Below are 113,977 nucleotides of genomic sequence, written 5' to 3' on the forward strand. Positions count from 1 at the left end.
GGCAAAACACCACCAGCGCGCTGATCACCATGCCGTTGATAAAGGCTTCTGGAAAGATGATCAGCCACAGGTAACCGACAAAATCCTCCAGCCATTCCGGCATTGCAAAACGCCCGTCGAACCACAACAACCCCAGCCCCACCAGCAGGCAGAGCAAGGCTGACAGCGCAGCGGCAAAAAAACCGGAACAGAAGATATACACGAAGGGATTGCGTGGCTGCGCTCGTTCCACCAGCAACGCGCAGGCTTCGGTGACCAGCACGGGCAGCACGACCAGCAGCAGGCCGTTGATGCCTACCGCCGCCAGGTCCTGGCGCCCCAACAGCATCAAGCCCAACTGGGCGGCAAACCCGCCGACAATTGCCAACGGCCAATCGAGCAACAGAGTAACGGCGGTCATGCCGATAAAGTGGTAGGAGACGCCGGTGTCGAAATCCCGCCGCACCAGCCATAACATGAACAGCGCGAACACCGTGCCAAACAGCAAATGCTGGCGCCGCCGATCGGCGAACAGCTCGACCCACGGCGAGCGCAGGATCGCCCATAGCAGCACAGGCGCATACAGCAACCAGCCAATGCCGAGGGTAGCCGGCGCCAGCACTGCCGCACTGATCACGGCTTGACCTGTTCCAGGGCTTGGCGCAGTTCCGCGGCCGAGCTGTACTCGTGTTGAGCAATCAACTTGCCGTTATCCAGTTGCAGCCAGAGCACTTTATCCGCGGGCGCGGGATAGCGCGGAGCAATACGGGCGTCCCGGTCGAGCATCACCCGATAGTTGTAGGCTTGCATCGCCGGCACTGCGAACAACTTGGCGACCAGCCGAGGCATGCGCTGGATGTCTGCGACAAACACCGCGTGGCGCGCCTCGAGATAACCTTTGGGCTGGCCTTGCAAAGCCGCGTCCACCTGCTTGGCGGCGTCCATGCTGCGGGCGACCAACAGGATCTGCGCCTGGTCATCCAGGGTGTAGGCCTGATCGAACTGATCCAACAGGGTCCAGGGCGCCACGCGCTCGCCCACCTCAACGGCCTGGGCCCAGACAGGCAACAGACTCAGCAACAGCACGGCAAAAAACTTCACTGCACACCTCATGCTAGGGAGAACGGACAAGTGGCCAGTCTACACCGAGCTTTTGCGGCGGGACTTCCTGCCGTCATCATTTGGACGCTAAGCTGCATGCATGGATGACTCAGATTATTTGCGCCTGCTCACCGTAGCGGCCGAACAAGCCAACGCGTTCCTGTCCAATGCCCGCAAATGGGAGCGTGAGCGTTGGGTCTGCCAACGCCTGCTGCAAGGCTTGAATGTGCCGTACCGCGCCGAAGAGTTTCACGCCGCCGGGCAGGAACCACCGGACGTACTGTTTCGCGACGCCAGTTTCGAGGTGTTCTTCGTACTGGATGAGGGGCGGCGCCTGAACGACGAATGGCGCGATGAACTGTTGCGTCGGCGCAGTGCGTTCTCCCTAAGCCAACTGGTTCGGCGCGAAGCCAAGCCGCGACGAATTCCGGCCCATGAGTTCCTGTTGCGCCTGGCGCCGACCCTGCGCAAAAAAGCGCACAACTACAAAGAGCGCGGGATGGACCTGGGCGAGTTGGATATCGTCGCGTTTGCCAGCCTCAAGCGCGAAGTCCTGGACCTCAACAGTCACTTCCCGCCGCCCACCGAGTACCTGCGCCAGGGCTGGCGCTCGCTGTCACTGGTGGGGCCGACGTTTGCACGGGTGCTGTTCGCCCACCCGGACGCGCCGGATTTCTTGCGCAACAACCTGGGCCGCAGCATAGTGTTCGACGTGGGCATCAGCCTGTGACACGGGCACAGGCTACGCTTATAGCGTTTGCGCCCACCCACCGACTGTAACGTGGCGCCCTTCTGCAACGTCTACCTGACGAGGCCTTTATGACCAGCCGCCTGAACCCCGATGACCAACAGCATGTCGAAGAGTACCTGCAACTCTCCCAGAACCAAGTCGAGCGCAAGCCTTTCCGGCCATGGCTGCTCCTTGTGGTGGTGCTGGTGGCGGTGATTGGGCTCGGCCTGCTGAGCCGCCTTTTGAGTTACCTGACGCTATGAGCTGCCTGGCGCTCGCGGGGGTAACTGCTCCGATTTCTTTTAGCCTTGCGAGATATCCCCATGACCCATCGTATTATTATCGTCGGCGGCGGCGCCGGCGGCCTGGAGTTGGCTACCCGCCTGGGTAAGACTCTGGGAAAACGCGGCACCGCCAGCATCACGCTGGTGGATACCAACCTGACCCATATCTGGAAGCCCTTGCTGCATGAAGTGGCCGCCGGCTCGCTGAACTCTTCGGAAGACGAACTCAACTACGTCGCCCAGGCCAAATGGAACCACTTCGAGTTCCAACTGGGGCGCATGAGCGGGCTCGACCGTGAACAGAAGAAAATCCAGCTGGCGGCGACCCTCGATGAAGAAGGCCGCGAACTGGTGCCTGCGCGCGTGCTGGGCTATGACAGCCTGGTGATCGCGGTCGGCAGCACCACGAATGACTTCGGCACCGAAGGCGCAGCGCAACACTGTCTGTTCCTCGACACGCGCAAACAGGCGGAACGCTTCCATCAGCAACTGCTCAACCACTACCTGCGCGCCCATGCCGGGCAAACCGACGTGGTGGAAAAGATCAGCGTCGCCATCGTCGGTGCGGGAGCAACCGGTGTCGAACTGGCGGCCGAACTGCATAACGCCGCCCACGAACTGGCGGCTTATGGCCTGGATCGCATCAAACCCGAAAACATGCATATCACCTTGATCGAAGCCGGCCCACGGGTGCTGCCCGCCCTGCCGGAGCGGATTGGCGGGCCGGTGCATAAGACCCTGGAGAAGCTTGGCGTGACGGTGCTGACCAACTCGGCGGTCAGCGAAGTGACGGCCGACGCGCTGATCACCAGCAGCGGCCAAGTGATTCCGGCCAGCCTGAAAGTGTGGGCCGCCGGCATCCGCGCGCCAGCCTTCCTCAAGGACATCGACGGCCTGGAAACCAACCGCATCAATCAACTGCAGGTACTGCCGACGCTGCAAACCACCCGCGATGAAAACATCTTCGCCTTCGGTGACTGCGCCGCCTGCCCGCAACCCGGCACCGACCGCAACGTGCCGCCACGCGCCCAGGCCGCGCACCAGCAGGCTTCATTGCTGGCCAAATCGTTGAAGCTGCGGATCGAAGGCAAGGACCTGCCATCGTACAAGTACACCGACTACGGCTCGTTGATCTCGCTGTCGCGCTTCTCGGCGGTGGGTAACCTGATGGGCAACCTGACAGGCAGCGTGATGCTCGAAGGCTGGCTGGCGCGGATGTTCTATGTGTCGCTGTACCGCATGCACCAGATGGCACTGTATGGCGTCTTCCGCACGGCGATGCTGATGCTGGGCAGCAGGATCGGGCGCGGGACCGAGCCGCGACTCAAGCTTCACTGACAACACGGTCCCTGATGGGGCTCGGCTAATGGGGGCGGGGGCTTGCGCCCGATGACGGTGAGTCGGCTGAGTAATGAGTGACTGACACACTGCTATCGGGAGCAAGCCCCCTCCCATATTCGCTTTGTGTTGGATTTGAGAAAATTCCAGGCAAAAAAAATCCCCGTATCTTTCGATACGAGGATTTTTAATATGGTCGGGGTAAGGGGATTCGAACTCCTGACATCCTGCTCCCAAAGCAGGCGCGCTACCGGACTGCGCTATACCCCGGTAAAAAAAGGCGACCTTTCAGTCGCCTTTCACGACCAGGGCTTTTGACCTCTGATCTTAAGATCTGATTCCAGCGTTAACTGGTCTCAAAAATGGTGGGTCGTGTGGGATTCGAACCTACGACCAATTGGTTAAAAGCCAACTGCTCTACCAACTGAGCTAACGACCCAAAAATGGTCGGGGTAAGGGGATTCGAACTCCTGACATCCTGCTCCCAAAGCAGGCGCGCTACCGGACTGCGCTATACCCCGGTTTTGAAATTGGCTCCGTGACCAGGACTCGAACCTGGGACCCAATGATTAACAGTCATTTGCTCTACCGACTGAGCTATCACGGAACTACACATTTCAAATTTACAACTTTTACTGCGATACAACCTTCTCTTCGATCCGTCCGTATCGCTACGTTCGTGTCTCTGAGGCGCGCTATTCTACAATCTTAAAAACCCCTGTCAACCCTTTAAATTGCTTTTAAGACAATGATTTGCGCTTCTTTCTGATTTCTCCTTGGGGAGAAGAAACCCGTGGGCTGACGTTGCTGCGGGGCGCACTTTACAAGCCTTTGCCTTACAGTTCAACGCCCTAACGAAAAAAAAGGCCCCGCAATGCGGGGCCTCCTCTTATCGCCATACAGGCAAGGCTCAGTGGAAGACGATTTCGTCGTTTTCCACGGTCGCCGTGACGCTGGTCCCTGGCATGAAGCTGCCCGACAGGATCAATTGCGCCAGTGGGTTCTCGATCCAGCGCTGGATCGCACGTTTCAATGGCCGTGCGCCATACACCGGGTCGTAACCGACCGCGATCAACTTGTCCAACGCCTCGCGGCTCAGCTCCAGCGACAACTCGCGCTCGGCCAGGCGGCTGCGCAGGCGCCCCAGCTGGATCTCGGTGATACCCGCAATCTGATCCCGCGCCAAAGGCTCGAAGATCACCACTTCGTCGACCCGGTTGATGAATTCCGGGCGGAAGTGCGAGGTCAAGGCATCCATCACCGCAGCGCGTTGGGCTTCGCGATCACCCACCAGTTCCTGGATCTGTACCGACCCCAGGTTGGAGGTCATCACGATCACCGTATTACGGAAATCCACGGTACGCCCGTGGCTGTCCGTCAGGCGGCCATCTTCCAACACTTGCAGCAGGATGTTGAACACATCCGGGTGGGCCTTCTCGACCTCATCCAGCAGGATCACCGAGTAAGGCTTGCGCCGCACTGCTTCGGTCAGGTAACCGCCCTCTTCGTAGCCTACATAGCCTGGTGGAGCCCCAATCAGGCGAGCCACGGAGTGTTTCTCCATGAACTCGGACATATCGATGCGCACCATGGCCTCTTCGGTATCGAAAAGGAACTCGGCCAGGGCTTTGCACAGCTCAGTCTTACCCACACCGGTCGGGCCGAGGAACATGAACGAGCCACTCGGACGGTTCGGGTCGGACAAGCCAGCCCGGGAACGTCGTACCGCGTTGGACACCGCCACCACCGCCTCTTCCTGACCGATGACGCGCTGGTGCAACAGGCTTTCCATCTTCATCAGCTTGTCGCGCTCGCCTTCGAGCATTTTCGACACAGGGATACCGGTCCACTTCGAGACGACTTCGGCAATTTCTTCCTCGGTCACCTTGCTGCGCAGCAACTGGTTTTCGCTCTTGCCGTGCTGGTCGACCATTTGCAGGCTGCGCTCCAGGTCGGGGATCACCCCGTACTGCAACTCCGCCATGCGGTTCAGGTCGCCCTTGCGGCGTGCCGCTTCCAGCTCCTGGCGCGACTGCTCGATTTTTTGCTGGATCTGCGCAGACCCCTGCACTTCGGCTTTTTCCGAGGTCCAGATTTCTTCGAGGTCCGAATACTCACGTTCCAGACGCTGGATTTCTTCTTGGAGTTTTTCCAGGCGTTTCTTCGCGGCCTCGTCTTCTTCCTTTTTCAGGGCCTGGGATTCGACCTTCAGTTGAATCAGGCGCCGATCCAGACGATCGAGTACTTCCGGCTTGGAGTCGATCTCCATGCGAATGCGGCTGGCCGCTTCGTCGATCAAGTCGATGGCTTTGTCCGGCAACTGACGGTCGGTGATATAGCGATGACTCAATTTGGCCGCCGCAATGATCGCGCCGTCGGTAATCGCTACCTTGTGGTGGACCTCATAGCGTTCTTTCAGGCCACGCAGGATCGCGATGGTGTCTTCTTCGCTCGGCTCTTCCACCAGCACTTTCTGGAAGCGACGCTCAAGGGCCGCATCTTTCTCAATGTACTGGCGATACTCGTTAAGCGTGGTCGCACCGACGCAATGCAGCTCACCCCGGGCCAACGCGGGCTTGAGCATATTGCCAGCGTCCATGGAGCCTTCGCCTTTACCGGCGCCGACCATGGTGTGCAACTCGTCGATGAACAGAATGATCTGCCCTTCCTGCTTCGACAGCTCGTTCAGCAGGGATTTGAGGCGCTCTTCGAACTCGCCACGGAACTTGGCACCGGCAATCAACGACCCCATGTCCAGGGACAGCAGGCGCTTGCCCTTCAGGCCGTCTGGCACTTCACCATTGATGATGCGCTGGGCCAGGCCTTCGGCAATCGCGGTCTTACCCACGCCAGGCTCACCGATCAGCACCGGGTTGTTCTTGGTGCGGCGCTGCAGAACCTGGATGGTGCGACGAATTTCGTCGTCACGGCCAATCACCGGATCCAGCTTGCCCTCTTCGGCACGCTTGGTCAGGTCGACGGTGTACTTGTCCAGTGCCTGGCGCGACTCCTCATGGTTGGGGTCGTTCACCGCGTCGCCACCGCGCAGGTTGTTGATGGCGTTTTCCAGGGCTTTCTTGCTCACGCCCTGGCCCAGCAACAACTTGCCGAGCTTGCTGTTCTCGTCCATCGCGGCGAGCAACACCAGCTCGCTGGAGATGAACTGGTCACCTTTCTGCTGCGCCAGGCGGTCAGCCTGGTTGAGCAGGCGTGCCAAGTCCTGCGACATATTCACGTCGCCGGTAGGATTTTGGATTTTCGGCAGTTGGTCGAGCTCTTTGCTCAACTCCTTGCGCAGGCTGTTGACGTCAAAGCCCACTTGCATCAGCAGCGGCTTGATAGAACCACCTTGCTGTTCCAGAAGCGCCTGCATCAAGTGCGCAGGCTCAATCGCCGGATGGTCGAGACCGACCGCCAAGGATTGGGAGTCCGATAAGGCCAACTGCAATTTGCTGGTTAAACGATCAATACGCATTAGTCACCTTCCTTTTGAGCAGGCCGGAGCTATGTATGAGCGAGCATGCTCGCGAGTAACACATCCTGAATGAAGAAACCTGCCAGATAGCCTTATAGATGTGGCCGATTCTGGGAGATTCAAGCTATGGCCAATTGACGCAGATCAGAAGAGTCTAGCGCTCCAGCCAAATAAGGGAGGCAAATCGACCGGTGCGCGGATTGCGCCGGTAGGAAAAGAAGCGGGGATCGGTCACGGTGCAGAAATCGCCACCGTAGATGGCAGTGACACCGCGTGCGGCAAGGCGCAAACGGGCCAATTGGTAGATATCGGCCATGAACTTGCCAGGGTTGCGGCTCGGCACAAATGCTTCGGCGGTACCCGGTAGCTGTTGCATGAAGGCTTCGCGCACTTCCGGGCCAACCTCAAAGGCTTGCGGGCCAATCGCGGGGCCCAGCCACACCAGGATATCGGCAGGCTCGGTTTCCAGGCTTTCGACAGCCGCCTCCAGGATGCCCGCCGCCAAGCCACGCCAGCCGGCATGGGCAGCGGCGACGCGGGTACCGGCACGGTTGCAGAACAGCGCGGGCAGACAATCGGCCGTCATGGACGTACAGGCGATACCCGGGGTACTGGTCCAACTGCCATCAGCTTCGGCAATACGGCTCGGGTCAGCCTCGACCACCACCACCCCGTGGACCTGACGCAGCCAGGCCGGCTGGATATGAAAGGCTTCAGTCAGGCGACGACGGTTTTCGAGCACCGCCTCAGGGCTGTCCTCGACATGATCGCCCAGGTTGAGGCTGTCGAACGGCGCCAGGCTGACGCCGCCCGCACGGGTGGTGACGCAGGCCTTGACCTGAGCCGGCGCGGGCCAGTCAGGAATCAGCCAGTCACTCATCCGATAAACGCCTCGCGATCCTGCTTGAGCAGCGACAACAGCCACACCAGATCGTCTGGAAGAGGCGATTCCCAGCTCATCCGCTTACCGCTCGTCGGATGATCCAGTTCCAGGAAGCGTGCATGCAGCGCCTGGCGCGGGAATGACTTGAGCGACTCAACCATGGTGGCACTGGCCGCTGGCGGAATGCGGAAGCGACCACCGTAGGCCGGATCGCCGACCAACGGGAAGTTGATGTGGGCCATGTGCACACGAATCTGGTGGGTACGGCCGGTTTCCAGCTTGACCCGCACATGGGTGTGGGAGCGGAAACGCTCCAGCACACGGTAGTGGCTCACGGCCTGCTTGCCACCCTCCATCACCGCCATGCGCTGGCGCTGCTGGCCGTGACGGCCAATGGGTGCGTTGATCTTGCCACCCGCCACCACGACGCCGATCACGATGCATTCGTAGATGCGGCTGACGCTGCGGCTCTGCAACTGTGTAACCAGTTGCGTTTGCGCCTGAATGGTCTTGGCCACTACCATCAAGCCGGTGGTGTCCTTGTCCAGGCGGTGCACGATGCCACAGCGCGGGACGTTGATGATGTCCGGCACGTGGTGCAACAGGGCATTGAGCAAGGTGCCATCAGCGTGCCCAGCCGCCGGGTGAACCACCAGGCCTGCGGGTTTGTTGATGACCAGGATGTCGTCGTCTTCATAGACGATGTCCAGCTCGATGTCCTGGGCGACCCATTCTCCCTGGGCTTCCTGCTCGGCAGTCAGCTCAAGAATCGCACCACCATGCACTATGTCTCGCGGGCGGATAACCGCTCCATCCACAGTCAGGCGGCCGTCTTTGATCCAGGCGGAAAGGCGCGAGCGCGAGTGCTCAGCGAATAATTGTGCGGCGACTTGATCGAGGCGTTGGCCGCCCAATTCGGACGGCACCTCTGCGCGAAGTTCAATTTTATCGGACATGCTCAGACTAGGCGTGGCACAGCCTTTGGTTTCGGCTGCGCGCTTGTGGTTAAATACGGCGTCTTTTGCCCCGAGGCTTTCAACGGGGCGCTCATCATAACAGGACGGCCCCGCCCAAGACAGCGGCCGTCATAGGGACGCAAGCCGCCATGCAAGTGAAACACCTGCTGCTGATCGCCATCCTCGCCATGACTGCTGCTTGCTCGTCAACAAAGGAAGTCGTCGACGAAAACCTGAGCGAAGTCGAGCTGTATCAATTAGCTCAAAAAGACTTGGACAATAATAGCTACACCAGCGCCACAGCGAAGCTGAAGGCCCTGGAGTCGCGCTATCCGTTCGGACGCTACGCCGACCAGGCCCAGCTCGAGCTGATCTACGCCAACTACAAGAACGCCGAGCCGGAAGCCGCCAAGTCCGCCGCCGAGCGTTTTATCCGCCTGCACCCCCAGCACCCGAACGTCGACTACGCCTACTACATGAAGGGCCTGACCTCGTTCGACCAGGACGTTGGCCTGCTGGCGCGCTTCCTGCCGCTGGACATGACCAAGCGTGACCCTGGCGCTGCCCGCGACTCCTACAACGAGTTCGCCCAGTTGACCAGCCGCTACCCTAACAGCCGCTACGCGCCGGACGCCAAGCAGCGCATGATCTACCTGCGCAACCTGCTGGCTTCCTACGAAATCCACGTTGCCCACTACTACCTGACCCGTCAGGCCTATGTTGCCGCCGCCAACCGTGGTCGCTATGTAGTGGAGAACTTCCAGGAAACCCCTTCGGTGGGTGATGGCCTGGCAGTGATGACCGAGGCTTACCAGCGCCTGCACCTGGACGCCCTGGCGGCCACCAGCCTGGAAACCCTGAAGCTCAACTACCCGGACCACCCAAGCCTGAAAGACGGCCAGTTCGTGCCTCAAGTGGCCGAAGCAGACAACCGTTCGTGGCTGAGCAAGTACACCTTGGGCCTGATCGAGTCCCGTCCACCGCTGCCGCCGGGCGAAACCCGCGCCAACCAGGACGTGATGAAGCAGTTCCAGGACGCCAAGGAAGCGATTCCTTCGGACCTCAAGCCGCATGACGAAAATGGTGATGTGATCGAAGAAGAAACGCCACAAGCCTTGGGCAACAACCAGGATCGTTCGTGGTTCAGCTACATGACCTTCGGCGTGTTCGACTGACCGTTCGACACGACGCAAAAAGGGAGCCCTTGGTGGCTCCCTTTTTTATGGGCGCGTATTTATTACGCTGTGCGCCCGCCACGTCCTTGGCTAAACTGCCACATTCCTTGTCGAGAAACTGCCCATCATGCTTCGTCTACTGTTCTGGATTGCCGTCATTGCTGCCGCGGTATGGTTCTGGCGCAAATTCAAAAGCCCCGCAGCCAGACAGCAACGGGCCGGCGAACCCGATGCAGCCTTGATGGTGCGTTGCGCTCACTGCGGCGTGCACTTGCCAAAGGATCGCGCGTTGAGCACCGGACAGATGTGGTACTGCACCCAGGCGCATCTGGAGCAAGGCCCCAAGTCTATCCAGCGTTGATCCGACCTGCTGGGGAGTAAGGCGCTGGGTCAATGATCGGCGTGCGCTTAAGCAGCAAGTCGGCAAACAACTGACAGGACGCCGGCGCCAACACCAGGCCATTGCGGTAATGCCCGCAATTGAGCCACAGCCCCTTGAAGCCTGGTACTTCGCCGATGTAGGGAATCCCTTCCGGCGAACCAGGCCGCAAACCCGCCCAATGGCCTACCACTTCAGCCTCCGCCAGGGCTGGAATCAGCTCTACGGCAGAGGCCTTCAGGCTTTCCAACGCCGACTCGGTTGGGGTTTTATCGAAACCTTCATGCTCCAGGGTGCTGCCTATCAGGATATGCCCGTCACGCCGAGGAATCGCATAACGCCCCTTGGCCAGCACCATGCGCGATAAAAAGTCAGGCGCGCACTTGTACAAAATCATCTGGCCCTTAACCGGCTCCACAGGCAGCGACAGGCCCAGCTTGCCGAGCAACTCCCCGCTCCAGGCGCCGGCCGCAAGCACGACCTGCTCACCGAAAATCGGCCCTGCGGCCGTGTTCACGCCCACTACATTGTCGCCTTCCAGCACAAACCCTTCGACTTCGCACTGCTCGTGTATCGTCACCCCAGGCAACGCCGACAATGCGGCCCTGAGCGATTTGATCAAGCGCGGGTTACGCACATTGGCCACGTTCGCCATGTAGATCGCCTGGGAGTAGCCGCCACCCAGCACCGGGACCGCATCATGGGCAGCCGACACATCCACCTTGCTCAATGGCCGCCCCTCACGCGCGGCCCAGGCCAAGGCTTCGGCTTCATCTTCCAAGTCCAACCAGTACAGCCCCGTGGTGTGAACCTGCGGGTCGACCCCGGTATCAGCAAACAAGCGCTCAGCCAGCTGTGGATAAAAATCCTGGGACCAATGGGCCAACGCCGTGACCGCCGGGCTGTAGCGCCACGGATACAACGGCGAAACAATACCGCCGCCCGCCCAGGAAGATTCATGCCCAAGCCCCGCTCGCTCCAACAGGACGACCGCCCGCCCCTGGGTGGCCAGGTTGAACGCCGTCAACAAGCCGATTACTCCACCACCGACAATCACCACTTGCTGCTTAGCCATCATTTGATCCAGCCGATAAAAAGGGAAAAGCGCGCCCGGCGCCCAATCGAACACTCTCATCATTGCCCCCAGCACGTCGTACGCGACATGTCAGGTGCTGCGCCCGGATTACTGCGCACGCCGGTACTGGTCAGGCTGAATTCGCCGCAACGATCACCCGCCATGACTGAGTCGACGACCGGCGTGGCTAGCAGGCTGAACGCCTGAGGGTTCAATGCCACGCTGATTCTATAGCGATCATTGCCGGCACTGATGCCGTTTGCGTCAATAAAAATGCCGTTCCTCGTGTAATAGCGTTCCAGATGCTGGGCCTGTTCAGTCAACAGCGCGACAATTTCCGCGCGATAAACCTTTTGGACATGGCCGGTATACCCGGGGTAGGCGATACCAGCCAGCAACGCGATGATCGCCACCGCGATCAACAACTCAATCAGGGTAAAACCTCGGCTATCCATGCCCATGACACCATTCCTCAGTAAAGTTGCCGCCACAACACTCGCTGAAACCGCGACCCATTGCCTTCGTCGACCCGCGCATACACCACCTCCAGCACAGTGCGTGATTGACCGCTGAGCCCTACGGCCGTGACCCGATACAGCATTGCCGGGGTTTCGGGCGGCAGATGAACCAGCCCCACAGCTGGGCCGAGGGATTGAATAGCGTAAAGGCCACCCGTCATGGCAACCCAGGTCACTGCGGACACGGGATGAAGCCCAGCACCAGTTACCGAAGACACCTCGCCTGGCGGTGCACAGGTCACGAGTGACGTGCATGTTGGCCACGCACCACCTGCCCGCCGCAGGGCTGTCTCCCCCAGCCGAAGGCCGCTTTCAGCACTTTGCAGCGACTGATTGCGATGCCAGAAGCTGCCGGCGATCTTCTGCTGGGACACGGCCCCCTGCATCGAAGACAAGCCGACCAGGGATAACAACAGCAGGAATACCAGGCTGATCAACAGCACCATGCCCGCCTGGCGAAGATCGACACGCTTATCAAGCCCCATGAGCGCCCTACCCCAACCGGTTACGCAGTGCGGCAACGACGCTCCAGGTTTGAGCCTTCACGCGCTCCGTCGGGTCGTGCAGCGTGAGGAGAATGCGGACACTGAGGATCAATGAAGCATCGAGCGGGCTGGACTCATACCGCACCACGCGTGTCGAACCCGGTCGGTCCGCCATGCCAAAACTGATATCGAACGCCTGCACGCCATCCACCAGCACCGCCTTGGCCGGGGATGCTGGCGTACTGACTTTCATCTGGCCCGACTCAAAGGTGTAGGTGACCTGGCGTATGCCAAACCGAATCTGCCCCGGTGCAGCGGGCGGTGGCGTGCCCGAATAGGCCTGGGCGGAACCGGAGCAGTCGGACAACACCGTCCAGTCCGGCTTCCCGCTGCCTTCACCAATATCCGCCGTAACCAGCGTCAGGGACCTTGAGCTGCCCGCCCCTGCCCAACTGATCGGCCGCTCAAAGGCCTGCGGCGCATTCTCGATAAAGCCCGCATCCAGGCAACCAAACATGCCCGCCAGGCGAATGTCCTGAATCAATTTGCCGAGCGCAAATCGCGCATCGTCTTGCATCAGCATGGCTGACTGCTGAGTGGCCTGGGTCGATCGAGCGCTGATTGCGACCTGGCTGACGCCAAGTACCAGCATCAACCCGACCGCCAATGCCAACAACAACTCCAGCAGGCTGAACCCACGTACCGCGCGGTTCATGGCCCCACCTGCGGCTCGCTGGCGATGCGACTGGTCAGGGTGAAGGTTTCCCTCGCGCCACCGCTGTTTGCGCCACGGCCATCGTCCCAACTGATGCTGACGATCACCTCATTGCCGCGCATGACCACCGAACCTTGGCCGCTCTCACCAGCAAAACCGACGATATTGGCTTCGAAGTCGTGCAAGTCCAAGTCACGCACACTCGCCCCGGCAGTGACGGAAGGGGCACGTTCGGCCAGCCCCCACGAATAGTCGGCGCCCGAGTTGGCGCGAAGACGGTCGAGCATGTCGTAGGCGATAAAGCTGGCCTGGCTGGTCATTCGCGCGCTGTCGGTGTACTTGAGCGCGTTGAGCTGGACCACCGCAGCGCCGAGCAGGCCAACGGCGAGTATCAACACCGCCACCAACACCTCGATCAGCGTCATGCCAGTTTGGTGCTCGGGTGCAGCAGGGGTTAGAAAAACGTCAGGGCAAGCAAGCATTACCGTCGTCATCCATGTCGAAGGCCGGGGAAAGCAGGAAAAACCTGCTGTGCGGCCAAAGACTAGCGGCGGTTTTTCGACCGTGCTGCTCCCGGAACATAGGGAAATACTTTGGACATAAAAGCCATCATTCAACGCCCCCTTCAGGGCGCTATACCTAAGCCTGCCATCTGATTATCTACCGCGTCCAAGGAGGGACGGCATATGACACAACGCGGCTTTACCCTGATCGAGCTGCTACTCGGGCTGATCATAAGTGGCGTCCTGGCTCACCTGGCCGTGCCAAGTTTCAAGGGGTTGCTTGAGTCACAGAAGCGGCACAGCGCAGCGCAATCCTTGGCCGGCGGCATGCGCTACGCCCGCACCGAAGCCATCGCACGCAACCGAGCGGTGATCATTCATGCGATGGACGACGACTGGAGTCGAGGGTGGCGGGTGATCGTGGACGTGAGCGGGCGCGGGCACCTGGACAACAAAAACCCCGTATTACTGGAGCGCCAGGACAGTGGACGCGTACCGATCGTGGGCAACGGGCCCGTCAAGCACCAAGTACGCTTCAGCGGGTTGGGCGAGCCTGTGTTTGCAGGCGGGGGATTCCGTGCCGGCACCGTCCATGTGTGTGCGACGGATCAGGCACAGAGCCTGTTCCAGGTGGTACTGGCGCCCAGCGGACGCATCAGCCTGCGCAGCGATAAAACCGAGCAGGCCTTGTGCCGGGGCTACGCCGCCACCCTGGGACTCAGAGCAGCGAGCGAACCCGCAGCTCCTTGGGCATGGAGAAAGTGATGTTCTCTTCACGTCCGGCCAGCTCATCGGCACCCGTGGCACCCCAGGCCTGCAACTGCTGGATCACACCACGCACCAGGACTTCCGGCGCCGAAGCCCCCGCCGTGATGCCGATCCGCTCGACACCGTCGAACCAACTGCGCTGCATGTCTTCGGCACCATCGATCAGGTACGCCGGGGTCGCCATCCGCTCGGCCAGCTCACGCAGCCGATTGGAGTTGGAGCTGTTGGGGCTGCCAACGACCAACACCACGTCGCACTCATCAGCCAATTGCTTGACCGCATCCTGGCGGTTTTGCGTGGCGTAGCAGATGTCATCCTTGCGTGGACCGCCAATCGCCGGGAAACGTGTGCGCAGGGCATCGATCACGCGACTGGTGTCGTCCATGGACAAGGTGGTCTGGGTCACGAAGGCCAAGCGTTCAGGGTTATGCACCTGCAAGCTGGCGACGTCCTTTTCGTCCTCCACCAGGTAGATCGCACCACCATTGCTGCCGTCGTATTGGCCCATGGTGCCTTCGACTTCCGGATGGCCAGCATGGCCGATCAGGATGCACTCACGGCCGTCGCGGCTGTAGCGCGCAACTTCGATGTGAACCTTGGTCACCAGCGGGCAGGTGGCATCGAAGACTTTCAGGCCACGCCCGGCAGCTTCAGTACGCACCGCCTGGGAGACCCCGTGGGCGCTGAAGATGACGATGACGTCGTCCGGCACCTGGTCCAGCTCTTCGACAAAGATCGCGCCGCGAGCGCGCAGGTCTTCGACCACGAATTTGTTGTGGACCACTTCATGGCGTACGTAAATCGGCGGTCCGAAGACTTCCAGGGCGCGATTGACGATTTCGATCGCCCGGTCCACGCCAGCGCAGAAGCCACGGGGGTTGGCGAGTTTGATTTGCATGCGGTGCCTCGTGTCTTGCGGCTATTTTGGGTCAGGCGTGACGCTGACCCAAACGACAATGAAGATCATAGGTGGGAGGGGGCTTGCCCCCGATGGCGGTGGGTCAGTAGACAAACCTTTGACTGAACCACCGCTATCGGGGGCAAGCCCCCCTCCCACACAAGCCCACTCCACACATGATTGTGTGTCGTTGATCAGATTGCTTTAACGTCGATGATTTCAACGTCGAACGTCAAGGTTTTACCGGCCAACGGGTGATTGAAGTCGATGGTTACCTGCGCATCATCGAAAGCCTTGACCACACCAGGCAACTCGGTGTTCGCCGCATCGTTGAAGATCACCAGCAGGCCTTCCGACAGCTCCATATCCTGGAACTGCGAACGCGGGATGATCTGCACGTTTTGCGGGTTTGGCTGGCCAAAGGCGTTTTCCGGCAGGATCTGCAGGTTGCGCTTGTCGCCGGCCTTGAAACCGAACAGGGCCGCTTCGAAACCCGGCAGCAGGTTGCCATCACCCACCTTGAAGGTCGCCGGGGCTTTGTCGAACGTGCTGTCGACCGTGTCGCCATTCTCCAGGCGCAGTGCGAAATGCAAAGTGACTTCCGTGTTCTGGCCGATACGTTGTTCAGCCAATACCTGATCAGTCATTGACGGTCTCTCCGGTTTTCTTACTCTTGAACATATCCAGCGCCAGCATGATTGCACCGACGGTGATGGCGCTGTCGGCAAAGTTGAACGCCGGGAAGTACCAGCGGTTCTGCCAGTGCACCAGAATGAAGTCGATCACATGGCCCAGGGCAATGCGGTCGTACAAGTTGCCCAGCGCGCCGCCCAGCACCAGGGCCAAGGCGATCGCCAGCCAGGTGTCATCGCGGCCCAGGCGCTTGAGCCAGACCACCAGCACCGCACTGACCACCACGGCAATCAGGGCGAACAGCCAGCGCTGCCAGCCACCGCTGTCAGCGAGGAAACTGAAGGCGGCGCCGGTGTTGTAGGCCAGGGTCCAGCTGAAGTAATCCGGAATTACCACGACCTGCTGGAACATCTCCAGGGAACCCTCGAAATGAGCCTTGCTGACCTGGTCGATGACCAGCACCAGCACGCTCAGTACGAGCCAGCCCAGGCGTCCGAAACGATCCGCTGCATCAGGCATAGTGGCGAACCTCGCCAGCACCGCTGATGTTGTCGACGCAACGACCGCAGATTTCCGGATGCTCGGGGTTTACGCCAACGTCTTCACGACAGTGCCAGCAACGGGCGCACTTAGGGAACGCCGACTTGACCACTTTGAGCTTGAGGCCCGGTACTTCGGTGGCCACGGCATCCGCTGGAGCCTGGGCAAAGGGTGCCAGGCTGGCAGTGGACGTGATCAACACGAAGCGCAGTTCGTTGCTCAGCTTGGCCAGGTCGGCGGTCAGGCTTTCCTCGGCAAACAGGGTGACTTCGGCCTGCAGGTTGCCACCGACGGCCTTGGCCGCACGCTGGACTTCCAGTTCCTTGTTCACCGCGACCTTCACGGCCATCACGCCTTCCCAGTACTCGCGACCCAGCTCGAAGTCGGCCGGCAGTTCGGTCAGGCCTTCATACCAGGTGTTGAGCATCACGGACTCGTTACGCTCGCCCGGCAGGTACTCCCACAGTTCGTCGGCGGTGAAGGCCAGGATCGGTGCGATCCAGCGCACCAGCGCTTCGCTGATGTGGTACAGCGCGGTCTGCGCCGAACGGCGCGCCTTGCTGTTGGCGCCGGTGGTGTACTGGCGGTCCTTGATGATATCGAGGTAGAAACCACCCAGTTCCTGCACGCAGAAATTGTGGATCTTCGAGTACACGTTCCAGAAGCGGTATTCGCCGTAGTGCTCCTGCAACTCTCGCTGCAGCAACAGTGTACGGTCCACGGCCCAACGGTCCAGGGCGAGCATGTCCTCGGCCGGCAGGATGTCGGTGGCCGGGTTGAAACCGGTCAGGTTCGACAGCATGAAGCGTGCGGTATTGCGGATACGACGGTAGGCATCGGCGCTGCGGGCCAGGATCTGGTCCGACACGGCGATCTCGCCCGAGTAATCGGTCGAGGCTACCCACAGACGCATGATGTCGGCACCCAAGGTGTCGTTGATCTTTTTCGGTTCGATCACGTTCTTCAGCGACTTGGACATCTTGCGGCCCGTCTCGTCGACGGTGAAACCGTGGGTCAGCAGTTCGCGGTACGGGGCGTGGTCGTCGATGGCGCAACCCGTCAGCAACGAGGAGTGGAACCAGCCACGGTGCTGGTCCGAGCCTTCCAGGTAGAGGTCCGCACGTGGGCCGTTCTCGTGGCCCATCGGGTGCGAGCCGCGCAATACGTGCCAGTGGGTAGTACCGGAGTCGAACCACACGTCGAGGGTGTCGCTGATCTTGTCGTACAGCGGCGCTTCGTCACCCAGCAGCTCGGCGGCATCCAGCTTGAACCAGGCTTCGATGCCTTCCTGTTCAACGCGTTGAGCCACGGTTTCCATCAGTTCGACAGTGCGAGGGTGCAGTTCGCCGCTTTCCTTGTTCAGGAAGAACGGGATCGGCACACCCCAGTTGCGCTGGCGGGAGATGCACCAGTCTGGACGATTGGCGATCATCGAGTGCAGGCGCGCCTGGCCCCAGGCCGGGACGAACTTGGTGTCTTCGATGGCTTTGAGCGAGCGCACACGCAGGGTGTCGCCGCTGGCGGGCTCTTTGTCCATGCCGATGAACCACTGCGCGGTGGCGCGGTAGATCAGCGGGGTCTTGTGGCGCCAGCAGTGCATATAGCTGTGTTGGATAGTCGCGGTTTGCATGAGTGCGCCGACTTCGCGCAGCTTGTCGATGATCGCCTGGTCGGCCTTGAAGATGAACTGGCCACCGAAGAACTCCAGCGAAGGCGCATATACGCCGTTGCTTTGCACCGGGTTGATGATGTCATCGTTCACCAGGCCGTACTTCTTGCAGATGACGAAGTCGTCCACGCCATAGGCAGGCGAGCAGTGAACCACGCCGGTACCGGAACCCAGCTCGACGTAGTCAGCCAGGTACACCGGCGACAGGCGGTCGTAGAACGGATGACGGAAGTTGATCAGTTCCAGCGCAGAGCCGGTCGTGGTAGCAATCACCGAGCCTTGCAGCTCGTAGCGGGCCAGGCAGGCCTCGACCATTTCTTCAGCCAGCACCAGCAGGCGATCACCAACGTCCACCAGGGCGTAGGTGAACTCCGGGTGCACGTTCAGCGCCTGGTTGGCCGGAATGGTCCACGGGGTGGTGGTCCAGATCACGATGGCGGCAGGCTTGGCCAGGCTCGACAGGCCGAAGGCCTCGGCGAGCTTGACGTCGTCGGCAACCGGGAAGGCCACGTCGATGGTCGAGGACTTCTTGTCTTCGTACTCGACTTCCGCTTCAGCCAGGGCCGAACCGCAGTCAAAGCACCAGTTCACGGGCTTGAGACCCTTGAACACGAAACCGCCCTTGACGATTTCGGCCAAGGCGCGGATTTCACCGGCCTCGTTCTTGAAGTTCATGGTCTTGTACGGGTTGTCCCAATCGCCCAGCACGCCCAGGCGGATGAATTCGGACTTCTGCCCTTCGATCTGCTCGGTGGCGTAGGCGCGGCACAGCTCGCGGGTCTTGTCGGCGCCCAGGTTCTTGCCGTAGGTCACTTCGACTTTGTGTTCGATCGGCAGGCCATGGCAGTCCCAACCCGGAACATAAGGCGCGTCGAAACCCGAAAGGGTTTTCGAACGGATGATCATGTCCTTGAGAATCTTGTTCAGCGCATGACCGATGTGAATCGTGCCGTTGGCGTAAGGAGGGCCGTCGTGCAGAACGAATTTCGGACGATCCTTGCCAATTTCGCGCAACTTTCCGTACAGGCCAATACTGTCCCAGCGCTGCAGGATCTGCGGTTCGCGCTGTGGCAGGCCGGCCTTCATTGGGAAGGCGGTGTCCGGAAGGTTTAGCGTGGCTTTATAGTCGGTCATTTAAGGCTCTTCGGTTAGCGATGGGCGCTAGGTGCGGCTAGTGCACGGGCGGCGGCGACATCCGCATTGATCGCCGTTTTCAACGCCTCCAGGGAGGCGAAACGCTGCTCTTCACGCAGCTTCTGGTGGAAAACCACCGTCAAACGCCGGTCATACAGATCACCGGCAAAATCCAAAAGGTGAACTTCCAGGTGGGCCTTGCCATCACCTGCAACCGTGGGCCTGACACCTATATTGGCGACTCCCGGCCACGATTGGCCGTCGATATCGACGCTCACCAGGTAAACCCCGGTCAGCGGCACACGACGGCGCTTGAGTTGCACGTTGGCAGTTGGCGTACCCAGTTGGCGCGCCAGCTTCTGGCCGTGCAATACCCGCCCGGCAATACGGAACGGGCGACCGAGCAGACGCTCGGCCAAGGCGAAGTCGGCAGCGGCCAGGGCATTACGCACCTGGGTGCTGCTCACGCGCAGGCCGTCCAGTTCGACGGTTTGCGCGGCTTCGACGGTAAACCCCTGGGTGACACCGGCGTGTTGCAGGAAATCGAAATCGCCGACCCGGTCACAACCGAAACGGAAGTCGTCGCCGACCTCCAAATGCTGTACGCCCAGGCCATCGACCAGGATACGGTCGACAAACTCAGCGGCGCTGAGGCTCTGCAAACGCTGGTTGAAGGCCAGGCAGAGGACGCGGTCCACACCTTCGTCGGCCAGCAGTTGCAGCTTGTCCCGAAGGCGGGCCAGACGGGCCGGTGCCGTTTCCGGGGTAAAGTATTCCCGCGGCTGCGGCTCAAAAATCACCACGCAGCTGGGCACGCCCAACTCGACTGCACGCTCGCGCAGCCTTGCCAGGATAGCCTGGTGGCCACGGTGAACACCGTCAAAGTTGCCAATAGTGGCGACGCAGCCCCGATGCTGGGGGCGCAGGTTGTGGAGACCTCGAACCAGCTGCATAACGCGCTTCTTGCTCATAAAGTGGTCGATTATAACCACACCCGGCCCCGGATCACAGGCAACAGCGCAGGCCAAATGGGTCGAATCGATAAAACAATCGTTTTATCACGGCAAAGTCTCTATCCCAGCGACTTGCGATTGAAATCCCGCAGGCGGAAGCCCTGCAGCAGCAACATCCCGAAGTACACCACCACACCGGCGACGACAAGTACGCCAAGGCGCATGAAGCGCTCCAACATATGGCCTTGATCCCAGGCGGGCATGATGTGCATCAGCCCGAGCAGCACGGCCGACATCATCGCCACCGCTACCAGCAACTTGAGCGCAAACATCCCCCAGCCCGGCTGCGGTTGGAACATCTGCTGCTTACGCAGTTGATAAAACAGCAGGCCCGCATTGATACAGGCACCGGCGCTGATCGCCAAGGCAAGACCGGCGTGGGCCAGCGGGCCGATGAATACCAGGTTGAGCAGTTGCGTGACGATCAGCGTGAAGATTGCAATCTTCACCGGCGTGCGGATGTTTTGCTGGGCGTAGAAACCCGGCGCCAGCACTTTGATCACGATAATGCCGAGCAGGCCGACGGAGTAGGCAATCAACGCATGCTGGGTCATCAGGGCGTCGTGTGCATCGAATTGCCCGTACTGGAACAGCGACACCGTCAGCGGCTCAGCCAGGATTCCCAGCGCCAGGGAGCACGGCAACACCAGGACGAAACACAGGCGCAGCCCCCAGTCGAGAATGCGCGAGTACTCCTGGCGATCCTTGCTGGCGTAGGTACGCGCCAGGGTCGGCAGCAAAATCGTGCCCAGGGCAACGCCAAGCACGCCGGACGGCAGTTCCATCAGACGATCGGCGTAGTACATCCACGACACCGAGCCGGAGACCAGCAGCGAGGCAAACGCGGTGTTGATGATCAGGGAAATCTGACTGACCGACACACCGAGGATCGCCGGCAACATGTTGCGCATTACGCGCCAGACGCCTGTGTCCTTGAGGTTCAGGCGCGGCAGGACGAGCATGCCGATCTTTTTCAGGTGCGGCAGTTGGTACAGCAATTGCGCCAGCCCGCCTGCCAGGACCGCCCAGCCCAGGGCCATGACCGGCGGATCGAAGTACGGCGTAAGGAACAGCGCGAAGATAATCATGCTGACGTTCAGCAGGGTCGGCACGAAGGCCGGCACCGAGAAACGATTCCAGGTATTGAGGATCGCCCCGGCCAGGGAGGATAGGGAGATCAGCAATATATAAGGAAAGGTCACGCGCAACAGATCAGTGGTCAGCGCGAATTTTTCTGGGGTGTTGGCAAAACCGGGCGCCGTCGCCCAGATCACCCAGGGGGCGGCGAGCATGCCGGCGATGGTCACCAGCATCAATACCAGGGTGAGCAGGCCCGAGACGTAGGCAATAAAGGTACGGGTCGCCTCTTCGCCCTGCTGGGTCTTGTATTCAGCCAGGATCGGCACGAACGCCTGGGAAAATGCGCCCTCGGCGAAGATTCGCCGCAGCAGGTTGGGCAGCTTAAACGCTATAAAGAAGGCATCCGTGGCCATGCTGGCGCCAAAAATGCGCGCCAGCAGGGTGTCACGCACAAACCCCAAAACCCGGGAGATCATCGTGATAGAGCTGACGGCGGCCAACGATTTGAGCAGATTCATTGAAAGAGTTTGCGCCTATAGATAAAGAGCAGGCGAACTAAGCGCCTACATATGCGATACTGCGCGCCTGCAACAGCACAGAGCCAAAGCTCGCGAGTTTACAGGTCAAGCGCCGGAAATAAATCACCCGCCTCTTCAGATCGACCACTCAGCAGTTCGCATCAGCCGCCCTTGACAACCCATCAAGTCATCGGCATGATTCGCGGCCTATTTTGTTTGCTATTTCCTAAAAAGTCTTTCGAGGAGCTCGACGGTGGCCAACACACCTTCCGCCAAAAAACGTGCAAAACAGGCTGAGAAGCGTCGCAGCCACAACGCCAGCCTGCGTTCCATGGTTCGTACCTACATCAAGAATGTAGTTAAAGCCATCGACACCAAAGACGCTGAAAAAGCCCAAGCTGCTTACGTTCTGGCAGTGCCGGTTATCGACCGTATGGCCGATAAAGGCATCATCCACAAGAACAAGGCCGCTCGTCATAAGAGCCGCCTGAATGGCCACATCAAGGCTCTGAGCGTTGCTGCAGCAGCCTAAGTGGTAAGAACTGCCACGTAACCCCGGTTGCGTAACAGTTAAGAAATGCCCCGTACCGAAAGGTCCGGGGCATTTTTGTTTGTGCCTGAAAAGTCCTGGCCGTGATCTGTGGCAAGCCCGCTAGCCAAAAAAACGGGGAATTCTGGGCAAAAAAACGCCCCGAACCAGTCGGGGCATTTTTGCTACCACCTGATCAGTGCATCAATCAGTGGTGGTGACCGCCTTCACCGTGGACGTGGCCGTGAGCCACTTCTTCCTGGGAAGCGTCGCGGATGGCGACGATCTTCACTTGGAAGTTCAGGCGCTGGCCTGCCAGGGGGTGGTTGCCGTCGACAGTCACATCGTCGCCGTCCAGATCACGGATGGTGACGATCTGCATTTGGCCGTCCGGCGCGGAAGCGTGGAACTGCATGCCCACTTCCAACTCGTCGACGCCTTCGAACATGCTGCGGCTCAGGGTGCTGACCAGTTCGGCGGAGTATTCGCCGTAGGCATCTTCAGGCTCTACGGCCACGGTCAGTTCATCACCAACCTGTTTGCCTTCCAGCGCCTTTTCCAGGCCCGGGATGATATTACCTGCGCCTTGCAGGTAGACCAGCGGCGCGCCGCCGGCTGAGCTGTCGATGACCTCACCAGCGTCGTTGGTCAGGGTATAGTCGATGGAGACAGCCTTGTTAGCGGCGATCGTCATGGGGCGAGACCTTTTGCATAAGAATGAAGAACGGACAAGTCTAAACAAGGATTTGCCCGAAAGCGAACAGAACCCGGACGGACGGGACCGATCAACGGCCTCGTTCATCACCGGATTCCACCAGGACGACGACCTGCACTGGGTTGCCGAGCTGTCCTGTGGACACACCCAGCACCTGCGCCACCAGCCGCCCTGGCAGTCTCGTGTCTGGGTGCTGGAGCCCACGCAACGCCTTGAAAAAATAGGCCAGCCCTTTGCCTGCGGCTGGTGTGCGCAGGAGCGCGAATAACGATAACCTTGGCGCCTGATTCCCGGTAGGCACTCAACCATAGAGCGCCACCGAAGCCATGCACCTCCAGAGAATTCGCATGCAGACTTTTTTTATCGCGCCCACCGATTTTGGTGTGGGTCTGACCTCCATCAGCCTCGGGCTGGTGCGTACCCTTGAGCGGGCCGGGCTGAAAGTCGGGTTCTTCAAGCCGATTGCCCAGCCGCACCCCGGCGATACCGGCCCCGAGCGTTCCACCGAACTGGTGGCCCGCACCCACGGCCTGAAACCGCCCCAACCTCTCGGCCTGGCCCACGTAGAGCGCATGCTCGGCGATGGCCAGCTCGACGAGTTGCTTGAAGAAATCATCACCCTTTACCAACAGGCTGCCGTGGGCAAGGACGTGCTGATCGTCGAAGGCATGGTGCCGACCCGCAGCGCCAGCTACGCGGCCCGGGTCAACCTGCACCTGGCCAAGAGCCTGGATGCGGAGGTGATCCTGGTTTCCGCTCCAGAAAATGAAGTACTCACCGAACTCTCCGGCCGCGTGGAATTGCAGGCCCAGTTGTTCGGTGGCCCGAAAGACCCGAAAGTCCTCGGCGTGATCCTGAATAAGGTGCGCACCGACGAAAGCATGGAGGCCTTCTCGGCCCGCCTGAAAGAACATTCGCCGTTATTGCGCAGCGGCGATTTCCGCCTGCTGGGCTGCATCCCCTACCAGCCGGAACTCAACGCGCCGCGCACCCGCGACGTGGCCGACCTGATGGGCGCGCAAATCCTCAATGCCGGCGACTACGAAACCCGGCGCATGACCAAGATCATCATCTGCGCGCGCACCATGCGTAACACCGTGGAGCTGCTCAAGCCCGGGGTACTGGTGGTAACCCCCGGCGACCGTGACGACATCATCCTCGCCGTCAGCCTGGCCGCGATCAACGGCGTGCCCCTGGCCGGCCTGCTGCTGACCAGCGATACCCTGCCCGACCCGCGCATCATGGATCTGTGCCGCGGCGCGTTCCAGGCTGGGCTGCCGGTTTTGTCGGTGAGTACCGGTTCCTACGAAACCGCCAACCTGCTCAACAACCTCAACAAGGAAATCCCCATCGATGACCGCGAGCGCGCGGAGATCATCACCGATTTCGTCGCCAGCCACCTCGATGCGCGCTGGCTGCACCAGCGTTGCGGCACGCCACGGGAGATGCGCCTGTCGCCGGCGGTGTTCCGCTACCAACTGATCCAACGCGCCCAGGCGGCCAACAAACGCATTGTGCTGCCCGAGGGCAGCGAGCCATTGACCGTCCAAGCCGCCGCCATCTGCCAGGCCCGGGGCATCGCCCGCTGTGTGCTGCTGGCCAAGCCGGCTGACGTGGAAGCGGTCGCCCGCGCCCAAGGCATTGAATTGCCCGAAGGCCTGGAGATTCTCGACCCGGACCTGATCCGCCAACGCTATGTCGAGCCGATGGTGGCGTTGCGCAAGAGCAAAAGCCTCAACGCACCGATGGCCGAGCAGCAACTGGAAGACACCGTGGTAATCGCCACCATGATGCTGGCCCTGGACGAAGTGGACGGCCTGGTTTCCGGGGTTATCCACTCCACCGCCAACACTATTCGCCCGGCCCTGCAACTGATCAAGACCGCGCCGGGCTGCACCTTGGTGTCGTCAGTGTTCTTCATGCTGTTCCCCGAACAAGTGCTGGTGTACGGCGACTGCGTGATGAACCCGCACCCAAGCGCTGCCGAGCTGGCGGAAATCGCCCTGCAAAGCGCTGAATCGGCGGCCGCGTTCGGTATCACCCCGCGGGTGGCGATGATCAGCTATTCCAGCGGTGACTCGGCCAGCGGCGAAGAAGTGGAAAAAGTCCGCGAAGCCACCCTGCTCGCCCACGAACAGCAAAGCTCGCTGCTGATCGACGGCCCGTTGCAATACGACGCCGCCGCCAACGAAAACGTCGCCCGGCAACTGGCGCCCGACAGCCTGGTAGCCGGCAAGGCCACCGTGTTCGTATTCCCCGACCTGAACACCGGCAACACCACCCACAAGGCGGTACAACGCAGCGCCGATTGCGTCAGCCTGGGGCCGATGCTCCAAGGCCTGCGCAAGCCGGTGAATGACCTGCCGCGCGGCGCCCAAGTGGATGACATCGTGTACACCATCGCCCTGACGGCGATTCAAGCCGCCAACCGACCTATGGATATCTAAATGCTGGATTTTCTACCTGCCGCCGCGCGCGGGGTGATCGCTTCGCTGTTGTTGGCGCTGAATACGATCCTGTTGTGTTCGTTCCTGTTTGTCGTCGCGCTGTTCAAGGCGCTGCCGTTCGCCAAGCGCTTCAGCGAGTGGCTGATGAACCACACCCATGAAGCCTGGGTCACCAACAACAAGGGTTGGATGAACCTGGTGCGCCGCACCCGTTGGCACCTTAAAGGCCTTGAAGGCCTGGACTACCAGCACTCGTACCTGGTGACCAGCAACCACCAGAGCTGGGTCGACATCATGGTGCTGCAATACGTGCTCAATCGACGGATTCGCCCGCTCAAGTTTTTCCTCAAGCAGGAGCTCATCTGGGTGCCGGTGATTGGCCTGGCATGGTGGGCGCTGGGTTTTCCTTTCATGAAGCGCTACACCAAGGCCTACCTGGAAAAACACCCGGAGAAGAAAGGCAAAGACCTGGAAACCACCCGCAAGACCTGCGCGAAGTTTCGTGACAACCCGGTAGGTATTTTCAACTTTGCCGAAGGCACGCGCTTTACGCCAGGCAAGCACGCGCAGCAGAACTCGCCGTTTCGCTACCTGCTCAAGCCAAAGGCTGGTGGTATCGCATTTGTCCTGGATGCCATGGGTGAACAGTTGAAGTCACTGGTCAACGTGACCATCCACTATCCCGCCGGACGCCCAGGATATTGGGACTTGCTGTGCGGGAATGTGCAGGACGTGGTGGTGCAGTTTGAAGAGGTGCCGATTCCGGCCGAGTTCATTGGCAAGAATTATGAGCAGGATGGGGAATACAGGACGGCGTTCCAGGGTTGGATCAACACGCTATGGGAAGACAAGGATGCGCTGCTGGACAGGCTCCACACCGAATACCCAGACAAACATTGATCAAAATGTGGGAGGGGGCTTGCCCCCGATGGCAGTGTGTCAGTCAGTACATGCTTTACTGACCCACCGCTATCGGGGGCAAGCCCCCTCTCACAGTTGACCGCGCTCGATCTTGAATTAGATCGCGCCGCGCTGACGCAACAGCTCCAGCACTTGCTTGACGCTGTCTTCCAGGGACAGTGCCTGGGTGTCGATCACCAGGTCGGCATTCAACGGCACGTCGTAAGGGAACGACTCGCCCGGGATATTATCCCCACCCGCCGCGTACAACCCTTGCGGATCACGCTCAGCGCACACCAGCGGCGATGCCTGCACGTAGACCGTCAGCAAGCGATCGGCACCGATCAGCGCCTTGGCCTGTTCACGCCCTTCGGCGTCCGGTGCAACGAACGCGGCCAGGGTCAGCAGGCCGGCTTCGTTGAACTGGCGCGCGACATGCGCCGCACGACGCCAGTTCTCGGTACGCCCGACACGGTCCTGCGGCAGGCCTTTGTTGAGGTCGTGACGCAGGTTCTGGCCATCCAGTACGAACACTGCACGGCCCATGTCGAACAGCCTGCGCTCAACCGCGTAGGCCAAGGTGCTTTTACCTGCGCCTGACAGGCCGCTGAACAACACGGTGGCAGGCTGCTGACCGAAACGCTGCGCGCGCTCTTCGGTGGACACGTGGGCCAACTTGCCATGCTGCGCCGCACTGCCGTGGGTCACGGGCGGTGCGATGATCATGCCTGCGGCCACGGTGCCGTTGGTCAAGCGGTCGATGACGATAAACGCGCCGGTGGTGCGGTTGCTCGCATAGCCGTCCAGCGCAATGGCGGCGTCAAGGCTGACCTTGACCCGGCCAATCTCGTTCAATTGCAGAGCACTTGCCGGGCCTTCGGCCAGGGTGTTCACGTCCACACGGTGCACGATGTTGGTGATAGAGCCCGGCACGTAGCTGGTGGCACGCTTGATGTCGTATTTCTTGCCCGGCAGCATCGGCTCTTCAGCCATCCACACCAGCATGGCGTCAAAAGCGTCGGTGACTTGCGGCACGTTATCGGCATGCACCAGCAAGTCGCCACGGGAGATGTCGATCTCGTCTTCCATGGTCAGGGTCACGGCCTGGCCGGGGCCTGCGTGTTCCAGTTCACCTTCGAAGGTGACGATGGATTTGACGCGGCTGCTCTTGCCCGACGGCAGCACCACGACTTCGTCGCCCTTGTGCACAATGCCGCTGGCCAGGGTGCCGGCAAACCCGCGGAAGTTCAGGTTCGGACGGTTGACGTACTGCACCGGGAAACGCAGGTCGGTGTAGTTGCGATCGTTGGCGATCTCGACAGTCTCGAGAATCTCCATCAGGGACTGGCCGGTGTACCAAGGCGAGCGCTCGCTCTTGTTCACCACGTTGTCGCCCTTGAGGGCCGACATCGGCACGAACGCCATGGTGCTCGGCTTGAAGGCGATGCCATCGGCGAACTTCAGGTAGTCGGCCTTGATCTGCTCGAACACGCGCTCGTCGAAGCCGTTGAGGTCCATCTTGTTGATGGCGATCACGATGTGCTTGATGCCCAGCAACGAGGCAATGAAGCTGTGGCGACGGGTCTGGGTCTGCACGCCGTAGCGCGCGTCCACCAGGATGATCGCCAGGTCACAGGTGGATGCACCGGTGGCCATGTTGCGGGTGTACTGCTCATGGCCGGGGGTGTCGGCGATGATGAATTTGCGCTTGGCGGTGGAGAAGTAGCGGTAGGCGACATCGATGGTGATGCCCTGCTCACGCTCGGCCTGCAGGCCATCGACCAGCAAGGCCAGGTCGATGTCGTCACCGGTGGTGCCGACCTTCTTCGAATCGCGGGTGATGGCTTCCAGGTGATCTTCGTAGATCATCTTGGAGTCGTGCAGCAGGCGCCCGATCAGGGTGCTCTTGCCGTCGTCGACGTTGCCGCAGGTCAGGAAGCGCAACATTTCCTTGCGCTCGTGCTGGCCCAGGTAAGCGAGGATGTCCTCGCTGATCAAATCAGATTGATGCGACATTGGTGACAACCCCTTAGAAATAACCCTGACGTTTCTTGTCTTCCATCGAGCCTGCGCCATCGTGGTCGATGACCCGGCCCTGGCGCTCGGAAGTTCGCGTCAGGAGCATTTCCTGAATGATGTCCGTCAGCGTCTCGGCTTCGGACTCCACCGCGCCCGTCAACGGGTAGCAGCCAAGGGTACGGAAACGTACTTTCTTTTTGACGATGCGGGCTTTGTCTTCGTCGGACAAGTGCTCAAGGATGCGGTCGTCGTCGATCATGATCAGCGTGCCGTTCTTCTCGATCACGTCGCGCTCGGCGGCGAAGTACAGCGGCACGATCGGGATACCTTCCAGGTAGATGTACTGCCAGATATCCAGCTCGGTCCAGTTGGACAGCGGGAACACACGGATCGACTCGCCCTTGTTGACGTTGCCGTTGTAGACGTTCCACAACTCCGGGCGCTGGTTCTTCGGGTCCCAGCGGTGCTTGCTGTCACGGAACGAGTACACGCGCTCTTTGGCACGGGATTTCTCTTCATCGCGACGGGCACCGCCAAAGGCTGCGTCGAAACCATATTTGTCCAGAGCCTGCTTGAGGCCCTCGGTCTTCATGATGTCGGTGTGCTTGGCACTGCCGTGGGTAAACGGGTTGATGCCCTGCGCCACGCCGTCCGGGTTGACATGGGTGATCAACTCCAGGCCCAGCTCTTCAACCATGCGGTCGCGGAACCGGTACATTTCCTGGAACTTCCACTGGGTGTCGACGTGCATCACCGGGAACGGCAGCTTGCCCGGGAAGAACGCCTTGCGTGCCAGGTGCAGCATCACGGCGGAGTCTTTACCGATCGAGTAGAGCATCACCGGGTTGTCGAACTCGGCGGCGACCTCGCGGATGATGTGGATGCTTTCCGCCTCCAGCTGTTTCAGATGCGTCAGTTTGTCGACCATGGCTACTCACGGAAAAACGATCTTATGGACGGCCTGCGGGCCGTGTTCGAGCGGGGCATGCTAGCACAGCACCTTCTTCTATTCAGGGAGCGATCTAGATCGAAACGGTATATGAATATACTCCCAGGTTTGACTCATCCGACTCATGAACATCGCCCTACCTCCCACCGGGTTGATGGGGGTTAGTCAGATCGGGTTGGGGCAATCGATGAACAGGTGCTCCAGGGCGAAACGCCGCGCCAGGTAATCGCCCAGCGCCTGCACACCATAGCGCTCGGTGGCGTGATGGCCGGCCGCGATAAAGCTGATGTCGTTTTCCCGCGCGCTGTGGAAGGTCTGCTCGGAGGCTTCGCCGCTCAGGAACAAGTCGACACCGGCGGCAATCGCCTGGTCGATATAGCCCTGGCCGCCGCCCGTGCACCAACCGACGCGGCGGATCATCTCGCTGCCTTCGATCAACAGGGGCTCACGGCCCATGACATCCTGCACGCGTCGGGCGAAATCGCGGGGCGACAGGGGTTCGGCCAGGGAACCGACCAGGCCGACGATCTTGAGGTTGTCGGGGTCCAGTGGGCCTTCGACGGTGATGTCCAGTTGACGCGCCAGTTGCACGTTATTGCCGACGTCTGCGTGCAGGTCCAGCGGCAGGTGATAGGCCAGCAGGCTGATGTCGTGCTTGAGCAGGGTTTTCAGGCGGCGTTGCTTCATGCCGGTGACGCAGGGGTTCTCGCCCTTCCAGAAATACCCGTGGTGCACCAGCACCAGGTCGGCCTGCGCCTCGACGGCAGCATCCAGCAATGCCTGGCTGGCGGTCACGCCGCTGACGATGCGCATCACTTGCGGACGCCCCTCTACCTGCAGGCCATTGGGGCAGTAATCGGCAATTCTTGCGCTGCCAAGGTAGCGGTCCGCTTCCTCGACGAGGGTGCTCAAAGCAACGGCCATAAAAGACTCCTAAATATCCCGTTCAGAGGCGCTCGCAGCCTCGTATAATGCGCGACATTATGGGCGCTCTCCCGCCCCCTGCAACCTGTCAGGACTTACTTGATGCTCAAGGCACTGCGTTTTTTCGGATGGCCATTACTGGCTGGCGTGCTGATCGCAATACTGATTATTCAGCGTTTCCCCGAATGGGTGGGCTTGCCCAGCCTTGATGTGAACCTGCAACAGGCCCCGCAAACCAGCGCGGTAGTACAAGGCCCGGTGACTTACGCGGACGCGGTGGTTATTGCTGCCCCCGCGGTGGTCAACCTGTACACCACCAAAGTCATCAACAAACCTGCGCATCCGTTATTTGAAGACCCGCAGTTTCGCCGCTATTTCGGCGACAACGGGCCCAAGCAACGGCGCATGGAGTCCAGCCTCGGCTCGGGCGTGATCATGAGCCCGGAAGGCTACATCCTCACCAACAACCACGTGACCACCGGCGCCGACCAGATTGTGGTGGCCCTGCGTGACGGGCGTGAAACCCTGGCCCGCGTGGTGGGCAGCGATCCGGAAACCGATCTGGCCGTCCTGAAGATCGACCTCAAGAACCTGCCGTCCATCACCCTGGGACGCTCCGACGGCCTGCGCGTGGGCGACGTGGCATTAGCCATCGGCAACCCGTTCGGCGTGGGCCAGACCGTCACCATGGGCATCATCAGCGCCACCGGGCGTAACCAGCTGGGCCTGAACAGCTACGAAGACTTTATCCAGACCGATGCGGCGATCAACCCGGGCAACTCCGGCGGCGCGCTGGTGGACGCCAACGGCAACCTGACCGGTATCAACACGGCGATTTTCTCCAAGTCGGGCGGCTCTCAGGGCATCGGTTTTGCGATACCGGTCAAGCTGGCGATGGAAGTGATGAAGTCGATCATCGAGCATGGCCAGGTGATTCGCGGCTGGCTGGGCATTGAAGTGCAACCGCTGACCAAGGAACTGGCTGAGTCGTTCGGCCTGACCGGGCGCCCAGGCATCGTGGTCGCCGGGATCTTCCGCGACGGCCCGGCGCAGAAAGCCGGCCTGCAATTGGGCGACGTGATCCTCAGTATCAATGGCGAACCGGCCGGTGATGGTCGCAAGTCGATGAACCAGGTGGCGCGGATCAAGCCGACCGACAAGGTGACGATCCAGGTGATGCGCAACGGTAAAGAGATCAAGCTGCTGGCGGAAATCGGCCTGCGCCCACCGCCTGCGCCGGTGAAAGAAGAGGAATAAACCACAGCGCCAGGTACCCGTGCGCGGGTACCTGTAAGCTCATATTTCAAAGCAAATTCATTCTCATTAGACATGTTATATTGTTTCAATATCGTTATTGGAACGCTCTATCATGCCGTCTCGAAAACTTGCCCCCTTGGCTGGCCTGGCCTTGGGTTTGCTGCTCGACCCCGCCGCCGCTGAAGAAAACACCGTTGAACTGGAGACCATCAGCGTCACTACCGACGCCTACGAATCCGCCACCGGCCCGGTCAAAGGCTACCGTGCCACCCGCTCTGCCAGCGCGACCAAAACCGACACCGCCCTTCGCGACATCCCACAGTCCATCAGCGTGATTCCCGCCTCGGTACTCACGGACCTGGGCAGCACCAACGTGGAACGCGCCCTGGAGTTTGCCGGCGGTGTGTCCAAGCAGAACAACTTTGGCGGCCTTACGCTCTACGAATACAGCGTGCGCGGCTTCACCACTTCGGAGTTCTACCAGGACGGCTTCAGCGCCAACCGGGGCTACCCAAGCACACCGGACGCGGCCAATATCGAACGTATCGAAGTGCTCAAAGGCCCGGCCGCCAGCCTGTATGGTCGCGGCGATCCCGGCGGCACTGTGAATATCGTCACCAAAAAGCCTCAGCCTGAAGCCTTCACCACCCTGCAAACCAGCGCCGGCAGTTGGGACCGTTATCGCACCGCTGTCGACGTCAATACGCCGCTGGACAGCGAGGGCAACCTGCTGTCGCGGATCAACCTGGCGGTGGAGGACAACCACAGCTTCCGCGATCACGTCCAGAGCAAGCGCGTATTTGTCGCGCCCTCATTCAGCTGGCAGCTTGACCCGGACACCCGCTTGCTGGTGGAAAGCGAATTCGTACGCCACAGTTCCACCTTCGACCGCGGCATCGTCGACGCCCCAGGCGTATCGCGCTCCACCTTCCTCGGCGAACCCAACGACGGCGATATTGATAACCACAACAACCGCATCCAGGCCACCCTTGAGCACCACCTCAACGATGCCTGGAAACTGCGCCTGGCCAGCCACTACAAACAAGGGAGCCTGTGGGGCGATGCATCGGAAAACCGTGCGCTGAATACCGACAGCCACACGGTTGATCGCCGCTACCGCGAACGCTCCATGGGCTGGCATGACAGCATTACCCAGCTTGAGCTCCGGGGATTGTTCGATATCGGCAGTTGGCAGCATGAATTGTTGATCGGTACCGAATACGAGGACTACCGCAAGAAGGAGCGCGTGACCGCAATTGCCGGCAGCCGCTACACCATCGACCTCTACAACCCGGTCTACGGTCAGCCCAAACCCAACGGCGCACGCTCCGGTACCGACTTCTTCGAACAGACCAAAAGCCAGGCGCTGAACCTGCAAGACCAGATCCTCTTCACCGACCGCCTGCGCGGCATGATCGGCGCACGCGTGGAGCATTTCGAACAAAGCACCGACGACTTCACCCGCAACCACACCAAGAGCCGACAGACCCACACTGCCCTTACCCAACGCGCCGGCCTGCTCTATCAGCTCACGCCTGAACTCGGCGTGTTCGCCAACGCCTCGACGTCGTTCAAGCCCAACAGCGGTCTGGATATCGACGGTAAATCCTTCAAGCCGGAGGAAGGTGTGGGGTATGAAGCGGGGATCAAGAGCGAGCTGTTCGACGAACGCCTCAGCGCCACCCTCGCCGCTTTTCACATCGAGAAGGAAAACGTGTTGGCCCTGGACCCGACCACCAACACCAACCGCGCCATGGGCAAGGCACGCAGCCAGGGCTTTGATCTGCAAGTGACCGGGCAGGTGACCGACGCGGTGCGCGTGATTGGCGCCCTCGCCTACATCGACGCCGAAGTGACCAAGGGTGACAAAACCATCCCGACTGGCAGCCGCATGCTCGGCGTAGCCAAGCGCAGCGGCAGTCTGTTGGGCGTGTATGAATTCCAGGATGGGGCATTGCGCGGTTCAGACCTGGGTGCGGCCCTCACCTACGTGGGTGATCGCTCGGGTGAAGCCGGTGGCCGCTTCGAGCTGCCCGCCTACCACACCGTCGACCTGCTCGCGCATTACAAGGCCACGGACAACGTCACCGTGGGGCTCAACCTGAACAACTTGTTTGATGAGAAATACTACGAGCGGTCCTACAGCAGCTATTGGGTCAATCCAGGTGAGCCGCGCAACTTCACCGTGAGCCTGACCCTCAACCTGTAACACGATCAAGCCTGTGGGAGGGAGCTTGTCCTAATGCCAGTCAGCTAAGAGATAGAACAAGCAAACAGCAACCTGTGGCGAGCGGGCTTGCCCCGCGTTGGGCTGCGCAGCAGCCCCAATCAATCGGAATGCGGAGTATCAGGCACTCCTCAGCGGCTGGTTCTGGGGCTGCTGCGCAGCCCAACGCGGGGCAAGCCCGCTCGCCACAGCAAAGCCCGCTAGCCACAGTTACAGCGTTCTTCCTTAACTAACTGGCATGAGGGTGTGCCCCCCTCCCACATTACAGTGCAACGGGCGCCCGCTCGCACAGGGTATTGAGCGCCACCGCCCACTGCTCGCTGTCATTCAGGCACGGCACCAGCACCAACTCCTCGCCCCCCGCTTCGCGGAACTGCTCGCTGCCGCGATCGCCGATTTCTTCCAGCGTCTCGATGCAATCGGCGACAAACGCCGGGCACATCACCAGCAACTTTTTCACCCCTTGCTGGGCCAACGCCTCAAGGCGTGCCTCGGTGTAGGGTTCGATCCACTTCGCACGGCCCAGGCGCGACTGGAAGGCCACCGACCACTTGCCATCCGGCAAGCCCAGGCGTTCGGCGAAATCCCGGGCAACGCTGAAGCACTGCGCGCGGTAGCAGGTGGCGAGCACCTCAGGCGAGGCGTTCTTGCAGCAATCGGCATCCTTGAAACAATGCGCGCCAGTGGGGTCGAGCTTTTTCAGATGACGCTCGGGCAGGCCGTGGAAACTCAGCAGCAAGTGATCGTAGTGCTCTTCTATATAAGGTCGAGCACTGGCCGCCAGCGCGTCGAGGTATTCCGCCTGATCGTAGAACGGTTGCAGGATCGAGAATTGCACGTTGAGCTTCTTATCGCGCACCACCCGCCGGGCCTCTTCGATCACCGTGGTCACGGTGCTGTCGGCAAACTGCGGGTACAACGGCGCCAGGGTGACGTTCTGAATACCCTGGGCGGCCAGGCGAGTCAGGGTGGTTTCCAGGGACGGCTCGCCATAGCGCATCGCCAGCTCCACCGGACCCTGGGTCCACTGCGCAGTCATCTGCTGTTGCAGGCGCCGGCTGAGCACCACCAGCGGCGAGCCCTCGTCCCACCAGATCGAGGCATAGGCATGGGCCGACTGCTCAGGACGCTTGATCAGGATCAGCGACACCAACAGGCGCCGCACCGGCCATGGCAGGTCGATCACATAAGGGTCCATCAAAAACTGATTGAGGTAGCTGCGCACATCGGCCACCGAAGTAGACGCCGGTGACCCCAGGTTGACCAGTAACAACGCGTGATCCGTCATGCAACATCCTATCTCTAGAGGCGGCTGGACAAGTCGTCCAAGGCCGCCTTCAACTCAGTGAACTGGAAAGTGAAACCGGCGGCCAACAGGCGCTCGGGTAAAGCTTTCTGGCCGCCCAGCAACAAACCGGACAACTCCCCCAACCCGACCTTCAATGCGAAGGCCGGCATGGGCATGAACGCCGGGCGGTGCAGTACCTGGCCCAACGTCTTGGCAAACTCGCGGTTACGCACCGGGTGCGGCGCGCAGGCATTATAAGGACCACTGGCGTCCCCCTGGTGCAGAAGAAAATCAATCAGGGCGATTTGATCCTTGATGTGCACCCATGGCATCCACTGCCGACCATTACCAATAGGCCCGCCCAGCGCCAGTTTGAACGGCAGCAACAACCGCGACAAAAAGCCGCCCTCAGCCGCCAGTACCAGCCCGGTACGCACCAGCACCACGCGAATGCCCAGCGCCTCGGCACGCTGGGCGGTTTCTTCCCAGGCGATGCACAGCTGGCTGGGGAAATCGTCCTGCACCGGGCCACTGGCCTCGGTCAATTCGCGCTCACCACCATCGCCGTACCAACCTACGGCCGAACCGGAAATCAACACCTGCGGCTTGTGCGCCAGGCCTTCCAGCCATGTCAGCAGGGTTTCGGTCAGGCTGATGCGGCTGCTCCACAACAATGCCTTGCGTTTGTGCGTCCAGGGACGATCGGCGATGGGCGCGCCGGCGAGATTAATGACCGCGTCCACCGGGCCGATAACCTCTTGCAAGCGGGCAACACCCCGCACGGCGTCGCCGCACACGTTGGCGACTTGTGCAGGTTGACGGCTCCACACCGTCAGGTGATGACCTTGCGCCAGCCAGTGTTGGCAGAGTTGACGGCCGATCAGGCCGGTACCGCCGGTCAGCAAAATATGCATGGGACGCTCCTCATGTAACGTTCGCCGCCGATCACTGGTCTATTTTATAAGCAGGGATCAATTTGTAATCGGGCGTGACATTGGTTTAAGCAGACGGGTTTAGCCTCAGTCTTAACCATAGGCCACGCCAAACGATCAGGTACGCCAAAACTTATACCAAAAAACAATATTGTACAGCTATTGGTGTCGGCGTAGTCTGTACCCAACGGTAAAACGAGGCCTCCCATGACTGTCCCCATCGCGATCATCGGTACCGGCATCGCCGGTCTCTCCGCCGCCCGAGCGTTACGAGACGCCGGGCACGTTGTACAACTCTTCGATAAAAGCCGCGGCAGTGGTGGCCGCATGTCCAGCCAGCGCAGCGATGCCGGCGCGTTGGATATGGGCGCACAGTATTTCACCGCCCGCGACCGACGCTTCGTCAACGAAGTGCAGCGCTGGCAAAGCAACGGCTGGGCCGAGCAGTGGACACCGCAGCTGTATAACTTCAAATCCGGCCAGCTCACGCCCTCCCCCGATGAACAGACCCGCTGGGTCGGCACACCGCGCATGAGCGCCATCACCCGCGCGCTGCTCGACGACCTGCCGGTGGAGTTCGGTTGCCGGATCACCGAGGTATTCCAAGGCAAGCACCACTGGAACCTGCTGGATGCCGACGGCGGCAATCATGGGCCGTTCAGCCACGTGATCATCGCCACGCCCGCCCCCCAAGCCACCGCCCTGCTGGCCGCCGCGCCCAAGCTGGCGGGTGTCGCTGCCAGCGTGAAAATGGACCCGACCTGGGCCATCGCCCTGGCCTTCGACAAACCCCTGGATACGCCGATGGAAGGCTGCTTCGTGCAGGACAGCCCGCTCGACTGGCTGGCACGCAACCGCAGCAAACCGGGGCGCGACGCCACCCTCGACACCTGGGTATTACACGCCACCAGCGCCTGGAGCAGGGCGCACCTGGACCTGTCCAAGGAAGCGGTGATCGAACACCTGCACGGCGCCTTCGCCGAACTGCTGCACAGCGCCATGCCCGCGCCTTCCTTCAGCCTGGCGCACCGTTGGCTCTACGCACGACCGTCCAGCGCCCATGAGTTCGGCGTACTGGCCGACGCCGACCTGGGCTTGTACGTGTGTGGTGACTGGTGCCTATCAGGCCGGGTGGAAGGTGCCTGGCTCAGCGGCCAGGAAGCCGCGCGACGCTTGATCGAGCACCTGCGATGAACCGCGTCAATCCTGCCAAATTGCTGCTGTCGAAATGGACAGCAGCAAGCCCGCGCAACAAGGAAAAGCACTTCCTCGTCACTGAACTGTTTCGCGACGACGAAGGCACCGTGCTGGACATCGAGTTGCAAGCCGTGATGACCCGGCGTACAGAGCGCCTCGCCTGGCAAACCCTGCAAAACGCCGAGAATTGGCACATCGGCTGGAAATAGCCTGCGCAAAAATACTTGTACAAATAATTTGACTTGTACAGCGCCAAACCTATGATGAGATTTAGTTGTACAGGTTCTACACCTTGTACAGGAATTTTGCAGAGGTTTGGCCATGCCCACTACCCCGTCCTTCAAGCCGAAAATTGGCATCAGTGCCTGCCTGCTGGGCGAGACCGTACGCTTCAATGGCGGCCACAAACAATCCCATCTGTGCAGCGAGGTGCTCGCCGAGTATTTCGACTTCGTGCCGCTGTGCCCGGAAGTGGCGATCGGCCTGGGCATTCCCCGTGAAACCATTCGCCTGGTGGGCGATGCCGAACAGCCACAGGCCGTTGGCACGGTGCACCGCGAACTGAACGTCACTGCGCCGCTTGACGCATACGGCCGGAAAATGGCCGCCGAACACACTGACCTGTGCGGCTACATCTTTATGCAGAAGTCGCCCTCGTGCGGCCTGGAGCGGGTCAAGGTGTACCGCGAGAACGGCGCACCGGTGGACGGCGGCGGTCGCGGCATCTACGCCCAGGCGTTTTGCGCTCGCCACCCGAACCTGCCCGTGGAAGAAGATGGCCGCCTGAATGACCCGGTCCTGCGGGAAAACTTCCTGGCGCGCGTCTTCGTCTACGCCAGCTGGCAACGACTGCTGGCCGAGGGCCTGACCCGCCACCGCTTGCTCGCCTTTCACTCGCGCTACAAGTATTTGCTGATGGCCCACAGCTTGATGCATTACAAAAGCCTGGGCCACCGGCTCGGCAGCATGTCCAAGGATGCCAACCTCGACGAATTGGCGGCCTGCTACTTCAGTGACCTGATGACCGGCCTGAAAAAGTGCGCCACCCGCGGCAGCCACACCAATGTGCTGCAACACATCAGCGGCTACCTCAAGCAGGTCATCAGTGCCGATGACAAACAGGAAATGCAGACCGTCATCGGCCAGTACCGCCAAGGCATCGTGCCACTGGTGGTGCCGTTGACGCTGCTCAAGCATCACTTTCGCCTCCATCCGGATCGCTACATCGCGCAGCAGGCCTACTTGCAGCCGCACCCGGAAAATCTCAGCCTGCGTAATGCGATCTAACCCATGAACAGTGTCATCAAAGCCGTCCTGCTCGACGAACCTGGCGAAGATATCGCCCAAGCCCTGGAGAACGGTTGGCTGCCGATCCGCGAAGTGGCGCGCCAGACCGGCGTCAACGCCGTCACCCTGCGCGCCTGGGAACGCCGTTACGGCCTGATCGTGCCGCAACGCACGCCCAAGGGGCACCGGTTGTTCAGCGCCGAGCATGTCCAACGCATCCACACGATCCTTACCTGGCTCAACCGTGGCGTGCCCGTCAGCCAGGTGAAAACCCTGATCGACTCAGCCCAGGTCAGCCCCGAGGCGGTCGAAAACGAATGGCATTCCCTGCGCCAGAACCTGGTGAAGGCCATCAGCGAACTGGCCGAACGCCGCGTAGACGACGCCTTTAACCAGGCCATGGCGCTGTACCCGCCGCGCACCCTGTGCGAGCAATTGCTGCTACCGCTGCTCAATGAACTGGAACAACGCTGGCAGGGCCAGTTTGGCGCGCAGATGGAGCGGGTGTTTTTCCTGTCCTGGCTGCGCAGCAAGTTTGGCGCGCGCATCTATCACAACAACCGCCAGTTGCATGGCGCGCCACTGCTGCTGATCAACCATTCCGACCTGCCCCTGGAACCGCATGTGTGGCTCAGCGCCTGGCTGGCCAGCAGCGCCGACTGCCCGGTGGAGGTGTTCGACTGGCCCCTGCCCGCCGGCGAACTGTCCTTGGCGGTGGAACACCTGCAACCGCGTGCCGTGTTGCTCTATTCGAGCAAAGCCCTCCACTGGTCGGCATTCGAAAAACTTTTGGCCGGCGTCAGTTGCCCAAAACTGATCGTCGGACCCACGGTATGCATCCACCAAACGGAGCTGGCCGTATTAATCGGCGACACCCCGGAATTGTTCGTGGCCGAAGACCCATTGTCGGCCCACCAGCGTCTGATCCAGCGTGGACTTCTTTAAATGCATTTGACCTGGCTGCGCACCGACTTGCGCCTGCACGACAACACCGCCCTGGCCGCCGCGAGCCAGCGGGGCCCGGTGGCCGCCGTGTACCTGATCACCCCGCAGCAATGGCTGGCCCACGATGACGCGCCCTGCAAAGTCGACTTCTGGCTGCGCAACCTGCAGCACTTGAGCCAGGCGCTGGGTGCGCTGAACATTCCGTTGCTGATCCGCCACGCCGAGACCTGGGACCAGGCGCCTGCCGTGCTGAGCCAACTGTGCCGGGAATTGTCGGTGACGTCGGTGCACGTCAACGAGGAATACGGCATCCATGAAAGCCGTCGCGACGCGGCCGTCGCCCAGGCCCTGGACGCCGATGGCGTGGCCTTCCACAGCTACCTGGACCAACTGCTTTTCCAACCGGGCAGCGTACTGACCAAGACTGGCACCTACTTCCAGGTGTTCAGCCAGTTCCGCAAGGTGTGCTACAGCCGCCTGCACACTGCTTTACCCCGGTTAGTGGCGACGCCCAAGGCCCAAGCCGCACTCAAGCTCAAGAGCGACCCGGTCCCTCACCAGGTCGAAGGGTTCGAACCACCGAGCGAGACACTGCGCGCGCTATGGCCCGCCGGCGAAGACGAGGCCCGCCGCCGCCTCGACGCCTTCGCCGACCAGCAGATCAGCGACTACAAGGATGAGCGTGACTTCCCGGCCAAACCCGGCACCAGCCAGCTCTCCGCGTACCTCGCGGCCGGCGTGGTGTCGCCGCGCCAATGCCTGCACGCCGCGCTGCAAACCAACCAGGGCGAATTCGAAAGCGGCGACATCGGCGCGATCACGTGGATCAATGAATTGCTCTGGCGGGAGTTCTACAAACACATTCTGGTGGGCTACCCCCGGGTGTCGCGCCACCGCGCTTTCCGCCCCGAAACCGAAGCGCTGGCCTGGCGCGATGCGCCCCAGGATCTCGCCGCCTGGCAGCAAGCGCGTACCGGCCTGCCGATCATCGATGCCGCCATGCGCCAACTGCTGGAGACCGGCTGGATGCATAACCGCCTGCGCATGGTGGTGGCGATGTTCTTGACCAAGAACCTGCTGATCGACTGGCGCGAAGGTGAGCGCTTCTTCATGCGTCACCTGATCGACGGCGACCTGGCGGCCAACAACGGCGGCTGGCAGTGGAGTTCGTCCACCGGTACCGATTCGGCACCCTACTTCCGGATTTTCAGCCCGCTGAGCCAGTCGGAAAAATTCGACAGCGAAGGCGTCTTTATCAAGCACTGGCTACCGCAGCTGGCGGCGCTGAATAAAAAGGAAGTGCACAACCCCGCAGCCGTCGGCGGCTTGTTCGGCGTGGCCGATTACCCCCGCGCCATCGTCGACCTCAAGCAATCGCGCGAACGCGCCTTGGCGGCTTTCCGCAGCCTGCCATCGCGCCAGGCAGTCGGAGCCGAGCATGAGTGACTTCCTGCGCCGTTTCGCCCAGGCCTTTGCCACGCTGGACAAGCACAACCTGCAGTTGCTCGACAGCCTGTACAGCAAGGACATCGCCTTCACTGACCCGCTGCACGACGTGCAAGGGCTGCCGGCGCTGCACCGTTACTTTGCCGAGCTGTACGGCAATATCAGCCAACTGCGCTTTGACTTCCAGGGCGTCGACGAGGTGGCCGACGGTGAAGGCTACCTGCGCTGGAAAATGAGTTTTTGCCACCCGCGCCTGGCCGATGGCAAGGTGATCCGGGTGGAAGGCTGCTCGCACCTAATGTGGCGCGAGAACAAGGTGTACCGCCATCGTGACTATTTCGATGCGGGCGCGCTGCTTTATGAACACTTGCCGATTATCGGCCGTGTGGTCCGTTGGCTGAAAAGGAGAATGGGATGAGCCTTACACCGCCCCGTCGATATTGGCTGACCGGCGCCAGCAGTGGCATCGGCGCTTCCCTCGCCGTGGAGTTGCTCAACAGCGGCGCCCACGTGGCACTCAGCTCGCGCTCCAAGGGGCCGCTGGAGGCCCTGGCCCAGCGCTTTCCCGGCCAGGTGCTGATCGTGGCGGGCGACCTGACCAACAGTCAGACCGTGCGTGAAATCGGTGAACGCATCAGCGCGACCTGGGGCTCGCTGGACACGGTGATCCTCAATGCCGGCACCTGCGAATACGTGGACGCACAGCAGTTCGACTCGTCGATTGTCGAGCATGTGGTGCGCACCAACCTGCTCGCCAGCAGCTACTGCATCGAAGCCGCACTGCCCCTGCTGCGCGCCGGGCGCACGCCGCACCTGGTGGGCGTCGCCAGTGCCGTGACCTACCTGCCAATGCCCCGCGCCGAAGCCTACGGGGCGTCCAAGGCCGGCCTGCGTTACCTGTTCGAATCCCTGCGCGTCAGCCTGTCACCGGAAAATATCGACGTCACCGTGATCAGCCCTGGGTTTGTCGACACGCCGCTGACCGCGCGCAACGACTTTCCGATGCCCCTGAGCTGGTCGGCGGACAAGGCCGCGCGGCATATCTTTGCCAAACTGGACAAGCGCCCCCTGGAAATCGCCTTCCCGGCGCTGTTCATCGCCACGCTCTGGCCGCTGTCGAAACTGCCAGATCGCGCGCAACTGATCATCGGTAAACGCATGCTGCGCAGCCCTCCGCCGAAAAAGGACGAGCTGTGAAAATCGCCATTATCGGCAGCGGTATCGCCGGGCTGACCAGCGCCTACCTGCTCAGCCGTCGCCACGACATCACGCTGTTCGAAGCGGGCGATCGCATCGGCGGGCATACCCACACGGTCAACGTCACCGTCGAGGGCAAACGTTATGCTGTGGACACGGGTTTTATCGTGTTCAACGACTGGACCTACCCCAACTTCATCCGTCTGCTGGGGCAGATCGGCGTGACATTCAAACCCACCGAGATGAGTTTTTCGGTGTGCGACCAGAGCGCGAATTTCGAGTACAACGGCAACAACCTCAACAGCCTGTTTGCCCAGCGACGCAATATCCTGTCGCCGGGGTTCTGGGGCATGTTGCGCGATATCCTGCGCTTCAATCGCCAAGCACCGCTGGACCTGCAAGCACAACGCATCAACGCCGACATGACCTTGGGCGACTACCTCACCGCCGGCGGCTACGGCCCGCGGTTTATCCAGCATTACATCGTGCCGATGGGCGCGGCGATCTGGTCGATGTCCCTGGCCGACATGCTCGGATTCCCTTTGCAGTTCTTCGTAAGGTTCTTCAAGAACCACGGCTTGTTGTCAGTGAACAACCGCCCGCAATGGTGTGTGATCGAGGGCGGTTCAAGCCGCTATATCGAACCGCTGACGCAAAGCTTTCGTGAACAGATCCGCCTCGATTGCCCGGTGCGCCGGGTGGAACGTAACGCAGAGGGCGCGATCATCCACAGCGCCGCCGGTACCGAAGCCTTCGACAAGGTGGTGTTCGCCTGCCACAGCGACCAGGCGCTGGCGCTGCTCGGTGATCCCAGCCAGGCCGAGCAGCAAATCCTCGGCGCCCTGCCCTACGCCGACAACGACGTGGTACTGCACACCGACACCCGCTTGCTGCCCGATCGCGAATTGGCCTGGGCCAGCTGGAACTACCGGCTGACCGGCAACGCGCAGACCCAGGCGGCCGTCACCTATGACATGAACATCCTGCAAGGCATCGACAGCACCACCACGTTTTGCGTCAGCCTCAACCAGACGCCGATGATCAACCCACTGAAGATCCTCGCCCGCTACACCTACGCTCACCCGCAATACAGCCTGGCAGCGGTGGCCGCCCAAGCGCGCTGGGAAGAATTGAACGGCGCGCAGCACACCTATTATTGCGGCGCCTACTGGGCCAATGGTTTCCATGAAGACGGCGTGGTCAGCGCATTGCGCGTGGGCAAGGCGTTTGGAGAAACCCTGTGAACAGTGCCCTGTACAGCGGCTGGATCGCCCATCGCCGGTTCGCGCCCAAGGCCCACGCCTTTCGCTACCGCATCGGCCTGCTGTACCTGGACCTGAGCGAAGAAGACGAAGTGCTTGGGCTTTCGCCCCTGGCCGGCACGCGTCGCCTGGCGCCCTTCGGCTTTCGCCAGCAGGATTACCTGCGTGAATTCACACGCCACGGCATGAGCTTGAGCGATGCCGTGCGCCAGGAAGTCGGCAAGGCCCTGGGGCGTGCCCCCCAGGGAGCTATCTGCCTGCTGACCCAGGCCCGCAGTTGGGGTCTGGCTTTTAATCCGGTGAGTTTCTTCTACTGCTTCGAAGCCGACGGACAATTGGCGGCGATCCTGTGTGAAGTGACCAACACCCCATGGCGCGAGCGCTATCACTATGTGCTCCCGGCCCAGGCCCTCGCCGCCGGCGAGCACCAGCATTTCGCCGTAGCCAAGGCGTTTCATGTCTCGCCGTTCCTGCCGCGCAACCTGGAATACCGCATGAGCTTCAGCCCACCCGCCGCCAGGCTTGGCGTGCACATGGCCGATTGGCAGGGCTCGCAAAAAATCTTCGACGCGACCTTGAGCCTGCAAAGAGAGGCACTGAGTCGCACCAGCCTGCACCGTTACCTGTGGCGTTTTCCGTGGATGACCGCGAAGACCTGCCTGGCCATCTACTGGCAGGCCCTGCGCCTGTTACTCAAGCGCATACCGATTTTTTCCCATCAGGCCGCCGACGGCGCCTCTCGCACAGCAGTCGGTTATACCAAGGATCGCCGCCATGAAATCCCCTAGCTTATCGGTCAAATCCAGCCGCCTGAACATCAACGGCCTGACCAGTGCGCTGTTGCGCAAGGGCGTGCTGCGCCAGCTCAGTCAATTGCGCCATGGCCAACTGGTGATCATCGAGGACGGCGAACGCCAGGTCTTCGGCGCACGGGAAGCGCACCTGCTCGGGGAAATCCAGATCCTCGACTCGGCGGTATGGGGCCTGGTGGCGGCCAACGGTTCCATCGGCGCGGGCGAGGCGTTTATCCATGGCTACTGGAGCAGCCCAGACCTGACCGCCGTGGTACGCGTGATGGTCAGCAACCTGGAAGTACTCGATGCACTGGAAGGTGGCCTGGCCAAGTTGGCGCGGCCGTTCACCCAAGGTGTGCACTGGCTCAACCGCAATACGCGCAAAGGCTCGCAGAAAAACATCGCCGCCCACTATGACCTGGGCAACGACCTGTTCGAAGAGTTCCTCGACCCGACCATGATGTATTCGGCGGCGCAGTTCCTCACGGCCGATGACACCCTGGAACAGGCGCAACTGAACAAGCTTGCGCGCATCTGCCAGAAACTGGCGCTCAAGCCCAGCGATCATCTGCTGGAAATCGGCACCGGTTGGGGCAGCATGGCCTTGTATGCCGCACAGCATTACGGCTGCAAGGTCACCACCACGACCTTGTCCAAGGAGCAATTCGCCTACACCGAAAAACGCATCCAGGCCCTGGGCTTGCAGGACCAGGTGACGCTGTTGCTGCAGGACTACCGCGACCTGACCGGCCAATACGACAAGCTGGTGTCCATCGAAATGATCGAAGCGGTGGGCCATCGCTTCCTGCCGACCTACTTCAAGCAATGCGCGCACCTGCTCAAGAGTGACGGCCTGATGTTGCTGCAAGCCATCACCATTCGCGAACAGCGTTTCGAGCAGGCCAAGAACAGCGTCGACTTTATCCAGCGCTATATCTTCCCCGGCGGCGCCCTGCCCAGCGTGCAAAACATGCTGCATATCGTCAGCCGCAACACCGATATGAACCTGCTGCACATGGAAGATTTCGGCCTGCATTACGCGCGAACCCTGCGCCTGTGGCATGAGAACTTTCGCCGCGCCCATGGCCGCCTGACAGAATTGGGCTACGACGAATACTTCCTGCGCTTGTGGGAATTCTATCTGTGCTACTGCGAAGGCGGCTTTATGGAGCGCACCATCGGCACCGCACAGTTACTGCTGGCCAAGCCCTCGGCCATCACGCCCCCCCTGCTCGGGCGGTTCAGTGCTTAAAACCGTCGCCAACGCCGCGCTGTTCCAGTGCGGCTGGCTTGCCTGCGTACTCGGCGGCGACAGCCCCTGGCTGCTGGTGGGGGTGGCGGTGCTGGCAGTCCACCTGCTGTGGATAAGTTCGTGGGCCGAGGATGCTGCGCTGATCATCCGCGTGACGCTGGTGGGTACGGTGCTGGATACGCTGCTGCGCAACCTCGGCGTTTTTCAGTTCAACGAGCCGGGGCCGCTGATTCCGTTGTGGTTGATCCTGCTGTGGGCGACGCTGGCAACCACCTTGCGCCATTGCCTGGCCTGGAGCGCCCGGCCCTGGTGGCGTGCAGCTGTGCTGGGAGCCTTCGGCGGGCCATTCTCGTATTACGCAGGGAGCCAATTGGCGGGCGTGCAGTTTGGCTACGCATTGTGGCCAACCATGGCGGGGCTGGCGCTGCTTTGGGCGGCGGTGTTCGTCGGCTTGCACCGGCTGGCACGCTGACGTCTGTCAGCCCTTTCACACCTGTGTCACCCACTTGCCTTACACTGCGCGCCTATGACCAACATCCCGCATACCCAAATCGCCGAACCCACCGTGACGTGCTCAACGTGCGCGGCCTGCTGCTGTCAGCTGGAGGTCATGCTGATCACCGACACCGGCGTACCGCAGCGCTATATCGATACCGATGACTGGGGCGGCGAGGTGATGCTGCGCCTGGATGATGGCTGGTGCGCGGCGCTGGATCGCGACACGATGATGTGCACGATTTACGAGCGTCGGCCGCTGATTTGCCGGGAGTTCGAGATGGGTGCGCCGGAGTGCCTGGTCGAGCGTGAAGGGATTACGACGGCGTATCGCTGATCCCAAGCCGAAGAAACGCTCAATATGGGAGGGGGCTTCCCCTAATGCCTGCCAGTTAAGCGTACATCGCCCTCTGTAGGAGCTTGCTCGCGAAGAACGTCAACGATAACGCGTGTGTCCTGAATGAACGCAGCGCCTGTGAGTTTTTCGCGAGCAAGAACTAGGCGTCCCCCTCGCTCCTACAAAAAAGCCTTAACGGACTGGCATCAGGGCTTGCCCCTCCCACAGGTTTTGCAGGGTTCTGAAATTACAGCGGCATCGTGTAGTGCAGCGAGTAGCTTTCTACGCCGTCGTTGTGGTTGCTGATCCCGGCGTTGGAATAGTGAGTGGCACGAATGCCCACCTCATGCCCGCCGGTAAAGCGCAAACCAAAGCCCAGACGGTCTTCGAACTGGAAGGCCTGGCCAATGTTGTTGTCTTCCAGGCGTGTGCGGGAGAATACCGCCACCCCGATCCCGGCCTCGACGTAGGGTTTTACCGACTGCCCGGCGAATTCATACACAAACACTGGCGAGAACGACAGGCTGCTCGCACCTGCACGCTCATCACCTTCCCAGTAGGTATAAGCGCCGCTCCAGTAGCCGGTCAGGCGACCCACATCGCTCTGCATCCAGCTCTTGTCCCAATTCGACGTCAGCCCCAATCGATAGGTCAGCGTCGAATCACTGGTGGCCCCCAGGCCAAACTCAAGGCCGGCGGCCTGCGCCGAAAAAGAGTGTCCCACCACAACGGCCGCAATCGCAGCCAAACAGAACAAGCGCTTCATAAGAAACATCCTTTCCGAACGAAGTTATAGGGTTTTGTACAGACTAACGGGCAATAGAAGCTGACGCGTAGCCAGAAGTTCAGCTTCTAATCGCGATTTTTAACGAAATTTTCACGAACCGAAGCTTCGCACAACTCCAGGATGTTTCCAAAGTGTCGGTAGGATATTTCTGAGGTGATACACATCACCACTGGTCCAGAACTGTGCCGGCTGCGCCGGATCAGTGGCCAGCAGGTCGCGCTCGCCGAGCAGGCGCTTGAGTTGGCGCGCGACGGCAGCACCGGTGTCGATGAGGATGATGCTCGCGGGAAGCATCTGCGCCAGGAGCGGCTTGAGGAAGGGGTAATGGGTGCAGCCCAGGATGATGGTGTCACAGCCGGCACTGAGCAGCGGGTCGATGTAGACCTGCAACAGCTGACGCAGGGCCGGGCTGCTCAAGTCACCGCTTTCAATCAGTTCCACCAGGCCCGGGCAAGGCTGGGTGATCACCCGCACATCGGTGGCGAACCGGTCGAGCAAGGCCGCGAACTTGGCGCTTTGCAGGGTACCGGTCGTGGCCAGCACGCCGACCACCCCACTGCGAGTGGCGGCAGCGGCGGGTTTGACGGCGGGCTCCATGCCCACCAGCGGCCAGTCGGGGTAATCCAGGCGTAAATCGGCGACAGCGGCAACGGTGGCGGTATTGCAGGCAATCACGAACGCCTTGGCGCCCTGCTCACGGAAAAAACCCGCCACTTGCCGGGAACGCTCAAGAATGAAAGCCGGGCTTTTCTCACCGTAGGGGATGTACCCACAGTCGGCCACGTACAGCAGCGACTCATGGGGCAATAGCTGCTGAATCTCCTCCAGCACCGTCAACCCGCCGATGCCGGAGTCGAACACACCAATTGGCGCGCCCTTAACCATGCTGCGTCCCACAGACGCTGCAACCGGGGTCGCGCTTGACGCGTAACTCACGGAACCGCGTGGTCAAGGCATCGATCAGCAACAGGCGCCCCACCAACGGCTCGCCGAACCCGGCCAGCAGTTTCAAGGCTTCCAGGGCCTGCAGGCTGCCGACCAGGCCCACCAGCGGGCCAACCACGCCGGCCTCGCTGCAGGTCAATTCAGTGTCGCTGCCGTGCCCATATAAACAGTGGTAGCAGGGGCTCTCGGCGCGGCGCGGGTCGAACACCGACAATTGCCCCTCAAGGCGAATCGCCGCCCCGCTGACCAGTGGCTTGCCGGCGGCGACGCACGCAGCGTTGACCGCTTCACGGGTGGAAAAGTTATCGCTGCAATCGAGCACCACATCCACACCCGTCACCGCCGCCGACAGAGAGTCGGCATCCAGCGCAGTGCGATGGGCCAGCAATGTGACTTCAGGGTTGATCGCCGTCAGGCGGCGCATGGCCGAGTCGACCTTGCTCAAGCCAACGCTGTCGGTGTCATGGATGATCTGGCGTTGCAGGTTGGTCAGGTCGACCGTGTCAAAGTCCGCCAGATGCAGTTCACCCACACCGGCAGCGGCCAGGTACAGCGCAACCGGAGCGCCGAGACCACCGAGGCCAACGATAAGCGCGCGGCTGTTTTTCAGACGCAACTGACCGTCGATGTCGACAGCCTGCAACAGAATCTGTCGGCTATAGCGCAACAGCTCCTGATCGCTCAGCATGGACGGCGTCCCAGGCTGATACGTTCGTGGCCACCGAGGTCGACACGACTGTGGACATCCTCAAATCCCTCGCCCAACAACAGGTCACGTACGGCCGGGGCCTGATCGTAGCCGTGTTCGAGCAACAGCCAACCACCCGCCGCCAGGAGGGCCGGGGCTTGGGTGATGATCAGGCGCAGGTCGTCCAGGCCATCATGGCCCGCGACCAAGGCACTGGCGGGCTCGAAGCGCACATCACCCGCGACCAGGTGCGGGTCGTTGTCGGCGATATACGGCGGGTTGCTGATGATCAAGTCGTAGGTATGGCCTTGCAGGGCGCTGAACCAATGGCTGTTCAGTACCGTAGCGTTCGTCAGCTGCAGGCGCTGGCGATTGCGCTCGGCCAGGGCCACCGCTTCGAGCACGCGGTCAACGGCGGTGACGTCCCAGGCTGGGCGCTCGCTGGCCAGGGCCAGGGCGATGGCCCCGCTGCCGGTGCCCAGGTCGAGAACCTTGGCAGGGCTCGCCGGCAGCAGCTCCAGGGCGGCCTCCACCAGCAGCTCGGTCTCCGGGCGCGGGATCAGGGTATGAGGCGCAACCTCCAGGTCGAGTTTCCAGAAGCCTTGCTGGCCGAGGATATAGGCCACCGGTTCACCGGCGCGGCGACGCCGCAGGTAGTCGGCAAAGATCAATGCGTGCTCGCTGCTGACGATCTTCTCCGGCCAGGTATGCAAATAACTGCGCGGCTTACCCAGGGCAGCCGACAGCAACAGTTCCACATCCAGGCGCGCGGTGGGCGAGTCGGGCAGTTCTGCGGCACGCAGGAGGCTGGCAATGATGGTCATTTATTCACCTATGGCCGCCAGCTGGTCGGCCTGGAATTCGGCAAGCAACGGCTCGATCACCGCGTCGACACCACCGGCGAGGATTTCATCCAGCGAGTAAAGCGTGAGGTTGACCCGGTGGTCGGTCACCCGGCCCTGGGCAAAGTTATAGGTGCGGATACGCTCGGAACGGTCCCCCGACCCCACCAGCAACTTGCGCTCGCTGGCAATCGCGTTGGCAGCGGCGCTGGTCTGCTGGTCATTGAGCTTGGCTGACAGCCAGGACATGGCCCGCGCACGGTTCTTGTGCTGGGAACGCTCTTCCTGGCACTCCACCACGATGCCCGACGGCAAGTGGGTGATACGGATCGCCGAGTCGGTCTTGTTCACGTGCTGGCCGCCGGCACCCGACGAGCGGTAGGTGTCGACCCGCAGGTCGGCTGGGTTGATCTCGATGGCTTCCTGTTCGTCCGGCTCTGGCAACACAGCGACGGTGCACGCCGACGTGTGGATACGGCCTTGGGATTCAGTCGCTGGAACCCGCTGCACACGGTGCGCACCGGATTCGAACTTGAGCTTGCCGTAAACGTTGTCGCCTTCGACCCGGGCGATGACTTCTTTATAGCCGCCGTGCTCGCCTTCGTTCTCGGAGAGGATCTCGACGCGCCAGCCGCGACGCTCAGCGTAGCGCGAATACATGCGAAACAGGTCGCCGGAGAAGATCGCCGCTTCGTCACCACCGGTGCCGGCGCGGATTTCCAGGAACACGTTACGCCCGTCGTTAGGGTCCTTGGGCAGCAGCATGCGTTGCAGGTTGCCTTCCAGCTCGGCGAGTTTTTCCTTGGCTTCACGGACTTCTTCCACGGCCATTTCGCGCATGTCCGGGTCGCTGTCCTTGAGCAGCGCCTGGGCGCCTTCGAGGTCGGCCTGCACTTTCAGCAGGTTTTTATAGGTAGCCACAATGGGCTCAACTTCCGCGTATTCCTTGGAATAGGTGCGGAACTTGGTCTGATCGGAGATGACCTCGCCATCGCCGAGCAAGGCGGTCAGTTCTTCGAAACGGTCCTGGAGCACGTCCAGTTTATTGAGCAGTGACGCTTTCATTGCGGTTTTTTATCCGAAGAGCTATCTGACGCGCCCTCACCGAGGGCAAAGAGTTCCTGGGCCATGGCCAGCGCATCGAGGCGGCCTTCGGCAGTCAATTTCTTAAGCTGTACGCTCGGCGCGTGGAGCAGCTTGTTGGTCAAGCCACGGGCCAGTTGCATCAGCACGTCTTCGGCGCTGCTGCCATTGGCCAATAAACGCTGGGCCTTGGTCAATTCTTCATCACGCAGGCGCTCGCCTTGCTGACGATACGCCTTGAGCACATCCACCGCCGCCAGTTCACGCAGGCGCACCATGAAGTCTTCGGCGCCGACGCTGACCATTTCCTCGGCCGCCTGGGCAGCGCCCTGGCGACTCTTGAGGTTTTCGGCAACCACTTCGTGCAGGTCGTCAACGCTGTAGAGGTAAACGTCGTCCAACTCGCCGACTTCGGGTTCGATATCCCGGGGCACGGCGATATCCACCATGAAGATCGGCTTGTGCTTGCGCAGCTTCAACGCGCTCTCGACCGCGCCTTTGCCGAGGATCGGCAATTGGCTGGCGGTGGAGCTGATGACGATATCACTGCGCACCAGCTCGGCCGGGATATCCGACAACAACACGGCATGGGCGCCAAACTGCTCGGCGAGGATGCTCGCGCGCTCCAGGGTGCGGTTGGCGACCACGATACGCTTCACACCCAGGTCGTGCAGATGGCGGGCGACCAGGGTGATGGTCTCGCCGGCGCCAATCAGCAGGGCCTGGCTGCGTTGCAAGTCGCTGAAAATCTGTTTGGCCAGGCTGACGGCGGCAAAGGCCACGGACACCGGGTTTTCACCGATGGCGGTGTCGGTGCGCACCTGCTTGGCGGAATTGAAGGTGGCCTGGAACAGGCGCCCCAGCAACGGCCCCACGGTGCCGGCCTCACGGGCCACGGCGTAGGCGGATTTCATCTGGCCGAGGATCTGCGGCTCGCCCAACACCAGCGAGTCGAGGCCGGAAGCGACGCGCATCATGTGACGAACTGCCGCATCGTCTTCATGCACATACGCGCTGGCGCGCAGGTCATTGAAGTCCAAATGGTGGTAATCGGCCAGCCAACGCAGCACGACATCCGCGCTGAGATGTTCCTGCTCTATATAAAGCTCACTGCGATTGCAGGTCGAAAGGATCGCAGCTTCGCGGCTGTCGGTGAGACGGCAGAGCTGCTGCAACGCCTCAACCAGCTGCTCTGGCGTAAACGCCACGCGCTCGCGCACGTCTACAGAGGCAGTCTTGTGGTTAATACCGAGTGCGAGGAAGGCCATTCAATATCGCTGATGATGTCGGGAAGCCGGCAATTGTCCTACTTCGAAAGATTCAGAACAACCACCGTCGTCTATTGTCCCTATACCTTGTGCCTATAAATACGTCACTGCGGGAGCGAGGCCGCTCCTACAGGGACAGCAATACACGCATTAAGAGCGCCCCGGTTATGTTTGGCCGAAGGCTTGTGTCATGATGATCCGACCGCAGGTTAGTCGTCCTCTTCCTATATGAATAGATCCTCCGCGTTGCTCCTTGCTTTTGTCTTCCTCAGCGGCTGCCAGGCCATGGCACCCGTGTCGCCGGACGGTACACCGCCGGTGGAGGACAGCACCCCCGCCCCTGAAAAGCCCAAGGTTTATTCCTCGTTCAGTGAAGAAACGGTGTACAGCCTGCTGACCGCAGAACTGGCCGGCCAGCGCAATCGTTTCGATATTGCACTGGATAACTACGTGACCCAGGCCATCAACACCCAGGACCCAGGGATCTCCGAGCGCGCGTTTCGCATCGCCGAGTACCTGGGGGCAGACCAGGCGGCGCTGGACACCTCACTGATCTGGGCGAAAAACGCACCGGACGACCTGGAAGCCCAGCGGGCGGCGGCCATTCAATTGGCGCGCGCCGGGCGCTATGACGATTCCATGGTCTATATGGAAAAAGTCTTGCAGGGCAAGGGCGACACCCATTTCGACTTCCTGGCGCTGTCGGCGGCCGACACCGATCAGGACACGCGCAACGGGTTGATGAAGAGTTTCGACCGCCTGCTGCAAAAACACCCGAAGAACAGCCAACTGGTGTTCGGCAAAGCCTTGCTGCTGCAACAGGACGACGAGCCCGAAGCAGCCCTGACACTGCTGGAGAAGAACCCGCCGGAAGACGGCGAGATCGCCCCGATCCTGCTGCGCGCACGTTTGCTGCAGAACCTCAATCGCGGCAAGGAAGCGATTCCGCTGCTGGAAAAAAGCATCAAGAAGTACCCGGAAGACAAACGCCTGCGCCTGACTTACGCGCGCACGCTGGTCGAGCAGGACCGTATGGAGGACGCCAAGGTGCAGTTCGCCAACCTGGTCCAGCAATACCCGGACGACGACGAACTGCGCTATTCCCTGGCACTGGTGTGCCTGGAAGCCAAGGCCTGGGATGAGGCCAAGGGCTACCTGGAAGACCTGATTGCCCGCGAAAGCCATGTGGACTCGGCGCACCTGAACCTGGGCCGCATCGCTGAAGAGCGCAACGACCCGCAGGCCGCCTTGCTCGAATACGCCCAGGTCGGCCCCGGCAACGATTACCTGCCCGCGCAATTGCGCCAGGCCGATATCCTGATGAGCAACGGGCGCGCGGATGAGGCGGAAAAACGCCTCGCGGCTGCCCGCGAGGCCGAACCGGACTACGCGATCCAGCTGTACCTGATCCAGGCCGAGACACTGTCGGCCAACAATCAGGGCGAGCGCGCCTGGAAGGTGTTGCAACAAGCCTTGCTGCAATACCCGGACGACCTGAACCTGCTGTACACGCGCGCCATGCAGGCGGAAAAACGCGATGACCTGGCGCAGATGGAAAAAGACCTGCGCCTGATCATCAAGCGCGACCCGGACAACGCCATGGCCCTGAACGCCCTGGGCTACACCTTGTCCGACCGCACCACACGCTACGCCGAAGCCAAGGTGCTGATCGAACAAGCCCACAAGCTGAACCCGGAAGACCCGGCCGTGCTCGACAGCCTGGGCTGGGTGAACTACCGCCTGGGAAACCTGGACGAAGCCGAGCGCCTGCTGCGCCAGGCACTGGAACGCTTCCCCGACCAGGAAGTCGCCGCACACCTGGGTGAAGTGCTGTGGGCCAATGGCAAGCAGCGCGAAGCTCGACAAATCTGGGCAAAGTTCCTCAAGGAACAACCCGAAAGCGCCATTCTGCGCGGCACCATCAAACGCCTGACCGGATCCGAGACCCTTTAAGCTTATGTTCTTGCGCCACGTTATCGTTTTCAGCTTCATCGCCCTGCTCGCCGGTTGCGCAGGCTTCGGCGCCCGTGAATCCGTTGAGGGCCAGGGCAACCCGGCGCAATGGAAGCAACACAAGGATCAGCTCAGCAGCATCGATGGCTGGCAGATCGAAGGCAAGGTCGGGGTGCGGGCACCGAAAGATTCGGGCAGCGGTACCCTGTTCTGGCTGCAACGCCAGGACTACTACGACATTCGCCTATCCGGCCCGCTGGGGCGTGGCGCGGCCCGCCTGACGGGTCGACCGGGGCAGGTCAGCCTCGAAGTGGCCAACCAGGGCCGTTATGAAGCGACTTCGCCGGAAGATCTGCTGGAACAACAGATCGGTTGGAAGCTGCCCGTCTCGCACTTGGTGTGGTGGGTACGCGGCTTGCCGGCACCTGACAGCAAGAGCCGCCTGAGCCTTGATGGCGACAGCCGCCTGGGCACCCTGGAACAGGATGGCTGGCACGTCGAATATTTGAGCTACGTGCAACAGAACGGCTACTGGCTGCCCGAGCGCATCAAGCTGCACGGCCCCGACCTTGACGTCACGCTGGTGATCAAGGACTGGCAACCGCGCAAACTGGGGCAATAACGTGACAGCACAGAAACTGACCCTGCCCTCCCCGGCCAAACTCAACCTGATGCTGCACATCCTCGGTCGCCGTGAAGATGGCTATCACGAGTTGCAGACGCTGTTTCAATTTCTCGACTACGGCGACGAACTGACCTTCGCCTTGCGCGACGACGGCGTGATTCATCTGCATACCGAATTCGAAGGCGTGCCTCACGACAGCAACCTGATCGTGAAGGCGGCGAAAAAACTTCAGGAACAATCTGGCTGCGCCCTCGGCATCGATATCTGGATCGACAAGATCCTGCCCATGGGTGGCGGCATCGGTGGCGGCAGCTCGAATGCGGCGACCACACTGCTGGGTTTGAATCACTTGTGGCAGCTGGGCTGGGACCTCGATCGCCTGGCTGCGCTGGGCCTGACACTGGGCGCCGACGTCCCGGTTTTCGTGCGCGGGCACGCCGCTTTTGCCGAGGGCGTGGGGGAGAAACTCACCCCCGAATACCCCGAAGAGCCGTGGTACGTCGTGCTTGTCCCGCAAGTATCTGTAAGTACAGCAGAAATTTTTTCAGATCCACTGTTGACACGTAACTCTCCTCCCATTAAAGTGCGCCCCGTTCCCAAGGGAAACAGTCGAAATGACTGCTTACCGGTTGTAGCAAGGCGTTATCCAGAGGTACGTAACGCTTTGAATTTGTTAGGTAAATTTACCGAAGCAAAATTAACCGGCACTGGAAGTTGTGTGTTTGGGGGCTTCCCAAGCAAAGCTGAAGCTGATAAAGTCTCGGCCCTTCTTACAGAGACCCTTACAGGGTTTGTAGCAAAGGGAAGCAACGTTTCGATGTTGCATCGCAAGCTGCAAAGTCTGCTCTAAAAGGAATCGAGTACTGGGTACTCGTTGCAACAGATACAGGGGCGTCGCCAAGCGGTAAGGCAGCAGGTTTTGATCCTGCCATGCGTTGGTTCGAATCCAGCCGCCCCTGCCATTTTCCTATACTCATCCAGGTTACCCTCAGCCTCTAGGTACTGCGCGTGTCCAAGATGATGGTCTTTACGGGGAACGCCAACCCCGATCTGGCTCGACGTGTCGTACGTCAGCTGCATATCCCTCTCGGTGACATCTCTGTCGGCAAGTTTTCCGACGGCGAAATTACCGCCGAGATCAATGAAAACGTTCGCGGTAAAGACGTCTTCATTATTCAGCCGACTTGCGCTCCGACCAACGATAACCTGATGGAACTCGTCGTGATGGCTGATGCCTTCCGCCGCTCCTCAGCGACTCGAATCACAGCTGTAATCCCTTACTTTGGTTATGCCCGTCAGGATCGCCGTCCGCGTTCCGCACGTGTGGCTATCAGCGCGAAAGTCGTGGCTGACATGCTCACCGTGGTAGGTATCGACCGTGTCCTCACGGTTGACCTGCACGCTGACCAAATCCAGGGGTTCTTCGATATCCCGGTAGATAACATCTACGGCTCCCCAGTATTGGTGGATGACATCGAAGACCAGCGCTTTGAAAACCTGATGATCGTGTCCCCGGACATTGGTGGCGTCGTGCGTGCACGGGCTGTTGCCAAATCCCTGGGCGTGGACCTCGGGATCATCGACAAACGCCGCGAGAAAGCCAATCACTCTGAAGTGATGCATATCATCGGTGATGTCGAAGGGCGTACCTGTATTCTGGTCGATGACATGGTCGACACCGCCGGCACCCTGTGCCACGCGGCCAAAGCCTTGAAAGAGCACGGTGCGGCTAAAGTCTTCGCCTACTGCACACACCCTGTGCTGTCGGGCCGAGCGATCGAGAACATCGAAAACTCAATGCTGGACGAACTGGTGGTGACCAACACCATCCCGTTGTCCGCAGCTGCTCAAGCCTGTTCGCGTATCCGTCAACTGGATATCGCACCGGTAGTTGCCGAGGCGGTTCGCCGTATCAGCAACGAAGAATCGATCAGTGCGATGTTCCGTTAAGGGTCAAACCAACGGAACACCTCACTGACGAAAAGCGCCCCGCCCCAGCATACTGTTGGGGCGGGGCTTTTTTGCCCATATCGCCTTTAGCGCTGGTCGCAAACGCTGGGGCGAATGTGGTTATTTTGGAGATACAACATGAACGATTTTACCCTGAATGCTGAAGTGCGTTCCGACCTGGGGAAAGGTGCGAGCCGCCGCCTGCGTCGTCTCGCAAGCCTGGTTCCAGCTGTCGTCTACGGTGGCGAAAAAGCCCCTGAGTCCATCAGCATGCTGGCCAAAGAAATTGCCAAACTGCTGGAAAACGATGCGGCCTACAGCCACATCATCGAGCTGAACGTTGGTGGCACCAAGCAGAACGTCATCATCAAGGCCCTGCAACGTCACCCAGCTAAAGGTCACGTGCTGCACGCTGACTTCGTACGCGTCGTAGCCGGCCAGAAACTGACCGCTATCGTGCCTGTACACTTTGTTGGTGAAGACGCTCCGGTCAAGAAAGGCGGCGAAGTTTCGCACGTTGTTGCCGAGATCGAAGTGACCTGCCTGCCGAAAGACCTGCCTGAGTTCATCGAAGTCGACCTGTCGGCTCTGGAAATCGGCGACATCATTCACCTGTCCGACCTCAAAGCCCCTAAAGGCGTTGAGTTTGTTGCACTGGCTCACGGTGATGACAAAGCTGTTGCAAACGTTCACGCTCCACGCGTTGCACCAGAAGCTGAAGAAGGCGCTGCAGAGTAATTCACTCTGTATTGCCGGAGCTTGAGGAAACATCGCGGACCGAAACGTAGCGAGAAAGCGGGCGATAACGCGGCGTTTACTCTTGAGTAAATGATCTTTTGTTGTCCACTTTCGCCGCACACCGGTTGCGGCGATGTTATCCACAACTCCAAAGGAAGGGCCCCTGTCGTGACTGCCATTAAACTGATCGTTGGCCTGGGAAATCCAGGCGCCGAATACGAACAGACCCGGCATAACGCGGGGGCCCTTTTTGTTGAGCGTATCGCCCACGCCCAAGGTGTAAATCTGGTGGCCGATCGCAAATATTTCGGCCTGACCGGACGCTTCTCGCATCAGGGTCAGGATGTTCGTCTGCTGATTCCCACCACCTACATGAACCGCAGCGGCCAGGCTGTCGCGGCGCTTGCGGGCTTCTTCCGGATCAAACCCGAGGAAATCCTGGTGGCCCATGACGAACTGGACCTGCCACCCGGCGTTGCCAAACTCAAACTGGGCGGCGGGCATGGCGGGCACAATGGCCTGCGCGACATCATCGCGCAGTTGGGCAATCAGAATAATTTTTACCGTCTGCGGCTCGGCATTGGCCACCCAGGCGTTGCCAGTATGGTTTCAAATTTCGTCCTGGGTCGTGCGCCACGCGCCGAACAGGAAAAACTCGATGCCAGCATCGATTTTGCCCTCGGCGTGCTGCCGGATATCTTCGCCGGTGAATGGAACCGCGCGATGAAAAACCTGCACAGCCAGAAGGCCTGACTCTTACCGAGGGGAAACACCATGGGATTCAATTGCGGCATCGTCGGCCTGCCCAACGTCGGCAAATCCACCTTGTTCAACGCTTTGACCAAGTCCGGTATTGCGGCGGAGAACTTCCCCTTCTGCACCATCGAACCCAACAGCGGTATCGTACCGATGCCCGATCCGCGCCTGGAAGCACTGGCGCTCATCGTCAATCCCAAGCGCATCCTGCCGACCACCATGGAATTCGTTGACATCGCCGGCCTGGTGGCCGGTGCGTCGAAAGGTGAAGGCCTGGGTAACAAGTTCCTGGCCAACATCCGTGAAACCGATGCCATCGCCCACGTGGTCCGCTGCTTTGAAGACGAGAACGTGATTCACGTCTCCAACAGCGTCGACCCGAAACGCGACATCGAGATCATCGACCTGGAACTGATCTTCGCCGACCTCGACAGCTGCGAGAAGCAATTGCAGAAAGTCGCGCGCAACGCCAAGGGCGGCGACAAGGACGCAGTGGTCCAGAAAGGCCTGCTGGAGCAGCTGATCGCACACTTCACCCTGGGCAAGCCGGCACGCAGCTTGATGAAGAGCATGGGCGCTGACGAGAAGGCCGTGGTCAAGGGCTTCCACCTGCTGACCACCAAGCCGGTGATGTACATCGCCAACGTCGCCGAAGATGGCTTCGAAAACAACCCGCTGCTCGACGTGGTCAAGGCCATTGCCGACGAAGAAGGCGCGATCGTGGTGCCGGTATGCAACAAGATCGAAGCAGAAATCGCCGAGCTCGATGACGGCGAAGAGAAGGACATGTTCCTCGAGGCCCTGGGCCTGGAAGAGCCTGGCCTCAACCGCGTGATCCGTGCCGGTTACGAAATGCTCAACCTGCAGACCTACTTCACCGCCGGTGTCGAAGAAGTCCGCGCCTGGACCGTCAAAGTGGGTGCTACCGCACCACAGGCTGCCGGCGTGATCCACACCGACTTCGAAAAGGGCTTTATCCGCGCCGAAGTGATTGCCTACAACGACTTCATCCAGTTCAAGGGGGAAGCCGGTGCCAAGGAAGCCGGTAAGTGGCGTTTGGAAGGTAAGGAATACATCGTTAAAGATGGCGATGTAATGCACTTCCGTTTCAACGTGTAAGCGTTACCGCTTCAATAAAAAGCCGATGCACTGCATCGGCTTTTTTGTGGGCGTTCTATTTGTCATCCCGGCCTTCCCCTGCATCTTTAACAAAGATATCGTCAGTGGCCAATTTCCAGCCCGCCCTCAAAAAATGCATACTTTAAAACCATTCAAAGCATATTTAAGATTTCTCTTACACCACAATTCCCGCCTACTCCAAATAGAATTCGCACATTAAAAACCTTCTACATCTCACATTCCAAAAAGGCTAACTCAGTTCGAAAACACGATGACAATGCTGCTGTTTTCCGGTTTACTTGCGAGCGCCCACCGCCAACTTGAACTTCAACAAAGCGACAACTGCATTGGAGCACTCGCACTATGTCGGCCCTCAATCAGTATGAACTTATGACTGATATACCTTTCACCGACTGCCCCATCATCGAAACGACCATCAACAATACCGCCCCTCTTAACATCGACATTTTGCTTCTTGGAGAAACCGGCACTGGCAAGGACACCCTGGCACAACGCATTCACTGTTTATCGCGGCGCAAGGGTAACTTCGTCGCGGTCAATTGTGCTGCCATCCCGGAAACCCTTGCCGAAAGCCAACTATTCGGGGTCAACAGCGGCGCCTATACCGGCGCATTGCAATCCCGCGCCGGCTTTGTAGAAGCCGCCCACTTGGGCACCTTGTATCTGGATGAGATCGATAGCATGCCACTCTCGTTACAGGCCAAGCTGTTACGGGTACTGGAATCTCGTGGCGTCGAGCGCCTTGGATCGACCCGATCCATCCAGGTCGATATGCGCGTCATTGCCTCGGCCCAGCACGCATTGCATGAAATGGTGGAGCAAGGCACCTTCAGACGTGACCTGTATTTCCGTCTGAATGTCGTCAACATCCACCTGCCCCCCCTGCGTGACAGGCGTGAACACATCATCCCCTTGTTCATGGACATGATCGAGCAGGAGGCCAACTACTTTAAGTGTTCCGCAACACCTCCGCCCCCCGCGTTGTTGCAACAGTTACTGTGCCACCCGTGGCTGGGCAACGTGCGTGAGTTGCGCTCGACCGCCAAGCGATTCGTATTGGGCCTGCCCCCGCTCTCCTCCTCGCTGGCCAATCGACAGAGCACGCCAATAAACCTGAAGGCAAGGTTGCAGCAAATTGAAAAAGCCTTGATAGAGGAATCGCTGCGCCGTCACGCACGCAGTGTCGATAACGTTGCAGCAGAACTCGGTGTTGCCAAACGCACGCTCTACTACCGGATGAAGCAACTCGAAATATCACTGGCTTAGGGTGCCTGGAACGAAGCAGAAGGCATTTCCCACATACGTGTGAGCCTCTAGAGCGACTTAACTCACACGCCAACAGGAAAACTTCATGTGCTTAACCCTGATCAACAACTTTATGAGTTTAATCACCAACATCAAACGCCCCCCGCAAAACGATGCCCCTCCTGACAATGCAAAGTGCTGCAACAAACCACCGGAGCGCCCTTGCTACGAAACAAACAATAACAAAAAGCATATTGAATATGAATCCATCAACATTGCAATAACACTTGATCGCCCATCGCGAAGCGCATGAACCCCGGTTTCACAAGAAATAATTAAAAACAAATAACTTATTTATATACCGGAACGTTCTTCTTGTCGCTGACCACCTAGCCAATGAGCAACTGCACTGTTGCTCAGAACACTAAAGACAACGAACAAGCGTTGTCCGCACTTCAATCCAGACAAATACGAAGGTAACTCTTATGTCCTCCTCAATACCTACCGGTGGAGTGAGCGCTGGCGCTCAAGCACAACTGGACCGAATCAACGCCGACAAAGAAAAGAAAGTTGTCGAAGAGGCTGCAAAAACCGCTGAGCAAGAACTGACTACAGCAAAAGCGGGCCGCGTAAAATCGTTGAGATTCGCCTAAGTAAGAACCGACCTCCTTTGCCCATCCGGCAGAGGAGGTCTCCACTGCCCAACAGATGCAACAATCGACGCGCTCGCTGGAGGTTCATATGTACACCAACAACGCAGGGGGCCCGGGAAACGGGAACACCATCACTCAGGCTGAAACGCCGGCTGCGCTCGACGGGACGTCCGACAGCAATTTTTTCACCGCGCAACTGAACCTCTCCGAGCGGCCAGGCAAAGGTACCGCGCCCACGGGTATGGGCCTCCCCTTGACCTTGGGGCCTGCTGAGTCTGCGACGTTATCGAAACGAGTGTCCAAGGGGTTTCGGGACATGAGCCTGAACAAGAAAACCAAGGACGCACATGAGTTCGCCCAGTCGCTTTCCGAATCGCACGTTAACGTGGTGGCAGGCGTCAAGGTACTCGGCGCAATCGTAAAAGGCGTCGATAAAGTCGCCAGCATGGGGTAGGTGTATGTCCCGCCGTCTAACCACTACGTTGTTTTTTTCATCGGTGTTGCTGCTAGCGGGCTGCGGTGAAAGCGTAGAGCTTCATCGCCAATTATCCGAGCAGGAAGCCAACGAAGTCATTGCGGAGTTGGCAGACAAACAGATCCGTGCCCAGAAAGTCCCGGCAAAAGACGGAGTCATCGTTCGTGTCAGGGCAAATGACATCAGCCGAGCGGTCCGCACGCTTGAAGCCGTTGGCCTGCCTAAAGTGACCCGCTCGACATTGGGGGATATCTTTCGCAAGGAAGGTGTCATCTCCACCCCGTTGGAAGAGCGCGCCCGCTACATCTATGCGCTGTCCCAGGAGCTGGAGGCGACCTTATCGAACATAGACGGTGTCATCGTTGCGCGCGTCCATGTAGTGCTGCCGGAGCGGGTGGCGCCCGGCGAACCGGTGCAACCGGCATCCGCCTCCGTTTTCATCAAGCATGACCCTCGGCTGGACCCCGACAATATTCGCCCCAGGGTACGCAGGATGGTGGCCAGCAGCATCCCCGGCATGACGTCGGCCATCGACAATACGCAAAAACTGACCGTCGTTTTCGTACCGGCGGCAGCCTATCAGGAGCAGCAACAGCTGACCTATCTCGGCCCCTTCCTGGTGCCGGAACAAGACCTCGGGTTCTGGCGTACCAGCGTTACCGCCCCTCTTGTCGCCCTGGTACTGGCAGGCGCTGGATGGGTGATCTGGCGGCGCAGGACAATGCATGCTCCCACCTCAAAACCGGCAATCGATCACGCCCATGAGTGAGGATCTGGCCTGGGTACGATGGTGGGCCTCGCCTTGGAAACATGCCCACCCGGATTGGCGTACTCATACGGGCGTTGAACAAACAGAAGCGCTTTCACGCAGTCATCATGGCAGGATGAGCCTCCTGTTCGACATCGAACCCGAGCTCCCCCCTGCCCCTTCGCCCGCCTTGCTGCAACTGGTCCTCGCCAGCGCCCCCCAACGAGACCTCGTCTTGGTGTTGGTCAATGAGGTCTACAACGCGCCCAACGACAGCCGCTTGAACCAGGAACAACTTCTCTGGTGCCAGCGCCTGGCCAAGGCACTGGCACCCGACCCGACACAGATGAACATCGACGACCCTTTGCACTACCTGCGCGCATGGGTGGCCCCCGCCATCTGGCGACGATTGCGCTTGAGCTTTGCCCGCCCACGGGTACTTGAAGTCGAGCGGCAGCCCAAGCTGATGGATAGTCAAGGCCGGTTGGACACCCTGTGGCAAGCCGCTCTCTGGCGCGCCACCTCTGCTCCCTTCGATGATGCCCCGCACGCCCCACGCGAGAACTCCCGCCATGTTTTGCGCCCACACGATTGAGCTGCACACCCTCACGCCCAACCTGCCCACGGCGCTGATTCCCAGAGAAATGCTGGCTGACTATGCGCAGGCCCGTCAATTGATCGAACAGGCAGAAGCCCACGCACAGGCACTCACCTGCCAAGCACAGGCAGAGTGCGAAAAAATACTGGAAAGCGCTGGGCATGAGTTCTGGCAGCGCGCCAACGCCCAACTGCATCGTTGGGAATCGGAACGCCAGGCGATGTACGAAAAGCTGGAGCAGGTCGCGACGTCAGTCATAAACACAGCGATCCGAAGTTTCCTGGAAGAAACCCTACCCGCTCAACGCCTCACCGCGCTGCTCAACAAGCTGCTGGATGCCCAGTTGCCGCCGATCAAGGCGAGCTTGCTGTGCAATCCACTGGACCGCGAGCCTGTCGAACAGTGGCTCAGCCGCCATTGCGGTGTGCCTTGGACGCTTCGAGTCGAAAGCACGCTCGCCGCCCAATCGCTGGTCCTGGAAACAGAAGACGGTGGGTTTCACATCAATTGGACCGATACCCTGGACAACCTGGTGACGCCCTCCACCAAGGCCAATATCAAGTAACGATACGACTTGGCGAGGGCGGGTTGTTTTTTAAAACAAATAAATCGGTGGATGGAACTTGTCACAAATCGGCTGCCACTCAGGGGTAGCCCCAACGAGGAGAAACCCCGATGACGTTTGATGACCGTTTACTCATAAGGCACTACCGGCAGCAGGCCCAGGCCGAAAAGCAGCTCAGTCAAATCAGCGCCGATGTTGATAACAGCGAAGGCGGTGAAGAGGCTCAACGGCTTTTTGAACAGATGATCGAGGTGAAGTCGAACCTGGTGTCCAGTTTTGCCACAAGCTCAAGCTATCTCAGCTACAAGCACGACACGATAAAAGCCGTCATCAATGGTATCCAGTAGTTGCCAGCAAAAACTGGCTGACTGTTTGGCTGGCCGCGAACAGCATGTGCTGCTGTTTGAACAGGACGATGAAGTCAGCGTGCAATGCTCTGAACACCGCGTACTTCTGGGCGTTCAACTGACGCATTCACGCCTCGAACATTACTCGTTGCAGTCTTGGCATCGTCTCGGTCAGTCCAGTCTCGCGCATTTCCAGGGCGCCCTGGCCCTGGCTCCCGCAACCGGCCACCTCTGGCTGCTGCAAGGCCTGCCTCGGGATTGCAGTCAGGAGCACCTGTTGAAATCCCTTGAAGCGCTTTTCAACCAACGCGACACCTGGCGCAGCGTAGTCGCGCGCCTGGCAAGGCCTGGCCCCCCGTCCAGGTCCCTTTCGCTACGTAAGTTGCCGTACTGAAACCGAGAACCTGCCATGCCTAACAAGATCCACAAGCACCCCCGCTTGCGCTCATGCTCGCCCGTTGCAGCCGTAAAACCCACTCAGTGGCGTTGCCTGCTGGCCCTGCCCTTCTTGCTGGCGCCGCTGCACAGCAGCCTTGCCGCCATCCCCCCAGAGTGGAAAAACACCGCCTACGCCTACGAGGCCGAGCACAAACCCTTGCGCGAAGTACTCGATGATTTCGCCCAGACGTTTGGCACGCAATTGCAGATCGAAGGCCTGCTGGAAGGCAACGTCAACGGCAAGATTCGCGCGAATACCCCGCAGTCACTGCTCGACCGCCTGGGGACTGAACACCGCTTCCAGTGGTACTTGTACAACAACACCCTCTACATCAGCACCCTGGACCAGCAGGAGTCCGCGCGCCTGGAAGTGTCGAGCGAAACCGTGGCCGACCTGAAGCAGGCACTCACCGATATCGGCCTTCTCGATAGCCGTTTCGGCTGGGGCGAATTACCCGAGGACGGCGTGGTGCTGGTGTCCGGCCCCAAGCGCTACATAGAACAGATCAAACAATTCAGCAGCCAGCGCCGGTCTACCGACGAAAAACAGAGCGTGCTGACCTACCCGCTGAAATTCGCCAATGCGGCAGACCGCCAGATCGATTATCGCGGCGAGAAAATGCTCATCCCCGGTATCGCCAGCATGCTGCAGGGTTTGCTTGAACCTCGCTCTCCCTCAGCTGCCGCGCAGGTTACCCAGCGCCCCTCAGCCGCGTCAGGCGCCCCTGTAATATCGCCCCTGGCCCAGGGCTTTCCCCGGCTCGGCAACCCTCTATTGGGCCAGATGCTCACCCCGCCGACGAGCCAGGCGACCGCCGACCCGGGCATGTCCCTGACCCCGCGCTCACGGGTCTCGCCCGGGCGAATTCGCGTCGAAGCCGATGTGCGCAACAATGCCGTGATGATCTACGACTTGCCGGAACGCCACGCGATGTACCGCGACCTGATCACCCAGTTGGACGTCGCGCGCAAGTTGGTGGAAATCGACGCGATCATCCTCGACATCGAACGCACGCAGATGCGTGAGCTCGGCGTGAACTGGGGGTTTCGCAATGGCAATTTCCAGGGCGGCGTGAACAACATCGCCCCAGGCACCTCGTCGCAATTGGCGATCAATAACCGGGATGGATTCTTTGCCGCTGTCAGGGCGCTGGAGCGGCGTGGCCTGGCGACCCTGGTGTCGAACCCATCCGTCTTGACCCTGGAAAACCAACCGGCAGTGATCGACTTCAACCGCACGCAGTACCTCACGGCCGGCTCCGAAGTGGCAACCATCCTGCCGATCACCGTGGGAACCAGCTTCCAGGTGGTCCCACGGGTGATCACTTCGCGTGGCAGCCATCAGATCCACTTGGCGGTCGATATCGAAGACGGCAATTTCGACGAATCCAACCCCAACCGCATCGGGCCCGATGTGCGCAAGGGCGCGGTCAGCACCCAAGCGGTCATGGCCGAAAAACGTTCGCTGGTGGTGGGTGGCTTCCACGTCACCGATAACACTGACCAGCTCAACAAGATTCCCCTGCTGGGTGATATCCCGTTGCTGGGCAAGGCGCTGTTTTCGTCCACTGAACGCAAAAACAATCGACGCGAGCGCCTGTTCATCATCACGCCCAGGGTCATTGGCGACCAGGCCGACCCTTCGCGCTACTTGCCCCAGGCCGATCAGTTGGAACTGCAAACAGCCCTCAAACCACTGGCACGGCGCATGACGCCCCACGCACCGGAAATCAAGCGCAACGACTTGATCCATGCCATGGCCACACTCGTCACCGGGCAAGTCCCCAAAGCCTTCAAGGCGACCCCGATGCCACTGGGCCTGGATACCTTGTGCACCACCCGCGACCTGCTCGCACTCAATACCGAACGCAGCCAATGGTATGTCGGCCCGCAATTCAACGTCGCCGTCGTGGTACTGCGCAACCAGTACGACCGCCATGTGCGCATCGATGAGAAAGAGTGCAGCAATTCGCAGACCCTGGCAGTGACCGCCTGGCCGCGTGCCTGGCTCAAACCGGGTGAAGAAGCGGAAGTGTTCATCGCCATGCGCCCTGTGGTGAAAGACGAACACATTGGCGTTTCTCGTCCCTCGTTGATCGCACCTAACGGAAAGAAACCAGAATGACTCGCCTACTCTCCAGCTTTACATTGATCAGCCTGGTGCTGTTTGTCGCCGGTTGCACCCCCACCTGCCGGGGTGACTCGTGCTCACGTCCACAATCGAGCGCCGACAAGATGGTGATCTGGTGGCCGGAACACATGCGTGTGCAACCCGGCCCCTCCGGGGAACGTTCGGATCACCAGACGGTTTCGCTGGAACGATGACCCCTATGGAAATACCCACAGACGCCGAACATCGTCGGGTACTTCTCAATGACCTGGTGAGTGGCGCTGCCACTCACCTGCACCTGTCAAAAGGCATCCACCTGTGTGCGCTGAAAGCCGGGGAACAGCTCGGCCTGGCCCTGCAAATTGCACCGCGTGTCTTACAGGCCGGCCAGTTCCAGCGTGTGCTGGAACGCCGCTTCGAACAGGCCTTGGCGTTCGATGGCTGCTTTGTCTTTTCGAATGCCGGGGGAGCCCTGATTCTCTGGCACCCGGTGGTATCTACCGATATTCCCCTGGATCAAATCCTCAGCCGCCTGCTCTCGCTCGCAGAACTTGAAGCCCTGGATCGACACTGCAATCGTTGATCACACGATGGCTCAACGCTGGTCCAGCTCGGGCAACTCCAGGGTCTCTCGCTTGGCCTCATCGTCCAGTTCACGCAAAGTACGGTAGATCAAAGCAACGGCCTGCAGCGTCTCTCGGGGAATGTTGCCCCCCAACTTCTGCTTGTAGAGCGTGCGCGCCAACCAGACACACTGAATCACGGGTATGCCCGCCGACTTGCATCGGTCGATCAGTTTGCGGGCCTGGGCGTCCGTACCTTTTTCCACAAGCTGCGGCAGCGGCGTCTTGCCAGGGCGATAGTACAAAGCCACCGCAAAATGCGTCGGGTTGACCACCAGCATGTCGGACTCTTCCAGCTTGGGCAGCTTGACCTTGGGCTCCTCATTCGCCAACTCGTAGGCCAACTGACGGCGCTGGCCCTTGACGTGAGGGTCGCCCTCCATATCCTTGTACTCCTTGACCACTTCCACCTGGGTCATCCGCATGCGCTTGGCAAAAAAGTACTTCTGCAACGCCAGGTCAACGATTGCCAGCACCAGCAGCAAGCCCAGGCACATGTGCAGCAAGTGTCGAAACAGCGTCATCAGCGCCAAGACATAACTTTGCAGGTCGCCACTGGCCAGGCTCACCAACGCGCTCAACGACGGGCCAATGACCACGTACAGAATCAGCGTCAGCAGCACGGCCTTGGCCAACCCCATCAACAGGTTCATCACCGACTGGCCGGAAAACATCTGCTTGGCCTGGTTAAGGGGGTTGAGCCGATTGAAATCTGGTTTCAAGGTTTCTGGGGCAAAGAGGAAACCGAACTGCATCCAGCTGCTGATCAATTTGACCGCGATCGCCACCCCCACCATCAGCAGGGCAAAAGAGAAAAACACCAGCAAGCCTTCGAACAAGACCTCTTCCAGTGCGCGCACGAAAGGTTGCCCCATGCGCGCCATGGGCAACACCAGCAGTTGCTGAAAACGCTGCATACTGGTTTCGGCGGTGAACAGTGCAATTTCACTCAAGGCCGTCAGTACCAGCAGCTTGGCCACGTCCTGGCTTTGAGCAACCTGGCCTTTCTTACGCTGGTCACGCAGCTTCTTGGGAGTCGCGGCGTGTTTTTTCTCTCCAGAGTCACTCACGGCTGCGCCCCCTGGAACATCAAGCCCAGAGAATGCTTAAGGTCGCCCAACAGACTCATCCTGCCCATGATCAAGTCTTGCAGAAGAGGCAAATACAAGAGCAGGAACGCCAGCCCAGCCAGGCATTTTACGGGCATCGCCAGCGATGACACTTGCAATTGCGGGCTGTATAAACTGAGCAACGCTACCCCGAATTCCAGCAGCAACAGCACCGCGATAAAGGGCGCGGCGTACAGCATCATATGCATGAAGGTATCGCCCAGCAGCCCCAGGAACTCGCCAAAGCCATTGACCGCCGGCACCGGCCACCATGCGGTGGGAGGCCAGATCAGGTAACTGTCCCAAATGACCTGGGTCAGGACGCCAAGCCCAAGGGTTACCATCAGCAGGAAGATCGCCAGTTGCTTGAACATGTGACCGATGGGCGTTGCGTCCGGCCCCAGCGAAGGATTGATCTGGCCACCGGTCAAGGCCCCGCGCTGGTTGTCCAGTAACGCGCCGACCGACTCGAACAACCAGAACGGCATCGAAAGCAACACACCGAGCAACAAGCCCAGTACCGCTTCCTTCAGCACCAGAGCGCCGATCATCAACAGCGAATAATCCGCACCCGCCAACGCAGCATGAATCCCAGGGGCCGGCATCAACGCCACAACCATCACAATGACATGTCGCGGCATGCCACGAATGTGCTGAAAGCAAAACGCCGGTACGAGAATCGCACAGGGATAGATACGCGCCATGGCGATCACCAGGCTGGGCAAGTAATCAAGATAAAGCAGCACAGGTGTTACCTCAGTTCAGCGCCGAGCGGGCAACCATGTCGAAGGTCAGGTTGATCAGTTGGATCAACTCCAGGCCAATCCAACGTCCCGTCAACACCAGGGTGATGCCGACCGCTACCAGCTTGATGCCGAAAGGCAGCGTCTGATCCTGTATCTGCATCAGGGCCTGTATCAGGGACGTCAGCACACCGACAATCACCGCGACGATCAGCGGCGGCGCCGACAGCACCACCACCAGCAGCATGCCCTGCTTGAACAGCATGATCGGGTCCATAAGCGCCTCAGAGGTAGGACAGGAACAGGCTGTCGAGTAACCGCGACCAACCTGAAACCAGCACGAACAGCAGCAGCTTGAGCGGCAGCGAAATGGTCATCGGCGAAACCATTTGCATGCCCAACGCCAGCAGCAGGTTGGAGACGATCAGGTCGATGACGATAAACGGGATATAGATCAGAAACCCGATCTCGAACCCCGCCTGCAATTGCGACAGTACGTAGGCCGGCACCAGCAGGATCAGGTCGTCACGACGTGCGGCCTGGGCCATTTCCGCGGGCCACATGCGCGCGGTGTTTTCGACCAAATGCGTCAGGATGTCCGCGTCAGTGTTGCGCATCATAAAAGCCCTCAAGGGCTGTATCGCGTTGACACTGGTCTGCTCAAACGCGTGCACGCTGCTCAGGTCCACCGGCGTTACCTTGACGGCCTCGGCGATTTCATAACCCACCGGCGCCATGATGAACATCGTCGCCGCCAGCGCGATACCGTTGATGGCCATGCTGGGCGGCACTTGCTGCACGCCAATCGCGTTGCGCGTAATCATCAGCACAATCACGATCTTCAGGAACGCGGTGCACACGATCAACAACATCGGCATCAATGACAGGGCACCCAGGAACAGCGCGAGCAGAAGCGGGTCGATCCCCTGGAAGTTCATCGGGAAAAAATCACACGGGACAATTGCAGGCCCAAGCGACCATCCACATCCACCAGTTGCCCATGCCCTATAGGCCGGTCGCCGTAATACAGCCCCGCCATGCCCGGCGCGTACCCCGAGACGCCGAGCACGGCACCAGGCGCGAGTTGGTGCAACTCACCCAAGGTCAGCTGCAACGTGCCACAGCGCACGCTCAAACCCATCGCCAGTTCGTCAAATGGCTCACGCCCGAATATATCCACAGGCGCTTGATCGGTGGCTGGCGACGGATCGGCCCACTCGTAGCCCTGGTTCTGGTCTGCTGAAACCTCATCCACACACATTTCCTCGATAGAAAAAAAAGTAAAGCGCAAGACCCCGGTGTCATGGTCCAGCCGCCCTTGCAAGCCCTGGCGGCCCACGCGCAAACGCCCGTCACCGTTGGCGTTGAACATCGGGTTTTTCAACATGAGTACGTCACCGGGGCGTACGCTGCTCACCTGGCTGATAGGCAGTTGCGAATGCCCCAGCAGCACCGACACCGAGAGCGTCAGCGAATGAGGTAACGACGGGGCAAGCGATTGCCAGGGGCCCGCATCGCACAGAGCAAGGAAGGTATCGGGCGCGAGTGAGAGGCGGTCCACCACTCGGGATTCGCCCAACCTCACCGTCAGGCGACAACTGAAATCGTGTGGCTGCTCGCTTTCCTGCAAGCGCAGATACCCCAGTAACGACTGCACTTGAGGGCTGAGTTGATGTTGAAACAACGCCCAGAACCACGCATCAGGGTCATTGCCGTGCTCAGCCAATGTCACCGGGCAGTCACCGAGCAAGCTGAGGACCGGGCCAGGATTACCGAACGCCAGCGCCCCACAGGCGGTATCGAAAACAAAAGAGCCGTTCGCGCGGGGCATATGGCCCGGCTCCAGCAACAGCTCGCCATGCTGGCCCGCCACCTGATACGACAGCCGCAACCCCCGTCCCAGCCGTCGCAAGGCGGCAACGATGGCGCCGTCGACCACAGGCAGCGTCAAAGGCGAAATCATCATAGGCAGCCTGACAGGGTCACCGACACCTGCACTGGCCGCCTCAACTCAGCGCTCAAGCGGTCCTCGCATCGCTGGCGCATATCCCCCAACCACGACCGCGTGCGCTCTTCCTCCGGGTCCAGTTCAATCTGCAGCGCCCCCATCTCTCGCCGTACGTTGACGTCGATGCGGCCCAGCCGCGGCAAATAGAACACTGCCTGCAAAGGCCACTGAGACGCCGCATTGAGGCGCGGTACCAATTGCTCGGCGAACGCCTCGACCATCGCCGTATCGGCAGATGCCTGCGTGGCGTGCAACGAACTACCGACCCCCTCCCCGCCGCCTTCGCCGGCGCACAGGTTCGCAAAGAGCCGGCCCTGCTCCCACAGGAATACGAGACCTGGCGTCGCCTCACGCTCGTCACGCAATGGGCGGGGGCGTTCAGGCTTGCCTGCCGGGACCTGTGTCATAGCACCTCCCGTGTCAACAAAGCAGAAAGCTCCTGGAGTTTTTCGACCTGGCGCAAGCACTGGTTGACCTGCTTTTGTGCGCGTTCCACTTCAATCACATGCGTCTCCTTCTGCCCATGCAGCCCCTGCAAACGATCCTCCTCACGGCGGGTGTCGGCGGACAGGGTGTGTTCTTTGGCCGTCCAGGATTTGAGCATGCACACCGACACCACCTGCCCCTGGTGCTCGCTCAGTAATTGCGCGCTTTGCCTGGCCTCCTGCTGCCGTGTCTGCTCCAGCGCGTCCTCGGCCTGCTCGATGTGCGCCTGCAGGGCGCGCTGGTGCCGCTTCGCTTCACGCAACGCGCGCTCGGCGCGATCGGCGCGATGCCTGCGTAGGCGGCGCAGGGTCTCCAGCTCAGAAAGGGACATACGCCGTCAGCTCCGAAAGTTGTTGGAGGGTGGACGCCAGTGGCGAAGGCTCGCGCAAATCCTGGCGCAGGAAACCATCGACTGCCTGCCGACTGTCTACCGCCATGTCCGTGAGGGCGTCGTTGCCAGCCTGGTATTCCCCCAGCTTGAGCATCAGTTCAATCTGCTGGTACGCCGACAGCAGGCGCCGCAGCGCGGTACCGGCTTGTATGTGCGAAGGCTCGGCCACATTGCTCAGAATCCGCGACAGGCTGGCCAGCACATCCACCGCAGGGTAGTGCCCGCGTTCGGCAAGCTTGCGCGACAGTACGATGTGCCCGTCGAGCAGCGAGCGCACTTCATCGGCCACCGGGTCGCTCATGGAGTCCTGTTCGATCAGCACGGTGTAGATCGCCGTGATCACGCCTTCGCGAGTCAGGCCAGCGCGCTCCACCAAACGCGGCAACAAGCTGTAGACCGACGGCGGCAAACCACCGCGCCCCAACGGTTCACCCGCAGCCAGACCGATTTCACGCTGAGCCCGGGCAAAACGGGTCAGGGAGTCGATCAGCAGCAATACCCGCTGGCCTTTGCGGCGAAACCCTTCGGCCAGCGCCGTGGCGGTAAAGGCGGCACGCGCCCGCTCCATACTTGAGCGATCGGACGTTGCGCATACCAGTACCGCCTTGGCCCGCAATTGGTCGTCGAGTTCATGGTCAAGAAACTCGCGCAGCTCCCTGCCCCGTTCACCAATCAGGCCGAACACAATCACATCGCACTCGACATTCCGGGCAATCTCGGCGAGCAAGGTGGTCTTGCCGCAACCAGCACCGGCGAACAGCCCCACGCGCTGGCCTTCTCCCAGTGTCAGCAAGCCGTCGATCGAGCGCACGCCCGTCGCCAGCGCCTGATGAATACGCGGGCGCTCAGTGGGCAGCGGCGCTTCACACAGCACCGTGGTCGCGTCCTTGGTGTCGGCATCATCGACAAACGCCCCCGGCCCCTCGCCCGCTATCGGCCGACCGAAACCATCGAGTACCTGCCCCAGTAGTTCATGGCCGACCCGCACACGATGCGGCACGCCCAGGCGCTGCACGCTGGCGCCCACTTGCACGCCTTCGAGGTTGCCCAGGGCACTGAGTACCGCATCCTGGTGATCAAAGCCGATGATTTCGGCGAGCATGCTGTCATCACCGTATTTATCCACTTTGCACAGGTCGCCGATGCGCGCCTGAGGCAGCCGGCATTGCAACAGCATGCCGTTGACGCGCTGGATACGTCCGCGCACCGCCACCGGCGCAAAGCTGGCCAGATGACTGACCTGGCGTGCCTGCCACGCGTCAAGGCGGTCCTGCAGGTCCTGGCTCACCAGCGCACCTCATAGCGGCGCAGGCCATCGAACACCACCTTGGCATTATCAATGGAGACCAGGCGCAACCCGTCCACTTCATCCCCAAGGAACAACCTGCGTCCGCCTTCCAGTACGACATGACCGTTCGGGCCACCGACAATCTGGGTAATCTTGAACGGCGGCTGGCTATTGCCTTCTCTCACCCGGCTGATGACCGGCACGGGGGTGTCGAAACGCTCGGCAAAACGGCCGAGCATGCGCGACAGCAGCGCCATTTCTTCCGATGACACGTCACCGTTGAGCGAGATCTGCCCATTGATCACCTGCATGCTGACCCGTTGCGCCAACTCGCGCTCGCTCAGCATCTTGAGCAACTGCTGGCGCACTTCAGCGACGGTGGCCAGATCAATTTTCTGCACGGGCGCAGGCATCAGTGAAGCCTGGACATCCTGATCGCCGGCGTTCATCACGCCCACCGCAGCAACCAGCACCGCGAATACCACCAGCCCACTGATCACGCGTTTTTGTGCAGGCCCGCGCAGGGTGCTCAGGCGCAGCTCCGGCGGCGCCTCAGCGGGCACCTCAAACATCTCGACACTGGGTTCAGGCGCAGGCTCCGCAGGCCACGGCTGATCGGTGAGCGACACACACAACCGAATGGCGCCGATGGAAAACGGCCGGTCCAGGGCCAGGTCAACAATTTGCGCCAACACCTGCCCCTGGTCGTCGTGCAGCAACCCTTCTTCTGCCTGCACGCACCAGCGCTGCTCCACCTGGCGCAGCCAGGCATGGCGCGTGGCAATACCCGGGTCGTAAAGCGCCAGATCGGCCTCCGCATTGGAGCCGATGCACCACTGCTCGCCAAATAACGGCAACGCGGCTCCTTGGTGCAAGCCGTTCAGTACGCGCAACTCAAACATGGTCAGGCCCTCGAAACCGCTGAAAATGGCCAGTCATCACCGCGCACACTCATGCCACTGCCTCATGCCACCGCCTCATGCAGTTGACCATCGCCGGCGAGATCGAAACGCCCCAGCACCTTGACCTTCGAGGCACTCCCCAACTCGGCGAAAGACAGCACCGGCACATGATTGAACTCCTCCAACAACAGGGTCCGCAGAGGGCTGCGCAGGTCCTGCGCGACCAGCAGCACGCGCTTGCGCTTGAAGCGCATGGGGAAGGCTTGCTTGAGCAGGCTGATCAGCACCGCGCTGCTGTCATTGTCGAGGGCAAAAAACACCCCGGTCTGGGTCTGACGCAGCGCCTCACGCAGGATGTTCTCGGTCTGGGGCGACAGCAGCCAGGCATGCAGGCCGTCGGCTTCGCTGTACTGATGGAATATCTGCGACTTGAGGGCAATGCGCGCATAGTCGGCCAGGGCATCCGGCTCGCGCTCATGCTGGCCGTACTCGACCAGCGACTCGACAATCAAACGCACAGCCCGCAGCGGTACGCCTTCACTGGCAAGACGCTGCAACACCGCCGAAAAGCGCGACAACGGCATGATGCGTTGCAACTCCTGCACCAGTTCCGGCTGGCTTATTTCCAGCCAACTAAGGACCGACTTGCTCTCCTGTACCCCAAGAAACTGGGGCCCGCTGAGCATCATCGCGCGCTCCATGCGTTCCAGGATCAAGTTCTGCGCGGTGACCCGCTCCAGATGCTCATCGGTGAGCAGCGGATGATCCATTGCCAGCCACACCCACTCCTCTTCTTCCCGTGCTACCTGCCCGCGTACACCGTCATGGGGCACCTCGCTGAGCGCGGCATATTCCACCGCCAGCCACGGCCCCAGAGTGGCCCTGAGCACAGGCACCTCATGTACGCAAAAGCGCAGCTCATCCTCAGCCAGCACCGTAGAAAACTCGATTTCAAAGGGGGGTAGGGTCAAGCCCAGGTTGGCAACAAGCCCATTGCGGGTCTGGCGAATGCTTTGCATCAACTCCACTGCCAGGCGGCTACCGTTGAGCGCAGCGGGGAACTGCAGCAGGTAGGGCCGCGACGGGTCAAACGAACGCAGGTCCTCCTCACCGTTTTGCTCCGGGGCGATGGCGTCGCCATCCGAGCCCTCTTGCTGCTCCTGTTTTTTACGCTCGTACGCCAGATAGTAGCCAATCGACCCAGTCATCAAAGAGATGATGATGAACGTCACCGTCGGCATCCCCGGCAATGCGGCAAATGCCAGCATGCCCACCGACGCGATCATCCAGCTCTTGGGTTCGCTGGTCATCTGCCGGGCGATTTCGGCGCCCATGTTGGTCACGCCCCGGCGTCCGTCCGGGGCGACACGGGTGATGATCATGCCGGCAGTCAAGGAGATCAGCAGCGCGGGGATCTGCGCGATCAGGCCGTCGCCGATGGTCAGCACCGAATACAGCGCCATGGAATCGGCGGCGCTCATGCCGTGCTGGAACATCCCGGTGGAAAAGCCGCCCAGCAGGTTGATTACCACGATCACCAGGCCGGCAATCGCATCGCCTTTGACGAACTTCATTGCCCCGTCCATGGCGCCGAACAACTGGCTTTCACGGGACAGCTGCTCACGTTTGTCACGGGCCTGCGCGCCATCGATCAGGCCAGCGCGCAGGTCACTGTCGATGGACATTTGCTTACCGGGCATCGCGTCCAGGCTGAAGCGCGCGGCCACCTCGGCCACCCGTTCAGAGCCCTTGGTGATCACCAGGAAGTTGACGATGGTGAGGATCATGAAGATCACCAGCCCCACCGCCAGGTTGCCGCCGACCACGAAATTGCCGAAGGCCTCCACGATGTCGCCCGCGTCCTGCTCCAGCAGGATCAGGCGTGTGGTGGCGATCGACAGCGCCAGGCGAAACATGGTGGTCAGGAGCAGAATCGACGGAAACGAGGAAAACGCCAACGGCCCGGGCAGGTACAACGCCAGCACGATCAACAGGCAGGAAATACAGATGTTCAGCGCGATCAGGATATCCACCAGCCAGGTGGGCAACGGCACGATAAAAATGAACACGATGGCCATCACCACCACGGCGCCCAACACTTCGGCACGTTGTGCGACCTTCAGCAGCACCCGGTTGATAGACGCCAGCGCCGTCACGCCTTAGCCCTCGCGTCATCGCCAAGTCGCGGCGGCAGTTGTTCCAGACGGGTAAGCTCATCCATCACCAGCAAAAAGTTATGCAGGCCTTCCTGGCGCCCACGGCTATCGCGCCACAGGACTGATGGCAACCCCTTGAGCATCGGGTAGAGCGCGTTCAGCGAGGCCAACTTGCCGCTCGACGCCTCCCCCACCAATGCCTCCCCCAGGCGCTGGACTTCAGAGGCGGCGATACCATTTGCGGCATACCCCAACAGGCGCTGCAGCAGCACCACGGCGTCATGTTCGACCTTCAGGCGCAGGATCAACGACTGGCAGTTGCACAACACCCCGCTCAATTGACCACAGCTTTGCAGCCCCTGCAGCAGCGTGCGCAACTGCGCCGTCGGAACCGACGAAGTACAGGCCGCGATATCGTCCGCCAGAGCGCGGCGCATCACGTTGAGCCCGGTCGCGAACTGCTCTCCGCCGTACACGCCCAACAGGGACTGCATCATGCTCGCCAGGGATTGGCGCACCACCACGCTGGCGTAGTACAACGCGCGCACCGCCTGGCGTTCCTGGGGGTCATCACTGGCCGCCTGCAAGGCCATGGCGATATTCAGGCCAGCCTGGATCTCTCGCTTGTAGCGCATCTCCAGCCTGGCCAGGGCATCACGTGCCAATGCCGCTTCGGTCTTGCGCACCTCGGCTTCCGCCTGGGCCGTTATCTGCTGGAGTACCACGTAGGTACGCGCCGGATCGTTGCCGGTGAGTTCCAGCAGCTTGCCGACACTGGGTTGCTGCAGCAATTGCAGCCTGACACGTCGAGAAACCGAGGCCAGGGTAGCCTGGGCCGGATGCCCCAACTGGTCATACAGCTGGGACAGTTGCTCCATCGGGGTGACTCGAACGCCCATTGAACGCTGACTCAGGGCCTTGCTGTTAGACACCACTTCCTGACTGAAGAGGTTGGCGAGAGCGTCGACATCTGATGACACGGCAGGCGTTTGGGGGCGGGTGGCGCTAGCGGGGGCGGATTGATCCAGGCCTTGGAGCTTCTGCACATCAGGGAGGGATTCGACTTTCATGGGCGTGCCAGGACAGGAAGTGTGTGCTTGTGTGGCAAACAATCCCGTTACGGTTCCATTGAAACCCCTCTTGACCCGCTTTTTGAAAAGACCGGCACGGACTCAAGCGCCTTTTTGCAAAGCCTTGCGCAAAGCAGGCTGATTTCAGAATATTTATTTATATAAATCAATCAGTTATGTGTTTTTTCCGCTTGGCACAGGCAGTGCTAAAGGGCTTTCCGTCGAAACCATTTCGATAGCGTCTACCCTGAGGAAAAAATCATGGATATCCCTATTGGTGCTTTAGCTCACTTTGTCAGCGGCTCGCCTCAATTCATGCTCCACCTGACGGACGACCATCAGAAAAAACTCCGACGTTTTATCCACAAGCGTGTGCTCAACCCCGAAGACGCAGACGACATTCTGCAACTCACCTACCTGGAAGCCTGGCGCAACAGGGACCGCTTCAGCGGCCAGGCCACCCTCAGCACCTGGATGTGCGGAATCGCCCAGAACTTGATTCGCAACCACTTTCGGCGCCTGTACGCCAAACCGGTGCATTGCGAATTCGATGAAGCGCTGTGGCATGGCCAAGAGGAAAACCACAACCTGGATTGGGAGTTCGAGATCAACCGCCGGCTGGAAAAAACCCTGATCGCCATCAAGCACCTGCCGGCGGAGATGCGCAAAACGTTGTACGCCTCACTGGAGACCGACGGCAGCTACCAGGACACTGCCGACGCCCTGGACATCCCCATTGGCACGGTGCGCTCACGCTTGTCACGGGCGCGTGAACAACTCAAGCGCGTCACCCACAACCCACTGCACCCGTAAGCCAGCCTAGCTGGAAACCGTTGGGCGGCAGGGATATCTGCCCAACCGATCCAGGCCTTTTCCGCGCGTGGCAAAAAAATCGCCAGCAGCCCAAAGCCCCCCCCGCGATCCCCCCCACATCGTCTGGTACCGATTCCTGTGCGTACACCACCATCGCCAAGAACGCGCTCTGGAAATCACCGAAAGCCCAATGGAGGAGCAGGCTTGCTGTTCAATGGGTGGAGGTACAGGCTGAGACGGCGCTATGGCGAGCAAGCCCGCGCGCCCCTTGGATCTGCAACGCTATAAAGCCTGCACCCGCCTCGCCATTCGTCGCCGTCGCAGCGGTTTTCGGTTAAACAGTTGAAAGCGTAGATAAAAATTCAACAAAAACGCTTGACGCATTTCCGTTCTACGCGAATAATGCGCGCCACTTGGCTACATAGCTCAGTTGGTTAGAGCATAGCATTCATAATGCTGGGGTCCGGGGTTCAAGTCCCTGTGTAGCCACCAAGTACCGATCCATAGATGTCTACAGCAGTCTATGAATCACCTCAAGAAGCCCGCCTAGTGCGGGCTTTCTTGTTTCTGGCTGTTCATCTCTATCCCCCTATCATCCCCCTCCGCCTATGCCCACGTGTATGTTTCACAAATAATTGAACTGAAGACATACAAGGATGAAACGCACCGATATCAGGCGACGCGCCCTCTCGCTGGCACGACACTTTCCAGCCTGGAGCCTGAGGCCGGGGCATACCGCGAACTAGACAGGCCAGGGCTGTATTTCAGGGTCAAGCCAAACGGCCAAAAGTCCTGGGAATTACGCTACAAGAAGCCAGACGGCAAATGGTCATGGCTTGGTCTTGGCGGCTACCCGGAAGTGGGCGGCGCTTTCGCTCGGCAGAAAGCGGCTGATCTACGCGCAGACGCATCCCAATCAAGGGCCGGTGGTGCGCAGCGATTCATCCTTACTGGTCGCGCTTCACTATGAGAACCGTCCCGATCCCGTAAAAAATCGCGCCGAGAACAAGCGAAATTCCATAATTCGCCAGCACATTTGGCAAAGGATCACCTCGGTAGAGTTTCCAAAGGTGAAACGCTGCCATACCAATTGCGTAACCCCTCATATACTGCCAAAAACTAAGCTTCATCGTCTTTTCCCTTAGCTGATGATATTCCTGATGATCCGTGCAAGACCAAGTGGATTTCACGGGTAGCAACCCAACTGACAACCAGAACCAGAGCTATCTATCCGATCTGAACGATGCTCATGTGATTGCTCCACCCGAAGCAACTCCCTGCACTGCACTGCACTGAGTTTTCTGAATGAAACCGTCTAGGTTTGGCGCTTGATGCGCACAGGGTCAACCCTATGCGGCACGGCCGCCCTGCCCTCCTAGGACTGACCACGTCAAGAATGCCGTATTCAAACTGCTGAGTCTCTAGGCTCTTGCCAGCGCTCAGGGGTGCCCCATTCCTTACGACCCAAGCCAAGAGGGATCCGGGGCTTGAATATTTGGATTAATTTTTTCGGATTCACCTAATGGCCCAATGAAATCAGCCGATCTTGTTGTGAGAGGGGTCCCAACCTTCATTCGATTAGAGGGCAGCTATAGCCCAGTTTTGTATTTTCTTCGTTCATTGATAAGCAACCCACTGCCGCCATCAATAACTGGTAGAAGCAGAAAGAAAATGATCGAACCCGAACGGATCGTCTCCCTTTCCCGGGAAGTGGAGTCTCTGGCGAATCGTGGTGTCAGTGATATACAGGCAATCACTCGCCAAACTCGGTTGCTGGCAATCAATGCACTCATTGAAGCCGCCCATGCAGGCAAGGCCGGGATGGGGTTCTCGGTTGTGGCCGAAGAAGTCAAAAATATCTCCGAACGTATCTCGAAAATTGCCAGCGGGCTGACCGAAGACTTGCAGGTTTCGGTCAATGAACTGACAGCGCTCGGTCGCGGTATGTGCTTTGACGTACGGGGTCAGCGATTGGCTGATCTGTCGCTTAACATGATCGAGATCATCGATCGAAACCTTTACGAGCGCACATGCGACGTGCGCTGGTGGGCAACTGATGCATCGTTGGTAGACGCGCTGACCAATCGCTCACCAGAAAGCTGCGTCTATGCCAGCGAACGCCTTGGCATCATTCTCGACAGTTACACCGTGTACTTAGATATCTGGGTCGCTGACAGCAGTGGACGAATCATAGCGTCGGGCCGACCGGGGACCTTTGGCAGAGTCATCGGAGCCAATGTCGCGAACGAGCCTTGGTTTAAAAGAGCAATGCTTCACTCTTCAGGTGATCAGTATTTCGCTGGCCAAGTAACTGCCGAGCCGCTTCTGAACGGCTCACAAACCTGCGCATTCAGTGCGGCTGTGCGCAGCAAGGCCGGTAAACAGACGCCTGTGATTGGCGTTATCGGGATTTTTTTCGACTGGAAAAATCAAGCCGATTCCGTTCTAAAAGGAGTTCGCTTGAGCGAGGAAGAACGCCCGCGAAGTCGATTGATGATAATCGACGACAACCACAGGATAATTGCTAGCTCAGATACACAGAATCATCTGGGCGAAAGCGTCGAGTTAAAGACTAAAGCCACCCAATCGAGCGGATACAGCGTCCTGAGTAAAAACCTCATTCAGGGCTACTCGATAACGCCAGGCTTTGAAACATATCCGGGTATGGGGTGGCTAGGCGTAATCGAACAGCATTTGCCCTCGATTGACGCGTAACCCAAAGCGCTTGAGCGTTACCAACGCGCTGGACGAGCACCGCTAGCTCGCTTAGCAGATCTCTAAGCCTGGAAAACTATTTGACTGAAATGGGTGACTCTACCTCCACCAATATTCGCAACCTGCTGGAGGGGCGGATTAATTTGGTGAGGAATCTGGCGCAGAACATTGCCAGGGAGCCTGCCAATGCCGAGACGCTGATGGATGAGAGCGTCGTGACCTCAAGTTTTCTCACCTACTACCTAGGCAAGGTCGACGGCAGTTTCAGTATTCGTCCGAACACCAAGATGCCCGATGGTTATGACCCGCGCTCCCGCCCTTGGTACAAGGACGGTATGAACGCCAGCGGCGCCATACTGACTGAGCCCTATATTGATCTGGCCACCAACAAGATGGTCATTAGTGTCATCAGTAAGGTTTCCAGCAGCATCCGGCGATCTGGCGCTGGATGGCCTGGTGGAACTCATCAACTCGTTGAACTTTGGCGGCATGGGGTATGCGTTCCTGGTCAACGAGCAGGGCAAGATACTGGTCCATCCGGACAAAGCGCTGGTCATGAAGTCGCTTTCGGATTTGTACCGTACACACACACCGAAACTTTCCGGCGAGCTGACCGAGGTCCAGTTCAACGGGCAAGCCCGCTTGCTGACCTTCGCACCAATCAAAGGGCTACCTTCCGCCAACGGGTACATCGGCCTCTCTATCGATAAAGACAAGGCTTACGCGACGCTGAGCCAATGCCGATATTCGGCGGTGATTGCCACCAAAGATGCTCGAGGAGCGACAAGTCGGCGCGCGGGATTCGGTCAGCACCATGGGCGACAGCCAGCGCCATAGCCAAGACAGCATGGAAATCGCCAACCTGGTCGGCGAGCGCTTGAACAGCAGGCGGCACGGCTGAAGCATCTGGTGTGCAGTTTCCGCATCTGACCTATTCCAAGCACCGATCCATAGACGTTCACAGCCGCCTATGAATCCCCAAGAAGCCCGCCTCGTGCGGGCTTTCTTGTTTCTGCCATTCCACTCTGTGGCAGGAATGGATGGCGCGGTTACAGCATGCGCAAATCCAACGGGTATTCGACGATGACCCGCAGCTCGTCAACGTTGGAGTCGTAGTTACCGAAATCGCCTCCCACACGGTGCGTGGCTTGAAGTACCTGAAGCTTCAAGTCCTTTGCCGGGCCGCTCTGAACGACGTAGCTCGCCCAGAAATCGCGCTCCCAGTGCTTGCCGTCACTGACGCTATTGAACGCCGTGTAGCCGCCCGTTGCCCGTGTGCCATCAATGTTGTCACCGCGCAGGTAGCGGCCCGTGAGGCTAAGCCCCGGTAGACCCAACCCGGCGAAGTCATAGGTATAGCTGGCCTGCCAGGAGCGTTCGTTGGGGTTGTTGAAGTCCGACCATTGGGAGGCGTTGTCGAGTTCCAGGTCGTAGGTGTTCCACACGTAGTCGAATGGCGAGTCACCGCGCACTTGCTCGTATGCCAGCAGAAAACGGTTGAATCCGACATTCAGCCCCAGGTGAGTACTCCAGCTATCGTTATCGATTTTCCCGAGCAAGGCCTCGCCACTGTCACGGGTGCGGTAGTAATTGAGCCCCGTATCCCACGTGATGGTGGGGGTGAGCCTTTGCTTGAAGTCGACCCGGGCAAAGGACTGGTTCCAGACGTTATCCAGGCGGCTGGTGTGCAGCTTGAAACTCCAGTTGTCGTTGAAACGATAATCCGCGCCGATGTACTGGACATTATCCGCCCCGGTCAAGCGACCACCGTAGACCGTGCCCAGGTCGCCGCTATGGTTGACGCCGCTGCGATCGCTGGACGCCGTCAGTTTGCCGCCCTCAATTTTCAAGCCGGCGATGGAGGTGTTGTCGAAGATCAGACCGGTCAGGGTTTGCGGCAACAGGCGGATATCACCGGCATGGAGTACCGGGCTGGTTGGGGATACATCGCCGTATTTGACCACCGTATCGAACGCTCGCACCTTCACGGCGCCGCCGGCCTTGCCCCACTCATCCTTGGACTCGCCGTTATTGTCGCCTTTACGCGGAATCAACCCCGGCCCGCCGACACCGTTGCCCACCACGCCATCACCGCCGTCGAGCTTGACCCCGAACTGCCCGTAAGCATCGACCCCAAAACCCACGGGGCCCTGGGTAAAGCCGGATTCAAAGCGCCCGATCACCGCATGCGCCCATTCCGCCCGGCGACTCTGGGGCGCGCCCGTGTGAGGGTTGGTTGCACTGCTGCCATTTCGGAAGTCCTGACTGAAATAGAAATCCCGGTTGAGAATGTTCAAATGGCTATCTTCAATAAATCCATTTTCATTTTTATCACTGTCGGCCCATGAATAACCGGGCGTGGTAACGGCAAAAAACGCAGACAAAGCGGCCACTTTACGCATGATGTTCTCTTCAAATTATTAAGGCGGTAGGGATGCAAAAAATGCTGATCCTTTCGCAACAATCCGAAAATCATGCCAACCAAATAACAGCATATATTTCAATTAGTTAGACCAACTTAACGACTATTTTTCGGGCGTATTAATCCGCACTTTGTGAACTCGGTGTTGCACTGCAAACACTTGGCACACGTTAAACTTGTCTGGCGCACAAACAAAAAAAGGAAAGGCTTATGGCCTTTCCTTTTTCAACACGCAACACCGCCTAAGCCTGCGCAGCGCCCAGGTAATAGTTCTGCATTTGCTTACGTGTCGCCAGTTCGGCTGCCGAACCTTCATCCACTATCCAACCGTTCTCCAGCACAAACGCGTAATGCGCGTAATCCAGGGCGATGTTGATGTTCTGCTCGGCCACCAGCAGGCTCAACCCCTCATCGCGATTGAGCCGGGCAAGGATCTCGAAGATTTCTTCGACCACCTGGGGCGCCAGGCCCATGGACGGTTCGTCCAACAACAACAGGCACGGCTCGGACATCAGCGCGCGACCGATGGCGACCATTTGCTGCTCGCCACCGGAGGTCAGGCCCGCCAGGCGTTTGCGCAGCAGGCGTAACCTGGGGAAGTAGCCGTAGATGCGCTCCAGACGCTGGTTCAATACCTTGCGCGACGGTCGCCCGGAAAAGCCGCCGATCAGCAGGTTCTGCTCGACCGTCAGGTGGGTGAAGCAATGTCGCCCTTCAAGCACCTGGGCCAACCCCGACAGCACCAGGTTGGCGGGGTCGCTATCGGTGACCACTTGCCCTTGGTAAACCACCCGGCCCTCGGTCACTTCACCGCGCTCTGCGCGCACCAGGCTGGAGATGGCCTTGAGGGTGGTGCTTTTGCCCGCACCATTCGCCCCGAGCAACGCCACCATCTGCCCCTTGCCGACCTTTAGCGTTACGCCGCGCAAGGCGAGGATCGACTGTTCGTAGAAAACGACGACCTGCTCGACGCTCAGCAAGGGCGGGGTGGCGTATAGGCTCTGGCTCATCGGACCTTATTGCTCCTGGCTGCAATTGCGCGGGGTGATGCCTTTTTCCTTGGCGTACTGGGCGGCGGAAGCCTCGATGATCGGCCGCAACAACGCACGGTCGGCCTGGACCCAGTCGCTGATCAGGTTCCAACGCTGGCCGTCCCATTGCTGAAAGCGCACCGCACCGCCGCCTTCATGATCGGCGCACGACAACTTCAACGGCTGCACCAGGCCCTTGGCGCCCAATGCCTGCAAGCGCGCATCGTCGAGGTTCAGGTGTTCGAAGCCCCAACGCACCTGCTCGCCGGTCAATGGCTTGGCGCCGTATTTTGCCTGTGCAAGGCGCACGGCTTCGACGTTGAGAATGCCGTTCACCACACCGAGGTTGTAGTACACCGTACCGAAGCGCTTCGGATCGGCCAGGTTGCCCTTGCCGGCGTCCACCACGCTTTGCTTGATGCCCTGCAGCACCGGGAAATCTGTGCCGGAAGGGTGGGTAGTGATGGAAATGAAGCCTTTGGCGGCCGCGCCTGCCGGCACCACGTCCTCTTCCGAGTTGCTCCAGATGTTGCCGATGATGTGATCCACCGGGTAACCGACCTTTTGCGCGGACTTCAGCGCCACCGGATTCATCACCCCCCAACCGCGCAGGATCACCCAGTCCGGCTTGAGGCGACGGATATTGAGCCACTGCGATTGCTGCTCGTTGCCGGGGTGCGGCACTTCCAGCAGGGTCAGTTCGAAACCGGCGTTTTTCGCCAGGGTTTCCAGGACGCCATTGGTTTCCTTGCCATACGGCGAGCCGTGGTAAAGCACGGCGATCTTCTTGCCTTTGAGTTTGTCGGCCCCGCCTTCGCGCGTGCCGATGTAGTTGATGATTGCCGAGACTTCCGAATACGGGTTGAGCTGCAGCGGGAACACGTAAGGGAACACGCTACCGTCGGTGGAGTCGGTGCGACCGTGGTTGATGGTGATCAGTGGCAATTTGTCGGCGGTCGAACGTTCCAGCGTCGCGTAGGCAATGCCCACCGACAACGGGTTGGTCGCGGCGGCCGGCGCACCATTAAGGCCACCCTTGAGGCGCTCGTAGCATTCGACGCCCTTCTCCACCACATACTCCGTTTCGCACTCGCTCCAGGTCAGCTTGACGCCGTTCACCCCACCCTTTGCGTTGATGTATTGCAGGTAGTCGATAAAGCCGCCGAAGAAGCCGGTGCCACCGGCGGCGTAGGGTCCGACCCGATAGCTCTGCAAGGGGAAGTACTGTTCGTTGTCGGCGTGAGCGCCGGCACTGAGCCCGGCGGTGATCAAGGCCAAGCCTAATAGCAGGCGACGCAGCGGTGTGCGGTGAGTCATGAAGGCAATTCCTCGTGAACGAAGGATGGGGGTCAGGGATGAGAACAATCAGTAACGCAACGGCCAGATCCGGGCCCGTTGGCGAAAGCGTTGCCACAGTCGGGCCAGGCCCTCGGGTTCCTTGATCAGGAAAGCGATGATCAACGCGCCAAAGAGCATTTTCTGGATGTTTTCCAACTGGCCGGAATCGATCAGCCCGCCGGGCAACAGCCCGAAGAGGTTGGCCAGCAGAATCGGGAACAACACGATGAAAGCGGCGCCCAGGACATTGCCGAGCACACTGCCCAGGCCGCCGATAATGATGATGAAGAGCACTTGAAATGAGCGGCTGAGATCGAAGCCGTGGGGCTCCACCGTGCCCAGGTAGGCAAACGCCCACAGCGAACCCGCAACCCCGAGGTAAAAGCCACTGATGGCAAACGCCAGCAGCTTGGCCTTGAACAGGCGAATGCCGATCACGGCGGCGGCGGTGTCCATGTCGCGCACAGCCATCCAGTTGCGGCCCAACTCGCTGCGCACCAGGTTTTTGCCCAGCCAGAACAGCACCACGACCACCGCCAGGGTCAACAGATAACGCCCACGGGGCGAACTGAAATCCAGCCCCGCGATGAGCAGCGGTGGCGAGGTGATGACCCCGGAGGCGTTGTCGTTGGTAAACCAACTGAACCGGGTCAGTACCCACTCCACCACGAACTGCGCGGCCAGGGTCGCCACCAGCAGGTAAAAGCCCTTGATCCGCAGGCTCGGCAAACCGAAGACCACAGCCACCAGCGCAGCGATCACCCCACCCAGCGCGAAACTCACCAGCAGCGGCAAACCCGGCACGCGCAATTGCAGGTTGTAGGCGGCGAACGCACCCACCGCCATGAACGCCGCCGACCCGAGGGACAGCTGCCCGGCATAACCGGTCAACAGGTTCAACCCCAGGCCCGCCAGGGACAACACCAGCAGCGGCAGCAGAATCGCGCTGAACCAATAGTCATTGCCCAGCCAGGGCACCGCAATGAAGGCAAACCCCAAGAGCAGCCACAGGCCCACGCGGTCCTGGCGCAAGCGGAACGTGCGCCGTTCCATCGCATAAGAGGTGCTCAGTTGACCGGCTTCTCGATAAAGCATGAAGGCATTCCTTGAAAAAAATCAGACCCGTTCGATCGCCCGCTCGCCGAACAACCCGGCAGGCCGCACCAACAGAAACAGCAAGGCGAGGACGTAAGGCACCCAGTTTTCGATGCCACTGCCGATGACCGGGCCGAGGTAAATCTCCGCGACTTTTTCCGCCGCACCGATGATCAGCCCGCCGACAATCGCCCCGCCGATGGAGGAAAAACCGCCGATGATCAACACCGGCAAGGCCTTGAGCACCACCAATGACAAGGAAAACTGCACCCCCAGACGAGCGCCCCAGAGCAACCCGGCCACCAGCCCGACAAAACCTGCCACCGCCCACACCAGCGCCCAGATGCGTGGCAGGCGGATGCCCACGGCCAGGGACGCCAACGGATCATCGGCAACCGCGCGCAGCGACAAACCGACTCGGGTCCGGTTGAACAGCAGCGACAAGGCGATCACCAAAGTGGCCGCCGTTCCGGCAGCAAACAGGTCGAATTGCGAGAGCAACATGCCGCGGATTTCCAGCGGCTCATCGGCGATGCCCAATTCCAGACCGTGGACTTGAGCCCCCCATAGAAACTGCGCAAAACCTTCGATCATGTAGGACAGCCCGAGCGTGGCCATGAACAGGATGATCGGTGCTCGATTGACCAGGGGCCGCAGCACCATTTTTTCGATCAGCAACGCCAGCACCACCATGCTCGCCAGCGTGAGGACAAACGCCCACGCGAACGGGAAGCCGCGTTCGAGCAGGCTGACAAAGGTCAGCGCGGCGAACAGCACCATCGACCCCTGGGCGAAATTGAACACGCCGGAAGCCTTGTAGATCAGGACAAAACCAATTGCCACCAGGGAGTACATGACGCCCGCCAGCAGCCCGCCAATCAGCACTTCGAAGAAAAATTGCATGTTCAGTGGCTCTCCGCACGGGAACGCCGCGTGCCCAGGTAAGCGGCAATCACATCGGGATTGGCACGCACTTGCTCGGGCGTGCCATCACCGATCTTGCGGCCGTAATCGAGCACGACCACGTGGTCGCACAAGCCCATGACCACCCCGATGTCGTGTTCGATCAGCACCACGGTGGTGCCGAACTCGCGGTTGATGTCGCGGATGAATTGGCTCATCTCGTCCTTCTCTTCAGCGTTCATGCCGGCCATGGGTTCATCCAGCAGCAGCAACCTCGGCTCAGCGGCCAGGGCGCGGGCCAGTTCGACACGTTTCTGCAAGCCGTAAGGCAGCTTGCCCACCAGCACATGGCGCCAGGGGTGGATGCGCAGGAACTCGATGATTTTTTCCGCGTGACGGCGCTGCTCGTCGTCCTCGCGAGGCGCACGGCCCAGGCGCAGCACCTGCTCAATCCAACTGCTGCGGAGCTTGAGGTTGCGGCCGGTCAGCACGTTGTCGAGCACGCTCATGCCCTTGAACAGCGCGATGTTTTGAAAGGTCCGCGCAATACCGCGCTCGGCGGCCTGGTGCGGGCGCATACGGCGCCGGGCCTGTCCGGCATAGGTGACACTGCCGCTCTGGGCCTGGTAGACGCCGTTGATCACATTGAGCAGCGAACTTTTGCCCGCGCCGTTGGGGCCGATCAATGCACAGATTTCCCCGGCCTTCACGGCGAAACTGATGGAGGTAATGGCCTTGACCCCCTTGAACGACAGGGAGATGTCATCGAGCCGCAGTAATTCGGATTCAGTGGTTGCGCTCATGGGGCTCGTCAGACGGATTGAGAAATCAGGGGGATGCGGGTATCGGCAGGTTCCTGCCGGGCGGAAGGTTCCTGCCAGTTGCCCGGGTGGATGCCCAGGGCACCAAAAAAAGCGGCGCTCTCTTGGCTCAGCGCGGGCCCGACCAGCAACGGCACGCGCAGGCGGCTCATGCCCAACACATCGAGCAAGGGTCTGCGGATCAGCCAGTAGCCGAGCCAGCGGCGGAAAGCCTGCGCGTCCGGCACCATCGCCCAGCGGTACAACCGATGACCGAGCGTGCCGGGTAACGGCAGACGCTCTCGCGCCCACTGCTCCAGACGGGCATAGGACTCACGCGTGCCCAGCACCAGGGTTGGCCCCAACTCACGGCGGTCGGTGTCGCGCGTGGCCATGGCTTCCGGGAAATTCAGGCAGAACCCGGCACAGAGCCAGGGCGCCAGCAGGTAACGCGCCTGACCGCTGGCGGCGAACACACGGGCCGCCAAGGCTTCTTCGGCGCCGCTCAGGTGCTCGCGCGCTACCAGCTTGCGGGCGCCCCCCAGCAGCTGCGCATGGCTCAACCGTAGGGAAGGCCCGTGCGTATCGGCATGGAACACGAAGGCGATAGCCGCCGGCTCAGTCGCGCAGACCGGCGGTTCCGCCGCCACGCCAGAGAACAAATCGGCGTAAGCGCTCAACCCCTTCCCTTCACCGGCATTCAGGCCGCGCCCGTCGAGGAACAGCAGCACACGGGGTGGAAGATCGGCATGCCGGACCTGCTGCACGGCATCCAGGGCTTCGGCCAGCACGAAGCTCGGTCGCAGGCGGGCCAGCAATGCGCGGTTGTCGCGTTCGGGGTCCAGCAACGTGACACTGCCGCCCAGCCACTGCGCGGCCAGGGCCAGCAACAAAGCTTCGGAACGCGCCTGGCTGATGATCAGTAAATCGTCGTGGCGACCGAACCCGCGCTGATGCAGCGCTGCCGCAAGACGGCCGACATCCTGCGCCAACTCGCTCCAACTGCGGGCGTGCCAGATGCCCAGGCGCTTGTAGCGCAGGGCTATCGCCGAACCTCGGGTTTGGGCTTGCTGTAACAACGCCAGCGGCAGTGTCTGGGCCATGGGGACTCTCCTTCAGAGTGCTATACAGCCACTTTTGCAGTCTCCATGCCAAGATTTAAATTGTTATTTATCAACTAGTTATATTCATTTTGCGGAAACAATCATGTATTGATTTGGCACAGCCTGCTTAAAGCCTGTTGCCCAGCGAACACTTCTCTCTTTGCGCACAACTGTTTGCCGGGCAACAGCGTTTCAACACTTGCCCGCTTCCAGCGACAGTCATCGCCCCACATAAACCAATCATCACCTTATAAATCAATAAGTTAACGAATTGGTACGATGCTTGCTCTCTTGGAACTATCGGCCACAGCCACAGACTTGTTCCAACAAGCGCCTCTATAGAGCCGTGCCGGCCCTGCGTTGCACAACCTGCTGCCGTCTTACCTTACCCAAGGCAGCGGGCTTCTTATTTTTGCAGCGAGGAGCGTGTTGATGAGTCTTGATATCTTTTGGTTTCTGCCCACGTCCGGCGACACCCGTTATCTGGGCCGATCCGACAGCGGCCGCCCGGCCACCAACAAATACATGCAGCAAATCGCGGTAGCCGCCGAGAGCCTGGGCTATGACGGGGTGTTGATTCCCACCGGCAGCAGTTGCCTGGACCCGTGGATTACCGCCGCCAGCCTGGTACCGGTCACCCATCGCCTGAAGTTGCTGGTGGCGCTGCGCACCTCGCTGGGCAACCCCACGGCGTCGGCCCGTCAGGCGGCCACACTGGACCAGGCCAGCAACGGCCGCTTGCTGCTCAACGTCGTACCCGGCGGCGATGCCACCGAGTTGGCCGCCGACGGTATTTTCCTCGACCACGACCAACGCTACGAAGCCGCTGGCGAGTTCCTGACCGTTTGGCGTCGCTTGCTCAGTGGCGAGGTGGTGGATTTCACCGGCAAGCATGTGCGCGTCGAAGGGGCGCAGAACTTCTTCAAACCCATACAGCAACCGCACCCGCCCCTGTATTTTGGCGGGTCGTCCCCTGCTGCCCATGAACTGGCGGCCCAACAGGTCGACGCCTACCTGACCTGGGGCGAACCGCCGGCGGCCGTGGCCGCGAAAATCGCCGATGTGCGCGAGCGCGCGAAAAAATATGGGCGCACGCTGCATTTCGGTGTGCGCCTGCATGTGATCGTGCGTGAAACCAACGAGCAGGCCTGGGCGGCGGCCGAAGAACTGATCAGCCACCTCGATGACGATGTCATCGCCGACGCGCAAAATAATTACGCCAAGATGGACTCCGAAGGTCAGCGCCGCATGGCCGCCCTGCATGGTGGACAGCGCGACAAGCTCGAGGTCTCGCCCAACCTGTGGGCCGGTGTCGGCCTCGTGCGCGGAGGCGCCGGCACGGCGCTGGTGGGCGACCCTCAGACCGTGGCCAAGCGCCTGCAGGAATATGCCGACCTCGGCGTAGACCGCTTTGTACTGTCCGGCTACCCGCACCTGGAAGAGGCTTTCCGCTTTGCCGAACTGGTGTTCCCACTGTTGGGCAAACAGCCTGTCACGGTCCGCGACCAAGTACTCACCGGCGGCGCGTTCGACGTGCGGGCCGGCCACACATCGGTCAAGGACGAGGCCACGGCATGAACGTGATTGATATGCGCTGCCGCCCGGCGTACCTGCACGATTTTTTCGGCGCCACCCCAGGCAGCGCCGAGACCGCCACCGCCCGCTGGCTGAACCGGCGGGTGGGCACGCGTGGCGACGACGAGCACTTCGCCCGCTCGCGCACACCCCAGGGGTTTCTCGATGAAGTGCGCGACGCCGGGTTGAGCCGGGCGGTGGTGGTCGGTCGGCACACGCCCGGCCAGCATCTGCCCAACGACCTGATTCACAGCATCGTGCGCGACCACACTGAGTTGCTCGGCATCGCCAGCATCGACCCGGCGCTGCAGGGTATCGACGGCGCGCTGGGCGAGATCGAGCGCGCCATCTCGGCGCTGGGCCTGGCCGGGATCGACCTGGAGCCAGGGTTTGGCGAACCGGCCAGGCAGCCGGATAACCCGTTGTACTGGCCGATCTACGAGCATTTGCAGGCACACGGCATTCCGCTGTTTCTGATGAGCGGGCCGACCACCCCGGACCCCGCCTTCAACAACCCCGAACACCTGGCCAAGGTCGCCCGGGCGTTCCCGCAGCTGTCGATCGTCTGCTACCACGGCTACTGGCCCAACGTGCAGCAAGCGCTGGGCGTGGCGTTTCGCTACCCGAACATCTACCTGGTGCCGGACATGTACCTGTTCCAGCCCGGCAGCGACGCCTACGTGCAGGCGGCCAACGGCTTTCTGGCAGAGCAGTTGCTGTTCGGCTCGTCCTATCCGTTCCGCCCGATTCGTCAATCCATCGAGGATGTCCTGCGCCTGGGTTTCAAACCCGAGGTACTCGACAACGTCCTCTACGGCAATGCCGCCCGGCTGTTTGGGCTGTAGAACACCTCGCGCTACACGCTGGGACCGGCCGTCATCCAGGGGCGGCCCGGCGCCGTTTTCAACTTCAAGGAGTTCCCCTGTGACCACCCCCAACGATCCTGTGCTCGTCGCCCGCCGCCTGGCGGCCGACTGGGCCAGTACGGCTGCCGAGCGTGACGAGCGCGGCGGCACGCCGAAACGCGAGCGTGATGCCCTGCGCGACAGCGGCCTGTTGACCCTGAGTATTCCCCGTGAATTCGGCGGCCTCGGCGCCAGTTGGAGCGACACGCTGAACATCGTGCGCGAGTTCGCCAAGGTCGACAGTTCGATGGCCCACGTGTTTGGTTTCCAACACTTGATGCTGGCCACTGTGCGCCTGTTCTCGCGGCCCGATCAGTGGCAGCCCTGGCTGGAACAAACCGTCCGCCAGCGCTGGTTCTGGGGCAACGCCCTCAACCCGCTGGACACCCGTACCGTGGCCACGCGTATCGACGGCGGGCGGGAGTTTTCCGGGATGAAGAGCTTTTGCTCCGGCGCCAGCGACTCCGACCGGCTGATTGCCTCGGCGTTGGAGGACAGTGGCGCAGGCAAACTGCTGATCGCCGCGATCCCTACCGACCGCGTCGGCATTACCCTGCTCAACGACTGGAACAATATGGGCCAACGCCAGACCGACAGCGGCAGCGCCCGTTTCGAACGCGTGCGGGTGGCCGAGGATGAACTGCTGCTGGACCCGGGCCCGCTGAGCACGGTGTTTTCCGGGCTGCGGCCGCTGTTGGCGCAACTGACGTTCGTCAACCTGTTCCTGGGCATTGCCGAAGGCGCCTTTGAGCAGGCGCAGCACTACACCACCCACGAAGCACGCGCCTGGTTCAAGTCCGAGGTCGACCGGGCGGTCGACGACCCATATGTGCTAGCCCACTACGGCGAGTTCTGGGTCGGCCTGGAGGCGGTACGCGCCCTGGCAGAACGGGCCAACGCGTTGTTCGACAACGCCTGGAACCGCGGCGAACAGCTGCGCGCCGAGGAGCGCGCGAACCTGGCCCTGGCCATCGGCAGCGCCAAGGTCCATGCCACCCGGGTGGGCCTGGACCTGAGTTCGAGGCTGTTTGAGGTGACAGGCGCCCGCGCCACCCATGCCTCGCGGCGCTTTGATCGCTACTGGCGAAACCTGCGGACCCAAACCTTGCACGACCCGGTGGACTACCGCATCCGCGAACTCGGCGAGTGGGCCTTAAAGCAGAAACCGCCAACGCCGAGCTTCTATTCCTGAGGCTCGCGATCACGGCCAGGCAGGGTCGGTGTTCGCCACCATTCACCAAAACAACAAAGTGTTACCCAGTGATAGGCGCCCAGCCCAAAAGCCGGCAAAAACCCAGGTATTACAGCCCTTTAGCACTCGGCATGAACTATGCAATCACCCCTTTAAACCACGATTGGACCGCCGTGCGTGCCCCATGAATCAAGACAACTGGAGTTAATCGACTATGGCTTCCCGCATAATCCTCAATGCGTTTGAAATGACCTGCGTGAGTCATCAGGCCGCGGGCACCTGGCGTCACCCAGACAGCCAGGCATGGAAATACAAAGACCTTGATTACTGGGTGGAGTTGGCCAAGCTGCTTGAGCGCGGCTATTTCGACTCGGTGTTTATCGCTGACGTCGTCGGCGTCTATGACATCTATCGCGGCTCGGTGGAAACCTCCTTGCTTGACGCCGATCAGGTGCCGGTCAACGATCCCTTCTTTCAAGTGCCAGCCATGGCCACCGTCACCAAGCACTTGGGCTTTGGCGTGACATCGGCGCTGACCTATGAACAGCCTTACGCCCTGGCGCGAAAGTTCTCGACCCTCGACCATCTGACCAAGGGCCGCGTGGCGTGGAACGTGGTGACCTCGTACCTCAACAGCGCGGCGGTCAACCTGGGCCTCAAGCAACAGATCTCGCACGACGAACGCTATGACATCGCCGATGAGTTTCTGGACGTGACCTACAAACTGTGGGAAGGCTCCTGGGATGAAGACGCGGTGCTGCGTGACCGTGAGCGCGGGATCTTTACCGACCCGAGCAAAGTCCACCCGATCGGTCACAAGGGCAAATACTACGATGTGCCGGGCATCCATTTGTCCGAGCCGTCGCCACAGCGCACCCCGGTTATTTTCCAGGCCGGCGCCTCCAGCCGTGGCCGCGCCTTTGCCGCCAAGCACGCCGAAGGGGTGTTCATCAGCCCGGCCACCGCAGAACAGGCGCGCGAGGTGTCCGATGACATCCGCAACCGCGCCGTGGAAGCGGGCCGTAGCCGTGATTCGGTCAAGGTGTTCACGCTGTTGACGGTGATCACCGCTGAAAGCGATGAAGCCGCGCAAGCCAAATACCGCGACTACCTGAGCTATGCCAATGGCGAAGGCATGTTGTCGTTTTATGGCGGCTGGACCGGCATCGACTTTTCCGAATACGACCCGGACCAACCCCTGGAGGCGATCGACAACGACAGCATCCGCTCGGTGCTGGAACTGCTCGCCACCGCCGACCCCGACCGCAAGTGGACGCCACGCGACATCATCAAACACCGCAGCATCGGCGGCCTAGGCCCGGTGTTGGTGGGCGGCCCGAAAACGGTGGCCGACGAGATGGAGCGCTGGGTGGACGTCGGCGGTATCGACGGCTTCAACCTGGCCTATGCGATCACCCCGGGCACGTTCGAAGACCTCGTTGAGTTCATCGTTCCGGAGCTGCAACGCCGGGGCCGTGTCCGCACCTCCTATGAGGGCGACACCCTGCGCGAAAACCTGCTCGACGGCACTTCGCCGTATGCCGCCGACGACCATCCGGCGGCACGTTATCGCGGTGCATTCAAAACCGGCGCCAACGCCACCGATCACACCAAACCGTCCAAATTCTCTGACCTGACTTGACGCTTATCTGCGCTGAAGAGGAATCCATTCCATGTCCAGTTTCGCCACGCTGAACACACTGTCTGTCGGTACGGATTACGCAGCGCTCGCCGCGCGTTTTCGGCCGATCTTTGCGCGTATTGCCGAGGGCGCGGTCGAGCGCGAACGCACTCGCACACTGCCGTTCGAACCGATCAAATGGCTCAAGCAAGCCGGGTTCGGCGCCGTGCGTGTCCCGGTCGAATTCGGCGGGGCCGGCGCCTCGCTGCCGCAACTGTTCCAACTGTTGATTGAACTGGCGGCTGCCGACTCCAACGTGACACAAGCCCTGCGCGGGCATTTTGCGTTTGTCGAAGACCGCCTCAACGCCCAGGCATTCAGCCCGCAGAACGCCTGGTTCGGGCGGTTTGTGGCCGGGGAGCTGGTCGGCAATGCCTGGACCGAAGTCGGCGACGTGAAGATCGGCCAGGTGATTACCCGCATCAGCCGCCAGGGCGAGCAATGGGTCGCCAACGGCACCAAGTTCTACAGCACCGGCAGCCTGTTCGCCGACTGGATCGACCTGTACGCCCAACGGGATGACACCGGTGCCGATGTGATCGCGGCGGTCCGCGTGCAGCAACCGGGTGTGCGTCAAAGCGACGATTGGGATGGCTTCGGTCAGCGCACCACCGGCAGCGGCACTTCCGTGTTTGAAAACGCAGTGGTTGAAGACGACCACCTGATCGACTTCTCCACGCGCTTTAAATACCAAACGGCGTTTTACCAACTGACCCTGCTGGCCGTCCTGGTCGGGTCGGGGCAGGCGGCCGTGCGAGAGGTGGCCCAACAGGTACGTGTTCGCACCCGGGTGTTCAGCCATGGCAATGCCGCGGCGGTGCGTGACGATGCGCAGGTGCAGCAGGTGGTCGGCAAGGCCTCGGCGCAGGTCTACACGGCCGAAGCGGCTACCCTGCGCGCCGCACAGGCCTCACAACGCGCCTACGTGGCGCACTTCGCCAAGGATGCGCAAGCCGAACGCGAGGCCAATATTGCGGCAGAGCTGGAGTCGGCCCAAGCGCAAGTGGTGATTGCCGATCTGGTGCTTCGCGCCACCAGCGACCTGTTCAACGCCCTTGGCGCATCCGCCGCACGCACGAGCCTGCAACTCGACCGACACTGGCGCAATGCGCGCACAGCGGCCTCACATAATCCATTGATCTATAAAGAGCGGATCATCGGTGACTGGGAGATCAATGGCACCGAACCGCCCTACGTGTGGCAGATCGGCGGTGGCGGCCAGCAAAACCACGCGCAGAAATAGCGCCGGACTGTGTAAACCGCGACCTGAAAATGCCCCGGCCTGTCGGGGCATTTTTTCTGAGACACAGAAAAAACTCCGCCGCCCCCTTCCCTGCAGCTTGCATGCGCGCAAAAAAACACGCCTTCTGTATTTTGACGCTCCCCAGAGCCCGCTGTTAGTGTCCAGCCTCCCACCACGCATGGAGTACACCACGGTGAAACTGGACATCTACCAAGTCGACGCCTTCAGCCAACACCCCTTCGGCGGCAACCCCGCTGCGGTGTGCCCACTGACCGAATGGCTGAGCGACGCGCAACTGCACAACATTGCCGCCGAAAACAACCTCTCGGAAACCGCGTTCTTCGTGCCCCGTGGCGACTTCTATGAGTTGCGCTGGTTCACCCCGCAAGTCGAAGTGGACCTGTGCGGCCATGCCACGCTCGCGGCGGCGTGGGTGTTGATTCACCAGTTGCCGGATGCGCCTCAAGTGCTGCGTTTTGCCACTCGCAGCGGTGAGCTGCGGGTCACGCGCGAGGGTGATGAACTGGCGATGGATTTCCCTGCCAAAGCGCCGCAACCCTGTGAGCCGCCCGCCGGGATGTTGAGCGCCCTGGGGATTGAAAGCGCCGAGGTGTTCGGCACCGATGACTACATCGTGTTGCTGGAGGACGAAGCCCAGGTCGCCGCGCTCACGCCAGACTTTGCGCGACTCAAGGGCCTGCCCAAGCGTGGGATTGCAGTGACGGCCAAAAGCGCGCGATTTGATTTTATCTCTCGTTGGTTCGGGCCGAACGTGGGCGTCAATGAAGACCCGGTCACCGGTTCGGCGCACACGTCGCTGGCACCGTTCTGGGCCGAGCGCCTGGGCAAGTCGACCCTCACGGCGGAGCAAGGCGGCACACGCAAGGGCCAGTTGCGTTGTGCGCTCAAGGGCGACCGGGTGATCATTTCCGGCAAGGCGGTGCTGTATATGCAAGGCACGATTTACCTGTAGAACGCAGTAACCCACGAACAACAGATCATTCTCAAAATGAACGGAGTTCAGCGCGTGTTTTCGATTTACCGCCGTCAGTTGACGATCATTGCCGCAACCCTGGCCCTCGCGGCCTGCCACACCCCCGTCAACGAACAGCCACCGGCGCCGGAGTTGGGGTCGGGCTATCGCGCCGACCTCACCACCCAGCACGCCGAGCACCATATGGCGGCCGCCGCCAACCCGCTGGCGGCCGAGGCCGGGCGTGAAATGCTGCGCCAGGGCGGGTCTGCCATCGATGCGGCGATTGCCATGCAGGCCGTGTTGACCCTGGTGGAACCGCAATCGTCCGGCATCGGCGGTGGTGCGTTCATCATGCTGTGGGACGGAAAAAACGTGCACGCGTATGACGGCCGTGAGACAGCACCGGCCGGGGCGACTGAGCGCTTGTTCCTGAAGGCCGACGGCCAGCCGATGGCGTTTACCGATGCGCAGATTGGCGGGCGTTCGGTGGCGACGCCCGGTGTGTTGCGTGCACTGGAAATGGCGCACAAAAAGACCGGTCGCCTGCAATGGGCCAAGCTGTTCGAGCCTGCGATTCGTCTGTCGGAACAGGGCTTCGCGATTTCCCCGCGCTTGCACAGCCTGATTGCCGCTGACCGCTTTATCCCGCAATCGCCGGACATGGCCGCCTATTTCTTGAATGCCGATGGCACACCGAAAGCCACCGGCACCCTGCTGAAAAACCCGGCGCTGGCCGCCGTATTCAAGCGCATCGCCCAGGAGGGGCCGGACGCGCTGTACAACGGCCCGATTGCCGAGGAGATCGCCCGCAAGGTGCAGGGCAACCACAATGCAGGCAGCCTGTCGGCAACCGACCTCAAGGGCTATGCGGCAAAGGAACGCGTGCCGCTGTGCACCGACTACAAACGCTGGACCCTCTGTGGCATGCCGCCACCGTCGTCGGGCGGGATTGCCATCGCGCAGATCATGGGTACATTGCAGGCGCTGGAGGCCCGCGACCCACGCCTGGCCATCGCCCCCATGAGGCCGGTGAAGAGCGCTTCGCCGGCCGGCCTTGAGCCGGTACCCGAAGCCGTGCACCTGATCGCCGAAGCCGGTCGCCTGGCCTTTGCCGACCGTGCGCTGTATGTGGCCGATGCAGACTTTGTACCGGTGCCCGTGGCCGGCCTGGTCGCGCCGAGCTACCTGGCCCAACGCGCCGCGCTGATCGGTGAACGCAGCCTGGGCATCGCCAAGCCCGGCCAGCCGGCCGGTATCCAGGTGGCCTACGCCCCCGACCGCTCGCCGCTGCGCATCTCCACCTCGCAGGTGGTAGCGGTGGACGACTGGGGTGGCGCCGTGTCGATGACCACCACGGTGGAAGCCGCGTTTGGCTCGCACCTGATGGTCCAGGGCTTTGTACTCAATAACCAGATGACCGACTTCTCGTTTATTGCCGAAGAAAACGGCCAGCCGGTGGCCAACCGCGTACAACCCGGTAAACGCCCGCGCTCGGCCATGGCGCCGACCCTGGTGTTCGACCGCAAGAGCGGTGAGCTGCTGGCCACACTGGGCTCGCCGGGCGGGTCGCAGATCATCGAGTACGTCAGCAAGTCACTGGTGGCCATGCTCGACTGGAACCTCGACCCGCAAGCCGCCATCAGCCTGCCAAACTTCGGCAGCCGTAATGGCGCAACCGAACTGGAAAGCGGTTTGTTCAGCCCCGTGTTGAAACAGGCACTCAAGGACAAGGGCCATGCGCTGAGCGAGATTGAGATGACCAGCGGTATCCAGGCGATCATTCGCACGCGCGACGCCCAGGGTAAGGTATCGCTGAGCGGTGGCGCGGACCCTCGACGGGAAGGCGAGGCATACGGTGACTGAGGTTAATCAGCGGAGAAAGCCCCTTGCAACAGGCCAATAATCTCGGCGCCCTCGCGGGTGTCGACCATGGTTTTTGTTTGATCGACGACCCATCGCGGCCAGATGAAGTATTCATCTGCAAGCAAGTGCACAGCGCCGCGGTGATTGAGTGGCAGGCGGGCCAGGCAGCCAATACGATCGAGGCGGATGGGGTACATACAGGCCAGCACCAGCCGATCGCGGTGATCACCGCCGATTGCCTGCCCATTCTGTTCGCCGCCAAAAATGGCGAACGCGTAGCGGCCGTTCATGGCGGCTGGAAAGGCCTGCAACGCGGGATTGTCGCCACTACCGTGCAGCACTTTGCCGACGCAGGGATTGGCGTCGATCAGTTGCTGGTCGCCATCGGGCCATCGATCAAACCGTGTTGTTATGAAGTGAGCGAAGGGTTCATTGCCGAGTTCCAGGCTGACCAGGGCCACTTATGGCAACACGACCGGGCGCCATGGAGCATTGAGCAACCACGACCGCTGCTGGCGCCGCACATCACGCCCCCCCAAGCAAGACACACAGGCAGTGCCTGGTTTGACCTGAGCCGGTACGGGCTGATGCTGCTGCAAGCGGCCGGGGTTCGGCGCGAACAGATCGAGGTGAGTGAAGTGTGTACGTATTGCACGTCGCCGCTGTTTGCCAGCTACCGCCGAAGGACCCATCACCCGCAGGAGACGAAGACGCTGATCTACTCGTGGATCGCTCGCAAACCCTGAGCGCGTACATCCCACCTGTGGCGGGGCCACTCGTCACAGCGCCCTCTCGGTATGTTCAGCGACTGATCTTCAAGCCCTTGCGCCCCGCGTGCCGCTCCAGCGCCAGCTCTATCAACCGGCTCACCAACTCGCTGTAACTCATCCCCGCCGCCTGCCATAACTTGGGGTACATGCTGATACGGGTAAAACCGGGCAGTGAGTTGATTTCGTTGATCAACACTTCACCGTCATCGGTGAGGAATACATCGACCCGAGCCAACCCTGCGCACCCGAGCACCTCAAACGCCTCGATCGCCAGGCGGCGAATTCGCTCGCTGGCTTCAGTGCTGATATCGGCCGGGACCACCACCTGGGCGGCCTGGTCGTCGATGTACTTGCTGTCGTAGGAATAGAACCCGCTGCTCACCACGATCTCGCCGCAGCCGCTGGCGATGGGGTTATCGTTGCCGAGTACGGCGCATTCGATCTCGCGCCCCTGGACAGCGGACTCCACCAGCACTTTCTCATCAAAGCCCAAGGCCAGTTCGACGGCTGCGTGGTATTCGGCTTCGTTGGCGACCTTGCTCACCCCCACCGAGGAGCCTTGGTTGGCCGGTTTGACGAACATCGGCAGGCCAAGCGTATTCACGGCCGTGTCAAACGAGGTGCGGGCCGCGGTACGGCGCGTGAGGGTGATGAACGGGGTGACGGCAATGCCGGCGTCGCGCAGCAGGCGTTTGCTGATGTCCTTGTCCATGCACACCGCCGACCCCAGTACGTCGGAGCCGACAAAAGGCAAGTCGGCCATGCGCAGCAAACCTTGCAGGCAGCCGTCCTCGCCGAGGGTGCCATGGACGATGGGGAAGATCACGTCGATGTGTTCCAGCAAACCACTGCCTGAGGTTTCCACCACTTGCTGGTTGGCCTTGCCGGGCACCACCGCCAGTTCACGATTGGATTGGTTGAGGGCGATCAGGGCCGGGTTTTCCTGGTTGATCAGGAAGTTCGAGGTGTCGTTGAGGTGCCAGTGGCCGGCCTTGTCGATGCCGATCAGGATGGGCTCGAAGCGTGACCGGTCAAGGGCATCGACAATGTTGCGCGCCGATTGCAGCGAGACTTCGTGCTCGGCCGAACGGCCACCAAAAATAATCCCTACGCGCAACTTACTCATGATCCGCCTCGCTTTTGAAAGTAAGGCTTCTTACCACGGGTGGTCAGCGATTCGCTACCAGATGTGCGCCAAACAGCATGTAGCACCCACCGGCAAAGCGGTCGAGCCATTTACGCGAACGGCTGTAGAGGTTGGCCATGCGCGCGCTGGAAAACACCAGGGCCACGCTGGAGTACCAACTGAACGACAAGGTCGCCATGGTGATCACCGCCAGGGTCAGCAGCATCGGAGACGGTGACGGCGGCATGGTGGATGCGAAGATGGTCGCGACGAACAGTGCGGCCTTGGGGTTCGACAGGTTGCCCAACAAGCCCAGGCGCCAGGCGGAAAATAACGAACGCCGGGGTTCGTCCGGCAACAGGCTCTGGCCCATGGCCGGAGCCGAGCGCTTGAACAGTTTCAACCCGAGGTAGATCAGGTAGCAGCCGCCGATGATCTTGAACGCCAGGTACAGCATCGGCGCGGCGGTAAACAGCGACTTGATGCCCAGGCCACCCGCCAACCCCCACATGATCGTCCCGGTGGCCACACCTGCCGAGGCCACCACGCCATGGCGGCGCGAACAGCTGGCGGCCAGCTGCGCCGTGTTGAAGAAGTTGGGGCCGGGCGTGACCACTGCCACCGTCCACAGCAGGGCCAGCGAGACCAGCGGCGCCACGTAGGCGGGGTTGATAACATCCATGGGAGCAACTCCATCAGCACAGGGCACGAACCGCGATCATAGGCCTCGCCTGCCCCCTGCACAATCGTACAAGACCCCGGCAGACAAGGGACGCAGACTGGGTTAACGTGTTTCCACCTCTTTTTGTGACAAGTCACCATGGGTAAACCCACCCCCGCTCTCGACTGGCTGCACCGCGCCCCGCACGCCAGCGGCCTGGACCGTATCGAGGCGTACTTTGCCGGCTTCGCGTTCGACCCGCATCGCCATGACACCTACGCCATCGGCCGTACCTTGTTCGGCGTGCAGAGTTTTCATTATCGCGGCGACATGATCCACAGCCTGCCCGGCACGACCATGGTGCTTCACCCCGATGAGACCCACGACGGCCACGCCGGCAGTGACGAGGGCTTCAAGTACCGGATGATTTACGTAGAGCCGTCGCTGATCCAACAGATCCTCGGCGGCAAGCCGTTGCCGTTTATCCCCAACGGTTTATCCACCGACCCAAGGCTGTTCCGCGCCAGCGAAGTGTTATTGCAAAACCTGGATAACCCTATCGACCCGTTGCAGGAACAGGACGCGATGTTCGATCTGGCCCACGCGCTGAGTAACGCCTCCGGCGCCATTATCAGCCGCAAGACCTTCGATTACGTGGCCGCCGAGCGCGCCCGCGAATTTATCCACAGCGCCCTGGGCCGCAGCATCACGCTGGATGAAATCGCCGATCACGCCGGGCGCGATCGCTGGGCCTTGTCGCGGGATTTCCGTTTGCTGTTCGGCACCAGCCCCTACCGTTACCTGACCATGCGCCGGCTGGATCTGGTGCGTCACTTGCTGGCCCAGGGCCAATCATTGGTGGATGCGGCGATGACCGCCGGCTTCACCGACCAGAGCCATATGACCCGGCAATTTCGCAGCACCTACGGCATGCCGCCATCGCGTTGGGTGAAGATGCTCGGGCGCTGACCGCGCCCGCGTTGAAACACGCTCAACCACGGGGACATGCCTAGAGCTGATGCCCATCAATCGGCTGGCCGATGGTGAGGAAATGCCCACCCGCCACATGGTGCAAGGTGCGCAGCTCATCAAAACCTTCGAAGTGCCAGCGGCCATCACTGAACACGCGCTCGTCGGCATAGGCCGCGACCACTTCGCCGAGGAACAGGTCGTAGGTCTGCTGATTGTGGGGTTCGGGCAGCAGCCGGCATTCCAACCAGGCGACGCAGCCTTCCAGCAACGGCGCGTCGGTGTATTCCCCTTGGAAAGTGTGCAAGCCATAGGCGGCGAACTTGTCGCGCTCGGTGCCGGTAGTGTTGCCGACAGTCTGCACAAGGTCGGCCTGCGCCGCGCAAGGCACTTGCAGCACGAAGGTACCGGCGCCTTCCAGCAGTTGGCGGGTCCAGGTGGCTTTGTCCAGCACCACAGCGACTTTCGGCGGTTCAAAGTCCAGCGGCATGGCCCAGGCGGCGGCCATAATATTGCGCTGGCCATTATGCGCCGCGCTGACCAGCACGGTCGGGCCGTGGTTGAGCAAGCGGTAGGCCTTGGACAGCGGAACGGGGCGACGGTGGGTAGGGCTCATGGAGGGTCGGCTCTTCAAACGTGAAAAAGCCTACGATACCTCAAGCACAAGCCCTGCGGGTCGGCTCGCGCCGCCTTGATGGCCGCGTTGAGCGCCAGCAGGTTGGTCTGTTCGGCGATGCACTGATGGTCTTGACGATGCTGCCGATCACTTGGGACTGGGCATTCACTGCCCTGCATCGGCGCTGCCGGCGTTTTCTGAAGAGCCGTTCCAGGCTGCGCCCCATTGTTTTTCCAGAGCCATTAACTGCCGTTGTTTCGGCACACGCCCATCACTTGGTATTCCAGGGTATTGAGCTTGCCGTTGGAGTCTTCATAGGTCATCCGCGACGGTACAGCGTTGCACGAGCGGATCGGCGGCGTCACGTTGACCACCTTGGCAATGTCCAACTCCAGGCCATAGCGATACGCCTGCACCTCGGGCGCCGGCTTGCCCTGTTTCGCGGCGTAGGCGGCCATGGCTTGTTCGTTGCGCTCCATCATCAGGGCGAAGGTACGGTCACCGCCGCCTTCGGCCAGCGCACCGAATGACAGGACGGCAGTGAATACACCCAGGGCAGTTTTATAAAAGTTCATCACAGGTTCCTCGACTGAAAGTTCAGTGCCGAGATTAACCAGCGAACCCTGACGCCATGTTCACTGGAACATTACTTATCTGTTAGGTGGCCGCAAGTTTCCAGAATTGTAATGTCCGCGCCACGCAGCCGTTATCTTCGGTTTGCAACTATCAGCCCGGGCCAGATCAATAAGAACGCCCACCTCCATAAGAAGCTGATAACTGCCAACACCGAGGAGCTGAACATGCGTATCCGTTACGTCACACTTCCCCTTTCACTGTGTGCGGCCTTGCCCCTGGCAGCCGTGGCCGTGGAAGACACACCCGAAGGCTTTATCGAAGGCAGCAGCGTGAACGTGCTGGCGCGTAACTTTTACTTCAACCGCGATGATCGCAAGGGCCAGTCCAGCCCCACCGGCAATGGCTATTCCGAAGCCTGGGCCCAGGGCCTGATCGGCAAGTTCGAATCGGGCTTCACCCAAGGTACCGTAGGGTTCGGCCTGGACGCCTTTGCCATGGTCGGCGTAAAGCTCGACTCGGGCACCGGCCGCAGCGGTGGCAAGGGGTCGTTCGGCGTCCTGCCGGTGGACAGCAGCAACCACCCCGAGGACAACTACAGCAAAGTCGGCGGCGCCGCGAAACTGCGCGTGCTGGACACCGTGATCAAGGCCGGTGACGTATTCCCGCTGACCCCGGTGGTGGCCTACGGCGATTCGCGTGTATTGCCCGAGAGTTTTCGCGGTGTGACCTTGCAGAACACCAGCCTCGAAGGCTTGAGCGTGCAAGGTGGGCGCCTGAGTGGCATGAGCCAGCCCAACGAGAGCGGCATGAACAAAGGTTTCGCAACGTTTTATGCCGGCCCGGTCGACTCGCCCTGGATCGGCTATTTCGGCGGCGATTACCAACTCAACAAGCATCTGAGCGTCAGCCTGTACAGCAGCCGCCTGAAAGACGCCTGGGACCAGTACTACGTCGGCAGCGCCGCCAGTTACCCACTCAATGACGACGTCTCGCTGTTTGGCGACGTCAACTATTACAAGGCGGTGGATGAAGGCAAAAAGCTGCTCGGGCAATTCGACAACAACATCTGGAGCGCCCGCCTCGGGGTGAAGGTTGGCGCCCATAGCCTGGCCGTGTCGCACCAGCGCAACAACGGCGATGACGACTTCGATTACCTGCGCCAGTCGGACTCGATCTTCCTCAACAACTCGATCCAGTACAGCGATTTCAACTCGCCCAAGGAGCGCTCGTGGATGGTGCGCTACGACCTGGACATGCAGGCCTTCGGCATTCCCGGCCTGTCATTCATGACCCGTTACGGCAAGGGCACCGACGCCGACTACAGCAACGCCAACGCGGTGTATATGCGCCGCGATGGCGCCGGCAACCCGCTGACCGACCAACGTCGCTGGGAGCGGGATATCGAAGCCAAGTATGTGGTGCAAAGCGGCAATTTGAAGGATCTGTCGCTGCGACTTCGCCAGGCCACCGTGCGCTCAAGTTCGTTCGAATCCGACTTGGAAGAAGTCCGGGTGATTGTCGAATATCCCTTGGCGGTGCTCTAAGACACCCGCTTACATTAACTTGCCGATGCCCTACATCTGTTCACAAGTTGAAGTCTGTCAGAACTGTAATATCGGCCTCACCTTCCCGTTAAGTTGCACTTTTTATACTGCGCATCGAACACATCTCATCTCTGCGGCTTTTGTGTAGCTCCTTTGGAACAGAGATGAATTTTTACGCCCCAGCCGGGGCGTTTTTTTTGTGTGCCGGTTCAGTGACGAATCGTCGCACCGGCCTGACGCGGCTTGACCCTAAAGTTACTTCAGGCTTCAGAGTTTTCCTACGCCCATTCAAGCCTCTATGAGGTCATCTCCTTTCGTTTCACTTGAAGGTAAATCCCCATGCGTATCCTTGTGGTTGAGGACGAGCAGAAAACCGCCGACTACCTGCAGCAAGGCTTGACCGAAAGTGGTTATGTCGTCGACTGTGCCGCCAGCGGCATCGATGGTCTGCACCTGGCCAGGCAGAACACCTATGAACTGGTGATCCTCGACGTCAACCTGCCCAACACCGACGGTTGGGAGGTACTGGAACAACTACGCCGCGACGGCAATCAACGCGTGATGATGTTGACCGCGCGTGGCCGGCTGGCCGACAAGATCAAGGGCCTGGACATGGGCGCCGACGATTACCTGGTCAAGCCCTTCGAGTTTCCCGAACTGCTGGCCCGCGTGCGCACCTTGCTGCGGCGCAGCGAACATATTCCGTTGCCCGACGTGCTGCGTGTCGCGGACCTGGAACTCGACCCGCGTCGGCATCGCGCCTATCGCGGCAGCCGGCGCATCGACCTGACCACCAAGGAGTTCGCCCTGCTGCACGTGTTGATGCGCCAGGCCGGTGAGGTGATGACCCGCACGCAGATCATTTCCCTGGTCTGGGACATGAATTTCGACTGCGACACCAACGTAGTGGAAGTCTCCATCAGCCGCCTGCGTGGCAAGGTCGATGACCAGAGTGAGGTCAAGCTGATCCATACCATTCGCGGCGTCGGCTATGTGCTGGAGGCGCGCCCATGAGGACCAGCAGCCTGTCGATGCGCCTGGGCCTGACGGTCAGCCTGATGGGCGCCGGCCTGGTCGTGCTGTTGGCGACCCTGGCCTACCTGGCCTTGACCCACGAACTGGAGAAACTTGCGCGCAGGGGCCTGGAAAACAAGCTGGAGCAGCTGGAGCACAGCCTGCGCCAGGGCCTCAACCTCGACGACATCAGCGCCCGCCCCCATTCGCTGCTGGACCTGATCATGGGCCACGACAACATCTACCTGACCATCACGGGCACCGGAGCCGATGCGCCGGTCTTGCTGAGCGTCGGTGCCAAGCCCCAGCAGCCGCTGTTGCTCGACGTACCCGCCGGCAAGGCCCTGGCCTACCTGAACTGGGTGGATGACCGTGGCAACCGTATCCTCAGTGCCACCCGCCTGCTGCCATTGCACAGCGGGGAAAACGTGCGTGTGTTGCTGTCACTGGATCGCTCCGATGACGAGGCGTTGCTCAGTGCCTACCTGCGCTCCACGGTGATCGCCCTGCCGCTGCTGCTGATCCTGATCGGCATGGGCGCCTGGTGGCTGGTGCAACGCGGGCTCGCCCCATTGCAGCAGTTCAGCCGCGTGGCGGCCAAGGTCAGCACCCAGGACCTGACCCATCGCCTGAGCCTGGACAACCTCCCCAAGGAGCTGGGTGAGTTGGCCCAGGGTATCAATTTCATGCTGCATCGCCTGGATGACGGTGTACGGCAGTTGTCGCAGTTCTCCGACGACCTGGCCCACGAACTGCGTGCGCCGTTGACCAACCTGATGGGCAAGGCCCAGGTCACGTTGTCCCGCGACCGCCCCTTGGAGGAGTACAAGGCCGGGCTGGAATCCTGCACCGAGGAAATGGAGCGCCTGTCGCGCATCGTCTCCGACATGCTGTTTCTCGCCCAGGTCAGCCACCCAGCGGCGCGGGCCGGGTTTAGCCCGGTCTCGTTGGGCGAGGAAGCGCAACGGGTGATGGAGCTGTTCGCCCTGAGTGCCGAAGACAAGCACCTGACCCTGAACCTGCGCGGCGACGCCTGGGTCATGGGGGATCGCCTGATGATTCAGCGAGCCATTTCCAATTTGCTGTCCAATGCCATTCGCCATACGCCCGAAGGCTCCAGCGTGTTGCTGCTGGTGGAGACCTACGACCAGAGCGTGTCGTTGTCGGTGGGCAACCCGGGGCGCGGCATCGAAGCGCACCACCTGCCGCACCTGTTCGAACGCTTCTACCGCGCCGACAGCAGCCGTACCCGCGCCGAAGGTGGCACCGGGCTGGGGCTGGCCATTGTGCAGTCGATCATGCACCTGCATCAGGGGCACGCCGACGTCAGCAGCCAGCCCGGGCGCTTCACGCGGTTCAACCTGGTGTTTCCCCAGCACCTGAAAACAGCGCAGGTCTAAAGTGGGAGGGGGCTTGCCCCCGATAACAGTGTGTCAGCTGACACCTGTATCAACTGACCCACCGCCATCGGGGGCAAGCCCCCTCCCACATGGTTTTGCGGTGCTTTAAAGAAGTCAGGCAACCTCCTCTTCACGGCGATGTGCCCACTGGTACAACGCCGGCAACACCAGCAAGGTCAGCAACGTAGAGGAGATAATCCCGCCGATCACCACCGTCGCCAACGGTCGCTGCACCTCGGCGCCGGTGCCAGTGGCCAGGGCCATGGGGATAAACCCGAGGGACGCCACCAGCGCCGTCATCAAGACCGGGCGCAGGCGGGTCAACGCGCCCTCATTGATCGCCATTGACAACGAACGTCCTTCCTCACGCAGGTTGCGGATAAACGCGATCATTACCAGGCCGTTGAGCACCGCCACCCCGGACAACGCGATAAACCCCACCCCCGCCGAGATCGACAGTGGAATATCCCGCAACCACAGGGCCATGATCCCACCGGTCAATGCGAACGGAATTCCGGTAAACACCAACAACCCGTCCTTAAGGTTGTTGAACATCATGAACAACAAGCCGAACACCAACAGCAACGCCACCGGCACCACGATGCGCAAGCGCTCGGAGGCTTCCTTCAACTGCTCGAACTGGCCGCCCCAGGTGGTCCAGTAGCCCGCCGGTACTTTGACCTGGGCGCTGATGGCCGCCTCGGCCTCGTCCACGAACGAGCCGATATCCCGCCCACGCACGTTGGCGCTGACGATCACCAGGCGCTTGCCGTTCTCGCGGCTGATCTGGTTGGGGCCGAGCACCAGGTCCAGGCTGGCGACCTGGGACAAGGCGATAAAGCCCAATTGCGCGGACGCGCTACCCGCCAACGCAGGCACCGGGATCAGCAGCCGCGACAAGCCGTCGATATCGGTGCGCAGCGCATCGGACAAACGCACGACCATGTCGAAACGGCGGTCACCTTCGTACAGCGTGCCGGCCTGGCGCCCACCGACGGCGACCGCAATGGTGTCCTGCACATCCCCGACGTTCAGGCCAAAACGTGCGGCTTTGTCGCGGTCGATATTGATGGTCAGCACGGGCAGGCCGGAGGTTTGCTCCACCTTCACCTCCGAGGCGCCGCCAAGCCTTTGCAAGGTCTCGGCGATTTCCCCGGCGGTGGCGTTGAGCACCGCCATATCATCGCCAAACACCTTCACCGCCACGTCGCTGCGCACCCCGGAAATCAACTCGTTGAAGCGCAGTTGAATCGGTTGCGACAACTCGTACGCACTGCCTGGCACGATTGCACTGGCGCGCTGGATATCGGCGATCAGGGCATCCCGCGACTTCTTCGGATCAGGCCACTGATCCTTGGGCTTGAGCATTACGTAACTGTCGGAAATATTCGGTGGCATGGGGTCCGAGGCAATCTCGGCAGTGCCGGTGCGGGCAAACACCCGCTCGATTTCCGGCACCTGGGCCATCAAGGTTTTTTCCAACTGCTGCTGCATCTGCACCGATTGCGTCAGGCTGGTACCGGGCACGCGCAGGGCCTGTTGGGCGAAGTCGCCCTCGCTGAGGCTGGGGATAAATTCACTGCCCATGCGGCTGGCCACCACCCCTGATGCAACGATGGTCAACACCGCCAGGCCGAACACCAGTGGCCGGTGTGCCATCACCCAATCGAGCACCGGCGCATAGGCGCGGCGCGCACTGCGCATCACCAGGTTTTCTTCCTCCTTGACCTTGCCGGTGACGAACAACGCAATCGCCGCCGGCACGAAGGTCACCGACAGAATCATCGCGCCAAGCAGGGCGATCACCACGGTGAAGGCCATGGGATGGAACATCTTCCCGGCGACACCGGTGAGGGCGAAGATCGGCAGGTACACCACCATGATGATCAGTTGCCCGAAAATCAGGGCGCGGCGGGCTTCCTTGGCCGCGGCGAAGACTTCGTGCAGGCGCTCGCTGCGCGTCAACAGGCGGCCGTGCCGTTGCTGGGCATGGGCGAGGCGGCGGATGGCGTTCTCGACGATCACCACTGCACCGTCGACGATAATGCCGAAGTCCAGCGCGCCGAGGCTCATCAGGTTGGCGCTGACTTTGTTGGTGAACATCCCGGTAAAGGTGAACAGCATCGCCAGGGGAATCACCATCGCGGTAATCAACGCCGCGCGGATATTGCCGAGGAACAGGAACAGCACCGCGAACACCAGCAGCGCGCCTTCGAAGAGGTTTTTCTTCACGGTGGCGATAGCTTTTTCGACTAGGTTGGTGCGGTCGTAGACCGTGACGGCTACCACGCCTTCGGGCAGCGAACGGTTGATTTGCTCCAGCCTCGACGCCACCGCCTGGGACACGGTGCGACTGTTTTCGCCGATCAGCATGAACACCGTGCCCAACACCACCTCACGGCCGTTTTCCGTGGCGGCGCCGGTACGCAGCTCACGGCCGATCTCAACCTGGGCCACATTGCGCACACGAATCGGCGTGCCATCGGCCGTGGTGATCACGATGTTGGCGATGTCATCGATGGACGCGACTTGCCCCGGTGCGCGGATCAGCAACTGTTCGCCACTGCGCTCGATATAGCCGGCGCCGACGTTGGCATTGTTGCGCTCCAGCGCCGTGACCAGATCACTCAAGGTCAGGTTGTAGGCGGCCAGACGCTTGGGGTCGGGGGCAATCTGGTACTCCTTGGCGAAGCCGCCGATGGTGTTGATCTCGGCCACGCCCGGCACGTTGCGCAGTTGCGGCTTGATGATCCAGTCCTGGATCACCCGCAGGTCGGTCGGGGTGTAGGGCGTGCCGTCGTCCTTGCGTGCGCCCTCTTCGGCTTCCACGGTCCACAGGAAAATTTCCCCGAGCCCGGTGGAAATCGGCCCCATCGCCGTTTCGATGCCGGTGGGCAACTGCTCACGGGCCACTTGCAGACGCTCATTGACCAGTTGGCGAGCGAAGAACAGGTCGGTGCCGTCCTTGAAGATCACCGTTACCTGGGACAACCCGGCGCGCGACAGCGAACGGGTCTGCTGCAAGCCGGGCAAACCGGCCATGGCGGTTTCGATGGGAAAGGTGATGCGCTGCTCGGTTTCCAGCGGCGAAAAACCCGCGGCCGCGGAGTTGATCTGCACTTGCACATTGGTGATGTCGGGCACCGCGTCGATCGGCAGTTTCTGATAGCTGGCGATGCCGACACCGGCCATCAACAGCACCGCCAGCAGCACGATGATGCGCTGCTCGATGGCGAATTGGATAAGGCGCTCAAACATGAGAAATCACTCGCAGGATCAATGGGCGTGTTCGGCCGAGCCTTTGCCCAGTTCGGACTTGAGGATGAAGCTGCCGACGGTGGCCACTTGCGCCCCGGCGTCGAGGCCCTGGCGTACCTCGACGTAGCCGTTTTCGCTGATACCCAGTTCCAGATGGCGGGTGACGAAACCGTCTGCGGTGCGCACAAACACCGAGGGCTTGTCCTCGACGGTCTGGATCGCGGCTTGCGGTACGGTGACCTTGGCCAGGTAGGTATCCGTGGCCACTTGCACGGTCACAAACAGCCCAGGGCGCCAGGCATCATCGGGGTTGGGCACGCTCACGCGTACGGTGGCGGTGCGTGTCTGTTCACCCAGCAGGTTGCCCACGTAGGCCACGGTGCCGAGTACGTCGGTGCCCATTTCCGTGGAGCTGACCTTCACCGGCTTGCCGACGCGCACCTTGTTCAAGTCCTTGGGAAACACGCCGAACGTGACCCACACCTGGGACAGGTCCGAGAGGGTGAAGGCGTTGCTGGTCTCACTGACCACCTCACCGACGCCAAGGTGTTTTTCCACTACCACGCCCGCAAAAGGCGCGCGCAGCTCATAACGATTGCCGCCCACCAGCACGGCGCTGCCGCTGAGAGCAGTCATCTTCTGTCGCGCGTTATTCAGGGCAATTTCGGCTTCTTGCAGGGTCTGGCGCGCCAGCAGGTAATCTTGCTCGGCGGAGATTTTGTCCTGCCACAGTTGGCGTTCGCGCTGGAAGGTGGTGCGCGCCAGTTCGACCCGGCGCTCGCTGGCCGCCAGCTCGCTGCGCTGATCGGAAATCTGTTGGCTGGCGATCACCGCCAGCAACTCGCCCTTCTTCACCGCCTGGCCAAGGTTGACCTTCACCGCCTCCACCACGCCGGCCGCGCGGGGCACGATATGCGAGGTGCGGTCTTCGTCGAAACGCACCTCCCCCGGCAATGACAACAGCGTGCTGATCGGCCGGGGTTGGGCCTGGGCCAGTTGAATACCAGCGGCTTCGATTTGCTGCGCGGTGAGCACCAACGTGCCCTCTTCCTCCTCGGCGCTTGCAAAGCTGGACAGCATCAGGCCAAGGACGACAGCAAGCGCCGCGCCGTGTGTTTTGTTCATAGCAGACTCCAGGAAAAATCAGAACCGGGCGAGGTCGCCGTAAATCCGTTCGATACGTACCCAGGCCTCGGTGGCCTGGGCGGTCGCCGTGAGGTATTGGGTGCGCGCGGCGATCAAGGTGCGCTGGGCGTCGAGCACGTCGAGGAAGTTGAACTTGCCCATCTCGAAGCCGCGGGTGGCAGCGTCCACCGCGCTCTGGGCGGCGGGCAGGATCTGCTGGTTGAACGCGCGCACTTCGGTATTAGCGGTTTGCCACTGGTCCAGGGCCTGGCGGGTTTCGGTGCGCAGGCGCAGTTCGGCGGCGTTGCGCTGGTCACGGGCCTGGTCGGCGCGGCGCGTGGCGGCGAGCACGTTGCCCTGGTTGCGGTTGAACAACGGGATCGGCATTGACACCCCCACCAGGTTCACCCGCTCGCGCGCGCTGGCGTCGTATTGGCTGCCGATGGACACATCAAGGTCGGGAATACGCTGGGCTTTTTCCAGGCCAATGCTGGCTTCGCCCTGCAGGATCTGCAGTTCGGCCAGGCGCAGTTCAGCGGTCTGTTCAAGGCGCGCCAGCAAGTGCGCGGCGGGCGGCAGTGGCGGTGTGGCAGGGCCTTGGGTGGCGACGGCCTGGAAGTCGGTCGCCGCACTCCCGGTGCTGGCGGCGAGGCGGCGATAGGCGTCGGTCAGGCCCATCTGCGCGCGGTTGAATTCAAGGCGGATCTCCGACAACTGCACCTGGGCGCGAGTGGCCTCCACCGGCGACGATTTGCCGGCAGTGACGCGACCGTTGGCGACCACCAGGCCGCGTTCGGCCAAGGCCAGCGAGCGTTGCGCGAGGTCGAGGCGTTCCTGGGCGCGCAGGGCGCCGTAGTAACCCTCGATGACATCGGCGCGCAACCCATTGCGGCGCTGTTCCAGGCTCAGCGCGGCGGCGTCCTGGGCGCGGGTGGCCACATCGATGCGCGCACCGCGCTTACCGCCCAGCTCCAGGGTCTGGCTGAGTTTGACGCTGGTGGTGCGGGTACTGCGGCGGGTGTCCTCGGCATCCCAGGATGCCACGGGGTTGGGGATCAGGCCGGCTTGTTGGCGAGCGCCCTCGGCAATCCCGATTTCCCAGCGCGCAGCGGCCAGGTCCGGGTTGTTGGCGAAGGCCGTTTGCAGCGCGGAGTCGAGGGTCAGGGTCTGTGCACCGCCCCCTTGCGCCGTCGCCAGAAACAGGACGAGCGAGCACAGTAATGTTCTTGCACCAGTTGGCATAACGAAAGTTCCAGGCCCATGAATGGCGGATAAATCCAAGCCGGGGCACTGTAGCGTTCGGTACTTATCAGGGCGGTGGGCAGAACATTACAAATCCGTTAGCCAGGATCAGGCATGCACCTCGTCATGTTCGTCATGCTCAAAGCCGTCGCCTTCGACCTGGACCGTCGCATGGGAAATATCAAATTGCTCATGCAGCAATTCCGTCACCTGGGTGAGGATGTGTTGTTCCGTGCCGGACGCCGAATCCGCCACCAGGTGCGTGCTCAGCACGTTCTTGCCACTGGTGAGTGCCCAGATATGCAGGTCGTGCACGTCCTTGACCCCAGGCACACTGCGAATAGCCTGCTCCACCTGATCGATATCGATACCGTCCGGCACGCCCTGCAGCAGCACGTTCATGCTCTCCTTGAGTAACGTCCAGGTGCGGGGCAACACCCAGAAACCAATCGCGGCCGCGACCAGCGAGTCGACCCAGCCCCAACCGGTAAACAGAATCACCACCGCCGCGATGATCACGCCAATGGAGCCGAGCATATCGCTCCAGACTTCGAGGTAGGCGCCCTTCACGTTCAGGCTTTCGCCGCTGGCGGCGCTGAGCAGGCGCATGGCGATCAGGTTGACGATCAACCCCAGCACGGCAATCACCAGCATGCCGGTGGACTGGATCTCGGCGGGTTCACGCAGGCGTTGATACGCCTCGTAGAGGATGTAGAACGCAACGGCGAACAACAGCAACGCGTTGAACGCTGCCGCGAGAATTTCGAAACGCGCATAGCCGAACGTGCGCTTGCGGTCGGCGGCGCGCTTGGCCACTTGGATCGCCACCAGGGAAATGCCCAGGGCCAGGGCGTCGGTCATCATGTGTGCGGCATCGGATAACAGCGCCAGGCTGCCGGTGATAAACGCGCCGATGACCTCGGCAATCATGAAGCTGCCGGTCAAGCCGAGGGCGATCCATAACAACCGTTCGTGACCGGCGCGTACCTGGGCGTGGCTATGTCCTGCGCTCATGGAAAATCCTCTTGAGACGGGTGCGGTGG

General features: G+C 60.7%; 111 protein-coding genes, 6 tRNA genes and 3 pseudogenes (1 of these 120 cut by a window edge). 60 read left to right on the forward strand and 60 right to left on the reverse strand.

Annotated features, from left to right (window positions below):
* Together A7317_RS03405 and A7317_RS03410 are read right to left on the reverse strand one after the other, a co-directional pair.
* Positions 1-616 carry the 5' portion of an energy-coupling factor ABC transporter permease gene (locus tag A7317_RS03405; RefSeq protein WP_024073381.1) on the reverse strand. Its footprint begins 74 nt before the window's first position, so the window shows 616 of its 690 coding nt (coding positions 1-616); it begins with the start codon at positions 614-616; its stop codon lies beyond the left edge, outside the window.
* The gene (locus A7317_RS03410) at positions 613-1,080 is read right to left on the reverse strand and encodes an FAD/FMN-containing dehydrogenase (RefSeq protein WP_069075203.1); all 468 of its coding nucleotides are present in this window, start codon (positions 1,078-1,080) and stop codon (positions 613-615) included. Before A7317_RS03410 ends, A7317_RS03405 begins: the two co-directional genes overlap by 4 nt.
* A gap of 100 nt (positions 1,081-1,180) precedes the next feature.
* On the opposite strand from A7317_RS03410, the gene A7317_RS03415 reads away from it, so the two are divergent.
* The 3 genes from A7317_RS03415 (at position 1,181) to A7317_RS03425 (ending at position 3,432) form a co-directional block, all read left to right on the forward strand.
* On the forward strand, positions 1,181-1,810 hold the full coding sequence (locus A7317_RS03415) for a DUF1780 domain-containing protein (RefSeq protein WP_017845475.1): 630 nt from the start codon (positions 1,181-1,183) through the stop codon (positions 1,808-1,810).
* Positions 1,811-1,899: 89 nt separating this feature from the next.
* Complete coding sequence (locus tag A7317_RS03420) at positions 1,900-2,073, forward strand: DUF3094 family protein (protein ID WP_024073379.1); 174 nt, start codon at positions 1,900-1,902, stop codon at positions 2,071-2,073.
* Between the two features lie 60 nt (positions 2,074-2,133).
* A complete protein-coding gene (locus tag A7317_RS03425; protein WP_017845476.1) occupies positions 2,134-3,432 on the forward strand; it encodes an NAD(P)/FAD-dependent oxidoreductase in 1,299 nt (432 codons plus the stop codon).
* A 193-nt stretch (positions 3,433-3,625) separates the two neighbouring features.
* Here the strand turns inward: A7317_RS03425 and A7317_RS03430 are convergent.
* From A7317_RS03430 to rluD, 7 genes are all read right to left on the reverse strand, one after another.
* Positions 3,626-3,702 (reverse strand) — tRNA-Pro (locus A7317_RS03430).
* Positions 3,703-3,795: 93 nt separating this feature from the next.
* Positions 3,796-3,871, reverse strand: a tRNA-Lys gene (locus A7317_RS03435).
* Positions 3,872-3,876: 5 nt separating this feature from the next.
* Positions 3,877-3,953 (reverse strand) — tRNA-Pro (locus A7317_RS03440).
* A 10-nt stretch (positions 3,954-3,963) separates the two neighbouring features.
* A tRNA-Asn gene (locus A7317_RS03445) sits at positions 3,964-4,039 on the reverse strand.
* A gap of 303 nt (positions 4,040-4,342) precedes the next feature.
* Complete coding sequence (gene clpB, locus A7317_RS03450) at positions 4,343-6,907, reverse strand: ATP-dependent chaperone ClpB (protein ID WP_024073343.1); 2,565 nt, start codon at positions 6,905-6,907, stop codon at positions 4,343-4,345.
* Positions 6,908-7,061: 154 nt separating this feature from the next.
* Positions 7,062-7,787 (reverse strand): peptidoglycan editing factor PgeF, encoded by a 726-nt coding sequence (gene pgeF / locus A7317_RS03455; protein WP_069075204.1) that lies wholly within the window; start codon positions 7,785-7,787, stop codon positions 7,062-7,064.
* Complete coding sequence (rluD, locus tag A7317_RS03460; RefSeq protein ID WP_024073341.1) at positions 7,784-8,746, reverse strand: 23S rRNA pseudouridine(1911/1915/1917) synthase RluD; 963 nt, start codon at positions 8,744-8,746, stop codon at positions 7,784-7,786. The genes pgeF (A7317_RS03455) and rluD overlap by 4 nt, the downstream gene beginning before the upstream one ends.
* Before the next feature lie 149 nt (positions 8,747-8,895).
* Here rluD and A7317_RS03465 point away from each other — a divergent pair, with 149 nt between their 5' ends.
* Positions 8,896-9,921, forward strand: a complete 1,026-nt coding sequence (locus A7317_RS03465) for an outer membrane protein assembly factor BamD (RefSeq protein WP_024073340.1) — start codon at positions 8,896-8,898, stop codon at positions 9,919-9,921.
* 127 nt (positions 9,922-10,048) lie between these two features.
* Entirely contained in the window at positions 10,049-10,282 is a 234-nt protein-coding gene (locus A7317_RS29795) for a PP0621 family protein (RefSeq protein WP_024073339.1), read from the forward strand.
* Here A7317_RS29795 and thiO read toward each other — a convergent pair.
* Genes thiO through pilV form a run of 5 tightly spaced genes read right to left on the reverse strand, consistent with a single transcriptional unit; the run spans position 10,269 to position 13,575 of the window.
* A complete protein-coding gene (gene thiO / locus A7317_RS03475) occupies positions 10,269-11,378 on the reverse strand; it encodes a glycine oxidase ThiO (RefSeq protein ID WP_069077363.1) in 1,110 nt (369 codons plus the stop codon). The two genes, A7317_RS29795 and thiO, sit on opposite strands and share 14 nt — an antisense overlap.
* 56 nt (positions 11,379-11,434) lie before the next feature.
* On the reverse strand, positions 11,435-11,836 hold the full coding sequence (locus tag A7317_RS03480; protein ID WP_069075205.1) for a type IV pilin protein: 402 nt from the start codon (positions 11,834-11,836) through the stop codon (positions 11,435-11,437).
* Between the two features lie 11 nt (positions 11,837-11,847).
* A complete protein-coding gene (locus tag A7317_RS03485) occupies positions 11,848-12,378 on the reverse strand; it encodes a pilus assembly PilX family protein (protein WP_069077364.1) in 531 nt (176 codons plus the stop codon).
* A 7-nt stretch (positions 12,379-12,385) separates the two neighbouring features.
* The gene (locus A7317_RS03490) at positions 12,386-13,093 is read right to left on the reverse strand and encodes a PilW family protein (protein ID WP_024073335.1); all 708 of its coding nucleotides are present in this window, start codon (positions 13,091-13,093) and stop codon (positions 12,386-12,388) included.
* Positions 13,090-13,575: a type IV pilus modification protein PilV gene (gene pilV / locus A7317_RS03495; protein WP_041160836.1), complete on the reverse strand. Its 486-nt coding sequence runs from the start codon at positions 13,573-13,575 to the stop codon at positions 13,090-13,092. The genes A7317_RS03490 and pilV overlap by 4 nt, the downstream gene beginning before the upstream one ends.
* A 204-nt stretch (positions 13,576-13,779) precedes the next feature.
* Here pilV and A7317_RS03500 point away from each other — a divergent pair, with 204 nt between their 5' ends.
* The gene (locus A7317_RS03500) at positions 13,780-14,361 is read left to right on the forward strand and encodes a GspH/FimT family pseudopilin (RefSeq protein WP_069075206.1); all 582 of its coding nucleotides are present in this window, start codon (positions 13,780-13,782) and stop codon (positions 14,359-14,361) included.
* Here A7317_RS03500 and ispH read toward each other — a convergent pair.
* From ispH to murJ, 6 genes are all read right to left on the reverse strand, one after another.
* Positions 14,315-15,262 (reverse strand): 4-hydroxy-3-methylbut-2-enyl diphosphate reductase, encoded by a 948-nt coding sequence (gene ispH, locus A7317_RS03505; protein ID WP_024073332.1) that lies wholly within the window; start codon positions 15,260-15,262, stop codon positions 14,315-14,317. The two genes, A7317_RS03500 and ispH, sit on opposite strands and share 47 nt — an antisense overlap.
* Positions 15,263-15,456: 194 nt before the next feature.
* A complete protein-coding gene (gene fkpB / locus A7317_RS03510) occupies positions 15,457-15,894 on the reverse strand; it encodes an FKBP-type peptidyl-prolyl cis-trans isomerase (protein WP_172831370.1) in 438 nt (145 codons plus the stop codon).
* Positions 15,895-15,901: 7 nt separating this feature from the next.
* A complete protein-coding gene (gene lspA / locus A7317_RS03515; protein ID WP_069075207.1) occupies positions 15,902-16,414 on the reverse strand; it encodes a signal peptidase II in 513 nt (170 codons plus the stop codon).
* Complete coding sequence (gene ileS, locus A7317_RS03520; RefSeq protein WP_024073329.1) at positions 16,407-19,238, reverse strand: isoleucine--tRNA ligase; 2,832 nt, start codon at positions 19,236-19,238, stop codon at positions 16,407-16,409. The genes lspA and ileS overlap by 8 nt, the downstream gene beginning before the upstream one ends.
* Before the next feature lie 14 nt (positions 19,239-19,252).
* Positions 19,253-20,191 (reverse strand): bifunctional riboflavin kinase/FAD synthetase, encoded by a 939-nt coding sequence (gene ribF / locus A7317_RS03525; protein ID WP_024073328.1) that lies wholly within the window; start codon positions 20,189-20,191, stop codon positions 19,253-19,255.
* Between the two features lie 119 nt (positions 20,192-20,310).
* Positions 20,311-21,849 (reverse strand): murein biosynthesis integral membrane protein MurJ, encoded by a 1,539-nt coding sequence (murJ, locus tag A7317_RS03530; RefSeq protein ID WP_069075208.1) that lies wholly within the window; start codon positions 21,847-21,849, stop codon positions 20,311-20,313.
* Between the two features lie 253 nt (positions 21,850-22,102).
* Between murJ and rpsT the strand changes: the two genes are divergently transcribed.
* Complete coding sequence (gene rpsT, locus A7317_RS03535) at positions 22,103-22,381, forward strand: 30S ribosomal protein S20 (RefSeq protein ID WP_016976313.1); 279 nt, start codon at positions 22,103-22,105, stop codon at positions 22,379-22,381.
* 205 nt (positions 22,382-22,586) lie between these two features.
* Here rpsT and A7317_RS03540 read toward each other — a convergent pair whose 3' ends face one another.
* Positions 22,587-23,072 carry an FKBP-type peptidyl-prolyl cis-trans isomerase gene (locus A7317_RS03540; RefSeq protein ID WP_012722137.1) on the reverse strand — a complete coding sequence of 162 codons (486 nt, stop codon included), beginning with the start codon at positions 23,070-23,072 and terminating at the stop codon, positions 22,587-22,589.
* Here A7317_RS03540 and A7317_RS03545 point away from each other — a divergent pair.
* The 3 genes from A7317_RS03545 (at position 23,071) to A7317_RS03555 (ending at position 26,440) form a co-directional block, all read left to right on the forward strand.
* On the forward strand, positions 23,071-23,361 hold the full coding sequence (locus A7317_RS03545) for a DUF3565 domain-containing protein (RefSeq protein ID WP_024073326.1): 291 nt from the start codon (positions 23,071-23,073) through the stop codon (positions 23,359-23,361). The genes A7317_RS03540 and A7317_RS03545 overlap by 2 nt on opposite strands.
* A 79-nt stretch (positions 23,362-23,440) precedes the next feature.
* On the forward strand, positions 23,441-25,540 hold the full coding sequence (gene pta / locus A7317_RS03550) for a phosphate acetyltransferase (protein WP_024073325.1): 2,100 nt from the start codon (positions 23,441-23,443) through the stop codon (positions 25,538-25,540).
* Positions 25,541-26,440 (forward strand): acyltransferase, encoded by a 900-nt coding sequence (locus A7317_RS03555; protein ID WP_024073324.1) that lies wholly within the window; start codon positions 25,541-25,543, stop codon positions 26,438-26,440.
* 117 nt (positions 26,441-26,557) lie between these two features.
* Here the strand turns inward: A7317_RS03555 and cysN are convergent, their stop codons facing one another.
* The 3 genes from cysN to A7317_RS03570 form a co-directional block, all read right to left on the reverse strand.
* Positions 26,558-28,456, reverse strand: coding sequence for a sulfate adenylyltransferase subunit CysN (gene cysN / locus A7317_RS03560; protein WP_069075209.1), 1,899 nt, complete (start codon positions 28,454-28,456; stop codon positions 26,558-26,560).
* A gap of 13 nt (positions 28,457-28,469) precedes the next feature.
* Entirely contained in the window at positions 28,470-29,387 is a 918-nt protein-coding gene (gene cysD, locus A7317_RS03565; RefSeq protein WP_024073322.1) for a sulfate adenylyltransferase subunit CysD, read from the reverse strand.
* A 186-nt stretch (positions 29,388-29,573) separates the two neighbouring features.
* Positions 29,574-30,332, reverse strand: a complete 759-nt coding sequence (locus A7317_RS03570) for a Nif3-like dinuclear metal center hexameric protein (RefSeq protein ID WP_024073321.1) — start codon at positions 30,330-30,332, stop codon at positions 29,574-29,576.
* Positions 30,333-30,434: 102 nt separating this feature from the next.
* On the opposite strand from A7317_RS03570, the gene algW reads away from it, so the two are divergent.
* On the forward strand, positions 30,435-31,589 hold the full coding sequence (gene algW / locus A7317_RS03575) for a Do family serine endopeptidase AlgW (protein ID WP_024073320.1): 1,155 nt from the start codon (positions 30,435-30,437) through the stop codon (positions 31,587-31,589).
* Positions 31,590-31,701: 112 nt separating this feature from the next.
* Positions 31,702-33,798 carry a TonB-dependent siderophore receptor gene (locus A7317_RS03580; protein WP_069075210.1) on the forward strand — a complete coding sequence of 699 codons (2,097 nt, stop codon included), beginning with the start codon at positions 31,702-31,704 and terminating at the stop codon, positions 33,796-33,798.
* A gap of 280 nt (positions 33,799-34,078) precedes the next feature.
* Here A7317_RS03580 and hemH read toward each other — a convergent pair whose 3' ends face one another.
* Both hemH and A7317_RS03590 read right to left on the reverse strand, forming a co-directional pair.
* Positions 34,079-35,104: a ferrochelatase gene (hemH, locus tag A7317_RS03585; protein ID WP_069075211.1), complete on the reverse strand. Its 1,026-nt coding sequence runs from the start codon at positions 35,102-35,104 to the stop codon at positions 34,079-34,081.
* A gap of 14 nt (positions 35,105-35,118) precedes the next feature.
* Positions 35,119-36,018: a TIGR01777 family oxidoreductase gene (locus A7317_RS03590; protein ID WP_024073317.1), complete on the reverse strand. Its 900-nt coding sequence runs from the start codon at positions 36,016-36,018 to the stop codon at positions 35,119-35,121.
* Between the two features lie 225 nt (positions 36,019-36,243).
* Between A7317_RS03590 and A7317_RS03595 the strand changes: the two genes are divergently transcribed.
* The 12 genes from A7317_RS03595 to A7317_RS03650 all read left to right on the forward strand — a co-directional run bounded on the left by A7317_RS03595 (position 36,244) and on the right by A7317_RS03650 (position 46,248).
* On the forward strand, positions 36,244-37,230 hold the full coding sequence (locus tag A7317_RS03595; RefSeq protein WP_069075212.1) for an NAD(P)/FAD-dependent oxidoreductase: 987 nt from the start codon (positions 36,244-36,246) through the stop codon (positions 37,228-37,230).
* Positions 37,227-37,442: a TIGR02450 family Trp-rich protein gene (locus tag A7317_RS03600; protein ID WP_024073315.1), complete on the forward strand. Its 216-nt coding sequence runs from the start codon at positions 37,227-37,229 to the stop codon at positions 37,440-37,442. The genes A7317_RS03595 and A7317_RS03600 overlap by 4 nt, the downstream gene beginning before the upstream one ends.
* Positions 37,443-37,554: 112 nt before the next feature.
* Positions 37,555-38,520, forward strand: coding sequence for a YbgA family protein (locus tag A7317_RS03605; protein ID WP_024073314.1), 966 nt, complete (start codon positions 37,555-37,557; stop codon positions 38,518-38,520).
* Positions 38,521-38,535: 15 nt separating this feature from the next.
* A complete protein-coding gene (locus A7317_RS03610; RefSeq protein WP_041161093.1) occupies positions 38,536-39,465 on the forward strand; it encodes a MerR family transcriptional regulator in 930 nt (309 codons plus the stop codon).
* Positions 39,466-40,911, forward strand: a complete 1,446-nt coding sequence (gene phrB, locus A7317_RS03615; protein WP_024073312.1) for a deoxyribodipyrimidine photo-lyase — start codon at positions 39,466-39,468, stop codon at positions 40,909-40,911.
* A complete protein-coding gene (locus A7317_RS03620) occupies positions 40,904-41,329 on the forward strand; it encodes a nuclear transport factor 2 family protein (protein ID WP_024073311.1) in 426 nt (141 codons plus the stop codon). The genes phrB and A7317_RS03620 overlap by 8 nt, the downstream gene beginning before the upstream one ends.
* The gene (locus A7317_RS03625; protein ID WP_069075213.1) at positions 41,326-42,108 is read left to right on the forward strand and encodes an SDR family NAD(P)-dependent oxidoreductase; all 783 of its coding nucleotides are present in this window, start codon (positions 41,326-41,328) and stop codon (positions 42,106-42,108) included. Before A7317_RS03620 ends, A7317_RS03625 begins: the two co-directional genes overlap by 4 nt.
* On the forward strand, positions 42,105-43,352 hold the full coding sequence (locus A7317_RS03630; RefSeq protein ID WP_069075214.1) for an NAD(P)/FAD-dependent oxidoreductase: 1,248 nt from the start codon (positions 42,105-42,107) through the stop codon (positions 43,350-43,352). Before A7317_RS03625 ends, A7317_RS03630 begins: the two co-directional genes overlap by 4 nt.
* Positions 43,349-44,158 carry a DUF1365 domain-containing protein gene (locus tag A7317_RS03635; RefSeq protein ID WP_069075215.1) on the forward strand — a complete coding sequence of 270 codons (810 nt, stop codon included), beginning with the start codon at positions 43,349-43,351 and terminating at the stop codon, positions 44,156-44,158. Before A7317_RS03630 ends, A7317_RS03635 begins: the two co-directional genes overlap by 4 nt.
* Positions 44,145-45,416 carry an SAM-dependent methyltransferase gene (locus tag A7317_RS03640; protein ID WP_024073307.1) on the forward strand — a complete coding sequence of 424 codons (1,272 nt, stop codon included), beginning with the start codon at positions 44,145-44,147 and terminating at the stop codon, positions 45,414-45,416. The genes A7317_RS03635 and A7317_RS03640 overlap by 14 nt, the downstream gene beginning before the upstream one ends.
* Positions 45,409-45,888 carry a DUF2878 domain-containing protein gene (locus tag A7317_RS03645; protein ID WP_024073306.1) on the forward strand — a complete coding sequence of 160 codons (480 nt, stop codon included), beginning with the start codon at positions 45,409-45,411 and terminating at the stop codon, positions 45,886-45,888. The genes A7317_RS03640 and A7317_RS03645 overlap by 8 nt, the downstream gene beginning before the upstream one ends.
* 54 nt (positions 45,889-45,942) lie before the next feature.
* Positions 45,943-46,248, forward strand: coding sequence for a YkgJ family cysteine cluster protein (locus tag A7317_RS03650; RefSeq protein WP_024073305.1), 306 nt, complete (start codon positions 45,943-45,945; stop codon positions 46,246-46,248).
* Between the two features lie 247 nt (positions 46,249-46,495).
* On the opposite strand, the gene A7317_RS03655 is transcribed toward A7317_RS03650, so the two are convergent.
* The 6 genes from A7317_RS03655 to hemA all read right to left on the reverse strand — a co-directional run bounded on the left by A7317_RS03655 (position 46,496) and on the right by hemA (position 51,861).
* Positions 46,496-47,014, reverse strand: coding sequence for an acyloxyacyl hydrolase (locus A7317_RS03655; RefSeq protein WP_024073304.1), 519 nt, complete (start codon positions 47,012-47,014; stop codon positions 46,496-46,498).
* A gap of 111 nt (positions 47,015-47,125) precedes the next feature.
* Positions 47,126-47,920 carry a glutamate racemase gene (murI, locus tag A7317_RS03660; protein ID WP_069075216.1) on the reverse strand — a complete coding sequence of 265 codons (795 nt, stop codon included), beginning with the start codon at positions 47,918-47,920 and terminating at the stop codon, positions 47,126-47,128.
* The gene (locus A7317_RS03665) at positions 47,913-48,668 is read right to left on the reverse strand and encodes a molybdopterin-synthase adenylyltransferase MoeB (protein WP_024073302.1); all 756 of its coding nucleotides are present in this window, start codon (positions 48,666-48,668) and stop codon (positions 47,913-47,915) included. The genes murI and A7317_RS03665 overlap by 8 nt, the downstream gene beginning before the upstream one ends.
* A complete protein-coding gene (gene prmC / locus A7317_RS03670) occupies positions 48,662-49,492 on the reverse strand; it encodes a peptide chain release factor N(5)-glutamine methyltransferase (RefSeq protein ID WP_069075217.1) in 831 nt (276 codons plus the stop codon). Before prmC ends, A7317_RS03665 begins: the two co-directional genes overlap by 7 nt.
* Positions 49,493-50,575: a peptide chain release factor 1 gene (gene prfA, locus A7317_RS03675; RefSeq protein ID WP_024073300.1), complete on the reverse strand. Its 1,083-nt coding sequence runs from the start codon at positions 50,573-50,575 to the stop codon at positions 49,493-49,495.
* The gene (hemA, locus tag A7317_RS03680; protein ID WP_024073299.1) at positions 50,572-51,861 is read right to left on the reverse strand and encodes a glutamyl-tRNA reductase; all 1,290 of its coding nucleotides are present in this window, start codon (positions 51,859-51,861) and stop codon (positions 50,572-50,574) included. The genes prfA and hemA overlap by 4 nt, the downstream gene beginning before the upstream one ends.
* 228 nt (positions 51,862-52,089) lie before the next feature.
* On the opposite strand from hemA, the gene A7317_RS03685 reads away from it, so the two are divergent.
* The 16 genes from A7317_RS03685 (at position 52,090) to A7317_RS03750 (ending at position 63,654) form a co-directional block, all read left to right on the forward strand.
* A complete protein-coding gene (locus tag A7317_RS03685; RefSeq protein WP_024073298.1) occupies positions 52,090-53,814 on the forward strand; it encodes a tetratricopeptide repeat protein in 1,725 nt (574 codons plus the stop codon).
* Positions 53,815-53,818: 4 nt separating this feature from the next.
* Entirely contained in the window at positions 53,819-54,436 is a 618-nt protein-coding gene (gene lolB, locus A7317_RS03690) for a lipoprotein insertase outer membrane protein LolB (RefSeq protein WP_024073297.1), read from the forward strand.
* Between the two features lie 49 nt (positions 54,437-54,485).
* Entirely contained in the window at positions 54,486-55,289 is an 804-nt protein-coding gene (gene ispE, locus A7317_RS03695) for a 4-(cytidine 5'-diphospho)-2-C-methyl-D-erythritol kinase (protein WP_206379620.1), read from the forward strand.
* 37 nt (positions 55,290-55,326) lie between these two features.
* A tRNA-Gln gene (locus A7317_RS03700) sits at positions 55,327-55,401 on the forward strand.
* 46 nt (positions 55,402-55,447) lie between these two features.
* Positions 55,448-56,389, forward strand: a complete 942-nt coding sequence (locus A7317_RS03705) for a ribose-phosphate pyrophosphokinase (RefSeq protein WP_003208392.1) — start codon at positions 55,448-55,450, stop codon at positions 56,387-56,389.
* A gap of 138 nt (positions 56,390-56,527) precedes the next feature.
* Positions 56,528-57,127 carry a 50S ribosomal protein L25/general stress protein Ctc gene (locus A7317_RS03710; RefSeq protein WP_024073295.1) on the forward strand — a complete coding sequence of 200 codons (600 nt, stop codon included), beginning with the start codon at positions 56,528-56,530 and terminating at the stop codon, positions 57,125-57,127.
* Between the two features lie 168 nt (positions 57,128-57,295).
* A complete protein-coding gene (pth, locus tag A7317_RS03715; protein ID WP_010213318.1) occupies positions 57,296-57,880 on the forward strand; it encodes an aminoacyl-tRNA hydrolase in 585 nt (194 codons plus the stop codon).
* 21 nt (positions 57,881-57,901) lie between these two features.
* Positions 57,902-59,002, forward strand: a complete 1,101-nt coding sequence (gene ychF / locus A7317_RS03720; protein ID WP_024073294.1) for a redox-regulated ATPase YchF — start codon at positions 57,902-57,904, stop codon at positions 59,000-59,002.
* Between the two features lie 363 nt (positions 59,003-59,365).
* A complete protein-coding gene (locus tag A7317_RS03725) occupies positions 59,366-60,289 on the forward strand; it encodes a sigma-54-dependent Fis family transcriptional regulator (RefSeq protein ID WP_024073293.1) in 924 nt (307 codons plus the stop codon).
* Positions 60,290-60,374: 85 nt separating this feature from the next.
* On the forward strand, positions 60,375-60,581 hold the full coding sequence (locus A7317_RS30530; RefSeq protein WP_143036950.1) for a hypothetical protein: 207 nt from the start codon (positions 60,375-60,377) through the stop codon (positions 60,579-60,581).
* Between the two features lie 172 nt (positions 60,582-60,753).
* Positions 60,754-60,921: a hypothetical protein gene (locus A7317_RS30535; protein ID WP_024073292.1), complete on the forward strand. Its 168-nt coding sequence runs from the start codon at positions 60,754-60,756 to the stop codon at positions 60,919-60,921.
* 88 nt (positions 60,922-61,009) lie between these two features.
* Positions 61,010-61,375 carry a hypothetical protein gene (locus A7317_RS03730; protein ID WP_024073291.1) on the forward strand — a complete coding sequence of 122 codons (366 nt, stop codon included), beginning with the start codon at positions 61,010-61,012 and terminating at the stop codon, positions 61,373-61,375.
* A gap of 4 nt (positions 61,376-61,379) precedes the next feature.
* On the forward strand, positions 61,380-62,165 hold the full coding sequence (gene sctJ, locus A7317_RS03735; protein ID WP_024073290.1) for a type III secretion system inner membrane ring lipoprotein SctJ: 786 nt from the start codon (positions 61,380-61,382) through the stop codon (positions 62,163-62,165).
* Between the two features lie 115 nt (positions 62,166-62,280).
* Positions 62,281-62,739 (forward strand): type III secretion protein, encoded by a 459-nt coding sequence (locus A7317_RS03740; RefSeq protein ID WP_177429293.1) that lies wholly within the window; start codon positions 62,281-62,283, stop codon positions 62,737-62,739.
* Positions 62,717-63,307, forward strand: coding sequence for a type III secretion system stator protein SctL (sctL, locus tag A7317_RS03745; RefSeq protein WP_069075219.1), 591 nt, complete (start codon positions 62,717-62,719; stop codon positions 63,305-63,307). The genes A7317_RS03740 and sctL overlap by 23 nt, the downstream gene beginning before the upstream one ends.
* A gap of 110 nt (positions 63,308-63,417) precedes the next feature.
* Positions 63,418-63,654 carry a hypothetical protein gene (locus A7317_RS03750; RefSeq protein ID WP_024073287.1) on the forward strand — a complete coding sequence of 79 codons (237 nt, stop codon included), beginning with the start codon at positions 63,418-63,420 and terminating at the stop codon, positions 63,652-63,654.
* Here the strand turns inward: A7317_RS03750 and A7317_RS30540 are convergent.
* Positions 63,638-63,781 (reverse strand): hypothetical protein, encoded by a 144-nt coding sequence (locus A7317_RS30540; protein ID WP_024073286.1) that lies wholly within the window; start codon positions 63,779-63,781, stop codon positions 63,638-63,640. The genes A7317_RS03750 and A7317_RS30540 overlap by 17 nt on opposite strands.
* A 282-nt stretch (positions 63,782-64,063) precedes the next feature.
* On the opposite strand from A7317_RS30540, the gene sctC reads away from it, so the two are divergent.
* The 3 genes from sctC to A7317_RS03770 are packed head-to-tail and all read left to right on the forward strand — an operon-like array spanning position 64,064 to position 66,785.
* Complete coding sequence (gene sctC / locus A7317_RS03760; RefSeq protein ID WP_069075220.1) at positions 64,064-66,217, forward strand: type III secretion system outer membrane ring subunit SctC; 2,154 nt, start codon at positions 64,064-64,066, stop codon at positions 66,215-66,217.
* A complete protein-coding gene (gene hrpT / locus A7317_RS03765; RefSeq protein ID WP_024073283.1) occupies positions 66,214-66,417 on the forward strand; it encodes an HrpT family type III secretion system protein in 204 nt (67 codons plus the stop codon). Before sctC ends, hrpT begins: the two co-directional genes overlap by 4 nt.
* Positions 66,418-66,422: 5 nt before the next feature.
* Entirely contained in the window at positions 66,423-66,785 is a 363-nt protein-coding gene (locus tag A7317_RS03770; protein ID WP_310168555.1) for a transcriptional regulator, read from the forward strand.
* Between the two features lie 12 nt (positions 66,786-66,797).
* Here the strand turns inward: A7317_RS03770 and sctU are convergent, their stop codons facing one another.
* The 11 genes from sctU to sctW form a co-directional block, all read right to left on the reverse strand.
* Positions 66,798-67,895 (reverse strand): type III secretion system export apparatus subunit SctU, encoded by a 1,098-nt coding sequence (gene sctU, locus A7317_RS03775; RefSeq protein ID WP_024073281.1) that lies wholly within the window; start codon positions 67,893-67,895, stop codon positions 66,798-66,800.
* The gene (gene sctT / locus A7317_RS03780) at positions 67,892-68,680 is read right to left on the reverse strand and encodes a type III secretion system export apparatus subunit SctT (RefSeq protein ID WP_069075222.1); all 789 of its coding nucleotides are present in this window, start codon (positions 68,678-68,680) and stop codon (positions 67,892-67,894) included. The genes sctU and sctT overlap by 4 nt, the downstream gene beginning before the upstream one ends.
* A gap of 10 nt (positions 68,681-68,690) precedes the next feature.
* Positions 68,691-68,954: a type III secretion system export apparatus subunit SctS gene (gene sctS / locus A7317_RS03785; RefSeq protein WP_024073279.1), complete on the reverse strand. Its 264-nt coding sequence runs from the start codon at positions 68,952-68,954 to the stop codon at positions 68,691-68,693.
* 7 nt (positions 68,955-68,961) lie between these two features.
* Positions 68,962-69,615 (reverse strand): type III secretion system export apparatus subunit SctR, encoded by a 654-nt coding sequence (gene sctR, locus A7317_RS03790; RefSeq protein ID WP_024073278.1) that lies wholly within the window; start codon positions 69,613-69,615, stop codon positions 68,962-68,964.
* The gene (locus tag A7317_RS03795; protein WP_041160833.1) at positions 69,612-70,643 is read right to left on the reverse strand and encodes a FliM/FliN family flagellar motor switch protein; all 1,032 of its coding nucleotides are present in this window, start codon (positions 70,641-70,643) and stop codon (positions 69,612-69,614) included. The genes sctR and A7317_RS03795 overlap by 4 nt, the downstream gene beginning before the upstream one ends.
* Positions 70,640-71,092 carry a type III secretion system HrpP C-terminal domain-containing protein gene (locus tag A7317_RS03800; protein WP_069075223.1) on the reverse strand — a complete coding sequence of 151 codons (453 nt, stop codon included), beginning with the start codon at positions 71,090-71,092 and terminating at the stop codon, positions 70,640-70,642. Before A7317_RS03800 ends, A7317_RS03795 begins: the two co-directional genes overlap by 4 nt.
* Complete coding sequence (sctO, locus tag A7317_RS03805; protein ID WP_024073275.1) at positions 71,089-71,502, reverse strand: type III secretion system stalk subunit SctO; 414 nt, start codon at positions 71,500-71,502, stop codon at positions 71,089-71,091. Before sctO ends, A7317_RS03800 begins: the two co-directional genes overlap by 4 nt.
* On the reverse strand, positions 71,489-72,850 hold the full coding sequence (locus A7317_RS03810; RefSeq protein WP_024073274.1) for a FliI/YscN family ATPase: 1,362 nt from the start codon (positions 72,848-72,850) through the stop codon (positions 71,489-71,491). Before A7317_RS03810 ends, sctO begins: the two co-directional genes overlap by 14 nt.
* On the reverse strand, positions 72,847-73,752 hold the full coding sequence (locus A7317_RS03815) for an FHA domain-containing protein (protein ID WP_024073273.1): 906 nt from the start codon (positions 73,750-73,752) through the stop codon (positions 72,847-72,849). Before A7317_RS03815 ends, A7317_RS03810 begins: the two co-directional genes overlap by 4 nt.
* Before the next feature lie 62 nt (positions 73,753-73,814).
* Positions 73,815-75,908: a type III secretion system export apparatus subunit SctV gene (gene sctV, locus A7317_RS03820; RefSeq protein ID WP_024073272.1), complete on the reverse strand. Its 2,094-nt coding sequence runs from the start codon at positions 75,906-75,908 to the stop codon at positions 73,815-73,817.
* Positions 75,905-76,978 carry a type III secretion system gatekeeper subunit SctW gene (sctW, locus tag A7317_RS03825; RefSeq protein ID WP_069075224.1) on the reverse strand — a complete coding sequence of 358 codons (1,074 nt, stop codon included), beginning with the start codon at positions 76,976-76,978 and terminating at the stop codon, positions 75,905-75,907. Before sctW ends, sctV begins: the two co-directional genes overlap by 4 nt.
* Positions 76,979-77,239: 261 nt before the next feature.
* On the opposite strand from sctW, the gene A7317_RS03830 reads away from it, so the two are divergent.
* The 5 genes and pseudogenes from A7317_RS03830 to A7317_RS03850 all read left to right on the forward strand — a co-directional run.
* Positions 77,240-77,791, forward strand: coding sequence for an RNA polymerase sigma factor (locus A7317_RS03830; protein WP_024073270.1), 552 nt, complete (start codon positions 77,240-77,242; stop codon positions 77,789-77,791).
* Between the two features lie 415 nt (positions 77,792-78,206).
* Positions 78,207-78,283: transfer RNA gene (locus A7317_RS03835), tRNA-Met, on the forward strand.
* 164 nt (positions 78,284-78,447) lie between these two features.
* Positions 78,448-78,713: pseudogene (locus A7317_RS29810) on the forward strand (Arm DNA-binding domain-containing protein); the annotation flags it as partial.
* Between the two features lie 749 nt (positions 78,714-79,462).
* Positions 79,463-80,506 (forward strand): methyl-accepting chemotaxis protein, encoded by a 1,044-nt coding sequence (locus A7317_RS31285; RefSeq protein WP_069075225.1) that lies wholly within the window; start codon positions 79,463-79,465, stop codon positions 80,504-80,506.
* A gap of 68 nt (positions 80,507-80,574) precedes the next feature.
* Positions 80,575-81,271: pseudogene (locus tag A7317_RS03850) on the forward strand (PDC sensor domain-containing protein); the annotation flags it as partial.
* A gap of 284 nt (positions 81,272-81,555) precedes the next feature.
* Here the strand turns inward: A7317_RS03850 and A7317_RS03855 are convergent.
* From A7317_RS03855 to A7317_RS03885, 7 genes are all read right to left on the reverse strand, one after another.
* Complete coding sequence (locus tag A7317_RS03855; protein ID WP_069075226.1) at positions 81,556-82,908, reverse strand: OprD family porin; 1,353 nt, start codon at positions 82,906-82,908, stop codon at positions 81,556-81,558.
* A 262-nt stretch (positions 82,909-83,170) separates the two neighbouring features.
* Positions 83,171-83,938: an ABC transporter ATP-binding protein gene (locus A7317_RS03860; protein WP_069075227.1), complete on the reverse strand. Its 768-nt coding sequence runs from the start codon at positions 83,936-83,938 to the stop codon at positions 83,171-83,173.
* Between the two features lie 6 nt (positions 83,939-83,944).
* Positions 83,945-85,276, reverse strand: a complete 1,332-nt coding sequence (locus A7317_RS03865; RefSeq protein WP_024073251.1) for an ABC transporter substrate-binding protein — start codon at positions 85,274-85,276, stop codon at positions 83,945-83,947.
* Positions 85,277-85,324: 48 nt separating this feature from the next.
* Positions 85,325-86,392, reverse strand: coding sequence for a branched-chain amino acid ABC transporter permease (locus A7317_RS03870; protein WP_024073250.1), 1,068 nt, complete (start codon positions 86,390-86,392; stop codon positions 85,325-85,327).
* 21 nt (positions 86,393-86,413) lie between these two features.
* Positions 86,414-87,295: a branched-chain amino acid ABC transporter permease gene (locus A7317_RS03875; protein WP_069075228.1), complete on the reverse strand. Its 882-nt coding sequence runs from the start codon at positions 87,293-87,295 to the stop codon at positions 86,414-86,416.
* 2 nt (positions 87,296-87,297) lie between these two features.
* Positions 87,298-88,098: an ABC transporter ATP-binding protein gene (locus A7317_RS03880; protein ID WP_024073248.1), complete on the reverse strand. Its 801-nt coding sequence runs from the start codon at positions 88,096-88,098 to the stop codon at positions 87,298-87,300.
* An 8-nt stretch (positions 88,099-88,106) separates the two neighbouring features.
* Positions 88,107-89,198 (reverse strand): AMP-binding protein, encoded by a 1,092-nt coding sequence (locus A7317_RS03885; RefSeq protein WP_069075229.1) that lies wholly within the window; start codon positions 89,196-89,198, stop codon positions 88,107-88,109.
* A 432-nt stretch (positions 89,199-89,630) separates the two neighbouring features.
* Between A7317_RS03885 and ssuD the strand changes: the two genes are divergently transcribed.
* From ssuD to pgeF (A7317_RS03925), 8 genes are all read left to right on the forward strand, one after another.
* Entirely contained in the window at positions 89,631-90,776 is a 1,146-nt protein-coding gene (gene ssuD, locus A7317_RS03890) for an FMNH2-dependent alkanesulfonate monooxygenase (RefSeq protein ID WP_024073246.1), read from the forward strand.
* Complete coding sequence (locus A7317_RS03895) at positions 90,773-91,618, forward strand: amidohydrolase family protein (RefSeq protein ID WP_069075230.1); 846 nt, start codon at positions 90,773-90,775, stop codon at positions 91,616-91,618. The genes ssuD and A7317_RS03895 overlap by 4 nt, the downstream gene beginning before the upstream one ends.
* Before the next feature lie 79 nt (positions 91,619-91,697).
* Entirely contained in the window at positions 91,698-92,870 is a 1,173-nt protein-coding gene (locus A7317_RS03900; RefSeq protein WP_069075231.1) for an acyl-CoA dehydrogenase family protein, read from the forward strand.
* A gap of 214 nt (positions 92,871-93,084) precedes the next feature.
* Complete coding sequence (locus tag A7317_RS03905) at positions 93,085-94,512, forward strand: LLM class flavin-dependent oxidoreductase (RefSeq protein WP_069075232.1); 1,428 nt, start codon at positions 93,085-93,087, stop codon at positions 94,510-94,512.
* A gap of 31 nt (positions 94,513-94,543) precedes the next feature.
* Positions 94,544-95,794, forward strand: a complete 1,251-nt coding sequence (locus tag A7317_RS03910) for an acyl-CoA dehydrogenase family protein (protein WP_024073242.1) — start codon at positions 94,544-94,546, stop codon at positions 95,792-95,794.
* A 193-nt stretch (positions 95,795-95,987) separates the two neighbouring features.
* Positions 95,988-96,767 (forward strand): PhzF family phenazine biosynthesis protein, encoded by a 780-nt coding sequence (locus A7317_RS03915; protein WP_024073241.1) that lies wholly within the window; start codon positions 95,988-95,990, stop codon positions 96,765-96,767.
* Positions 96,768-96,803: 36 nt separating this feature from the next.
* Entirely contained in the window at positions 96,804-98,633 is a 1,830-nt protein-coding gene (gene ggt, locus A7317_RS03920; RefSeq protein ID WP_155766380.1) for a gamma-glutamyltransferase, read from the forward strand.
* 23 nt (positions 98,634-98,656) lie between these two features.
* Entirely contained in the window at positions 98,657-99,379 is a 723-nt protein-coding gene (pgeF, locus tag A7317_RS03925) for a peptidoglycan editing factor PgeF (RefSeq protein WP_069075234.1), read from the forward strand.
* Positions 99,380-99,434: 55 nt separating this feature from the next.
* Here pgeF (A7317_RS03925) and ddlA read toward each other — a convergent pair whose 3' ends face one another.
* Positions 99,435-100,529 (reverse strand): D-alanine--D-alanine ligase, encoded by a 1,095-nt coding sequence (gene ddlA / locus A7317_RS03930; protein WP_069075235.1) that lies wholly within the window; start codon positions 100,527-100,529, stop codon positions 99,435-99,437.
* Between the two features lie 43 nt (positions 100,530-100,572).
* A complete protein-coding gene (locus A7317_RS03935; RefSeq protein ID WP_069075236.1) occupies positions 100,573-101,211 on the reverse strand; it encodes a LysE family transporter in 639 nt (212 codons plus the stop codon).
* Between the two features lie 138 nt (positions 101,212-101,349).
* On the opposite strand from A7317_RS03935, the gene A7317_RS03940 reads away from it, so the two are divergent.
* Complete coding sequence (locus A7317_RS03940; RefSeq protein ID WP_069075237.1) at positions 101,350-102,159, forward strand: AraC family transcriptional regulator; 810 nt, start codon at positions 101,350-101,352, stop codon at positions 102,157-102,159.
* 40 nt (positions 102,160-102,199) lie between these two features.
* On the opposite strand, the gene A7317_RS03945 is transcribed toward A7317_RS03940, so the two are convergent.
* From A7317_RS03945 to A7317_RS03950, 3 genes and pseudogenes are all read right to left on the reverse strand, one after another.
* A complete protein-coding gene (locus A7317_RS03945; RefSeq protein ID WP_024073235.1) occupies positions 102,200-102,775 on the reverse strand; it encodes a flavin reductase family protein in 576 nt (191 codons plus the stop codon).
* 50 nt (positions 102,776-102,825) lie between these two features.
* Positions 102,826-102,932 (reverse strand): annotated as a pseudogene (locus tag A7317_RS31435) (methyl-accepting chemotaxis protein); the annotation flags it as partial.
* 85 nt (positions 102,933-103,017) lie between these two features.
* Positions 103,018-103,350 carry a DUF2790 domain-containing protein gene (locus tag A7317_RS03950; protein WP_069075238.1) on the reverse strand — a complete coding sequence of 111 codons (333 nt, stop codon included), beginning with the start codon at positions 103,348-103,350 and terminating at the stop codon, positions 103,018-103,020.
* A 225-nt stretch (positions 103,351-103,575) separates the two neighbouring features.
* On the opposite strand from A7317_RS03950, the gene A7317_RS03955 reads away from it, so the two are divergent.
* The 3 genes from A7317_RS03955 to A7317_RS03965 all read left to right on the forward strand — a co-directional run bounded on the left by A7317_RS03955 (position 103,576) and on the right by A7317_RS03965 (position 107,309).
* Positions 103,576-104,895: an OprD family porin gene (locus A7317_RS03955; protein ID WP_024073233.1), complete on the forward strand. Its 1,320-nt coding sequence runs from the start codon at positions 103,576-103,578 to the stop codon at positions 104,893-104,895.
* Positions 104,896-105,234: 339 nt separating this feature from the next.
* Positions 105,235-105,909, forward strand: coding sequence for a heavy metal response regulator transcription factor (locus A7317_RS03960; protein ID WP_024073232.1), 675 nt, complete (start codon positions 105,235-105,237; stop codon positions 105,907-105,909).
* On the forward strand, positions 105,906-107,309 hold the full coding sequence (locus tag A7317_RS03965) for a heavy metal sensor histidine kinase (protein WP_069075239.1): 1,404 nt from the start codon (positions 105,906-105,908) through the stop codon (positions 107,307-107,309). The genes A7317_RS03960 and A7317_RS03965 overlap by 4 nt, the downstream gene beginning before the upstream one ends.
* Positions 107,310-107,423: 114 nt before the next feature.
* Here the strand turns inward: A7317_RS03965 and A7317_RS03970 are convergent, their stop codons facing one another.
* The 4 genes from A7317_RS03970 to A7317_RS03985 form a co-directional block, all read right to left on the reverse strand.
* Positions 107,424-110,567 carry a CusA/CzcA family heavy metal efflux RND transporter gene (locus tag A7317_RS03970; protein ID WP_069075240.1) on the reverse strand — a complete coding sequence of 1,048 codons (3,144 nt, stop codon included), beginning with the start codon at positions 110,565-110,567 and terminating at the stop codon, positions 107,424-107,426.
* A gap of 18 nt (positions 110,568-110,585) precedes the next feature.
* The gene (locus tag A7317_RS03975) at positions 110,586-111,692 is read right to left on the reverse strand and encodes an efflux RND transporter periplasmic adaptor subunit (protein WP_069075241.1); all 1,107 of its coding nucleotides are present in this window, start codon (positions 111,690-111,692) and stop codon (positions 110,586-110,588) included.
* Between the two features lie 18 nt (positions 111,693-111,710).
* Entirely contained in the window at positions 111,711-112,934 is a 1,224-nt protein-coding gene (locus A7317_RS03980) for a TolC family protein (protein WP_069075242.1), read from the reverse strand.
* A gap of 108 nt (positions 112,935-113,042) precedes the next feature.
* Complete coding sequence (locus A7317_RS03985) at positions 113,043-113,948, reverse strand: cation diffusion facilitator family transporter (protein ID WP_024073227.1); 906 nt, start codon at positions 113,946-113,948, stop codon at positions 113,043-113,045.
* Positions 113,949-113,977 lie beyond the last annotated feature (29 nt).

Source organism: Pseudomonas fluorescens, assembly GCF_001708445.1.
GTDB classification, from domain to species: Bacteria; Pseudomonadota; Gammaproteobacteria; order Pseudomonadales; family Pseudomonadaceae; genus Aquipseudomonas; species Aquipseudomonas gorinensis.

Excerpts from the sequence above, each read along its gene's own strand:
- ychF (WP_024073294.1), top strand. The coding sequence starts at position 57,902 with ATGGGATTCAATTGCGGCATCGTCGGCCTGCCCAACGTCGGCAAATCC.
- A7317_RS03965 (WP_069075239.1), top strand. The coding sequence starts at position 105,906 with ATGAGGACCAGCAGCCTGTCGATGCGCCTGGGCCTGACGGTCAGCCTG.
- phrB (WP_024073312.1), top strand. The coding sequence starts at position 39,466 with ATGCATTTGACCTGGCTGCGCACCGACTTGCGCCTGCACGACAACACC.
- A7317_RS03960 (WP_024073232.1), top strand. The coding sequence starts at position 105,235 with ATGCGTATCCTTGTGGTTGAGGACGAGCAGAAAACCGCCGACTACCTG.
- A7317_RS03895 (WP_069075230.1), top strand. The coding sequence starts at position 90,773 with ATGAACGTGATTGATATGCGCTGCCGCCCGGCGTACCTGCACGATTTT.
- A7317_RS03830 (WP_024073270.1), top strand. The coding sequence starts at position 77,240 with ATGGATATCCCTATTGGTGCTTTAGCTCACTTTGTCAGCGGCTCGCCT.
- A7317_RS03465 (WP_024073340.1), top strand. The coding sequence starts at position 8,896 with ATGCAAGTGAAACACCTGCTGCTGATCGCCATCCTCGCCATGACTGCT.
- A7317_RS03905 (WP_069075232.1), top strand. The coding sequence starts at position 93,085 with ATGGCTTCCCGCATAATCCTCAATGCGTTTGAAATGACCTGCGTGAGT.
- A7317_RS03625 (WP_069075213.1), top strand. The coding sequence starts at position 41,326 with ATGAGCCTTACACCGCCCCGTCGATATTGGCTGACCGGCGCCAGCAGT.
- A7317_RS03545 (WP_024073326.1), top strand. The coding sequence starts at position 23,071 with ATGGGGCGAGACCTTTTGCATAAGAATGAAGAACGGACAAGTCTAAAC.
- murI (WP_069075216.1), bottom strand. The coding sequence starts at position 47,920 with ATGGTTAAGGGCGCGCCAATTGGTGTGTTCGACTCCGGCATCGGCGGG.
- prmC (WP_069075217.1), bottom strand. The coding sequence starts at position 49,492 with ATGACCATCATTGCCAGCCTCCTGCGTGCCGCAGAACTGCCCGACTCG.
- A7317_RS31285 (WP_069075225.1), top strand. The coding sequence starts at position 79,463 with ATGATCGAACCCGAACGGATCGTCTCCCTTTCCCGGGAAGTGGAGTCT.
- A7317_RS03885 (WP_069075229.1), bottom strand. The coding sequence starts at position 89,198 with ATGGCCCAGACACTGCCGCTGGCGTTGTTACAGCAAGCCCAAACCCGA.
- prfA (WP_024073300.1), bottom strand. The coding sequence starts at position 50,575 with ATGAAAGCGTCACTGCTCAATAAACTGGACGTGCTCCAGGACCGTTTC.
- A7317_RS03880 (WP_024073248.1), bottom strand. The coding sequence starts at position 88,098 with ATGAGCGCAACCACTGAATCCGAATTACTGCGGCTCGATGACATCTCC.
- hemA (WP_024073299.1), bottom strand. The coding sequence starts at position 51,861 with ATGGCCTTCCTCGCACTCGGTATTAACCACAAGACTGCCTCTGTAGAC.
- A7317_RS03605 (WP_024073314.1), top strand. The coding sequence starts at position 37,555 with ATGCCCACTACCCCGTCCTTCAAGCCGAAAATTGGCATCAGTGCCTGC.
- A7317_RS30540 (WP_024073286.1), bottom strand. The coding sequence starts at position 63,781 with ATGCGTCAGTTGAACGCCCAGAAGTACGCGGTGTTCAGAGCATTGCAC.
- sctL (WP_069075219.1), top strand. The coding sequence starts at position 62,717 with ATGTTTTGCGCCCACACGATTGAGCTGCACACCCTCACGCCCAACCTG.
- A7317_RS03665 (WP_024073302.1), bottom strand. The coding sequence starts at position 48,668 with ATGCTGAGCGATCAGGAGCTGTTGCGCTATAGCCGACAGATTCTGTTG.
- sctS (WP_024073279.1), bottom strand. The coding sequence starts at position 68,954 with ATGGACCCGATCATGCTGTTCAAGCAGGGCATGCTGCTGGTGGTGGTG.
- A7317_RS03945 (WP_024073235.1), bottom strand. The coding sequence starts at position 102,775 with ATGAGCCCTACCCACCGTCGCCCCGTTCCGCTGTCCAAGGCCTACCGC.
- pilV (WP_041160836.1), bottom strand. The coding sequence starts at position 13,575 with ATGCTTGCTTGCCCTGACGTTTTTCTAACCCCTGCTGCACCCGAGCAC.
- ddlA (WP_069075235.1), bottom strand. The coding sequence starts at position 100,529 with ATGAGTAAGTTGCGCGTAGGGATTATTTTTGGTGGCCGTTCGGCCGAG.
- A7317_RS03770 (WP_310168555.1), top strand. The coding sequence starts at position 66,423 with ATGGAAATACCCACAGACGCCGAACATCGTCGGGTACTTCTCAATGAC.
- A7317_RS03415 (WP_017845475.1), top strand. The coding sequence starts at position 1,181 with ATGGATGACTCAGATTATTTGCGCCTGCTCACCGTAGCGGCCGAACAA.
- A7317_RS03875 (WP_069075228.1), bottom strand. The coding sequence starts at position 87,295 with ATGCAATTTTTCTTCGAAGTGCTGATTGGCGGGCTGCTGGCGGGCGTC.
- A7317_RS03740 (WP_177429293.1), top strand. The coding sequence starts at position 62,281 with ATGAGCCTCCTGTTCGACATCGAACCCGAGCTCCCCCCTGCCCCTTCG.
- A7317_RS03540 (WP_012722137.1), bottom strand. The coding sequence starts at position 23,072 with ATGACGATCGCCGCTAACAAGGCTGTCTCCATCGACTATACCCTGACC.
- cysD (WP_024073322.1), bottom strand. The coding sequence starts at position 29,387 with ATGGTCGACAAACTGACGCATCTGAAACAGCTGGAGGCGGAAAGCATC.
- ggt (WP_155766380.1), top strand. The coding sequence starts at position 96,804 with ATGAACGGAGTTCAGCGCGTGTTTTCGATTTACCGCCGTCAGTTGACG.
- A7317_RS03590 (WP_024073317.1), bottom strand. The coding sequence starts at position 36,018 with ATGCATATTTTGCTGACCGGCGGTACCGGCCTGATCGGCCGTCAACTC.
- A7317_RS03580 (WP_069075210.1), top strand. The coding sequence starts at position 31,702 with ATGCCGTCTCGAAAACTTGCCCCCTTGGCTGGCCTGGCCTTGGGTTTG.
- A7317_RS30535 (WP_024073292.1), top strand. The coding sequence starts at position 60,754 with ATGTCCTCCTCAATACCTACCGGTGGAGTGAGCGCTGGCGCTCAAGCA.
- A7317_RS03490 (WP_024073335.1), bottom strand. The coding sequence starts at position 13,093 with ATGAACCGCGCGGTACGTGGGTTCAGCCTGCTGGAGTTGTTGTTGGCA.
- sctO (WP_024073275.1), bottom strand. The coding sequence starts at position 71,502 with ATGTCCCTTTCTGAGCTGGAGACCCTGCGCCGCCTACGCAGGCATCGC.
- hemH (WP_069075211.1), bottom strand. The coding sequence starts at position 35,104 with ATGACGGATCACGCGTTGTTACTGGTCAACCTGGGGTCACCGGCGTCT.
- ispH (WP_024073332.1), bottom strand. The coding sequence starts at position 15,262 with ATGCAAATCAAACTCGCCAACCCCCGTGGCTTCTGCGCTGGCGTGGAC.
- A7317_RS03640 (WP_024073307.1), top strand. The coding sequence starts at position 44,145 with ATGAAATCCCCTAGCTTATCGGTCAAATCCAGCCGCCTGAACATCAAC.
- A7317_RS03970 (WP_069075240.1), bottom strand. The coding sequence starts at position 110,567 with ATGTTTGAGCGCCTTATCCAATTCGCCATCGAGCAGCGCATCATCGTG.
- pgeF (WP_069075204.1), bottom strand. The coding sequence starts at position 7,787 with ATGAGTGACTGGCTGATTCCTGACTGGCCCGCGCCGGCTCAGGTCAAG.
- A7317_RS03910 (WP_024073242.1), top strand. The coding sequence starts at position 94,544 with ATGTCCAGTTTCGCCACGCTGAACACACTGTCTGTCGGTACGGATTAC.
- clpB (WP_024073343.1), bottom strand. The coding sequence starts at position 6,907 with ATGCGTATTGATCGTTTAACCAGCAAATTGCAGTTGGCCTTATCGGAC.
- A7317_RS03685 (WP_024073298.1), top strand. The coding sequence starts at position 52,090 with ATGAATAGATCCTCCGCGTTGCTCCTTGCTTTTGTCTTCCTCAGCGGC.
- A7317_RS03935 (WP_069075236.1), bottom strand. The coding sequence starts at position 101,211 with ATGGATGTTATCAACCCCGCCTACGTGGCGCCGCTGGTCTCGCTGGCC.
- A7317_RS03485 (WP_069077364.1), bottom strand. The coding sequence starts at position 12,378 with ATGGGGCTTGATAAGCGTGTCGATCTTCGCCAGGCGGGCATGGTGCTG.
- lolB (WP_024073297.1), top strand. The coding sequence starts at position 53,819 with ATGTTCTTGCGCCACGTTATCGTTTTCAGCTTCATCGCCCTGCTCGCC.
- cysN (WP_069075209.1), bottom strand. The coding sequence starts at position 28,456 with ATGTCGCATCAATCTGATTTGATCAGCGAGGACATCCTCGCTTACCTG.
- A7317_RS03600 (WP_024073315.1), top strand. The coding sequence starts at position 37,227 with ATGAACCGCGTCAATCCTGCCAAATTGCTGCTGTCGAAATGGACAGCA.
- sctC (WP_069075220.1), top strand. The coding sequence starts at position 64,064 with ATGCCTAACAAGATCCACAAGCACCCCCGCTTGCGCTCATGCTCGCCC.
- A7317_RS03650 (WP_024073305.1), top strand. The coding sequence starts at position 45,943 with ATGACCAACATCCCGCATACCCAAATCGCCGAACCCACCGTGACGTGC.
- A7317_RS03955 (WP_024073233.1), top strand. The coding sequence starts at position 103,576 with ATGCGTATCCGTTACGTCACACTTCCCCTTTCACTGTGTGCGGCCTTG.
- sctW (WP_069075224.1), bottom strand. The coding sequence starts at position 76,978 with ATGAAAGTCGAATCCCTCCCTGATGTGCAGAAGCTCCAAGGCCTGGAT.
- lspA (WP_069075207.1), bottom strand. The coding sequence starts at position 16,414 with ATGCCTGATGCAGCGGATCGTTTCGGACGCCTGGGCTGGCTCGTACTG.
- A7317_RS03980 (WP_069075242.1), bottom strand. The coding sequence starts at position 112,934 with ATGCCAACTGGTGCAAGAACATTACTGTGCTCGCTCGTCCTGTTTCTG.
- A7317_RS30530 (WP_143036950.1), top strand. The coding sequence starts at position 60,375 with ATGTGCTTAACCCTGATCAACAACTTTATGAGTTTAATCACCAACATC.
- A7317_RS03815 (WP_024073273.1), bottom strand. The coding sequence starts at position 73,752 with ATGTTTGAGTTGCGCGTACTGAACGGCTTGCACCAAGGAGCCGCGTTG.
- ssuD (WP_024073246.1), top strand. The coding sequence starts at position 89,631 with ATGAGTCTTGATATCTTTTGGTTTCTGCCCACGTCCGGCGACACCCGT.
- A7317_RS03620 (WP_024073311.1), top strand. The coding sequence starts at position 40,904 with ATGAGTGACTTCCTGCGCCGTTTCGCCCAGGCCTTTGCCACGCTGGAC.
- A7317_RS03725 (WP_024073293.1), top strand. The coding sequence starts at position 59,366 with ATGTCGGCCCTCAATCAGTATGAACTTATGACTGATATACCTTTCACC.
- A7317_RS03865 (WP_024073251.1), bottom strand. The coding sequence starts at position 85,276 with ATGACTCACCGCACACCGCTGCGTCGCCTGCTATTAGGCTTGGCCTTG.
- ribF (WP_024073328.1), bottom strand. The coding sequence starts at position 20,191 with ATGCAGCTGGTTCGAGGTCTCCACAACCTGCGCCCCCAGCATCGGGGC.
- sctR (WP_024073278.1), bottom strand. The coding sequence starts at position 69,615 with ATGAACTTCCAGGGGATCGACCCGCTTCTGCTCGCGCTGTTCCTGGGT.
- A7317_RS03425 (WP_017845476.1), top strand. The coding sequence starts at position 2,134 with ATGACCCATCGTATTATTATCGTCGGCGGCGGCGCCGGCGGCCTGGAG.
- A7317_RS03420 (WP_024073379.1), top strand. The coding sequence starts at position 1,900 with ATGACCAGCCGCCTGAACCCCGATGACCAACAGCATGTCGAAGAGTAC.
- A7317_RS03985 (WP_024073227.1), bottom strand. The coding sequence starts at position 113,948 with ATGAGCGCAGGACATAGCCACGCCCAGGTACGCGCCGGTCACGAACGG.
- algW (WP_024073320.1), top strand. The coding sequence starts at position 30,435 with ATGCTCAAGGCACTGCGTTTTTTCGGATGGCCATTACTGGCTGGCGTG.
- A7317_RS03655 (WP_024073304.1), bottom strand. The coding sequence starts at position 47,014 with ATGAAGCGCTTGTTCTGTTTGGCTGCGATTGCGGCCGTTGTGGTGGGA.
- murJ (WP_069075208.1), bottom strand. The coding sequence starts at position 21,849 with ATGAATCTGCTCAAATCGTTGGCCGCCGTCAGCTCTATCACGATGATC.
- pta (WP_024073325.1), top strand. The coding sequence starts at position 23,441 with ATGCAGACTTTTTTTATCGCGCCCACCGATTTTGGTGTGGGTCTGACC.
- A7317_RS03860 (WP_069075227.1), bottom strand. The coding sequence starts at position 83,938 with ATGAGCCAGAGCCTATACGCCACCCCGCCCTTGCTGAGCGTCGAGCAG.
- A7317_RS29795 (WP_024073339.1), top strand. The coding sequence starts at position 10,049 with ATGCTTCGTCTACTGTTCTGGATTGCCGTCATTGCTGCCGCGGTATGG.
- A7317_RS03975 (WP_069075241.1), bottom strand. The coding sequence starts at position 111,692 with ATGAACAAAACACACGGCGCGGCGCTTGCTGTCGTCCTTGGCCTGATG.
- A7317_RS03795 (WP_041160833.1), bottom strand. The coding sequence starts at position 70,643 with ATGATGATTTCGCCTTTGACGCTGCCTGTGGTCGACGGCGCCATCGTT.
- A7317_RS03570 (WP_024073321.1), bottom strand. The coding sequence starts at position 30,332 with ATGGCCGTTGCTTTGAGCACCCTCGTCGAGGAAGCGGACCGCTACCTT.
- A7317_RS03855 (WP_069075226.1), bottom strand. The coding sequence starts at position 82,908 with ATGCGTAAAGTGGCCGCTTTGTCTGCGTTTTTTGCCGTTACCACGCCC.
- A7317_RS03940 (WP_069075237.1), top strand. The coding sequence starts at position 101,350 with ATGGGTAAACCCACCCCCGCTCTCGACTGGCTGCACCGCGCCCCGCAC.
- hrpT (WP_024073283.1), top strand. The coding sequence starts at position 66,214 with ATGACTCGCCTACTCTCCAGCTTTACATTGATCAGCCTGGTGCTGTTT.
- A7317_RS03500 (WP_069075206.1), top strand. The coding sequence starts at position 13,780 with ATGACACAACGCGGCTTTACCCTGATCGAGCTGCTACTCGGGCTGATC.
- ileS (WP_024073329.1), bottom strand. The coding sequence starts at position 19,238 with ATGACCGACTATAAAGCCACGCTAAACCTTCCGGACACCGCCTTCCCA.
- thiO (WP_069077363.1), bottom strand. The coding sequence starts at position 11,378 with ATGATGGCTAAGCAGCAAGTGGTGATTGTCGGTGGTGGAGTAATCGGC.
- A7317_RS03710 (WP_024073295.1), top strand. The coding sequence starts at position 56,528 with ATGAACGATTTTACCCTGAATGCTGAAGTGCGTTCCGACCTGGGGAAA.
- rluD (WP_024073341.1), bottom strand. The coding sequence starts at position 8,746 with ATGTCCGATAAAATTGAACTTCGCGCAGAGGTGCCGTCCGAATTGGGC.
- A7317_RS03730 (WP_024073291.1), top strand. The coding sequence starts at position 61,010 with ATGTACACCAACAACGCAGGGGGCCCGGGAAACGGGAACACCATCACT.
- A7317_RS03800 (WP_069075223.1), bottom strand. The coding sequence starts at position 71,092 with ATGACACAGGTCCCGGCAGGCAAGCCTGAACGCCCCCGCCCATTGCGT.
- A7317_RS03555 (WP_024073324.1), top strand. The coding sequence starts at position 25,541 with ATGCTGGATTTTCTACCTGCCGCCGCGCGCGGGGTGATCGCTTCGCTG.
- A7317_RS03870 (WP_024073250.1), bottom strand. The coding sequence starts at position 86,392 with ATGCTTTATCGAGAAGCCGGTCAACTGAGCACCTCTTATGCGATGGAA.
- ispE (WP_206379620.1), top strand. The coding sequence starts at position 54,486 with ATGCTGCACATCCTCGGTCGCCGTGAAGATGGCTATCACGAGTTGCAG.
- A7317_RS03750 (WP_024073287.1), top strand. The coding sequence starts at position 63,418 with ATGACGTTTGATGACCGTTTACTCATAAGGCACTACCGGCAGCAGGCC.
- A7317_RS03480 (WP_069075205.1), bottom strand. The coding sequence starts at position 11,836 with ATGGGCATGGATAGCCGAGGTTTTACCCTGATTGAGTTGTTGATCGCG.
- sctJ (WP_024073290.1), top strand. The coding sequence starts at position 61,380 with ATGTCCCGCCGTCTAACCACTACGTTGTTTTTTTCATCGGTGTTGCTG.
- A7317_RS03950 (WP_069075238.1), bottom strand. The coding sequence starts at position 103,350 with ATGAACTTTTATAAAACTGCCCTGGGTGTATTCACTGCCGTCCTGTCA.
- A7317_RS03595 (WP_069075212.1), top strand. The coding sequence starts at position 36,244 with ATGACTGTCCCCATCGCGATCATCGGTACCGGCATCGCCGGTCTCTCC.